The following is an 88,096-nucleotide window of genomic DNA, read 5'->3' as shown; positions in this document are numbered from 1 at the left end:
GCGGAGCACTGCCGGACAGAGCACTGCCCGACGGCGGGCTGCCGGGCAGAGCACTGCCCGACGGAGCACTGCCGGGCGGCGAGCTCGCGTAATCCGATGCCTTCGGCCTCTCCGGCGCCCGTCTCCGGCGTCTCCGGTGATTCCACCGGCTCGGTCAACTCCGGTGTACCCGGCGGCTCTTGGGCACGACTGACGGCCGCGACCACCCACCTCATCAAAAAAACATACCTTTGCAAAGGTTTTTTCTACCGCACCACCCAGGAAAGGCCCACCGTGAGCACCGCCGACACCCGCTCCACCGCCCTCGCCACGTCCACCTCCGCACCGGCGGGCATCGCGGCCGGGCGGCACGCCGCCCTCGTCCTGGACGGGCCCGCCCTGTCCCGCACCCGGTTCATGATCTCCCCGCTGCACGAAACCCTCGCCGCCGCCTCCCGGTACGCGGGCTCCGCCGCCACGCACCCCGGACGCCCCTACCGGCCCCGGGGCGTGCGCAGCGCGCAGGCCGATGCCGTCCTCCAGAAGCTGTCGGCGGCGCTGCGCGCGACCCGGCGCCCCCAGGCCGCGCTCCTCTCGCCCGGTCCGCTCGCCGGTATCGCCTGCCCCGACCTGGACCAGGAACTACAGACGCTGCGCGGCAGAATGCTCGGGGAGGGCGCGGACGACGACGACATCGCCGTCTTGTTCGACGCCCTGCGCGCGGCGTACGCGTTGTGGCTCGCCGACGACTGGGCGGGGACACTCAGATCGCTGGAGGACGATCTGGCCTACCGCGCCCATCTGCTGATCCGATACGGCGTCGAGCGGGTCGTCGACTCCCTCCACGAACAGGTCAGCTACACCGACCAGTTGCTGCGCCTGACCCCTCCCCCGGCCACGGCGACCGACACGCTCCGGGGAGTGCCCGAGCAGCCCCGGCCGCCGCAGCGCGCGGCACAAGGACTCCTGATCGTGCCCAGCGTGGCGGCCGAGCATCCCGCGGTGCTGTGCGGCGGCGAGCTGCCGGTGCTGCGCTATCCGGCCCGCAACGGTTTCGGCCTGCGTACCGAGAGCGAGCGCTCCACGCCCCGGCCCCAGGGGATCAGCGCGCTGATCGGCCGCGCCCGCTCCCACGCACTGGCCTCCATCGGCACCGGCTGCAGCACCACGGAGCTGGCCGACCGGCTCGGCGTGGGAGCGGCCACGGCGTCGAGCCATGCGACGGCGCTGCGCCGCGCGGGGCTGATCGTCACGGTGCGGCGCGGCAAGCGGGTGGAGCATCTGCTCACGGAGCTGGGCTCGCGCCTGCTCGGCGCGGGCAGTTAGGGGGTCAGGGAGTCAGGGCCTGTCCGGCCCGCGTTCCTCCGGGACGCAAGTGACCGCCGGGCACCGGAGGGGTGAGCCCGGCGGTCACGTTCGGGGCCCGGGGCGGCGAGGCCCCGGGGCGGGGGGCGGTCTAGGACAACTGTGACTGGACCTGTGACGAGATCAGCTCCAAGTGGTCGAGGTCGGCCAGGTCCAGGCACTGGAGGTAGATGCGGCTCGCGCCGATCGCCGCGTACCTGCCGATCTTGTCGACGACCTCGGCGGGGGAACCCGCGAGGCCGTTCGCCTTCAGTTCGTCCACCTCACGTCCGATGGCGGCCGCCCGCCGGGCGACCTCCGCGTCGTCCTTGCCGACGCAGGCCACCAGCGCGCTGGAGTACACCAGGTCGTCGCCCTTGCGCCCGGCCTGCTCGGCGGCCGCGCGGACCCGGCCGAACTGCCGCTCGCTGTCCTCGATCGAGGCGAACGGGATGTTGAACTCGTCGGCGAACTGCGCGGCGAGCCGCGGGGTGCGCGTCGCGCCGTGACCGCCGATGAGCACCGGCACCTTGGTCTGTGCGGGCTTGGGCAGGGCCGGGGAATCGGTGAGCTGGTAATGCTTGCCGTCGTACGAGAAGGTCTTGCCGGTCTCCGTCGCCCACAGGCCGGTGACGATCTCCAGCTGCTCCTCGAGGCGGCCGAACTTCTCCTTGGGGAAGGGGATGCCGTACGCCTTGTGCTCCTCCTCGAACCAGCCCGCGCCCAGGCCCAGTTCGACCCGTCCGCCCGACATCTGGTCGACCTGCGCCACCTGGATGGCGAGGACACCGGGCAGCCGGAAGGTGCCCGCCGTCATGAGCGTGCCCAACCGGATCCGCTTGGTCTCACGGGCGAGCCCCGCAAGGGTGATCCATGCGTCCGTGGGTCCGGGCAGACCGTCGGCGGAGCCCATGCGCAGATAGTGGTCCGAGCGGAAGAAGGCGTCGAACCCGAGGTCCTCGGTGGCCTTGGCGACGGTGAGCAGGGTGTCGTAGGTGGCCCCTTGCTGGGGCTCCGTGAAGATTCGAAGATCCATGGCTCCATCCTGCACGGTCGAACGCCCGTCAACCCTGCCGGTCCCGCCGATCCCCCGCCGCCCCGGTCGGGTGAAAATGCGTCAACACGGCGGTCGGCGTGGGTCCGCCCCAGTGACCCCGCCCGTCCGGAGATCGTTGGCTCGGGCGGAGCCGGACCGCCCGGCACCCGCGTCGGCGGCCGCTGCCGGGGCGTCGCTTGCGTCAACTGCCCTTCCAACGTGGGAGGGCGAGGGCCGAGGAGGCCGTCATGTCCCAGGAAGCCGTGCCCGAGCAGGAGGCCGCGCACGATCCGTCCGTGCCTGCCCAGCAGGGCGCACCCAAGGGCCTGCTGCAGCAGATGGAGGAGTTGATGGCAGCGCTCAACGCGGATCTGACCCAGCTCGACGCCGATCTGCAGCAGTCCGCGCCGCCGGATGCCGCGTCTTTGGAGTCTCCGGACGCCACGTCCGGCGGCACCGCGCCCTCGGACGCCCGTCCGCGGATCGGCGACAGCTCCGACCGCTACTGACGGCAGCCGCGCTCCCGCGGCGCCCTGGCGACCCTGCCCGTCGGCGGGGTCGGCACGGAGCCGCCTCATGACGGCCCCGCCGCCGAGTCGGGCTCGGGCAGGCCCTGTTCGCGCACCGCGAGCCTGCGCAGCATTTCGAGGACCCGGTCCCTCGACTCGTCGGCGGCGTCGATCGCCTCCATGCACTGCCAGTACACCCCCTCCTCGGCCGCGCCCATGGCGACCGCGACGAGGGCGATCCCGACCTCGCCGAGGAGCCTGCCGAGTGCGAGCAGGACCTCTTGGGCGTCGCCGGTCTCCGTCAGCCGCGCGGCCCGTATCTCCTCCGCGCCGAGGTGCGCGTCGAGCACTCCGCAGCCTCTGCCGCCGACTTCGCTGAGGCCCAGCGCCTCGCCCCGTAACTCCGGAGGACCCGCGACCGCGAGTCTGCTGCCGATCGCCTGCGCGAGCGCCTGCGACTGCCACACCTCCACGACGATGTCCGCCGGGTCCTGACTCTGCGCCAGCGCATGCCTGTTCGCCTCGATGAGCCGCATCGCGTTCATGCGCAGCCCCCCATCCCTCCCGCACGCGTCCGCCGCACGTCGCCCGAACTCCACCGTCCACTACCCACAGTGATACTCATCCGGGCGAAAAGCCAGGGGAAGCCGGAAATCTGTGGACAAGCAGTCGAGTTTGGACAACCTGTCCACTCCGGAGAGTGACGAAGGTGTGGATCCTACGAGTCTTCGGGCGCCGGGAAGCGCCGCTCGTTCCGGTCGATCTTGGCCGCGAGGGCGGCCAGCGCGTCGATGCCGAGGACCTCGCAGAACTGCAGCAGATAGGCGAGGACGTCGGCGACCTCGTCCGTCACACGGTGCGCGGAATCCGGGTCCGCCATCACCCGCGCCGACTCCTCGGGGGTCAACCACTGGAAGATCTCGACCAGTTCGGACGCCTCCACGCTGAGCGCGGCGGCCAGGTTCTTCGGGGTGTGGTACTGCCCCCAGTCGCGGGCGGCCGCGAACTCGGCCAGCCTGCGCTGCAGTCCTGCCACGTCAAGTTCTGTCACGGCCCAAGGTCTACCACCACCGCCGCACCCGCGGCTGCGGCCGCCCACGCGGGGTCCCGCACCGCCCCCACCAGGCGGATGTGCCCGCGCGCACAGCTGTCGGCCGCCAGGTCGGCGAGGGCGCGGCACTGCCCCGGATCCAGGCGGCGGTCCAGGCCGTCGGCGAGGAGCGTCAGGGTCTGGTACGCCTCCGGGACCTCGGCCACCGGGTCGCCCGCGAGGACACCGGGCCCGGTCAGCAGCACGAGCGCCAGGGCGAGATATCTCAACTCGCCGTCCCCGAGCCGTCCGAGCGGGGTGCGCAGCCCGTCGCCCCGGTCGATGAAGGCGTGCAGCGCGCCGTCCTCCGCCTCCTCGGCGAGCACGTCGACGACGGGACCCGCGCAGCCGGTGCGCACCGCGGAGACGAACAGCGCATGGCGCGCCGCGCACTCCGCCCGCGTACGCCACAGGACTTCGGCGAGGTTCTCGCAGTCGCCGAGGAGCCGTCCCGTGCCGATCAGTCCCGCGGGGACGGGGGCGCGCATGCGGCAGGGCCGGGGGTCGCAGGCGAACGCCGACCGCAGTGCGACCACCACCTGTTCCGCGGCGGCGAGCACCATGCGCTGTCCCGCGGTCTTGCCCGCGACGCGCAGCGGGACGAGCGCGGTGCCGAGCCGGTCGTCGGGCATCGGGGCGCGGGTCACGGGTGCCGGGCCCGCGGTGTGCCAGGCCGCCTGCACCATGCGCCGGCCGGGATCGCGCAGGGCGGTCTCCAGGAGGGTCAGGCCGCCGATGCTCAGCCGCTCGCCCACGACGCGCAGTTCGGGCTCCGCCTGCACGGCGAGTTCGAGGCGGACCGGGCCCACCGGTCCTTCGACCGTGCAGCCGATGCGGAACCCGCGGCGCTGCTGGTCGTCGGCGCGGGCCCGTTCGGGCACGCACGCCACCGGGTCCGCGAAGACGTCGACCAGTTCCTCCCCCGCGCAGAGCCGCGCCAGCGCCTCGTACGCACGCAGTGCACTGGTCTTTCCGCTGCCGCTCGGCCCCTTGACGAAGGTCAGCGGGCCGAACGGGAGCACGGCGCTCCGGTGCCCGGCGAAGGCGGACAGTCGCAGTTCGGTGACCTGCGGCCGCCCGTCGCCCGCCAGTGACTCCGCGACCGACACCGGGGAATGGACCGTCATGTCCGGAAGCTAAGCGGCGCCGGATCCGGTGAACCGTTCCGCCCAACCGACCTTCCTACGATCGAGCGATTCCCCTCGAAGAGGCCTCGGTCGGGCGGGTGAAGGGCTAGCGACCGCGCGGCAAGCCCGTCCCGGACCGGTCCAGCGGAGCGGGCTCAGGGCTGGGCGACCGCTTCCACCAGGCCCTGGACCTCCGTGCCGGGCGGTGCGAGGAGGAAGACGTTCTTGTCGACCCGGTGCATGCCGCAGTTGAGGCCGAGGACCACACCGCTGCTGAAGTCCAGGACGCGCTTGGCGACTTCGGTCTCGGCGCCCGTCAGGTCGAGCAGGACCGGGATCTGTGCCATGACGGTCTCCGCGACCTCGCGGGCGTCCGCGAAGACGTTGACCCGCATCACCACGAAACGTCTGCGCGTCTCGGTCTCCGCGTCGGGCAGCGCGCGGTGCCCGGGCCACGAGGGCCATTCGTTGCGGCTGCGCAGCGGTACGACCTGGGCGAGCCCTTCCCACTGTTCATCGGTGACGTCGTGGCGCTGACTGCTACTCACTGACCCACCCCGTCCTGGCTCGCACTCGTTGTCTGCACCGGGCAATTCTTACGCCAAGTCACCCGTTCAGCCCAACAGCGACACGGACGGCACCCTCGTCACAGGTGGTTCACAGGGCGGATCCGGTCACTTCGCGAGCGCTCCGGTCACGTCGTCGAGGACCGTGCGCGCCGCGATGGGCCCGCCCGAACTGTTCCATGCCGAGCCTTCGATGACGACCACATGGCCCGCCTTCTCGGCCTTCAGCTTCGTGAAGTTCGCCACCTTCTTCGCTTCCCCGTACGCCTTCTCGCCGGCCGCCCGGTCGCCGAGCGCGCCGAAGAAGAGCCAGTCGCCGTCGATGGTGGACAGCTTCTCCAGGCTGACGGGTTCGCTGTGTCCCGCGCTCTCGCCCCGCTGGTCCGCGGGGCGCCGCAGGCCGAGGGCGGCGAGCGTCGAGCCGACGTGGCCCCTGCCCTTGCCGACGACCGACGGCGCGCCGTTCTGCCAGCGGACGACGCTGGTCACGGCGTCCTTCTCGGTGCCGAGGCGCTTCTTGGCGGCTGCCACGTCGCCGTCGAAGCCGGTCAGCCAACTCCGCGCCGCGCTCTTCTTGTTGAGCGCGTCGGCGGTGGCGGTGAACGCCTTCTTCCAGTCCTCGTTGAGCTTGGCCGTGAGCACCGTCGGGGCGATGGACTCCAGCTTGTCGACGACCCGCTTCGCGCCGACCGTCTCGTCGAGCAGGATCAGGTCCGGCTTCAGGGCCGCCAGCTTCTCCAGGTCGGGCTCGGCGACGCTCGCGACGGTCTCCGCCGAGCCCGCCTTGTCCGCGAGATAGGTCGACACGCCCTGCTGGCCGCGGCCCGCCGTGGCGCCGATCGGATGCACGCCGAGCGCGAGGGCGGCATCGAGGGTGGGTTCACTGAGCGTGACGACCTTCCGGGGGTTTCTCGGTACGTGGACGGACCTGCCGTCGGCGTCGGTGACGGTGCGGGTATCCGTCAACTTGGCCTTGTCCGAGGTGCCGTCCTTGTCGCTGCCGCAGCCCGTGAGGGCGAGGGCGCCGGTGAGGGCGGCTGCGGTCAGGGCGGTGCTACGGCGGGTGGCGCGGGGCATGGCGGTGCGGCTCCTCATGAGGAAGGGGGATGCGGAAGGGCGGTCACAGGAGGGCGGTCAGTCCGTCGGCGAGGCAGCCGCGCCAACAGGCGTAGTCGTGACCGCCGTTGTAGGTGGCGAACGTCACCGGGTGGCCGCGCAGGGAGAGTTCCTCGTGCAGGACACGGCTGTAGTCGACCATCGCGCCTTCGTGGAGGCCCGCGTCGAGATGGATCCTGAGGGGCGGCCGGGGCTCTTCGGTGAAGCGTGCGACGAGCCAGGGGACGTCGTCGGCGGGCGCCTGCTTCGGTACGCCCGGCGGCAGTCCGGGGCGCCACCACAGCGAGGCGGACTGGGCGAGGACGGCGCCGAACCGCTCGGGCCGCAGCAGCGCGGCGTACAGCGCGGTGAGTCCGCCGAGGCTCTGGCCCGCGACGACGGTGTGCGCCGGATCGGTGGTGAGCGGCCAGCGTCCCGCCGCCCAGGGCAGGAGTTCGTCGGCGAGGAAGTGGACGTAGGTGTCGCGTGCGGCGAGGTCGCGCCAGCGGGTGCGGATGTCGACGGCGTCCGGGGCGAGGACCGCGAGGGGCGGCACGGCGCCGTCGGCGATCAGGGCGTCCAGCGTGTCCTGGAAGGCGAGTTGGCCGAACCACATGTCGCCGTCGCACAGGACCACGGTGGGCGTGCCGGGCCCCGGTCCGCCCGGTGGCAGGTATGCCCATACGTCCCGTTCGGCGCCGAGCGCGCCCGCGGGCAGGCGGTGCCGTTCGAGGCGGCCGCGCGGGATCGCGGCGCGGCGCTCCGCCCAGGGCTGCGCGGGCGCGTCCGGCAGGGCGAGCACCGAGCCGTCGGACCGGCCCCAACGACTGGGCAGGCGCGCGGGGTTGAGGGGGTCGTGGGCGGCGTACGCGCAGAGGGAGCGGAGCCGTCGCTGCAGGAGTGCGGGGCCGGCAGGGAGGTCGCCGGGGGAGATGTCGGCGGCCATGCGGTACGAGGCCCGGTGGTCGGCGCGCAGCCGGTAGGTGAGGTGCCAGACGTCCGTGCCGGGCAGGGGGTGCAGCAGGGCGTCGGCGAGCCGGTCGCGGTCCACGACGCGGTTGACGAGCAGCAGCACTTGGCGGGTGGCGCGGTGTCCGCGCCACAGGAAGGTGACGGCGCGGTGCCCCGGTGCGCCGTCGATGTGCTCGACGAGTGGCGTGCCGCGCCGCTCGGTCTCCGCCCAGAACTCCTGGACGAGGGCGCTCCGTTCGCGCTCGGTGGCGCGGGCGAGGTCCTGGGCGAGGCGTTCGACGCGGGGGCTTGTGACGCGGGTGGCCTCGACGACGCCCTGGCCCGCGGACGGCGCCGCGGCGGCGCTCACCACCCCCGTGATCTCCGGTCCGGCGTGCATGACCACCGCCTTCTCCGATCCGAGAGGTAACAACATCAACTTAGCTTAGCCTAAGCTAACCTACATGCTCGTCGACCGTCCCCCGCCCCGCCGCGGCCTCGCCCCAGGACTGCTCATCGGCCTCGCCCTGCTGATCGCCGCCGCGGCCGCGAGCCTCGCCGTCGGCACCCAGCGGATCCCGCTCGACCAGGTGTGGGACGCCCTGTTCCACCCGACGGGCACCGAGAACGACGGAATCGTGCGCCAACTGCGGCTCCCCCGCACCCTCATCGGCATCGCCGCGGGCGCCGCGCTCGGCCTCGCCGGTGCGGTGATGCAGACCCTGACCCGCAATCCGCTCGCCGACCCCGGACTGCTCGGCGTGAACGCGGGCGCGTCCGCCGCCGTCGTCACCGCGATCGGCGTCTTCGGCATCGGCTCCTTCACCGGCTATCTGTGGTGCGCGCTCGGCGGCGCCGCCCTCGCCGCCGTCCTGGTCAACGCGCTCGGCGGCAGCCGCTCCGCCACACCCGTGCGCCTCGCGCTCGCCGGGACCGCCGTCAACGCCGCCCTGTTCGGCTACGTCAACGGACTCCAACTCGTCGACCTGGACTCCCTCGACACCATGCGGCACTGGTCGGTCGGCACCCTCGCGGGCCGCGACCCCGCACTGCTCGGCACGGTCCTTCCGCTGCTCGCCGCGGGCACCCTGCTCGCCCTCGCGCTCGCGCGGCCGCTCGGCGCGCTGGCCATCGGCGACGACTCCGCGCGGGCGCTCGGCGCGCACATCGGCCGCACCCGCGTCCTGTCCATCGTGGCGATCACGCTGCTGTGCGGGGGCGCGACGGCGCTGTGCGGTCCGATCGGCTTCGTCGGCCTGATGGTCCCGCACGCCGTACGCGCCGTCAGCGGGTCGGAGCCGCGCCGGCTCTTCCCGCTCTGCGCGCTGTACGCCCCGGTCCTGATGCTCGCCTCCGACATCGTCGGACGGGTGCTCGTGCCCCCGTCGGAGATCGAGGTCGGCGTCGTCACCACGTTCGTGGGCGGTCTCCTCCTCATCCAGCTGGTCCGGCGCAGGAAGGCGGTCCAGCTGTGAGCCGACGCCATGTCAGGGCCGGTGGCCTGTCCCTGCGTTACACGCCCCGCGCCCTGCTCACCGGCCTGGTCCTGCTGCTCGTCGCCGCCGCCCTGACCGTCTTCGCGATCGGCACCGGACGGTACGAGCTCGGCCCCGGCGATGTACTGCGCACCCTCGTCGGCGACGGGCCGCCCGGCGCGGACTTCATCGTCGTCGACCTGCGCCTGCCGCGCGCCGTGGACGGTCTGCTCGTGGGCTGCGCGATGGGCATGGCGGGCGCGGTGTTCCAGTCCCTTTCGCGCAATCCGCTGGGCAGCCCGGACATCATCGGCTTCGGGAACGGCGCGTCGGCGGGCGCGCTCGTCGCGATCATCCTGCTCGACGCGGGCGCGCCGCAGACGGCGTTCGGCGCGGTCTGCGGCGGCTTCGCGACCGCCACGGCCGTCTATCTGCTCGCGTGGAAGCGGGGCGTGCACGGCCATCGGCTCGTCCTCGTGGGCATCGGGGCGTCGGCCGTGCTCGGCTCCCTGACGAGCTACCTCTACGTACGCGCGGAGATCGGCAAGGCGGCGCAGGCCGCGACGTGGATGATGGGCTCGCTCAACGGCCGCGGCTGGAGCGACGTGTGGATCGCGGCGGCGGGGCTCGCCGCCCTCGCACCGGTCGTCGTCGGCCACGCGCGCAGGCTCACGCTCCTGGAGATGGGCGACGACACGGCGGCCGCGCTCGGCGTACGCCCCGAACGCACCCGGCTCGTCCTGCTCGCCGCGGGCACGGGCCTGACCGCGATGGCGGTCGCCGCCGCGGGCCCGATCCCGTTCGTCGCGCTCGCCGCCCCGCAGCTGGCCCGCCGCGTCACCCGCTCCCCAGGACCGAACGTGCTGCCCGCCGCGCTGATGGGCGCGGCCCTGGTGACCGGCGCCGACTGGGCGACGCAGCGGATCTCGGGGTCGGCGATCCTGCCGGTGGGCGTGGTGACCGGGGTCGCGGGCGGGCTCTATCTGGCCTGGCTGCTGTTGCGGGAGCGGCGGTCGGGGCGGCTCTGATCTGCCGCGTCCCGGCGCGCGGGGTGGCCGGGGCCGGGGAAGACCACCACGCCGCCGCCGTCCGGGGTCGGGTCGGTGATCCGGTGCCAGCCCGCCCTGCCCTAAGCGGCCTTGTGGAAGTCCGGTGCGGTTCGGGTGCGCCCCGAAGGGGCGCGGGGAACTGCGCGACCAGCCACGACGCACCCGCAGATGTGGACCGTACTTCCCGCGGAGCGCTCAGAACCGCACCGCGTCGTCCGCGAGACGTGCCGGGCAGCGGTCCGCCGCGGCCGGGTCCTCGTGCCGGGGCGGCCGCGCGAACGCCTCGGCGCAGACGGCGGGCGCCGTCACGCGGCGGCCCGCCCGTACGCGCCGACCGGGTGGAGCGCGGCGAACTCCAGCGGCGCCGACGGGTCGATGGACACGTTCAGGGGTGCGGGCTCGGCGCCCGCGCGCACCAGCAGGTCGCCGACCGCGGCGATCATCGCGCCGTTGTCGGTGCACAGGCGCAGCGGCGGGACGCGCAGCGTGATGCCCGCGGCGCGGCAGCGCTCCTCGGCCAGGGAGCGCACGCGCGAGTTGGCGGCGACGCCGCCGACCACGACGAGCGTGCCGACGCCGTGCGCCCGGCAGGCCGCGACCGCCTTGCGGGTGAGCACGTCGGCGACGGCCTCCTGGAGCGCCGCCGCCCCGTCGGCGACCGGGAGTTCACGCCCCGCGTGGCCCTCGGCCCAGCGTGCGGCGGCCGTCTTCAGGCCGGAGAAGGAGAAGGCGTACGGGGCGTCGCGCGGGCCGGTGAGCGGGCGCGGGAAGGCGACGGCCGCGGGGTCCCCGGTGCGCGCCGCCCGGTCGATGGCGGGTCCTCCGGGGTAGGGCAGGCCGAAGACCCGGGCGACCTTGTCGAAGCACTCCCCCGCCGCGTCGTCGAGGGTGTCGCCGAGGTGCACGATCGGGTCGCGCGCGAGGTCGCGTACGAGGAGGAGGGAGGTGTGGCCGCCCGACACGATCAGGACCATGCAGGGGTTCGGCAGCGGGCCGTGCTCCAGGGTGTCGGCGGCGACGTGGCCCGCGAGGTGGTGCACGCCGTGCAGCGGCACGTCCAGGGCGTACGCGAGGCTCTTCGCGCCCGCGAGGCCGACCTGGAGGGCGCCGGAGAGGCCGGGTCCCGTGGTCACCGCGACCGCGCCGATGTCGGACATGCGCAGGCCCGCGTCGTCCAGGGCGCGGCGGACGACCGGGGTGAGCGCGTGGACGTGGGCGCGGGCGGCGATCTCGGGGACGACGCCGCCGTAGCGCGCGTGTTCGTCCATGCTCGACGCGACGGCGTGGCCGAGGAGGCGTCCTTCGCGGACGAGTCCCGCGCCCGTCTCGTCGCAGGACGACTCGATGCCGAGCACCACCGGAGAGCCCATCGGGGGTTGGCCTTTCTGCGCAGGGGGCCGGGCGGGCCACCCCGCACGGCTTATTGCAAGTAATGCGCAATAAGGGTACGCCGCCTGGTCACCAGTAGAGTGCGGCTGCGCAGTCCCCCTCCCGAACCCCGAGGTACCCGCAGTGAGCCCCGCACCCCCGGCCTCCCCTTCAGGCATACCCGCCGTCACCGTCGTCGGGATCGGGGCCGACGGCTGGGACGGACTGCCCGCCGCGTCCCGCGCGGCCCTCGCCGCCGCCGACGTCCTGATCGGCGGCCCCCGCCAGCTGGACCTGCTGCCCGCACCGGACTGCCCCGGCGAACGCGTCGCCTGGCCCTCGCCGCTGCGGCCCGCCGTGCCCGGCCTGCTCGCCGCCCACGCGGGGCGCCGCGTCGCGGTCCTCGCGAGCGGCGACCCCATGTTCTACGGCATCGGGCGCGCCCTGACCGAGGAACTCGGCCCGCGGGCGCTGCACGTCCTGCCGCACCCCTCCGCCGCCTCCCTCGCCTGCGCGCGCCTCGGCTGGCCCGTCGAGGACACCGAGGTCGTCACGCTCGTCGGCCGCCCCACCGCCCGCCTCGCCGCCGCGCTGCACGACGGGCGACGGCTCCTCGTGCTGAGCGCCGGCGCCGGAACGCCCGGCGAGATCGCCGCCCTGCTGCGCGAGCGCGGCTTCGGGCCGAGCACACTGCGCGTCCTCGAACAGCTGGGCTCCGAGCGCGAGTTGTCGTACGAAGGAGTCGCCGACACCTGGTCGCACGCGCCCGGCGATCCGCTGAACGTCGTCGCCGTCGAGTGCCGCCGCTCCCCCGACGCGCTGCGCCTCGGCACCGTGCCGGGCCTGCCCGACGCGGCGTACGAGTCCGACGGCCAGCTCACCAAGCGGTACGTCCGCGCCGCCACCCTCGCCGCGCTCGCGCCCGAACCCGGCGAGCTGCTGTGGGACGTGGGCGGCGGGTCCGGTTCGATCGCCGTGGAGTGGCTGCGGGCGCACCCCGCGTGCCGCGCCGTCACCGTCGAGAAGAACCCCGTACGGGCCGAGCGGATCACCCGCAACGCCGAACGGCTCGGCGTCCCCTCCCTGCGCGTCGTCACCGGCGCGGCGCCCGCCGCACTGGCCGAACTCCCCACGCCCGACGCCGTGTTCATCGGCGGCGGCCTCACCGCGCCCGGCCTGCTCGACGCCTGTTGGGCCGCGCTCCCGGTGGGCGGGCGGCTCGTCGCCAACACCGTCACCCTCGAGTCCGAGGCGCTGCTCGCCGACCGGTACCGGCGGCACGGCGGCGAGCTGGTGCGGCTCGCGGTCGCCCAGGCCGTCCCCGTCGGCGGCTTCACCGGGTGGCGGCAGGCCATGCCGGTCACCCAGTGGTCCGTCACCAAGTCTGGAGATCAACAACGATGACCGTGTACTTCATCGGCGCGGGGCCCGGCGCGGCCGACCTGATCACGGTGCGCGGCGCGCGCACGCTCGCCGCCTGCCAGGTCTGCCTCTACGCGGGCAGCCTGGTGCCCCGCGAACTGCTCGCCGAATGCCCGGACGGGGCACGGCTCGTGGACACCGCACAGCTCAACCTCGATGAGATCACCGGGGAGTTGGTGCGCGCGCACGAGCAGGGGCTCGACGTGGCGCGGCTGCACTCCGGCGACCCGTCCGTGTTCAGCGCGGTCGCCGAGCAGATGCGGCGCCTCGACGCGGCGGGCGTGCCGTACGAAGTGGTGCCGGGGGTTCCCGCGTTCGCCGCGGCTGCGGCGGCGCTCAAGCGGGAGCTCACCGTTCCGACGGTCGGGCAGACGGTGATTCTCACGCGGATCGCGCAGCGGGCCACGGCGATGCCGCCCGGCGAGGATCTTGCCACGCTGGGGCGCAGCGGGGCGCTGCTCGTACTGCACCTTGCCGCGGGGTATGCCGACCGCGTGGTCGAGGAGTTGCTGCCTCATTACGGCGCGGATTGCCCTGCCGCTGTTGTCGCGCTCGCCAGCCGGCCCGATGAGGTCATCCTTCGGGGGACCTTGGCGGACATCGCGGGGCAGGTGAAGGCGGCGGGGATCGTGCGGACCGCTGTGATCATGGTGGGGCGGACGCTGGGGGCCTCGCAGTTCCGGGACAGTCATCTGTACTCGGCGGAACGTGACCGGCACGTCTGCTGATTCTTCGACTGCGGGCGCGCTGTGGCTGGGCACGCCCACGCGGCGGAGCCGCACAGGTCACAGCCCCGCGCCCCTCACGGGGCGCTTCTGCCCACCACCGCCCCTGCCCGGTCGATGCAGATGACGTCCACCGCCACCGGCGCGCCCCGCAGCACCGCCAACGCCTCGTCCCGCGCCGTGACCGCCACCAGGTCGCCCAGCGGGACGCCCGCCGCCTCGCACAGGCGCAGGGCCTCCAGGCCCGTGTTGGCGGCGGCGACCTGAGCGGCGAGGTCCTCGTCCGCGCCGCCCGTGCGGGCCAGGTCCGCGAGGAAGGTCTTGTCGACCTGGGAGCGGGCCGAGTGGAGGTCGAGGTGGCCTGCGGCGAGTTTCGAGAGTTTGGCGAAGCCGCCGCAGATGGTGAGGCGGTCGACGGGGTGGCGGCGTACGTACTTGAGGACCGCGCCCGCGAAGTCGCCCATGTCCAGGAGGGCTTGCTCGGGCAGTCCGTACTCGGCGATCACCGTCTTCTCCGACGTCGAGCCTGTGCACCCGGCGACGTGCGTGTGCCCGGCCGCCCGTGCCACGTCGACGCCGCGCCGGATGGAGTCGATCCACGCCGAGCAGGAGTAGGGCACGACGATGCCGGTGGTGCCGAGGATCGACAGGCCGCCGAGGATGCCAAGGCGCGGGTTCCAGGTGGAGCGGGCGATCTCCTCGCCGTGGTCGACGGAGACGGTGATCTCCACGTCCGGCGCGACGCCCGCGCGCTCGGCGACCAGCGTCACGTGGTCCCGCATCATCTGCCGCGGCACGGGGTTGATCGCGGGCTCGCCGACGTCGAGGGGCAGACCGGGGCGCGTGACCGTGCCCACGCCGGGGCCCGCCTTGAAGACGATGCCCGAGCCCGGCGGCAGCCGTCGCACCGTGGACCGGACCAGGGCGCCGTGCGTGACGTCCGGGTCGTCGCCCGCGTCCTTGACGACGGCCGCCATCGCGTGACCGGAGCCGAGTTCCTCGGCCGCCAGTGCGAAGGCGGGCGTCTGGCCCTTGGGCAGCGTGATGGTCACCGGGTCGGGGAACTCGCCGGTCAGGAGCGCCGTGTACGCGGCGGTGGTGGCGGCGGTCGCGCACGCGCCGGTCGTCCAGCCGGGACGCAGGCCGGTGTGCTTGAGTTGGGCGCTGCGCCCGCCCTTTGCCTCACTCATGAAGGAAACCGAACTCCGTGCACGTACTGATTCTCGGGGGAACGACCGAAGCCCGCCGCCTGGCGGAACTCCTCGCGGGCGAGGCGGGAACGCGTGTGACCAGTTCCCTCGCGGGCCGGGTCGCCGCGCCGCGGCTGCCGCCCGGCGAGGTCCGCGTCGGCGGCTTCGGCGGGGCCGAAGGGCTCGCGGAGTGGCTGCGCGAGCACCACGTGGACGCGCTCATCGACGCCACCCATCCTTTCGCAGGGACGATCTCGTTCAACGCGGCGGCGGCCGCCGCCGCGACCCATGTTCCCCTGCTCGCGCTGCGCAGGCCCGGGTGGGTCGCGGGCGAGGGCGACGACTGGCACCCGGTCGGCTCCCTCGCCGCCGCCGCGCGGCTGCTGCCCGCGCTCGGGCGGCGGGTGTTCCTGACCACCGGGCGGATGGGGCTCGCCGCCTTCGCGGGCCCCGATCCGGCCGCTCCCTGGTTCCTCGTACGCTCCGTCGACGCGCCCGAGCCGCCCTTCCCCGCCCGAATGGAGGTGCTCCTCGACCGGGGCCCCTTCACCCTCGACGGTGAAAGAGAACTGCTGCGCCGCCACCGCATCGACGTCGTGGTGACGAAGGACAGCGGGGGCGTGGCGACCGCGCCGAAGCTGGCCGCCGCGCGCGAGGCGGGCGTGCCCGTCGTGGTCGTACAGCGGCCTGCCGAGCCCGAGGGGATCACCTGCGTCGCCACACCACAGGCGGCCGCGGGCTGGGTCCGCCTGCTGCGCGACTAGGCCCCGTAAGGCGGATCGTGCCGCGGGACGCGGGCCCTGGCACGCCCTCCTCCGCCTTGCAGCTGCACGCACCAGACCCCGCTCACCGGCACCGCAAGGTGAGCGCCACCCGTACGCGGCCTGATCCGCCGGGCAGGCCCTGGGCCCCGTAAGGGGCGCGGGGAACTGCGCGACCAGCCGCGACGTGCCCGCAGGGGCCCACCGCCCCCGCGGAGCGGCCCCTACTCCGGGTAGCGCCGGGGCGTCCAGACGACCCGTTCCCCGCCCCCGCGCCGCCGCGACACCCGCGTCTGCGAGGAGCCGACGATGAGGAGTGTCCGCATGTCGACGTCGGCGGGGTCGAGATCACCGAGGCGTACGACGCGCACGCTCTCCTCGGGGCCGCCGACGTCGCGGCCGAGGACGACCGGGGTGTCGGGCGCCCGGTGTTCGAGGAGCAGCTCGCGTGCCTTGCCCACCTGCCAAGTGCGGCTGCGGGAGCCGGGGTTGTAGAGGGCGAGCACCAGGTCCGCGGCGGCCGCGGCGGCGAGCCGTTCCGCGATGACCTCCCACGGCTTGAGCCGGTCGGAGAGGGAGATCGTGGCGTAGTCGTGGCCGAGGGGTGCGCCCGCGCGGGCCGCCGCGGCGTTGGCGGCGGTCACTCCGGGGAGCACCCGCACCGGTACGTCGGCGTACTCGTCCTGCGAGGCGACCTCAAGGACGGCCGTGGCCATCGCGAAGACGCCGGGGTCGCCGCCCGACACGACGGCGACGCGCCGCCCGCGCCGCGCCAACTGCAGGGCGAACTCGGCGCGTTCGGACTCGACGCGGTTGTCGGAGCCGTGCCGCAGCTGTCCGGGGCGGCGCGGCACACGGTCCACGTACGTGGTGTAGCCGACCAGGTCGTCGGCGGCGGCGAGCGCGCCGCGCGTCTCGGGGGTCAGCCACAGCGGCCCGGCGGGACCCGTGCCGACCACGACGACCTCGCCGCGCTCCGGGTCCGCCGCGGGCTCGGGCGCGGGGCCGCCGGTCAGCGGCGCGACCCGGCTCGGCAGGACCGCCACGGAGAAGTACGGCACCGACTCCGGGTCCACGTCGGCCAGTCGGCCGGTGCGCTCGCCCTCCATGGTGGCGCGCTCGACGTACCGGGCCTCGTCGATGCGGCCCGCGCGCTCCAGGGCGCCGCGCACCTTGCCGAAGGTGCGGCCGAGCTTCATGACGACCGCCGAGTCGGTGGCGGCGAGGCGCGCGGCCAGCTCCTCCTCGGGGAGCGTGCCCGGCAGGATCGTGAGGACCTCCTCGGCCTCCACGAGGGGCTCGCCGAGCCGGGCCGCCGCCGCGCTGACCGAGGTCACGCCGGGGATCACCTCGGTCGGGTAGCGGTGCGCGAGGCGCTTGTGCATGTGCTGGTAGGAGCCGTAGAAGAGCGGGTCGCCCTCGGCGAGCACGGCGACGGTGCGGCCCGCGTCGAGGTGGACGGCGAGCCGGGCCGCGGCCTCCTCGTAGAAGTCGTCGAGTGCGCCGCGGTAGCCGCCGGGGTGGTCGGTGCCCTCCGTGGTGACGGGGTAGACCAGCGGCTCCTCGATGTGGTCGGCGCGGATGTGCGCGGCCGCGATCGAGCGGGCGATGGAGCGGCCGTGCCGTGCCGAGTGGTACGCGACCACGTCGGCGGCGGCGATGACCTCCACGGCGCGCACGGTCATCAGCGACGGGTCGCCGGGCCCGAGCCCGACCCCGTACAGCCGTCCCTGCGGGCTCTGTCCGGTGTTCACGGCGTTCACTCCGCCTCGCTCGCGATGGCGTTGATCGCGGCCGCGGCCATCGCGCTGCCGCCGCGACGTCCCCGTACGACCAGGTACTCCAGGCCCGAGGTGTGCGCGGCGAGCGCGTCCTTGGACTCGGCGGCGCCGACGAAGCCGACGGGGATGCCGAGCACGGCGGCCGGGCGGGGGGCGCCCTCCTCGATCATCTCCAGGAGGCGGAAGAGCGCGGTGGGCGCGTTGCCGATGGCGACGACGGAGCCTTCGAGGCGGTCGCGCCACAGTTCGAGGGCGGCGGCGCTGCGCGTGGTGCCCATGCGCCGGGCGAGGTCCGGCACGGACGGGTCCGCGAGGGTGCAGATCACGTCGTTGTCCGCGGGCAGCCGCTTGCGCGTGACGCCGCTCGCGACCATGTTCGCGTCGCAGAGGACCGGCGCCCCGTCGCGCAGCGCCTTGCGGGCGTCGGCCACCACCTGAGGGCTGAAGGCGAGGTCGCGCACGAGGTCGACCATCCCGCAGGCGTGGATCATCCGCACCGCGACCTGGCTGACGTCGGCGGGCAGGCCCGCGAGGTCCGCCTCCGCGCGGATGGTGGCAAAGGACTCGCGGTAGATCGCCGCGCCGTCCTTCTCGTAGTCGAACACTGTGCTCTCGCTCATCTCGTGGCCGTTGGTTTCGTGGTGGTACGTGCCGTGGTGACCGTCTCGGTCAGGGTGCCGCCCGTCACGGGCACCCACTCCTCGCCGACGATGCGCACATTCACCTCGTACTGCCCGTCGCCGGTGGCGAGGACGTCGACCCAGTCGCCGTGCGGGTGCCCGCAGCGCCGTTCGCAGCCGGACCAGTGGACGGGGAGGCCGCCGAGGCCGGGCACGGCGTCGGCGCGTACGTCGGAGAGGGACTTGGCGCAGCCGGGGCGGCCGGTGCAGGCGCCGACGCCCAGCCAGGGCGAGTCGGGGGATGTGAGGTATCCGGCGCCGGTCAGCGCGGCGAGGCGCTCGCGGGCCGCCGTCTCGTCGGCGAAGCCGGGCAGGACGAAGCCGCGCCAGGGGGTGACGCGCAGTTCGTCGGCGGGCAGCGGGAGGAGGGAGCGCCACTGGGCGGCGGTGACGCGGCCGAGCGGGGCGTTGACGGCGAGGGCGCGGCCGATGACTCCGGGGGCCGGCGGGGCGCTGCGGGAGACGGCCCACGGCTCGGCGCGGACGGCCTCGATGCCTGCCTTCTCCAGCGCTCCTGCGAGGTCCACGGGCTGTTCGCGGGGCAGTTCCCACACCCGCCAGGCGCCGTTGCCCGCGGCGGTCGCGGCGGCGAGGAAGGCGCCCGCGGCGGTGAGTGCGGCGCGCGGCGCGTCCGCGGCGGGCACCCGGAAGGCGCGGCCCCCGAGGCGAACGACCGCGGTGCCGCCCGATTCTGCGATCAAGGTCACATCGCCGCCGAGCCCGACGACGTCTCCGCGCCCGTCGTCGACGGCGAACAGGAAGCGGCCCGAGAGGTCCGGCGTCCACTCCTCGGCGCACAGGAGTCCGTCCAGCTCACGGGCCCACAACTGCACGTCGGCGTGGCCGAGTCGGTCGGTTCCCGCCGCCGGTGACGCCACCACGTTCCGTACGCGTTCGTGCCGTTCGGAGGGGAGCAGACCGGCGTCCGCGAGCAGGGCGGAGAGTTCGCCTCCGCAGGTGTCGCCGAGGCCGCGCAGCTCGATGTTGCCGCGCGAGGTGATGCTGAGGTTCCCGTCCGCGAGACGCTCCGCCGCGGTGGCCAGGGCGTCGGCCTGACGGGACGTCAGGAGGCCGCCGGGCAGGCGGAGTCGGGCGAGGAGGCCGTCGTCGGCGCGGTGCAGGCGGAGGGCTCCGGGGCAGGCGTCGCCCCGGTCACGTATGGGAGATTCGCCCTGGTTTGGGGATGTTGCTCGGGTGGGCGGCATGGCGGCGAGCATACCCACGCGGATCCGGCCGGTCGCCTCCCGATACGGCCGTCCTGGCAGGTGGCCGCCCCGCCGACCGCGGGCAGGACTTACTATGCAGGCGGCGGACCGCCAGGTCCGTCGACGCCAGCGACGGCGTGGGTCCACCAGGACCCGAGGGAGGAAGCCCGGTGTGAATCCGGCGCGGTCCCGCCACTGTGAGCCCCACCCGTGTGGGGCGAGTCAGGAACTCCCGCCGTCCATACGACCACCCGGGGCGCGGACACCCCGAGGAAGGCCTGCGCCCGCATGCTTCTGCTGCTGTCGACCTCCGACACCGACCTGCTCAGCGCCCGTGCTGCCGGGGGTCCCGTCGACTTCCGGTTCGCCAACCCCTCCCGCCTCGACCTGGCCGAACTCCCCGCGCTGCTCGACGGCGCCGAGCTCGTCGTCGTACGCCTCCTCGGCGGCGTCCGCGCCTGGCAGGACGGCCTCGACCAGCTCACCGCGAGCGGCCTGCCCGTCGTGGTGCTCACCGGTGAACAGGCCCCCGACGCCCAGCTGATGGCCTCCTCCACCGTGCCGGTCGGCATCGCCGCCGAGGCGCACGCCTACCTCGCGCACGGCGGCCCCGCCAACCTGGAGCAGCTGGCCCGCTTCCTCTCCGACACCGTGCTGCTCACCGGCCACGGCTTCGAGCCGCCCGCTGCCGCCCCGTCCTGGGGCCCCCTCGAACGCGCCGCCCGCGCCGACGGCGCCGACGGCACTGACAGCCCGACCGTGGCGGTGCTCTACTACCGCGCCCACCACATGAGCGGCAACACCGCGTTCGTGGACGCCCTGTGCGGCGCGATCGAGGACGCGGGCGGGCGCCCGCTGCCGCTGTACGTGGCCTCGCTGCGCGCCCCCGAGCCCGAGCTGATCGACGAACTGCGGGCCGCCGACGCCATCGTGACCACGGTCCTCGCCGCCGGTGGCACCAAGCCCGCCGAGGCGTCGGCGGGCGGTGACGACGAGTCCTGGGACGCGGGCGCGCTGACCGCGCTCGACGTGCCGATCCTGCAGGCCCTGTGCCTGACCGGGTCGCGCACCGCCTGGGAGGAGAACGACGAGGGCGTCTCGCCGCTCGACGCCGCGAGCCAGATCGCCGTGCCGGAGTTCGACGGCCGCCTCATCACGGTCCCCTTCTCCTTCAAGGAGATCGACGAGGACGGGCTTCCCGCGTACGTCGCCGACGCCGAGCGCGCGGCGCGGGTCGCCGGAATCGCCGTACGCCACGCGCGCCTCAAGCACATCCCGGCCGCCGACAAGCGCCTCGCGCTCGTGCTCTCCGCCTACCCGACCAAGCACTCCCGCATCGGCAACGCGGTGGGCCTCGACACCCCCGCGTCCGCGGTGGCGCTCCTTCGCAGGCTCATCGGCGAGGGCTACGACTTCGGTCCTTCGGAGGAGATCCCCGGCCTGGTCTCCGGCGACGGCGACGAGCTGATCCGCGCTCTGATCGACGCGGGCGGCCACGACCAGGAGTGGCTCACCGAGGAGCAGCTCGCCGCCAACCCGGTGCGCATCCCGGCCGCCGACTACAAGCGCTGGTACGCGACGCTCCCCGAGGAGCTGCGCTCGGGCGTGGAGGAGCACTGGGGCCCGCCGCCCGGCGAGATGTTCCTGGACCGCTCCCGGGTCGGCCAGGGCGGCGACCCCGAGGGCGACATCGTGCTCGCCGCGCTGCGCCGCGGGAACCTGCTGATCCTCATCCAGCCGCCGCGCGGCTTCGGCGAGAACCCGATCGCGATCTACCACGACCCCGATCTGCCGCCCTCGCACCACTACTTGGCCGCCTACCGCTGGATCGCGGCCTCCGCGGCGGACGGCGGCTTCGGCGCCGACGCGATGATCCACCTCGGCAAGCACGGCAACCTGGAGTGGCTGCCGGGCAAGAACGCGGGCCTCTCCGCGGCCTGCGGCCCCGACGCCGCACTCGGTGACCTTCCCCTCATCTACCCCTTCCTGGTCAACGACCCGGGCGAGGGCACGCAGGCCAAGCGCCGCGTGCACGCCACGCTCATCGACCACCTGGTGCCGCCGATGGCGCGCGCCGACTCCTACGGCGACATCGCGCGCCTGGAGCAACTCCTCGACGAGTACGCCCAGATCAGCTCCATGGACCCGGCGAAGCTGCCCGCGATCCGCGCACAGATCTGGACGCTCATCCAGGCCGCCAAGCTCGACCACGACCTGGGTCTTGAGGACCGTCCCGACGACGACGGCTTCGACGACTTCCTGCTGCACGTCGACGGCTGGCTCTGCGAGATCAAGGACATGCAGATCCGCGACGGCCTGCACGTCCTCGGCACCGCCCCGGCCGGCGCCGACCGCGTGAACCTCGTCCTCGCGATCCTGCGCGCCCGCCAGATCTGGGGCGGCACGTCCGCCCTGCCCGGCCTGCGCGAGGCCCTCGGCCTCGACGAGTCGGCGGCGACGCGCGTCAGCGCGGACGAGGCCGAGGAGAAGGCCCGCGCCCTGGTCCAGGCGATGGACGACGCGGACTGGGATCCGACCGCCGCAGTCCAGGTCGCCGCTGCTGTGGGCAATCGTCCCGCAGGGCGGGACGGGTGGGCACAGCCCACGGTGCAGGGTGCCCCTGACCAGGGCGCCGACCCCGTCGCAGCGATCCTCCACTTCGCGGCGACCGAGGTGGTGCCCCGCCTCAACGCCACCACCGCCGAACTGGACAACGCCGTACGTGCGTTGGACGGCCGCTTCGTCCCCGCCGGGCCCAGCGGCTCCCCCCTGCGCGGCCTCGTCAACGTCCTGCCGACCGGCCGCAACTTCTACTCGGTCGACCCCAAGGCCGTCCCCTCGCGCCTCGCGTGGGAGACCGGCGAGGCCCTCGCCGACTCGCTCGTCGAGCGGTACAGGAGCGACAACGGCGAGTACCCCACCTCCGTGGGCCTGTCCCTGTGGGGCACGAGCGCCATGCGCACCGCGGGCGACGACGTCGCGGAGGCCATGGCCCTGCTCGGCGTCCGCCCCGTCTGGGACGACGCGTCGCGCCGCGTGACCGGCCTGGAGGCCATCCCGTACGAGGAGTTGGGCCGCCCCCGCATCGATGTGACGCTGCGCATCTCGGGCTTCTTCCGCGACGCGTTCCCGCACACGATCGGGCTGCTCGACGACGCGGTGCGGCTCGCCGCCTCGCTGGAGGAGCCCGCCGAGCAGAACTACGTGCGCGCCCACACCCAGGCCGACCTGGCCGAGCACGGGGACGAGCGCCGCGCCACCACCCGTATCTTCGGCTCGCGCCCGGGCACGTACGGCGCGGGGCTCCTCCAGCTCATCGACTCCCGCGACTGGCGCACGGACGCGGACCTCGCCGAGGTGTACACGGTGTGGGGCGGTTACGCGTACGGCCGCGGTCTGGAGGGCCGCCCGGCGCGCGCCGAGATGGAGACGGCCTACAAGCGCATCGAGGTCGCCGCGAAGAACACGGACACCCGTGAGCACGACATCGCGGACTCCGACGACTACTTCCAGTACCACGGCGGCATGGTCGCCACGGTCCGCGCGCTCAAGGGCACCGCGCCCGAGGCGTACATCGGCGACTCGACGCGGCCGGAGACGGTCCGCACCCGCACGCTGGTCGAGGAGACGTCCCGCGTTTTCCGCGCCCGCGTCGTCAACCCCAAGTGGATCGAGGCGATGCGCCGCCACGGCTACAAGGGCGCCTTCGAACTCGCCGCCACCGTGGACTACTTGTTCGGGTACGACGCGACGACCGGTGTCGTCGCCGACTGGATGTACGACAAGCTCACCGAGACGTACGTCCTGGACCCGACCAACCGCCAGTTCCTCCAGGAGGCCAACCCCTGGGCCCTGCACGGCATCGCGGAGCGCCTCCTTGAGGCGGAGTCGCGCGGCATGTGGGCCAAGCCCGACCCCGCCGTGCTCGAAGCGCTGCGCCAGGCCTACCTGGAGACCGAGGGCGACCTGGAGGACGAGGGCTGAGCCCCCGTCCGCCCCGGGCGGCCCGCCGTCACCGCGACGGCGGGCCGCCGAGCCAGGCGAGCGCGGCCGTGGTCAGCGCCGTGACCCCGGTGTCCAGGGTCGGCCCGACGAGCGGCGCGAAGAACGGCGAGTGGTTGGACGGGATGTCCCGCTCGAAGGTGCCCGCCTTCTGCGCGGCCGCCACCTCAGCCGGGTCGACGCCGCCGAACAGCCAGTAGCAGAGCGGAATCCGACGCTCCGCCGAGGTCGCGAAGTATCCGACGTCCTCGCTGCCGGTGACCGGGCCCGGGTCGATGATCCGGTCCGCGCCGATGACGGCGCCGAGCGCGGCCACCGTCCGCTCGACGGCGGCCGCGTCGTTGTCGAGGACGGGGAAGGCGTCGATCTCCGTGATCTCCGGTTCCCGCTCCGCGCCCGCCGTGATCGCCTCGCCCTTGACGATCCGCTCGACGGCGGCGAGCACCCTGGTCCGCACCTCGGGGGTGTAGGTGCGGATGTTGATCTGCAGTTCGGCCTCGTCCGGGATGATGTTGTCCTTCGTGCCCGCCCGCAGCGAACCGACGGTCACCACGGCCGTCTCGCCGCCCGCGATCTCCCGGGACACGATCGTCTGCAGCCGCATCACGGTCGACGCGGCCATCACCACCGGGTCGATCGACGCCTCCGGGCGCGAGCCGTGCGCGCCCTTGCCGAACATCCGCACCCGCAGCGCGTCGGTCGCCGCGAACGCCGGGCCCGGGTGCGCGCCGATCATCCCGGCGGGCAGCGGCGCGACATGCTGGCCGAGCACCACGTCGGGGGTGCCGAACCGCTCGTAGAAGCCGTCGTCGACCATCGCCCGCGCGCCCTGCGCGGTCTCCTCCGCGGGCTGGAAGACACCGAGGATCCGCCCCGACCAGTCGGCGCGGGCGTCGGCGAGCAGCTTCAACGCGCCGAGCAGACACGTGACATGCATGTCGTGGCCGCAGGCGTGCATCACGCCCTCGGTGCGGGACGCGTACGGCAGTCCGGTGCGTTCGGTCACGGGCAGCGCGTCGAAGTCGGCGCGCAGCAGGACGGTCGGGCCTTCGCCGTTGTCCAGGACGGCCACCACTCCGGTGCGGCCGACGCCGGGCGTCACCTCGTATCCGTACGACGTGGCGCGGCGGGCGATCTCGGCGGCGGTCCTGTGCTCCTCGAAGGACAGCTCGGGGTGCGCGTGCAGATCGCGGTAGAGGGCGGCGAGGTCGTCCTTGACGGCGTCGAGGCCACGGAGTGCGGAGGTCGGTTCGGTGGTGGTCATGTCACGCTCCTCGTCTCGGGCTGCCCCGCCACCTTACGTACGGGTACCGGGAACGGGAGGCGGTCCTTCCGGAGCGGCGGACGGAACCGGCGGGAAACGTGCGGCGTCGTCCCCACCATGACCACAGCCGCCACGCGCCACCTCTACCTCGTCCGGCACGGCGAGGCCACGCCGGACGAGAGCGGCCTGTCGGAGAACGGCCGCCGCCAGGCCGCACTCCTCGGCGAACGCCTCCGCGGCGTCCCCCTCTCGGTGATCCACCACGGCCCGCTCCCCCGCGCCGAACAGACCGCTCGCCTGATCGGCGAGCGGCTCGACGGCGTCCCGTGCCACCGGAGCGAACCGGCCGGTGACTACCTCCCGTATCTGCCCGCGCGCCAGGAGCTGCCGCCGGAGACGGCCGACGAGACGCTGGACAGGCTGGCCGGATTTCCCGCCCGGGAGCGCGAGTGCGGACCCGCCCTCGCCCGCGAGGCGCTCGCCCTGTTCACCGGGCCCGTGCCCGGCGACGAGCCCCGCCACGAACTGGTCGTCACCCACAACTTCCTGATCGCCTGGCTCGTCAGGGCCGCCCTCGACGCCCCGCCGTGGCGCTGGCTCGGCCTCAACCACGGCAACGCGTCACTGACCGCGATCCGCTACGCCCCGGGCCGCCCCGCCGCGCTGCTCTTCCAGAACGACATGCGCCACCTGCCCGCGGAGCTGCGCTGGACCGGCTTCCCCGCCGAGCTGCGCCCGCACGACTCCGGGGACTGATCAGGGACGGCCCCGCAGCGCGTGCTCGCGCACATCGCGCAGCAGCCGCGCCTGCTCGGCGATCGCGGGGTCCGGCGCCGCCCCCGACCGGACCGCGGCGGCGAACGCCCTTACCGTGGCGGCCACTTGGTCGTCGGCGGGCAGGACGATGTCGCCGCCGCCCGTGCGCCGCTCGACGCGGACGCTCGGCAGCTGGTCGGCGGGCGGCGTGAAGGCGCGGTCGACGGTGATCCGGCCGAGGCTGCCCCAGATCTCGTACGCGGAGCGGTAGCCGTGGTCGAGGCCGAAGGTGAGCTGCGCGGTGACCCCCGCCGGAGAGCGCAGCAGGGCCGCGCCCGCGGTGTCCACGGCCCGGCCCGGTCCTTCGGTGAGCGTGGCGCCGAGCACGTCGAGGCCGTCGCCCAGGAAGTGCAGGGCGGCCCGCAGCGGATAGACGCCGACGTCCCACAGGGCGCCGCCGCCCAGCTCGGGGCGGTGCCGGATGTCGTCGTCCGGCAGCCGGGGAATGGCGAACGCGGCGTGGAAGGCGCGCGGTTCGCCGATGGCCCCCTCCGCGATCAGCTTCGCCACGGCGGCGTGCTGGGAGTGATGGACGAACATCACGTTCTCCATCAGGGCTAGGCCCGACTCCTCGGCCAGGGCGAGGAGTTGCCGGGTCTCCTCCCACGACGTGGTGAGCGGCTTCTCGGCGAGCACGTGCTTGCCCGCGCGCAGCGCCGCCCGCGTCCACCGTGCGTGCAGGGCCGCGGGCAGCGGGACGTACACCGCGTCGATGTCGTCCCGCTCCAGGAGTTCCGCGTAGCCGGTCACCGGCCGGGCGTCGTACCGCCCGGCAAGCTCCCGTGCCCGCTCCGTGTCACGGCTGGCCACCGCGGCGACGGCCAGGCCGTCCTGCGCCGCCATCGCGGGGAGCACGCGGCGCCGCGCGATGTCGGCGCAGCCGAGGACCCCGACGCGGATCGTCTTCATCAGATGCGTACCCCTTGCCCGGACGGAACGGAACGGCCCTTCACCTACTGATCATCCCTGGGCGCGGCCGCGCCGGTGCCCCCTCACCGTGAGGCCGGACGCGAACCGGATCTCGTCCACCACCCGGTCCGCGCGCGTGCGCCGTCCCAGCCAGCGCGCGTAGTTCGGCTTCTCCACGGCACGGCCGCGCACGACCCTGCCGTCGTGTGCCGTGATCGTCAGCCCGCTGTATCCGGCCTCGACGGATGCGATGTCCGACAGCGGAATCCAGTCGACGAGGCCCAGATTGCGGACGGTCACTCTGTCGTCGGTTATCGCCACCGATGTCGCGAAGCAATACAGGAAACCGGCGATCGCGCCGCCGAGGAAAAGCACGGCGAAAAGCACCATGTCGGCCTCGGGGGGACCTGTGAACCATTGCCAGACGGTGATTCCGCCGAGGACGGCGAACCCCGATGCGACGCAGAATGCGGCGACCCTGATGGGCATGGCCACGCGCCATACCCTGCGGGTTCCGTCCTTGACGGACATGGTCAACACCATCCCGGTGCGTTGATGGTCGTTCCGCATCCTGCTTGTCCGAGGCCGGTGTTCACACCGTAGGTGGCCCCCTGATACCAGCGGTCCACACGCAGCGCGTGCTGGGGGATGCCGGCGGCATGTCGCCCTGCGGGAAGGTGGCGACCGACTCCGTTCATTTTACCGAAGTGCGTGAACGCCTTGCCGCCCGCGGCGCCGAGCCCCATGCCGATCGCATATCCGCGCAAGTTCCCCTTGCCCTTCTCGCGGGCGTAGGCGAAGTCGTGCGTATAGGCGTCGGCCGCGAATTTCCCGACGACGACGACACCGCCCGCCACCGCGCAGGCTCCGAGGGAACCCACCACGCACACCACGAATCCGGTGCCCTCCGCGTAGCCCCGCCAATGGTCCTTGACGTGGGTGACGGCCTTGCCGCCCGTCTTGTTCCAGGCCTCGCCGATCTCGCCCCGCTTGATGTTGCTCCAGAGGCTGTCCTTGCGGCGCCGTTCGGCGTCCTGGCGTTTCTGCGCCTCGCGTGCGGCGGCGTCCGCCTTTTCCTTGGCCCTGGCCTTCTCGATTCCGTCGTAGAACCTGTTGCTGATGCCGCGCGACGCGTTGGCGATGCGCACCTGCTGCTTCTGGTACGGCTTGAGGCGGCCGTACCACCGCGTGTAGCGCTTGACCGCCTTGACCACCTGCTTGACGACCCTGTTGATCGCCTTCGTGATCCTCTTGACGAAGCTGCCGAAGAACTTGCCGTCGGGGTCGGCGTAGATGAGCGGGTTGTTGTTGGAGTACGTGAATCCGTGCATCTGCTGCGGGTCGCTCGTGTCGATGATCGGGTCGACGGAGATGAAGCGGCCCAGTGCGGGGTCGTACTCGCGGGCACCGAGGTGGGTGAGGCCCGTGGTGTCGGTGGTGCCGCCCACGAAGCCCCTGTTTCCCGGCCAGTTGACGGACTGGGCGGTGCGCTGTCCGCCGAAGATGTGCATCTTCCTGCGGGTGACGGCCTGGCCCGCGCCGAGGACGACCGCGGTGGTCGCCGTGCCCAGGTGGTCCGAGAGCAGGACGCTGACCTGGCCGCCGGTCCTCACCGCGACCGTCTCGTCGCCCGCGGTGTAGTAGCGGGCGCTGGTCTTGGTGCCGTCCTTGTTCAGGGTGACCTCGTTGCCGCCGGGCAGGTGCAGGGTGGTGGCGGCGGGGGTCTTGGCGAGGAGGCGGTCGCCGTCCGCGCCGTAGACGTACTCGGTGCGCCGGTCGCCCTCGGTGAGCGTGGCCAGGTGGCCCTCCGCGTCCCACGTCAGGTTCTGCTTGCGCCCGTCGGCCGCCCGGGTCGTGGTGTTGCCCGTCTTGTCGTAGGCGTAGCTGTCGGTGGAGGTCCTGCCCGCCGACTCGTTGGTGACGGAGGTCAGTGCGCGCGCTCCCGCGCCCTTCTCCCCGTAGGAGTAGGTGCGCTTGACGTCCTGGGCGGCGAGCGGGTCACCGGCGATCTTGTGCTGGGTCTCCGTCGTGCGGTTGCCGATGGCGTCGTAGGTGAAGCTGTGCCAGTACGCGTCGGGCCCGCCGACCTTGGGGGCCTTGCCGCCCTCGCCGCCGTCGGCGGCGGGCTTGGCGGCGCAACTGTCCGTCGCCGTCCAGGCGTTGGTGACCCGGCGCAGGGCGTCGGTCGTGAAGCACTGGGTGTCCACGGAGCGCTGCTCGTCCTGGCCGGACGCGGTGACGAGCCGGTTGATGTTGCCCGCCACGTCGAAGCCGTACCGGACGTCGTCGATGCGGGCGGGCCCGGTCTCGCGGTCCGTGGTGGTGCGGATCAGGTTGCCCGTGTGCTCGTCGTACTCCTTGGTGTCCCAGACATGGCGTCCCTTGGTGCCGTACTCGGTGCGCAGCGGGCGGCCGAAGGGGTCGTACGTGATGTTGTTGACCAGGATCGGGGCCGTGGGTCCCGTCATGACGAGCTGGTCGTAGGGGAGGCTGCTGCCGTAGCGGTTGGTGACGCGTTCGGCGGCCTGTCCGGGCAGCGCGGGCTGGCGGGTCCAGTCGAGGAGTCCGGTGCGCGCGTTGTAGCCGTACGTCCACTGGTAGGCGGCCGCGAGGGCGCCTTCCCGCGCGGGGATGGTGACCTTGGTGGCGGTGGGCTGGTAGCGGTCGTCGAGGGCGGTGGTCTCGGTCGTGTACTCCTGACCGCCGGTGTGCCGGGTGGACTTGGCGAGCTGCCCCTTGGCGACCGTGTCCCACGTCCAGGAGGAGAGGACCGTCTTGCCGTCCTTCACCGCGGTCTTGCGGCCGAGCGCGTCGTAGCTGGTGGACAGCGTGGTGCCGCGGGCGTCGGTCGCGGTGAGCGGGCGGTCCGCGTCGTCGTAGGTCGCGCCGGTGATCCCCTTGTCGGGGTCGTCGGTCCTGGTGACCCGGTCACGGTGGTCGTAGGTGTACGTCCACTTCGCGCCGGTCGGGTCGGTGACCGTCTTCTGCTTGCCCGCCGGCGTGTACGTGTACGTCGTGGACTGGGACGCGGTGCGGTCCGCGTCGGTGTACTGGATCAGTTCGGTCGTGCGGCCCTGGACGTCGGTGACCGTGGTGGTCGCCGTGTCGCCCTTGGGCGGGACGACGGTGGTGCGGTCGCCGCCGTACCGGGTGGTGATGCGGGTGACCTCGTCGCCGTACTTCTCGCTGATCTGCGCGGTCGGGCGCCCGGCGCCGTCGTGGACGGTGCGGGTGGCGTCAGGGGCCTTGGTGTCGTCGCCGGTCACCAGCTGTCCCGAGGCGTCGCCGGTCGCGTAGTAGGCGTCGTACGTCTTCCACTCCAGGCCGCGGGAGTCGTACCTCTTCTCGCCGATGACCCGGCCGACCCCGTTGGCGGAGGGCGCCTGGGTCTCGCGCTCGCGCAGCAGGCCGTCGTAGAAGGAGTACTCGGTGCGGTAGTCGCCGTTGTGGCGCAGGGTTTTGGTGGTGACGGTCGTCGGCTTCGTCTTCGAGACCGTGTACGTGAACTGCTTGCTGGGCGCGTCGGCGTGGGCGGCCTTCGGCCAGCCCGGCTCCCACGCCTTCGTGACCCGGCCCATGCCGTCGTACGTGGAGTCGGCGCGCTTGCCGTTGGCGTCCACCGTCGCGGTGGGCAGGCCGCGGCCCGGGTCGGACTCGGTGGTCTTGGTGTGGCCGAGGGCGTTGGTGACGACCGTCCTGGTCGGCGCGTAGGAGGTCGCGGGCGTGTACGCGGTGGTGGTCGTCGCGCCGGTCGCGTCGGTGGACTCCGTGGCGCGGCCGTGCCGGTCGGTCTTGTTCCGCTCCACGGTGAGGAAGCCGGTGCCCGCCGCGTCCTGCTCGTCGGCGCGCGTCACGTCGCCCTTGGTGGGGGCGGCGCCGAGGGTGGTGGAGTTGTCGAAGTAGGTGCGCTTCTCGGAAACGAGGTCCTTCGGCAGGTTCGGCGCGGTGCCGCAGGCCTTGGCGACGGTCTTCACCGAGGCCGCGAACTGGACCATGTTCTTGTCGGTGTTGCGGGCGTACGTCGTGGTGGTGCAGGTCTCGTCGCCGGACTTGGCGGTGTCGCCGAGGTCGGACTCGGTGGCGAGCTGGCCGTGGCCGTCGAAGGTGCGCTCGGTCCTGGAACGGCGCCAGCCGTCCCCGACGGCCGTGCGGCCGGTCTCCGTCGCACTGTCATCGGCCATGAAGGACTGGAGCGCGGGAAGTCCCGGGCGCTTGCGGGTCGCGGTGGCCGCCGACTTCCAGGGGACCGAGGCGGACGCCTCGATGATCTTTCCGCCGTCGAAGGTGGCCTCGTCGCGGGTCATTCCCGCGAACACGGGATGGTCGGCGGCCTCCACGCCTTCGGAGTCCTTGACCTTGGCGCCGGGGATGCCCCGGAAGTAGCGGGTCTCGGTGCGCAGCTTCGCGCCGTCGGTGCCCGTGCCGACCTCGGTCCTGACCTGGCCGTAGCCGCGGAAGTCGGAGTGGGTGCGGTACTTGGCCTCGGTGAACTCGTCCTCCGACTTCGCCCAGGCGGCGCCGCCGAGGTAGGTGTAGTCGGTCTGCTTGGCGGGGGCACCGCCGACGTTGTCCTCCTCGCGGACCTGGGTGACCACATAGGTGTGGAACCAGTCCTTGAGCGGCTTGAAGTCGGCGCCCGGCGCGTCGGGCGAGGTCCAGAAGACGGGGTAGCAGCGCTTGGTGTTGCTCTCCTCGGCGGGCAGGCTCTTGGCCGAGCACTCGGGCGCCGAGTAGCTGACGCCGACGGTGCCGCCGGACTCGGTGTCGATGGCGTGGACGCGGTAGCGGATCAGCGGTGCGATGCCGTCGCCGGTCCTGTCGACGCGGTTGGCCAGCTGGGTGCCGCGGAAGGTGACGGCGGGCAGCGTCTCGGGGGTGCCGCCGGTGTGGCCGGTGCGCTGGACGCTCTTGAGCCACAGGGCGGGTGACGAGCCGTCACCGGTGGAGGGGAAGGAGTGCTCCAGCTTCCAGGAGTCGACCTTCTGGTAGCCGGAACCGGAGCGGACCTCGGTCGCGATGCCGGTGATGCGCTTGCGGGACCAGAAGGACGGGCTGTGCCGGTTCTTGCACGCGTCCTTGGCCTTGCAGTACTGGTCGAAGGGCACGTCGGGCCAGTGCTTGGCGTTGGCCGCGGTGAACTTGTCGGCCGCGCAGTCGAAGGAGCCGGTGGCCAGGCAGCGCTCGGCGGAGGTGAAGGTGACCCGGGCCGCGGGCGTGCCGGTGTACAGGTCGCCGCTGCGCAGCCCGTACTCGATCTTCTTCAGGTGGCCGCCGCGGGTGTACGGCGTGGCCGTCGAACTGCCGCTGCTCAGGCTGACGTTGCGGCCGTAGTGGTTCTCTTCCTTGTCCCAGTAGTAGGCCATCGCGTCGCCGTGCGGGGTGACGACGTAATCGAGGTTCCAGCGCCAGCCCTGCTGGCACCAGGAGTCGGCGAAGGCGTCCTTGTGGCACGGTTCGCCCGCGTGGTTGCCGTACACCGGTACGGTCCAGGTCGAGTCCGTGGTCGCCTTGCCCGCGGTCCAGCCGGGCAGCTTGTGGAAGCCGAAGTAGTAGCGCACACCGGCGGTGTCGGTGACCTTCCAGTACTCGCCGTCGTCGTCGCCGTTGCCGCGGTTGCCGCTCTTCAGCAGCTCGATCTTGCTGCCGTCGTCGTGCCGCAGCTTCCAGGTGCCGGTCGCGTCGTCGCGGACGAGTTCGTTGGTGGTGCCGCCGAGCGAGAGGACGGCGTTCTGGCCGCCCCAGCACAGGTCGCCGTTCTTGGCCTTGTTGTTGCCGCCCGCGGTGTCCTCGCTGCAGGACTTGTAGCGGCGCTCGATGAAGCCGGGCTCCAGGCTCCAGCCGTCGCCGATGTTGTTCGCCTGGTTGTTGGTGGCCGCGGTACGGCCGTCGACCGAGGAGGACGAGTAGGCCAGGGACAGGTCGGGGCCCAGGTCACCCGGTACCTCCGGGGTCTGCAGGTCGTACGACCAGGAGAAACCGCCGGAGGAATCCCCGGCCTCCCACGACCCGGACGGCGACAGCGGGGTCGCCCGGAAGTCTCCGCCACCGCCGCCGGACGGAGCGGCAGCCTGCACGGCAAACAACGAACGGGCCTTGCGGACGGGGGTCTTGGCGGGGGCGTCCTCGGCGGGCGCGTCCTTGGCGGGCGCGCTCTTCGCGGGCGCGTCCTTCGCAGGCACGTCCTTGGCGGGCGCGTCCTTGGCAGGCGCGTCCTTGGCAGGCGCGTCCTTGGCAGGCGCGTCCTTCGCGGGCGCGTCCTTCGCAGGCGTGTCCTTCGCAGGCGTGTACTCAGCGGGCTCGCTCTTCGCGGGCGCGTCCTCAGCGGGCGCGCCCTTCGCAGGCGCGCCCTCCCCGAGGTCGACCCGCGCCGTGAGGGTCTGCTTGTCCGCGTCATTGTGGGCCGACTCGACCGGAACGGCCGTGCAGTCGCCCTTTCCGGAACCGGTGAGGGCGCACTCCGGAACCTGCGTCAGCGTGAGCCGCGACGCCCAGTCGGCCCCGAGGGCATTGCGGAACGACGAGTAGTCGACGCCGAGTTCGGCGTCGCCGCCGCTCTCGGATACGACGGACAGAAGGACTCCGGAGATCCCGGCCCGCTCGGTGGTCTTGCGGTCGAGCACCTCGACGGCGACTTCACCGGAGACGGAATCGCCGGAACGGCCCTTCTTCCCGGATTCCCCGGCCGAAGAAATGCCGACGGGCAGAGAACCGGCCGTCAATTCCTTCTTGCCGCCCGAAGCGGGCAGGTCGACCGAGGCCGAGCCGGGCTCGGGCCACGCGGCGTCGGGCACGCTCCGCCACGCCTTCTTGCCCGCCTCGTCGGCCGACGAGGCCGCTTCGGCCCCAACGGGCTTGACCGGCACGGGCCTTGTGGTCTGCAGCTCCCGCAGGGACAGCTTCGTCATCGCCAGGGTCTCGGCGGTCAGCAGTCCGCTCAGGAGGGCCGTCGCCGTCAGCGTCGTGACCACGCGTCGAGTGCGGCGCCTTCTCCGGTCCGAACGCCCGGGCCTGGGCCCGGAGTTTATTCGAGAAGACACACGCATTCTTCAAAAGCTCCCGCGTCAAGGGCCGATGGACGCCGGAGAACCTAGCACGCTCTTTACTCATTCATGACATGGACATAGATGATCACAATGGCCATGACCTTCGCCGCCGGAGTTACCGACAGAAGCCCCTTGACTAGCCGGAACACCTCACGTACTCGACCCCGAAAATGGCCGTGACCGATACCGGATCCACAGCTTGTCTTGACGCGTGCTTTACTGTCCCGGATTTCCGAGGATTGAATGAAGAGGAAGACGCATGCCTTGTCGTCCGCATTCCAGATGGCGAATAGGGCTTGCGGCCCTGGTGGTTGGCGCCCTGTCGGTGGGGGCCGGGGTGACCGCCGCCCCCGCGGCCGTCGCCGAGCCCCGGCCCGCGGGCAGCGAGGGAGCCTCGGGACCGGACGAGGAGACCACCGCGTCCCGGCAGGCCGCCCGCAGCGGGGACCGGGTCGAGGTCGTCTCCGGGCGCACCGAGTACGCCACGGTGTACGCGAACCCGGACGGCACCTTCACCCAGGACACCGCGACCGTTCCCGTCCGAACACGGCAGGACGGCAGGCTCGTTGACGTCGACGAGACCCTGGAGAAGCGGCCCGACGGCACGCTCGCTCCCCGCGCGGCCTCGGTGGGCGTGCGGTTCTCCGGCGGCGGCAGGAAGACCCCGCTGGCCACCGTCACGCGCGACGGACGCTCCATGAGCGTGGGCTGGCCCGGCGAGCTGCCCACGCCGAAGGTCGACGGGGACACCGCCACGTACCCCGACGTACTGCCCGGCGTGGACGTGAAGCTGCGGGCCTCGGTGACCGGGTTCCAGCAGGTGCTCGTCGTCAAGAACGCCGACGCGGCACGCGATCCCGCGCTCAAGAAGCTGCGCTTCGCCCTGGACAGCGACGGCGTCGACGTACGGACCGACGCCGCGGGCAACCTCACCGCCCGCAACCCCGCGGGGAAGCTCGTGTTCACGGCCCCGACCCCGACCATGTGGGACTCCTCGGGGACCCCCACGGCCGACGGCGCCGACGCGCCCGCGGCCGCCCGTGGCGCGAAGGCCCTCGCCGGGCCGGGCCGCGCCGCGGCACCGCGCGCCGGCGAGAACGTCTTCGAACCGCGGGCGGGCGCCGACGAGTCGCGCATGCCGATCCGCGTCGACGACGGCGCGATGGTCCTCACCCCCGACCGGGATCTGCTGACGCGTCCGGAGACGGTCTACCCCGTCTACATCGACCCCTCGGTCTCCAGCCCGCGGCTCGGCTGGACGTCGGTCTCCAAGAAGTACCCGACCACCTCGTACTGGAACCACAGCTCCCATGTGGCCAGGGTCGGCCACGAGTCGGACACCGGCGGCACCTGGCGGTCCTTCGTCCAGTTCAACCCGCGCTCGCTGCACGGCAAGCAGATCACCTCCTCCACGATGCGGATCAAGAACACGCACTCGTGGTCGTGCACGAAGAAGCCGGTCCAGCTGTGGCTGACCGCGGCGATCTCGTCGGCGACGACGTGGAACAAGCAGCCCGCCTGGCACGAGCAGTACGCGACCGTCAAGGACGCCAAGGGCTGGGCGGGCAAGTGCCCGGCAGGCAACCTGGAGTTCGACACCACGAAGGTCACCGCGAAGGCGGTCGCCGGGAAGTGGAACAAGCTCGCGCTCGGCCTGCGCGCCGACGAGTCGAGCAGCGAGTCGTGGAAGAAGTTCGACGCGCGGACCGCGGTGCTCTCCACCACCTACAACAGCACCCCGAACCTGCCGACCGCCATGGACACCGTGCCCTCGACCGTCGTCGGCGGCCGCTGCGGCGACGTCGGCAGCTACGTCACGCTCGGCAACACCGACGTCCAGCTGACCGCGCGGGTCTCCGACCCGGACGGCGGCACGGTCACCGCCCGGTTCCACCTGTGGCCCACCGGCAAGCGCGACGGGGACCCCGGCCTCATCGTCAACCGCGACATCAAGGTCGCCAACAACGGCGTCGCGCGCACCACCGTCTCCAAGAGCCTGCTGGCGAAGCACATCGGCGCGGCCAAGGGCCGCTTCTCCTGGAAGGTGCAGGCCCGCGACGGCAAGGCGGCCTCCGACTGGCGGCCCGCCCTCGGCGCCCCCGCCTGCCGTTTCGGCTTCGACCCCGACCGGCCGTCGCATCCGCCGACGGCGGCCTCCCAGCAGTTCCCCGACGGCGAGGCGGGCAAGCCCGCGAAGACCGGCACGGCCCGTACGCCGGGCTCGTTCACGCTCTCCTCGGGCGGCGTCGCCGACGTGGTGAAGTACGAGTACTGGAGCGACTGGGACCCCACCGTCCGCACCGCGACGCCCACCAAGGCGGGCGGCAGCGCGACCGTGCAGCTCACTCCCCCGTCGGCGGGCCCGCACCGGCTGCGCATGCGCTCCCTGGACAAGGCGAACAACCGCTCCGACACGGGCGTCTACTCCTTCTACGCCGACTCCCCCGGAAAGCCGGACGAGCCCGGCGACCTCAACGGCGACGGCAATCCTGACCTCCTGGCGCTGCGCCCGAACGGCGGGCTCGCCCTGCACCCGGGCATCGGCAACGGACGCCTCGCCACGTCCGCGTCCGCGAGCAAGCACTCCTTCGACGGCTCCCTGATCACCCACCGCGGCGACTGGAGCGGCGACGGCTACGAGGACGTCGTCGCCACCACCGGCGCCAAGGGCGCACGACAGCTGCACATGTATCCCAACAACGGCCTCGGCTACGCGTGCACCAGCGCCGGCGAGGCCGCGGACGGCGCCGCCTGCGAGGACCAGCGCCTGGAGCTCACCGTCGGCGACGAGGCCGACGACCACTTCAAGAACGCCGACCAGATCCTCGCCGTCGGCGACGTCGACGGGCCCACCGACCTCGACGGCGACGGCGAGATCGGCGACGTGGACCTGCCGTCCTTCCCCGATCTGCTGGTCAAGGAGGGCAAGCACCTCTGGCTCTACTACGGCCACCGGTACGGCAACCTCGACGAGTACGCCGGGCCCGTCCTCATCGGCGACGGCAACTGGCAGGACTACGACCTCGCCGCCCCCGGCGACGTCACGGACAACGGCCACGTCGACCTGCTGGCCCGCAAGCGGTCGAGCGGTGAACTCTTCCTGTACCAGGGCACGGGCCCGGGCGGCGAGGGGCTGGGCGACGGCCCGGCACGCACCCGCGTGGCCACCGGCTTCAGCCCCGCGGCCGCACCGCTGCTCGCCTCCGGGGGCGACGCCGACAACGACGGCAGGCCCGATCTGTGGGCCACCGCCCCCGGCACGACCGCGGGCCTGCGGTTCCACCCCCGCCTCACCGCGACGGGCCTGGGCGGCGCGGTCACGGTCGGCACCGACGGCTGGCACGACCTGCGGTCGCTGAGCTGACCCACGGCACCGCCGAAGGCGCCGGTCCCCACGCAGGATGACTCCGCGTGACAGGGGACCGGCGCCTTCGTTGGGCACGCCATGACTACTCTTCGCAAGATCGTCGCCGGTATCGGCGCGACCGCCGCCGCCATCGGTCTCGTCTGCGCCGCGGGTCAGCCCGCCGCGGCCGACGGCAAGTGGTGCAACAACTCCGTCTGCATCGAGACGTACGACTCGGGGACCTATCTCGGCCGGGTCGAGGTGTCCGTCGTCAACACCAACCAGCCCCACCGGATCTCGGCGCGCGTGTGGACCACCAACGGGTGGAGCGCCAACACCAAGACCGAGGACGTCGCGGCGTTCCGGACCTATCGCGACCAGGCGTACCCCCAGCGGCACTTCCCCGCGGGCACCAGGCTCTGCGCGGAGGGCTTCCGCGGCGGTGACAGCGTCGGGCTCCCCTGTGTGACGATCACCGACTGAGCCCGTCGGCGGTCTCCGAAGCGATCGCGTCAGTCGCCGGTGCCGCAGGCACCGGCGCCCAGGTCGGGCCGCGCGCCGTCCAGGGCCTCGGTCAGGGCGACGAGCCGGGCGCGCAGCTCGCGGACCTCGTCGAGGTCGAGGCCGGTGGCCCCGGCGATCGCGCGGGGCACGGCCAGGGCGCGCTCGCGGAGCGCGGTGCCCTCCGCGGTCGGCCGGACCGTGACGGAGCGCTCGTCGTCGGCGCTGCGCCTGCGCTCCACGTACCCCACCGCTTCGAGGCGCTTGAGCAGCGGCGACAGGGTGCCCGAGTCGAGCCTGAGGCGCTCGCCGATCCGCTTGACCGGCAGTTCGCCGTCCTCCCAGAGGACGAGCATCACCAGGTACTGCGGGTAGGTCAGGCCGAGATCCTTCAGCGCCGTCCGGTAGACGCCGTTGAAGGCACGCGTCGCGGCGTGCAGGGAGAAGCAGATCTGGTGGTCGAGCCGGAGGAAGTCCTCGTCCCGTACATCGCCGTGTGCCATGCGACCAGACTACCGCGCACCATTCAGTTGTGCACAACTGAATTGCGTGCTCTACTTCTCGGCAGGACGGTGCGCGGCGAGACGGCCCGCACGACCGGACGAGACGAAGAGAAAAGGTGGACACCATGGACGCGCTCTACACCGCAGTCGCGACCGCCAACGGCCGCGAGGGCCGCGCGGTCAGCTCCGACGGCCAGCTCGACCTGCCCCTCGGCTTCCCCGCCGCGATGGGCGGCAACGGCAAGGGCACCAACCCCGAGCAGCTCTTCGCCGCCGGGTACGCCGCCTGCTTCGCCAGCGCGATGGGAGCCATCGCGCGCCAGGAGAAGATCGACGTCAGCGACGTCTCGGTGACCGCGGAGGTCAGCATCGGCAAGGACACCGACGGCGGCTTCGGCCTCGCCGTCGTGATGCGGGCCGAGCTCCCCGAGCACCTGGAGGGCGCGGCGGGCCGCGACCTCCTGGAGAAGACCCACGCGTACTGCCCCTACTCCAAGGCCACCCGCGGCAACATCCCGGTCGAGCTCGTCATCGAGTAGCGGGGCGCCGGGGGTGGTCGACGGCGTGAGCCTGGCCGCCTTCGCCAAGGAGCGGGCCGAGGCGCCGCACCCCGTGCCCGGCGAGGTGCGGACCTCCGTGCGGAACGCGCTCGCCGGGATCGTCACCGCGGTCACCGTCGACGGCGTCCTCGCGCGGGTGGAGGTGCAGTCGGGACCTCACCGGGTGCGAGCCACGGGCTGAACGCTTGACCTCAAGCGCAGTTGACGTACGAAAGTCGACGCCCATGACACGATTTCGCGACCTCGTCCACCCCGCCGCGGGAACCGCCCTCATCAGCGAGTGGCTCACGGGCACCCCCGAGCGTTCCGCCGCGGCCGCGGACGCGGTGATCGGCGAGTGGGCGGCCGCCGCGACCCCCGAAGGACGCCTGGCCCAGCACGTCTTCCTCGCCACGGACGGCACGGGCCTGCTCTTCTACGCCCAGTGGACCAGCGACGAGGACCATCTGGCCTGGGCCCGCGCCCACCGCGCCAGCACCGTCAGCCGTGTGGACACCCTCGTCCCCGGCATCGAACGCCCCGGTCTCGCCCGGACCCGCCTCATCCGCAGCGTGCTCCACGACACGGAACACCCGCAACCGGCAGGCGTCTTCGTGGTGAGCACGATGGCGGCCTCCGACGCCGAGGGCGCGGTCGGTCCCGCTCCTGGTCTCCTCGCCGCGCATGTTCACCGCACGGCGAGCGGTGATCGGGCGATCGTGGTCACGGAGTGGGTGGATGCGGCGGCACATGAGGCGGTGGTCGTGGGGGGTGCGGGGGACGCGCGGAGCACGGGTGACGCAGGAAGCGCGGGGAGCTCGGCCTTCAAGCGGTACACGCTCCACCGCTCCTTCGGCTCGTCCAGCTCCTCCGGCTCCTCCGGTTTCCCCAGCGAGTGAGGCGCCCCCGGCATGACAACCGCCCCTGCTCCCCGACAACTCGGGGAACAGGGGCGGCCGTCATGCCGTCCGACGGTGGTTCACTCGCTCGCGAGGGCCTCCTCCGCCTTGGCCTTCGGCGGGTTCGCGCGGGACCAACTGCGTTCGATGAGGGCGCAGATGAAGCCCGCCACGGTGACGATCAGGGCGAGCACGATCCAGCCGGGCTTGCCCCAGTTGATGCACATCGCGATGACGACGATCGGCGCCACCGCCTCGGAGAGGCCGTGGCCGAGACCCATCACGCCCTGGTACTGGCCCTGGGCCTCGGGCTTGGCCAGCGCGAACGACAGCTCGAAGTTGCCCGCGGCCTGCCACACCTCGGCCAGTGAGTGCACGACGATGCCGATGAGCAGCAGGACGACCGCGATCCACGCCGCGGGTCCCGCCGACACCGCCACCAGGATCCACGCCACCAGGAACAGCGGTCCGGACAGCGCGAGCAGCCGGGCCGCCGAACGCGGGTCGGTGATGGACCGCGTCGCGGGGACCTGGGTGGCGGCGACGATGATCGCGCCGAGGAACAGCACGATCGCCGCCATCCACCGCGGCGCGTTCGTGCGCAGCACGATCCACACCGGGACGGCCTGGACCAGCACGAAGTACTGCAGGCTCGCGACCGAGGAGGCGGCGGTCAGGCTCAGATAGGTCCGGTCGCGCAGCGCCAGCCAGCGGGGCTGCTTCTCCGCGCCGGGCTCCTCCTTGTCGTCGGCGACCCGGGTCGGGGCGAAGTCCGGCAGCCGCGTCAGGATCGCGGCGGCCAGCAGGAACGTGCCGGTGTCGATGAGGATCATCGTCACGTACGCCGCACGCGTGTCGATGGCCAGGACCGCCGCGGCCCCGAGCGTGCCCACCGCGATCCCGACGTTGGTCACGGCCCGCAGATAGGTGCGCAGTTGCGCGCCCTTGCCCTCCTCCGCGAGCACACCGATCATCGCGCCGCGCGCGCTGACCGTTCCCGCCCGGCCGACGGCGGCCGCGGCGGCCACCACGAGCAGCGGCCACAGGCTGTGCACCAGGAGCAGGCTGACGCTCGCCGCCGCCTCGAACAGCATGGAGGCGATGAGGACCTTCTTCGACCCCTTGCGGTCGGCCAGGTCGCCTATCAGCACTCCGGCGCCGAAGCCGGCCAGCGACCCGACGGTCAGGCCGACGCCCGCGGAGGTCGGGCTCAGCCCCGCGGACCTGATGAGGAAGATCGTGCCCGCGGACAGGAACATCCCCATGCCGATGGTGTTCACGATGGTCGACATCGCCAACAACCGCTGGTGGGGGTCCTCAGGACCGCTCACCGCGGCCCGGAGCTTGGCCATCGAGGTGCTCACTCTGTCTCCTCCTCAACCTGCGGTGTGCGCAGGGGTGATGTGCAGGCGTCGCTGTGCCGGTACTGCGACGGTGATCAGGGGGCGGACAGGAAGGTGTCCTCGAGCCGGACGATGTGCGACTGGGTCCAGCGGGCGACGCGCAGGGCGCAGTCGGCGTCGGACTCGCCGGGGCGCAGTCCGTCGAGGACCATGTGCCGGTATTCGTCCACACCAATTCCGCACTGCGGGGTGCTTTCCAGGCGGCGGAGCACCCACTTCTTGCGTCGGCAGAGCTCTCCGTTGAGCGTGAGGGCGGCGTCCGTGAGGAATCCGGCGGCAAGTCCCGCGGATACCCGGGCCGTCTTGTAGTCACCGGAGTCGAGCTGCCCCATGACATCGGTGAGGCAGTTCTCGGCGTCGGCCTTCAGGTATCGGGCGAGCGACCTGCCGTACGACGAGCTCTGGAGCAGTTCGCGCATTTCCTTGAAGAAGTCGGGGTTCTTCAGCGGAACTCCGATGGAAAGCCGGTAGATGAAGTCCTGGAGGGCGTCGCTGCTGTTGCAGAACTCGACCTCCTTTTCGAGATAGGGGGCGAGCACGGTGGCGAGCGTGTTGGTCGGCCACACCCGCAGGTCGACGCGCTGGTCGCCGTACGCGCCCATCCAGATGGTCACGCGCACGCCGGTGCTCGGGTCGGAGCTCTGCCAGGTCTCCATCGTCGGGTCGACGGGGAGGTCGAGCTTCTCGTCGGCGAACGCGTACAGGTCGATGTCGCTGAACGTATTGCCCCACCCGGCGGCCGTGGAGCCCGTCATACAGACGGCTTTGGCTTCGGCCAGTCCGGGAAAGCGCTTGAGAACGGCCTCGAAGGAAAGGTCGGGCTGCGCAAGAACCGACGGCTGCTCGACGATTACCTCGACACTCGGATTAAACATCAGAATCCTCTCGGATGGCAGGGATTGGCATGCTGGAAGTGACTTCCCGGGGCGGCAGCTGAGATTAATCTGGGTTGCCTTAATCACGCTGCGGATTAGCTGCACAGCATGCTAAGATCCGCGCCCATGGACATATCGAATTACGCGGGTATATCGAAGCAATCGTCGAAGCTCGTTCCGTGGAGCACGGGAACGGCGACGACTGGGGGGAATAGCACCGCACTCGCGTGTATTCCGTGGGCCGGCGCAGGAGCGACTCCGTTCCGCCCCTGGGGTCCGGTGATCGGCGACGCGGCCGATGTGTACGGCGTGCGTCTGGCCGGTCGCGAGAGCCGGCAGACGGAACCGCTGCCCGCCTCCCTCGACGAGGTCGTCGACGAACTGGTCGCGGAGCTGGTCGCGTTGGACGTCCCGCGCGTCGCACTGTTCGGCCAGTGCTCCGGCGCCCTGCTCGCCTACCGGACGGCGCAGCGGCTGCGGCGCTCCGGCGAAGGACCCGAGGTCGCCCATCTGCTCGTCGCCTCGCAGCGCCCGCCGCGCGTCCTCGCGGACGACGGCGACGAGTCGGGTGAGGACCTGACGCGCTACGTGCCCGAGCACCTGCGCGAGGAGCCCGAACTCCTTGAGGTGCTGCTGCCGATCCTCGCCGCGGACATGCGCCTTGTCGCCGACTACGTCTACACGCAGGACACGCCTCTCGACGTGCCGCTCACCGTGCTCTACGGCGGGCGCGACGACCTGCTCAGCCGGGCCGACGTGGACGGCTGGCGGCACGAGACCACCGGGCCGAGCGCCTTCCGCGAGGTCGCCGGTGCCGATCATCTCTTCGGCGGCGCCGCGTGGTCGGAGCTCGCGGAGGCGATCCGTGCCGCGCTGACGTAGGCGTCCGGATCTCGCGACCGGCCTACCCATCGCCGAGGAAGGCCGCGAGCTGTGCGATGGTCGGGCGGGCGAAGACATCGACGATCTTGATGCCCGGCCAGCGCCGACGCAGCACCCGGACCACGTCGACGACATGGGCCGACGTCGCGCCCAGGTCGAAGAAGCCCGCCTCCGGGTCGACGGTGTCCAGGCCGAGTGCCTCGGCCCAGACCGCGGCGACGACCTCGGTGGGGTCGCCGGACAGGCCGGCCTCGGTCACGGAAGAGCTTGGCTCAGTCATCCATGGCCTCCCGCAACGTCGTGCCGACCAGCCGCAGATGGTCCAGGTCGCCCGGGTCGAGGACGGTGACGATCAGGCCGTCGGCCCCGGCCTCGCGGTACTCCGCGATCTGGCGCCGCACTTCGTCGCGGGTGCCGCACAGGGCGAACCCCCGTACGGCGCTCGGCGCGCGGCCCAGCAGCGACCCGAGCCGTTCGAGGCCTTCCTGGAGCTCGGTCTCGGACTCGGTGACGATCGCGTGCCCCAGCCACGTCTTGGTGATCTCCCCGGAGTCGCGGCCCACGGCGGCGCACGCCTTCTCCAGTACGTCGATCTTGTGACGCACGGTGGCCGGCGCACCGAAGAAGTTGCAGGCGTCGCCGTACCGGGCGACCGTCGGGATCAGCACCCGCTCGCCGCCACCGCCGATGAGGATCGGCGGACCGTCGGCGTTGACCGGTCCCGGCACATTGATCGGCTCGTCGATCCGGTGGTACGTGCCGGAGAACCGCGGCGCCTGCTCGGTGAACATCGCCCGGCAGATCTGCACCGCCTCGGCAAGACCCTTGAGGCGCTCGCCGGTGGTCTGGAACTCCATGCCGTAGGCGCGGCACTCGTCCTCGTGCCAGCCCGCGCCGATGCCGAGCATCGCGCGGCCCTTGCTGATGACGTCGATGGTCGTCACCATCTTCGCGAGGAGTGCGGGGTTGCGGAATCCGTTGCACGAGACGAGCACGCCGAGGCGTGCGGTCGACGTGACGGCGGCGAGCGCCGCGAGCGTCGTGTACGCCTCCAGGATCGGCTCGTCCGGCTCGCCGACCGAGGCGATCTGGTGCACGTGATCCATGGTCCACAGGCTGTCGAAGCCGGCGGCCTCGGCGATCTGCGCCATCTCCACGACACGGTCGAAGAGTTGGTTGTCCATGGTCCCGGGGAAGGAGTAGCCGGGTATCTGCAGGCCGACCCGGGTGATGACGTCCCGACTCATCCGGCGACTGCCAGCTGTGCGAGCAGGGCGGTGTCGGCGAGGGTGGTGAGCTGGAGGATGCCGAGGTCGACGAGGCGGTTGCAGAGGGTGAGCACGGGCTGCTCGAGCTCGGCGGCCGGGAGGCCCGTCGACGCGGCGAGTTCCTCGACGATCACCGCGACGCTGCGGCGTCCGTCGATGAGCCGCCAGACCTTGCGCGCGTCGGCGTCGATCACATAGCGGCCGATCAGCCGCTCGATCAGGAGGCCGCCCTCGTGGCCCTCGGTGAGTTCCACCACCTGGTCGGGCACGCGGGCGGTCACGTCGAGCCGGCGGATCAGGACGTCGTTGATGTTCACGGTGCTCATGAGGTTTTCTCCGTAGCCAGGGCCTGTTCGATGTAGGTCGAAGTGGCCTCGATAGTGGGCGCGATGAAAGGCAGGTCGATCGGCAGCTCGAGCCCGAGCTCCTCGTTCAGCCGGGCGCCGATCTCCACTGCGTGCAGCGAGTCGCCGCCGAGGCCGTCCAGGAAGTGCGCGTCGTGCTCGATGCGCTCGACACCGAGGACCTCGAGCCAGACCCTCTCGACGAACGCGGTGATGTCCACCGTGTCGGCGCGGGTCGGCGCCTGCGGGGCGCTCGGGGTCAAGTCCTGTGCCGCCGCGGGGCGTTCGAGCCAGAACCGGCGGCGGGTGAAGGGGTAGGTCGGCAGCGGGACCCGGCCGCGCGACTCGTCGCCGTAGTAGGCGGCCCAGTCGACCGCGACCCCCGCCCGCCAGGCCGCGGCCGCCACGTCGGCCAGGTCGAAGGACGGGCCGACGACGATCCGGCCCGCGCCCTCGCGGACGGTCCCGGCGTCGGCGTCGGCGGTGCAGGCGTCCAGAGCCGCCTCCAGCGACTGGGGGTCGGCGCCCGTGGTCAGCCACTGCGCGGCGGGACGCGCCCACTTGGGCGCGTCCACCCTGGCGAAGGTCAGGCCGAGGCGGAGCAGGGCCTTGGCGACGCCGAGCGCGGCGAGCGCACCGGCGCGTTCCGGGGCGAGGCCGCGCAGCTCGGCGTGGCCGGTGAGGTCGGTGAGCGCGGAGCGCAGCAACGGCTCGGTGGCGAGCAGCCGTTCACCCGTCGCGGCCAGCTCCTCGGGGGTCCCGTGGATCGCGAGCGACCATCGCGCGGTGGGCCGCTCGGCCTCGACGGGGGCGCGCAACCGCGCGACGGCGTCGGCCGGTTCGGCGACCACGGCCGCCCAGCGGCGGGCGAACCGGGCGCGTCCCACGCCGAGCGTGTACGCGATGTCGGCCAGCGCTGCCCCGTCGACGGGGGCCTGCGCCGCGAGCCGGTCGGCGAGCCGCTCCCGCATCCGGTCCAGCTCGTCGTCGCTGCGCGCGGAGAGCGCGATGACGTGACGCGGGCGCGGGGCGGACGCGGCGGGCGCCGCGGGCGCGGACTCCACCACGACGTGCGCGTTGGACCCGCCGAGGCCGAACGAGCTGACACCCGCGACGCGCGGGCCCTCGGTGTCCCAGGGCCGGGTCTTCGAAGTGAGCGCGAACGGGGTCGCGTCGAGGTCCATCTCGGGGTTCGGCTCCGTGAAGTGGAGCGTCCCCGGGATGGTGGCCCGCTCGACGGCGAGTGCCGCCTTGATCAGCCCCGCGACGCCGGCCGCCGCGTCGGTGTGCCCGATGTTGGGCTTGACCGCGCCGAGCGTGAGGGGTGCGTCGGCGGGCCGTCCCGTGGTCGCGAAGACGCGTCGCAGCGCCTCGAATTCGACGGGGTCGCCGATGGCGGTGCCGGTGCCGTGGGCCTCCACGTAGCCCACCTGGTCGGGCTTGATGTCCGCCCGCGCGAGCGCGGCACGGATGACCGATTCCTGGCCGTCGATGTTCGGGACGGTGAATCCCCCGCGTGACCCACCGTCGTTGTTGACCGCCCAGCCGCGGATGACCGCCCTGCGGTGGTCGCGGTCGGCGCGCGCGTCGGACTCCCGCCGCAGGACGACGACTCCGGCGCCGGAGCCGGGGATCGTGCCGGAGGCCTCGGCGTCGAAGGCCCGGCACCGTCCGTCGGCCGACAGGATCCCGCCGTCGGTGTACGTATAGCCGTCGACGTCGGGCATCAGCAGGCTCACGCCGCCCGCGAGGGCGATGTCGCAGTCGCCCGCGGCCAGCGCCGAGCAGGCGAGCGCCACCGCGGTGAGCGCCGTGGCGCAGCCGGTCTGCACGGTGATGGCGGGACCGTTGAAGCCGAGTTTGAATGCGAGCCGCGGTGCGAGGAAGTCCTTCTCGTTCGCGAGCGTGACGCGTACGTCGCCGGAGCGTCCCGCGCGGGCCTCCGCCGGGGCCACGTATTCACGGAAGTAATGATTCTCGCCGGAACCGACGAACACCCCGACAACGGCATCGCGTTCCCCCGCGTAGCCCGCGTCCTCCAACGCCTCGGCCGCCACTTCGAGGAGCACGCGCTGCTGCGGATCCATGACGACGGCTTCGGTCGGCTGTATGCGGAAGTGGTCGGCGTCGAACGACTCGATGCCGTCAACCCGCGCGACCGCCCGCACGAACTCGCCGTTGCGGACGCCCTCTTCGAGGCCGGCGTCGGCACCGGTCGGCCGGTTCGACGACTCGATGCCTTCGACGAGGTTCGTCCAGTACTGCTCGACATTTTCCGCGCCTGCGAAACGGGCCGCCATACCGATCACCGCAATTGGAGGTGCGTAAGGTGGCTTTTGCTGCATCTGTACGGCTCCTGGGATCAGCGTGGCCTCGCGGCGACTCATTCGGCGGTGGCGTGCAGTACGGCACGCGAGAAGACATCGGCGCGTGAAACTATCAGAGAGTTGACGCCTTCATCAATCATTTTGATCACTTCGCATTCCGGCAACTAGTGCGGAACCAAAGGTTCCTGAGCAGCACTGTGCATACGGCAATCCGCTTTAGCGGCCGGGCCGAATCGGGCGGGCCCTACGGATATGCCGGATAAAACAGTCAGTCGAGGCGTCGGGCCGACGCAATGACGGCGTTCCCCGGACAGTTCGGACCACTTCTCATGTCCGTTCCAGTTCGTGTCGGAGATCGTCGAGCTCACTGCCGCCCGCCATCTGACGGGTGAGTTCGTCCAGGGTGATGTCCCGGCGGGTGTGACTGCCCGACATCGCGCCCCGTTTGAGGAGGACGAAGCGGTCGCCCACCAGGTAGGCGTGGTGCGGGTTGTGGGTGATCAGGACGACCCCCAGGCCCGCGTCCCGCGCCGCCGCCACGTACTTCAGGACGACGCCGGACTGCTTGACGCCGAGCGCGGCGGTGGGCTCGTCCAGGACGAGGACCTTCGCGCCGAAGTAGACGGCGCGGGCGATCGCCACGCACTGGCGCTCGCCGCCGGAGAGCGTGCCGATGGGCTGGTCGACGTCGCGCAGGTCGATGCCCATGCGCAGCAGCTCCGTACGAGTCGTCTCGCGCATGAAGTCGACGTCCATGCGCTTGAAGGGGCCGACGCCCTTCGTCGGCTCGGAGCCGAGGAAGAAGTTCCGCCAGACCGGCATCAGGGGGACGACCGCGAGGTCCTGGTAGACCGTGGCGATGCCCAGGTCGAGGGCCTCGCGCGGGGAGCCGAGCCGGGTGTCGTCGCCCTCGATCGTGAAGGTCCCCGCGTCGTGCTGGTGCAGCCCCGCGATGATCTTGATGAGGGTGGACTTGCCCGCGCCGTTGTCGCCGAGCACGCAGGAGATCTCGCCCGCGTGGACTTCGAGGGAGACGCCTTCGAGGGCCCGGATGTTGCCGTAGTACTTGCTGACACCGGCCAGTTCGACGAGCGGCGTGCGCTCCCGCACTCCGTCCTGACCTGCCGCGTCCTTGGTCTCGGTCGTCATGCCGTCGCCTCCGCGCGCCTGCGGACCCAGTGGTTGAGCAGGGTGGCCAGGAGCAGCATCGCCCCGAGGAAGAACTTGAACCAGTCCGGGTTCCACTCGGCGAACACGATGCCCTTGCTGACCATGCCGAAGATCAGCGCGCCGACGGCAGCGCCGACCGCGGAGCCGTAGCCGCCGGTGATCAGACAGCCGCCGATGACCGCCGCGATGATGTAGATCAGTTCGTTGCCGACGCCCTCGCCGGACTGGACCACGTCGTACGAGAACAGCAGGTGCTGGCCCGAGACCCAGGCGCCGAACGAGACTCCGAGATAGAGGCCGATCCTGGTCGCGGCGACCGGGACGCCGACCGCGCGGGCCGCGTCCTTGTTGCCGCCCACCGCGAAGATCCAGTTGCCGGCGCGGGTGCGGAGCAGGATCCAGGTGGCGACCGCGACCAGGCCGAGCCACCACAGGACGGTCACCTTGTAGTCGACGCCGCCGACGGTGAACGACGAGGCGAAGACGTCCTTGGCGGAGCCGAAGCCGTCCATGTCGGCGATCGACTTCGTCGACACGGTGCCGCCGATCAGCTTGGTCAGGCCGAGGTTCAGTCCGGTCAGCATCAGGAAGGTGCCGAGCGTGATGATGAAGCTCGGCAGCTTCGTGCGGGTCAGCAGGACGCCGTTGAAGCATCCGACGGCGAGCGTCACCAGGAGCGATACGCCGACGCCGACCCAGACGTTGGCGGACATCTGGTAGCTGAACATCGAGGAGCACAGCGCCGAACTCGTCACCAGGACGCCCGCCGACAGGTCGAACTCGCCGCCGATCATCAGGAGCGCCACCGGCACCGCCATGATGCCCATCGTCGATGCCGCGTACAGGACCGTGGCGAGGCTGCTGGCCTGCAGGAAGCTGTCCGCGACGAGCGAGAAGAAGACGAAGACGGCGACGGCGCCGACGACCGAGCCCAGTTCGGGACGGCCGAGCGTCCTGCGCGCCGCCGAGCGCTTCAGGAGGCGTTCGTCGGGGTGCGCGGATACGGCGGGCGGTGCGGCCGCGCCGGGCTCGGGGCCCTGGGCGACCTTCTCGTCCAGGCCGTTCATCGGGTGCCGCGGGCGGTGTACTTCTCCAGCTTCGGCACGTCCTTCTCAGTGACGATCGCAGGCCCCGTCAGGACCGGCTTGCCCCCACCCAGGACATTCGCATTCGTCTTGTACAACCACAGCTCATCGATGGAGAGGTACCCCTGGAGGTAAGGCTGCTGATCCACCGCGAAACCGACCTCCTTGGCCTTCAGCCGCTTCACCACCTCGGCATTCAGGTCGAACGTGTCCACCTCCGCCCCGCTCCCCGCATCCTCCTTCGCCTTCACCGACACCGCCGCGATCGGCGCACCCAGCGTCACCACCGCATCGATACCCCTGGACGCCTGCAGCTTGGCACTGACCGAGGACTGCGCACCCGGCGCGTTCGTCCCCTCCACATTCAAGTTCTCCACCGACCCGTCGAAGGTCTTCTTCACCCCCGCACACCGCTGCTCCAGCGACACATTGCCCTGCTCATGGATCACACACAGGACCTTCTTCCTGCCCCGCGCGTTCAACTCCTCCCCCACCGCCTCACCGGCCACCGACTCGTCCTGACCGATATGACCCAACGCCCCGAACTTCGCCGAGAACTCCGCCCCGGAATTGATCGTCACCACCGGAATCCCGGCCGCCGCCGCCTTCCCCAGGACCGCCTTCATCGCCTCCGGCTTGGCCAGCGTCACCACGATCCCGTCGACCTTCTTGTCCACGAACGACTGGACCAACTCCGCCTGCCCCTTGGCCTCCTTGTCATTCGCGTACAAGAACTCCACGTTGTCCTTGCGCGCCGCCTGCTTCGCCCCGCTCTGCACGATGTCCCAGAACGTGTCACCCTCACCCGAGTGCGTCACCATCGCGATCTTCAGACGCGGGGTGTTCACACCCTTGCCGCTCCCGCCACCATCCCCCGACGACTCCTCGTCGTCCTTGCCGCCCGAGCTGCTGCACCCGGCCACGAGCGCGATCGCCGCTATGCAGGCCGTGATCCCCGCCGTCCGGCGGCTGTTGCGAATGCGTACTGTACGCACGGTGGTTCCACCCGTTTCCTCAGGCCGCCCGTGGCGGCTGGAGCTGTTCGTGTCCGGCGATTGATGACCGGTGGTTCAGCGGTCGGCGGCCGCGCTGACCGGGGTCGCGGCCTGGGCGCGCACGCGCTCGACGAAGTCGGCGAGCCGCGGTGCCTGGAACAGGGCGCGGGCGCCGACCTGGGCGCCGATCTCCTTGCGCGTACGGCGGATGACGTTCGCGACCAGCAGTGAATGTCCGCCGAGGTCGAAGAAGTCGTCCCCGAGGCCGACTTCGGGGACCCCGAGTTCATCGGCCCAGATGCCCGCGACCGCCGCCTCCAGGGAGTCGCCGAGGGGGGCGTCCTGCGGGGCGGGCGCGGTACGGGAGGCCGTGCGGGCCTGGGCGAGCAGGGCCTTGCGGTCGACCTTGCCGTTGGGCGTCAGGGGCATGGAGTCCACGGTCCGCAGCTCGTTGGGCACCATGTGACCGGGCAGCCGGTCGGCCAGGAACGCCCGCAGCCCTTCGGTGCCCGGGCCACCGGGCCGGACGGTCGCCCAGGCGAGCAGGCGGGAGCCGACCGAGTCGCCGGTGTCGGTCGCGACGCAGGCGTCGATGACGTCCGGGTGCGACTTGAGCGCCGCGCCGACCTCGCCCAGTTCGACGCGGTAGCCGCGGACCTTCACCTGCTCGTCGCGCCGCCCCGCGTAGTAGAGCCGTCCCTCGGCGTCCGCCCGCGCGAGATCGCCGCTGAGGTAGGTCCGCCGGTGGTCGTCGGGGCCCCAGGCCGCCGTGCGGAAGGCGCGTGCGGTGGCGTCGTCGTCGCCGAAGTATCCGCGGGCGAGCCCGGGTCCCGAGACCCAGATCTCGCCGACCTCGCCCACCGGGGTCGGTGCGCCGTTCTCGTCCCGCAGCGATACGTCCAGGTCGGGCAGCGGCACACCGATGGGGCTTCCGGCGTCGGCCGCGGCGTCGTGCGCCGTGATGGGGCAGTACGTGACGTGGACCGTGGTCTCGGTGATCCCGTACATGTTCACCACGCGCGGCCGCGCGTCGCCCCTGCGGGCGAACCAGCCGCTCAGCGTGGCCGGGTCGAGGCGTTCGCCGCCGAGGACGATCAGCCGCAGGTGGTCGAGGGCGGCCGGACGCAGCTCGTCGGAGCCCGCGAGGGCCGCGAGCGCCGAGGGCGTCTGGCTCAGCACCGTGACGGCCTCGCGGTCGATCAGGTCGAGCAGCTCGTCGGGGGCGCGGGCCGTCTCGTCCTCGACGACGACGAGACGGCCGCCGAACAGCAGGGCTCCCCACATCTCCCACACGGAGAAGTCGAAGGCGTAGGAGTGCAGCATCGTCCAGACGTCGTCGGGGCCGATGCCGTAGATCTCCGACGTCCCTGCCATCAGCCGCGTGACGTTGCGGTGCGTGATCTTCACGCCCTTGGGGGTGCCGGTGGAGCCCGACGTGAACATCACGTAGGCGAGGTCGTCGGGGGCGACCTCGACGCTCGGCGCCGGGCAGTCCGGGTCCGCGGCGTCGCCGACCAGCACGAAGGATCCGGCGTTCCACGCCTTGGCGCGTACGACCAGTTCGTCGTCGGTCACGATCACGCCGGCGCCGACCCGTTCGACCAGGCTCGCGAGGCGGGTGTCGGGGTAGCGGGGGTCGAGCGGCACATAGGCGGCGCCCGCCATCAGCACGCCGAGGATCGCGGGTATGACCTGGCTGCGCGGGACGAGCACCGGGACGAGGTCGCCGGGGCGTACGCCCGCCGCGGCGAGCCGCGCGGCGATGTGTCCGGCCGATTCATGGAGTTCCGCGTAGGACAGGGAGGTTCCGCCGGCGGTGAGCGCGGTGGCCCGGGGGCTCCTGGCGGCCTGCCGGGCAAACCAGGTGTGCAGCGTGTCGGCCGCTGCCGCGGGCTTCGTCGTTGGGCACGCTCTGTCGTTTACTTCCGGCACAATTCCCCCCATAGGTTGAACCTGACCTCACGTCGGATTGCAGAGGATAGTAGTCGACCGCCCTCTCGCCACGGCGAGTAATTCCGCCTGGCCCAGGATGGTTTCGCCCTATTCCGTCCGCGCCTGTCACTGACTTCTGCTTGCGGGAGCATTCGGCGCAATTCAGCCTCCGTTGCACCGGAATTCCACCCTCCGAATCCGCTTGTCACCGCGGCGGCGGACAGCGGGACGCGCCTTTTCGTGCCATCCGCCAATTCCGCCCATTCCTTCGCCTTCGATCTCGTGCGGCAGGCCGCCGGGATTTACCATCAATTGCATTCGGCTACCCCCGAGTTGACTGTCCCAACGGGTGCGGAACACCCGAGAAGTGGCGTTCGACCGCCTCGACGTAGCGCGGCCCGTTGATGTCGTCGAAGAGGGCGAAGTGACCGCCGGGCACGAGGTGCACCTCGCATCCCGCGGTCGAGTACGCGCCCCAACCCGCGAGCGCCGCCGCATCGATCAGGAGGTCTTCGCGCCCGCACAGCACGGTGATGGGCACATCGAGACGCACGCCCCTGCTCCGCTCGGCGCTCTCCGATCCGAGCCTCAGGTCCGCGCGCAGGGTGTCCAGGAGGGCCGTACGCCACTCCGTGTCCGCCAGGAACATCGACGGCATGTCACCGCCGAGTTCGAGCAGCCGCAGCACGTCCTCGTCGCTGGAGTGCTCGGAGAGCCGGCCCGCGGCGCCGTCGCGCGGCTCCTGCCCCGACGCGATCAGACCGACGCAGTGCTCGCCGACGGCTTGGGCGAGATGGAGACCGACCGTCGCGCCCAGGCTGTGGCCGAGGATCAGCGTGGGCACCTCGGGCCGGGGGATCGTGTCGAGGCTGGCGAGCACCTCGTCCAGGGTGGCGCCGGGCGGCTCCGTCCTGCGCCGCTCCCTGCCGGGGAGCGTGAGTCCCCAGATCTCCACGTCGTCCGCGAGACCGCCGAAGAGGCGCAGATAGCGGTTGGGCCCGCCGCCGGAGTGCGGCACGACGAGGAGCCGGGCGCGGGGTGCGGAGCCGGACTCCGCACGCGGTCGCAGCGGCGACCACCACGGTGGTCCGGCAGTCGGTCGAACACGCACGATGGGGGGCCTTTCTCGATCAGATGTGGTGACGCCGGACGGCGACCGCCGCGGCCATGTCGGGCTCGCCGACGGGCACGTCGGCGAGCAGCCAGCCGGGCGGGGCGGCGGGCTCCGGTGCGGCGCTGACGTAGTCCTGGGACAGCGGACGCGACAGACCCGTTCCGATGCCCTTCAGATACGCCTCCTTCCGGCACCAGGTGCGGGTGAAGGCTCCCGGCCTCTCCGGCTCGGGGAGCCGGTCGAGTTCGGCGCGCTCCGCCGGGTGCAGGCGCGGGACCAGCGGGGCCGCCGTCTCGGCGCTCGCGGTCCGCTCCACGTCCACGCCCACGGGCGTACCGGCGACGGCGACGACTCCCAGGCGGCCGCTGTGGCTCAGGGAGAAGTGCACGGGATCGCCCGCCACGCCCGGCCGCCCGTGCGGTCCGCCGCAGCCCGGGCAGGCGTGGCGGGTGAACGGCACGGCGGCCGGGTCGACTTCGAGGATCCTGCCGAGCACGAGCCGCAGCGCGAGGTGGGTGACCGCATAGGTGTCCCGGTCCGCTGCGCGGTGGAACCGGGCGGCCCTGGCCCGCTCCTCCTCGCCGAGCACCGCCGCGAGGGAACGTTCCCACTCCCCCGCCAGGTCCTCGGCGTGCACCAGGAACAGGGCCGGGGAAGGCTCCGGTCCCGTTACCGGGACAAAGCCCTCCGGAGGCAGCGTCTTGGCGTCTCCCGGCGAGAGCCGCACGACGGACGGGATCACGCGAGCCAGGAGTCGGGGGCCGGGTTGCCGATCACCTTGATGGTGCCGGGCTCGTCCTCCAGGATGTGGCTGGCTCCCACCATGGCGAGATCCCAGACGTCCAGCTTGAGTTCGAGCGAGTCGAGGACACCGGCGAACTCCCGCCACGGCAGCACCTCCCCGCGCTCCGTGCTCTCCAGCCACGCCAGGATCCGCCCCGCGGGCTCCGCGAGGTCGGGCCGCTCGGCGGCGCGCTCCGTGACCAGCTGCCCGATGCGCCGCGCGGCGGCGTCGCGGTCGAGGGTGACCCCGCCGAACTCGCCGGAGTGCAGCACCCGGTCGAGAAGCTCCTCGTCCGCGGGCGAGGGAACGCCTTCCGCCAGCCGGGCGAGCAGCCTGCGCCGCGGCGCGGGGTCCATCAGCAGGTTCAACTCGCGGACCAGGTCGGCCGGTTCGTCGGCGCAGTGGATCATGCTGCACATCCGGTTGGGCCGCTTCAGGAGGCTGCGCAGGCTGTCCGCGGCCTGCTGCGAGATGTCGGCCTTGCCCTTGAGCGAGCTGAGGTGCACGGTCGCGGGGACGGCGTGGCTGCCGTGGCTGCGCAGGAGCAGCAGCAGGGTGGGGCCCGCCTGCAGCACGACGTCGTTGACGGCGAGGCGGTCCAGCGTGGCCAGCGTGTGCTGGTGGCGCCAGAGTTCACGGCCCGTGTGGCGGTTGAAGTGGAACATCTCGGCGCCGACGACGGTGAACTCGTGGTCGTTCAGGAAGTCCAGGATGACCTTGAGCTTTCCGGTGGCCATGCCGTCGGGCTTGACCAGCATCAGCGCGGAGCGGTGCAGGACCTCCTCCGGGCGGCCGCCGAAGGCCTCCTGGCACTCGTCGAGACCTTCACGGAAACAGGTGTCGAGCTCGTAGTGGTACGCCTTGACCGGCATACGCGTGAGGGTGCTCCAGTTCGTGGGGCCCATGTCGCCTATCACTCTCTCGTTCATGGTGGTGCGGGTTCCGGTGTCAGTGGTGCAGCACTGCTGCCAGGCGTACGAAGTTGGCGTCCAGGTCGGTGGAGAGGCCGAACTCGACGAGGGCCATGTCCGAGAGCAGCGCGCGCAGATCGCTCTCCACCCGCTGCAGTACGGCCGGGTCCTCCTTGCCCGCGGCGAAGTCGCTGCGGCACAGGTCGAGCACCGCGTCGACCGGCAGCGGCCGGACGGTCTCGTGGTCGCGGGTCAGGACGAGCAGGGCGCCGGGGCGTACGGCGGGCCGCAGCCTGCTCGCGTAGAGCGCGGGCCATTCGATGCGGCTCTTGTCGCGCGCGGGCACGGGCGCGGCCTGCGCGTCGGCGAGCTCCGGCCTGCTCTTGATCAGCGCCGGGTCGAGGTAGGCGCAGCGGGGATGGCCCCAGAACCGGCCCTCGGTGTCGTCGATGTGCCGCATCATCGCGTCCTCGCCCGCGAAGTCGGCGCCCTGGAACAGGCCCCAGGCCGTGAAGGTCGACTTGCCGACACCGCTGTCCGCGGTGACCAGGGCCGCGCGGCCGTCCACGGACAGCGCGCCCGCGTGCAGGCCGTAGTGCCGGTCGGAGCGCAGCGTGAGGACGAGGAAGGCCTTCTCGACGAGCCAACGGCCCCACACGATGGGGTTGTCGAGGTCGGTGCGGGCCAGCGTCACCCGTACCGTCCGCCGCGCGGGGCTGACCACCGCACGGGAGCTGACGGTGTCCAGGACGACCTCGTCCGAGGTGTCCCAGTCCTGCGGGAAGTAGGGCGGCGGCACGGGTGCGCGGTCCGTGTCGGTCAGCTCGACCGACAGGTGCACGGTGTCCGGCGTCCAGGACGACGGGGCCCCTGCACCGGACGGCAGCGGGGTGCCGAAGAGCCTGCCGACGACCGCTTCGGCCTCCGGGGGCACCGTGCAGGCGACCCGGAATCCGTAGAACTCGTAATGGTCCTGACGCATGGACTATCCCCTCCGGGCCCGGTCGGTGGCCTGTGCGCGCAGGGCGCGCCGGGCGTCGTCGTACTGCTCGAGGATCAGGCGGCGCAGCGCGGGCGGGGCCTCGGGGTGGCGCTCCAGCCAGGCCTCGGCCGCGTCGAGCGCGGTGCGGCCGTCCGCCGCCGCCGGGTAGAGGCCGAGCACGATCTGCTTGGCCATCTCGTGGCTCCTGGTCTCCCACACGTCGAGGACCGCCGCGAAGTACCGGTCGGTGTACGGCGCGAGCAGGGCCGGGTCGAGGGTCTCGGCGAAGCCCGCGATGACCGCGCGCTGGAGCTGATTGGGCAGGTCGCCGCGGTCCACCACGGCCGCCCAGGCCGCCGCCTTGGCGGCCGCGTCGGGCAGGCAGGACCGGGCCGTCGCCGCGTGGCCCTCGCCCGCGGGGGTGGGGTCGCGGCGCTGCTCGGCCGCGATGCCGTCCTCGTCGAGGCGTCCGGCGGCGGCCAGGCGCACCACGATCGCCCAGCGCACCTCGGCATCCACCGCGAGGCCGGGCACCGCGAGGCCGGGCACCGGGGCCGCCCCGTCGAGGAGCCCGGTGAGCAGGTCGAGGTGCGTGTCGGTGCGGGCGGCCGCCACGAAGGCCCGCAGCCAGGCGAGTTGATGGTCGCTGCCGGGCTCGGCCGCGTGCAGCCGGGCGAGGGCGGCGTCGGCCCAGTCGGCCGTGAGGCGCACGCGTTCGGCGGGGTCGGTGTAGTGCTTCAGGGCCCCCAGGACCTGGCGGTGCAGCGACTCCACGACGCCGATGTCGCTCTCCGAGCCGATCGCGGAGAGCACCAGGCCGAGGTAGTCGCGGGCGGCCAGCTCGCCGTCGCGCGTCATGTCCCAGGCCGCGGCCCAGCACAGGGCGCGGGGCAGCGGCTCTGCGAAGGAGCCGAGGTGCCGCGTCAGGGCGCGCAGGGACGCGTCGTCGAAGCGGACCTTGGCGTAGCTGAGGTCGTCGTCGTTCAGGAGCACCAGGTCGGGGCGGCGGCGGCCCACCATGTCGGGTACGTAGGTGTACTCGGCGGCGGCGACGTCCAGTTCGGTGCGGTGGGTGCGCCGCAGCCGCCCGTCCGTGCCGTCCGGCGTGTAGCAGCCGACCGCGATGCGGTGCGGGCGCAGCGTCGCCCCGCCGGGGACGCCGGGCGGCAGCGCCGGTGCCTCCTGGCGGATGCGGAAGGCGGTGATGACGCCGTCCGCGTCCGTCTCGATCTCGGGCCGCAGCACATTGATCCCCGCGGTCTCCAGCCACTGCTCGGACCAGGTGCCCAGGTCGCGCCCGGAGGCCTTCTCCAGTGCGCCGAGGAGGTCCTTGAGCCGTGTGTTGCCGTAGGCGTGGGCGGCGAAGTAGGCGCGTACGCCCTCGAAGAAGGCGTCCATGCCGACGTACGCGACCAGTTGCTTCAGGACGGACGCGCCCTTGGCGTAGGTGATGCCGTCGAAGTTGACGAGGACGTCGTCGAGGTCCCTGATCTCCGCCACGACGGGGTGGGTGGAGGGCAGTTGGTCCTGGCGGTACGCCTTGGCCTTCTGGTGGTTGGCGAACGTCGTCCACGCGTCGGCCCAGCGCGGGTCGGGCCCGAGCGCCTGGCAGGCGAACGAACTGTAGGTGGCGAAGGACTCGTTGAGCCACAGGTCGCTCCACCACGCCATGGTGACCAGGTCGCCGAACCACATGTGGCTGAGCTCGTGGAGGATCGTCGCGGCCCGCTTGCGGTGGGCGGCCTCGGTGGCCCGCGAGCGGAAGACGTACTTCTCGTGGAAGGTGACGGCGGCCGCGTTCTCCATGGCCCCCGCGTTGAAGCCGGGGACGAAGATCTGGTCGTACTTCTCGAAGGGGTAGGGGTGGCCGAACCGCTCCTCGAACCAGTCGAAGCCCTGCCGTGTCACGGCGAGGATCTCGTCGGGGTCGAGGTGTTCGGCCAGGCTCTTCCTGCAGTACAGGCCGAGCGGGATGGTGCGCTCGCCGCGCCGGTGCTCCGCGCGCACGGCGTGGTAGGGCCCGGCCACCAGGGAGACGACGTAGGTGGAGAGCCTGGGGGTCTGCCCGAACGACCAGACGGCGCCGCCCTGTTGGCCCTCATCCGCGCCGGTGTCCTTGTCGACCGTGGCGGCGGCCGAGTTGGAGATCACCGTCCAGTCGGCGGGCGCGCTCACGGTGAACCGGAACTGTGCCTTCAGGTCGGGCTGGTCGAAGCACGCGAAGACCCGCCGGGCGTCCGCGACCTCGAACTGCGAGTAGAGGTAGGTGGCGCCGTCGACCGGGTCGGTGAAGCGGTGCAGCCCTTCGCCGGTGTTCGTGTACGCGCAGTCCGCCACCACCCGCACCTCGTTGCGGCCCGCCACGAGGTGCGCGAGCTCGATGCGGGAGTCGCGGAAGACCTGGTCCGCGGCCAGGGAGCGGCCGTTGACCACGACGTCGTGCACCGCGGGCGCCCGCAGGTCGAGGAAGACCGGGGCGGCCGGGTCCGCGCAGTCGAAGCGGATCTCCGTCACCGAGCGGAAGGTGGCCGATGCGGCGGCGGCGCGCAGGTCGAGCGCGATGTCGTAGGTGTCCACGGTGACCGCGCGAGAGCGGTGTCCGGCCTCCTGGGCCGTCAGGTTCGTCCCGGGCATGCGTCAGGCGTCCTCGCCGGTCAGGAGCCGGGCCCGCAGCCGGTCGACCGTGTCGTCGCCGAGCTTGACCCGGTCCTTGAGGTAACCCTGCACGGACCCGTAGCGGGCTTCGAGGTCGGCGATGACCAGCTCCATGATCTTCGCGGGGGCGCGGCCGTAGCCGGGCCACTTCATGACCCGGTCGGGGTTGGCGGTGTGCCAGTCCGCGAGCAGCCGCTCCGTGGCCAGCTCGGTCAGCGCGAAGTCCGCGAGGACGTCCGCACGGTCCACGCCGAGCAGGGTCAGGACGAACACCCCGATGAGGCCGGTGCGGTCCTTGCCCGACGTGCAGTGGAAGACGACGGGGCCCGGCGCGTCCGCGATCTGCTCGATGACCTGCCGGATCTCCTCGGCCCCGTCCTCGGTGACCTCGGCGAACCGGTCGGCGAGGTAGCGCCACGGGTCGACGTCGGGGGAGATCTCCGCCTGGTCGTACGGCCGGTGCTCGATGCTCAGGTTGACGTAGTGGAACCGCTCGGCCTCGGGCACCCGGCCCTTGGCCTCGATCTCCCAGGGGTAGCGCAGGTCGATGACGGTCCGCACGCCGAGCGCGAGGAAGCGGTCCCAGTCGGCGCCCCGCAGCTTGCCGAGCGAGTCGGCCCGGTACAGCGTCTCCCGGGCGACGGTCCTGCCGTCGGCCGAGCGATAGCCGCCCAGGTCACGGAAGTTGTGCAGTCGCTCGAACGCAATGTGCCGGTTCATCGGGTCTCTCCTTGTTCTTCGGGCACCACTCGTGCCGCTTCCCCGGGCACCGCGCGTGCCGATGCCGCGAGTTCGCGGTTGCTCCAGGCCGGGCTACCGGTCACTTCCTCGCCGAACCAGTCGGGCGGCTCGAAGCTCCTGGCCTCCTCGACGCTGTCGAACTCGACCTCGACCACGCGCAGCCCGGCCAGGGACCCGTCGTACTCGTCGACGGTCGCCACATGGTGCTCCAGCGGAACGTTCCAGCGGTACTTGCTCAGGCAGTCGCCGCCGGCCAGCTCCCAGAGCTGCGCGAAGACCGCGTCGTCGATCTCGAACTCGACCTCCTGGCGCACCATGGCACCCGAAGCGGCGTCGAAGGTCTTCACCGTCATGACGCGGGCGTCCCGCTTGGCCCTGACCCGGAACTCCACGGCGGCGCCCTTGGGCGACAGATAGGCCTGGCGCAGCTGCTCCCCCGTACTGCCCGGGGGCACCTGCCAGCCGTCCGCCACCGTGAACTTGCGCTCGATCTCCAGGCTCATCGCACCGTCACCCGCAGTCCGCTGTCGGTGGAGAGCCGCGCCCGGTCGAGCTTCCCCGACGGGGCGAGCGGCATCTCCGAGACCACCACGATCCGGTTGGGCAGCATGTGCGCGGGCAGTCGCGTGCGGCACGCCTCGCGCAGCTGCGCCGTGAGTTCCTGCGTCGCCGTCCGGTCCTCGGCGAGGGCCACATAGGCGACGAGGAGCGACTCGCCGCCCGCGGTCTCCTCGGTCAGGGCGACCGCGTCGAGGACGGCGGGCTCGGCGCGCAGGGCCGCCTCGACCTCGCCGAGTTCGACGCGGAACCCGCGCAGGCTGATCTGCCGGTCGTTGCGGCCGAGATACTCGTACGTGCCGTCGGGCAGCCGCCGCGCGACGTCGCCCGTGCGGTACCAGGTGCGCGTCTCGTCGTCACCGGCCAGCCTGAGCCGGGGGAACCGCTCCGCCGTCAGGTCGGGCCGCCCGAAGTAGCCGTCGGCGAGCCCCAGGCCCGCGATGTACACCTCGCCGGGCTCGCCGTCGGGCACCGCCCTGCCCGCCGGGTCGAGGACGGCCATCCGGTGGTGCGCGAGCGGCTCCCCGATCCAGGTGCCCGACCCGTCGGACGCCACCCGCTCCTCGGTGAGCGCGCCGAACGTGGTGTGCACGGTCGTCTCGGTGATGCCGTACATGTTGACCAACGTCTCGGCGCCCGGCCGCAGTTGCATCCACCGGCGCACCGAGAGGGGGTCGAGCTGCTCGCCGCCGAAGACCACGTAGCGCAGCGCGAGGGCGGCGGGAGACCTCTCGTACGCCTTCGGCATGTACTTGAAGAAGCTCGGCACCGCGTTGAGCACCGTGACCCGTTCCTCGGCGAGGAGTTCGAGGAAGGCGGCGGGACGGCGGGCGGTCTCGGGCGGCACGATCACCAGCCGTCCGCCGAAGAGCAGGCTGCCCCAGATCTCCCAGACCGAGAAGTCGAAGCTGTAGCTGAAGTACTGCGTCCAGGTGTCGTCGGGACCGAACTCGAACGGCCCGTCCGAGCAGGACCTGAACAGTTCGAGGACCGCGCTCTCGGGGACGGCCACGCCCTTGGGCAGCCCGGTCGACCCCGAGGTGTAGATCACGTAGACCGGGGTGCCCGCCGGTCTCGGCAGCGGCCCCGCGGGCACGTCGTCGGCGCCGCCCGAGCGGGTCACCCGCACGAAGCCCGCGGGCAGCGCGGCGTTGTCCGCCGCCGAGACCGCCACGCGCACCCCGCTGTCCCGCGCCATGAACGCGAGCCGGTCCGCCGGGTACGAGGGGTCGAGCGGGACGTAGCCGCAGCCGTGGCCGAGGACGGCGAGGATCGCCGCGACGACCTCCCAGCCCCGTTCGAGGCTGATGCCCACCAGGTCCCCGGGCCGTACGCCGTGCCGCGCGAGACCGGCGCGGTACTCCCGCGCCGCGCCGTCGAGTTCGCGGTACGTGATGTCGAGCGGGCCTTCCGTGATCGCCACGGCGTCCGGGCGCTCGGCGGCCTGCCCGGCGAACACCTCGTACAACGACGTGGCCTGCTTCAGCTCGTGCATGGCTCTCCTGGTCACTTGGCGGACCCCGTCGGCAGGGCGGCGAGGGCCGCGTGGAGCCGGTCGTAGCTCTCGTCCAGGTCGTCGGAGACCTCGAACTCCCAGAGCGGCAGGCCCGCGAGGAGCGCCCGCAGGTCCTCCTCCACCTCGGCGACCCCGGCCTCGCTCTTCGCGGTGGCGTAGTCCTCGCGGCAGCGGTCGAGGGCCTCGGCGATGTCCAGCTCGCGCGGTGCGCCGCCCTCGCCCCTGACCAGGAAGACCAGGCAGGAGGGGCGGGCCCGGGACAGCAGCCGGTCCTCCAGCGTCCCGGGGACGGTGACCCGGCACTTGGCGCCGTTCTCGATCGGCACCGCCGTCGCGCCCTTCAGCGCCTCGCTGCGGGCGATCATCCCGGGCGTCAGGTACAGGGCGCGCGGGTAGCCCCACAGCACGCCGCCGGGCTCGTCCATGTTCCTGGCCAGGATGTCCTCGCCGACCAGGCGCGCGCCGCGGTGCAGCGCCCAGTACGTGAACGTCGACTTGCCCACGCCCGCCGCCGCCGTCAGGACGGCGACCCGCCCCGCGGCCTCGACGGCGCCCGCGTGCAGCGGATAGCTGCGCGGGGAGCGGCAGATGAGGTACAGGAAGAGCCGCTCCAGGATCCACCTGCCCCAGACGGCGGAGCTGTCCAGGTCGGCCCGGGCCAGGGTGAGTTCGCCCGAGCCCGCCGACGGGTCGAACACGCAGCGGGAGCTGGCCGTGTCGATCACGATGGGGTCGCCCGTCATCACGTCCAGGTTGTGCGGCGGGTTCACGGGTTCGGTGACCGCGCCGTCCTGCACCGAGAAGCCCAGCCGCACGGTGCGGGTGTGGGCCCCGGCCAGGGCGTCGTCGGCGATCGCCGGTCCGAAGAAGTCCCGCACCACGCCGCGCGCGGCGACGTCGTACGAGCACTCCACGCGGTAGCCGTAGCACTCGTGCACGGAGTGCAGCCGGTCGGCGCCGAGCGTCGGCGCGGTGACCCGCATGCTGGTCGAGACGGACTGGGCGGTGGGCACGAGATGGAGCCGCTGGACGTCGGATCCGGCGCCGTCGGCCGCGTCGGATGCATCGGATGCATCGGGGTGGCCGCAGTCCGCGCACGGCTGCTGGCCGAACCCGGCGAACCGGTAGGCCACTTCCATGATCCGGTTGCGTTCGGTGGCACGGAAGTCGGCCGTCAGGTGCACCCCGGCGCGGTGGGCCTCGGCGATCAGCCAGCGCAGGATCGTGGCGCCGGTGCCGAAGGAGACCACGCGGCAGGACGTGGCGAGGAGCTTGAGGCGCCAGCTCCGGCTGCCGCGTTCGAGAAGCAGCACGCCGACGGCGCCGTGGCTGCCGAAGCGGTCGGTCAGGCTCATGACGAGGACGTCGTGGTCCGGGTCGGCGAGCAGGGCCCGCAGGTCGGCGTCCGAGTAGTGCACGCCGGTCGCGTTCATCTGGCTGGTGCGCAGGGTCAGTTCCTCGACCCGGGCGAGGTGCTCGGCCCCCGCGTGCTCGATGACCAGGCGCAGATCGAGGGACTTGAGGAACTCCTCGCTGGAGCCGACGTGTTCCTGCTCGGCCTGTTCGCGCCGGAAGCCCGCCTGGTACATCGCGCGGCGGTTCGCCGCGTCCTCGGTGACGTGGGCGGGGCTGAACTCGGGAAGGTCCGTCAGCTCCGTGGCGCGCTCGGCCTCGTAGGTCCGCACGGCGGGCAGCTCGTGGGTCACCTCGGCGCGTTCGGCGGGCTGGTCGTCGATGAAGGCGATGACGGACTCGGCGAACTGCAGCTGGCTCGCGATGGCGCGGACGGAGTCCGACTTGCGGCCCCAGCCGATCTGGGGCAGGACGAAGTACTCCGCGATGCCGAGCTTCTCCAGGCGTTCCCAGGCGAGGTCGTGGTCGTTGCGGCTGGCGACGGACTGCAGGATGCCCCGCGCGTCCAGCTCCCGCACGGTGCGCCGGATCTCCTCGGTCAGCTCGACCTCGTCGTCCTCCAGGATCGTGCCCCGCCACAGGGTGTTGTCCAGATCCCAGACCAGGCACTTGACCAGCGGTGCGTCGGCTGCGGTCGGAGTCGGCTCGGCTGCGGTGTGCGACATGGTCAGATCTCCCAGAGTGTGGCAGCCCAGGCAGCGACCGGGCTGTTGTTCAGGACGAGCACGTGGTCGCCGCGCCGCAATCCGCCCTCGGCGAGCAGCAGTTGGAGGTTCAGGACGACGTCCATCGCCCCCAGGTGGCCGAACTCCGCGAGATGGCGTCTGCAGACCGCGTGGATGGGCAGGCCGAGCAGGGACTCGTAGAAGTCGAACGCCCCGGCGGTGACGTTCTGCATCAGGGTCGCGGCGACGTCCTGCTTGCCGATCCCGGCGTCGGCGAGCACCTCGTCGACGAGCCGGCCGAGGCGCTCCCTGCTGTGCAGGGCCAGTTCGAACCGGTAGCGGTCCGCCGACTGGCACTCCTCGCGCCACTCGTACCAGGGCGCGGACTTGTAGTCGACGCGGAAGAGGTCGTGGAAGGAGCCGTCGCTCTCCATCCGGTGGGCGCGCAGCACCGGGCGGCCGCCGCGCACCATCGTCATGGCGTACGCGCCGTCGCCGATCACCGTGACCGGGAAGCGCACCCGGTCGGCCCCGGTGGGGCGGCTCGCGTGGGCGATCACGGCGCTGTTCCGGTTCGGATCCGCGACGATCAGGTCGCGGGCCAGGGCCCAGGCCGCGCTGGAGCCGGTGCAGCCCAGTCCGTCCACGGTGAACGAGAACGCCCCGGAAAGCCCGGACTCGGCCTGCACCTGGCCGACGTCGGAACCGAGCAGCACGTCCGGCGAGCGGGGGCTGACCAGGAGCAGCAGCTCCGGCCGCGCCTCGGCGGACAGGCCGAGCCCGCGCACGGCCTCGGCCGCGAGGCCCGCGGTGGCGCGCCCCTCGAACACGCCGACCGTCTCCACCCCCGAGCCGCGGGCGAACTCGGCCTCCTCGTGGCCGAGCAGCTCCAGCTCGGGCAGCTCCGCCACCTTCGTTCGTTCGTCCGGCACCAGGCAGTGGATGGCACCCAGGCCGATCTCGTCGTGCTTCGTCATGCCCACACCGTCATTGCCTCGTCGGCGAGGATCAGCTGGCTGATCTCGTTGCTTCCCTCGATGATTTCCATCAACTTGGCGTCCCGGTACGCGCGGGAGACCACGTGCGAGTTCGCGGCCCCCGCCGACGCGAGGACCTGCACGGCGCTCGCCGCGCCGCGCGCCGCGTGCCCCGCGGCCACGTGCTTGGCCAGCACGGCGGCCGCCGTGTGCTGCGGCCGCTTGGCGTCCCAGTCCTCGCTCGCCCGCTCGCAGACGAGGGCCGAGGCGCGCTCGGCCGCGTACAGCTCGGCGATATGACGCCGGATCAGCTGGTGGTCGGCGAGCGGGCTGCCGAAGGTCTCCCGCCGGGCACTGTGCCGTACGACCGCGCGCAGACAGGCCCGCAGCATGCCCACGCAGCCCCAGGCCACGGAGATCCGGCCGTGCGTGAGCGGCGACGTCGCCAGCATGGTCACCGGCATCCCCGCGCCGCCGAGCAGATGCTCGGCGGACAGCCGCACGTTCCGCAGGCGCACCGTGGAGTGCCCCGCCGCGCGGCAGCCGAGCGGGTCGGGGACGCGCTCGACGCTCACTCCGGGGGCGTCGGTGGGCACCACGGCCATGGCGGCGCCACCGCCGTACCTGCCGAAGACCACGAGCAGGGACGCGTAGTGGGCGCCCGTCACCCAGACCTTCTCCCCCTCGATGACGATCGAGTCGCCGTCCCGGGTGATCTCGGTGTCCATCGCGGACAGATCGCTGCCCGCCCCGGTCTCGCTGAACGCCACGCCCGCGCTCTCGCCGGAGGTGAGCCGCGGCAGGAAGTCCGCACGCTGCTCGGCCGAACCGAACCGGGACACGGTCCAGGCGGCGATGCCCTGCGACGTCATGATGCTGCGCAGGGAACTGCACGCCTCGCCGGTCGCGGCGATCAGCCGCCCGTGGTCGAGACTGCTCAGGCCGAGGCCGCCGAAGTGCTCGGGCACATCGGCGCACAGGACGCCCTTGGCGCCGAGTTCGCGGATCACCTCGCGCGGCATCTCGGCGCGGCGGTCCCACTCCTCGGCCTGCCCCTCGGTGAGGCCCGTGGCGAGGGCCGCCGCCTGCTCCACGGCCTCGTTCATGAGCGGGCACCGTCCGCTGGCTCGGCCCGCAGCCGCTCGATGAGCCCCACCATGGCCTGCACGCTGCGGAAGTTGTCCATGCGCAGCTCGTCCCCCTGGACGGCGACGCCGTACGTCGTCTCCACATGGACGACGAGTTCGAGGGAGAACAGCGAGGTGACCGCGCCCGAGGCGAACAGGTCGGTGTCGGCGGTCACCGGCACCTTCACGCGGTCCGCCAGGAAGGAGAGCAGCGCGGACTCGATCTCGGTGGCGGTCGGTTGGGCGGAAGAGGTGGTGGACACGGTGATCAGTGGCCTCTCGGTGATGGGTCCCGAAGGAACGGCGTGGGTCGGGTCGGGGTGCGCGCGGGTCGGGTCAGGATGCGTACGAATAGAAGCCACGTCCCGTCTTGCGTCCGAAGTCACCCGCGTCGACCTTGCCGAGCAGCAGGTCGCACGGCGCGTACCCGGCGTCGCCGGTGCGCTCGTGCAGGACCCGGAGACTGTCGACGACGTTGTCCAGGCCGATCAGGTCGGCGGTGGCGAGCGGCCCCGTCGCATGGCCGAGGCAGCCCCGAAACAGGGCGTCGACGTCCTCGGGCGAGGAGATGCCCTCCTGGACGATCCGGGCGGATTCGTTGATCATCCGCTGCAGGATCCGGTTGATCACGAACCCGGGGCCGTCCCCGACCACGACCGACTCCCGGTCGAGGGCCGTGAGCAGCTCCAGGGCGCGGCCGAGCGCGGCCTCGGAGGTGCGCGGTCCCCTGATCACCTCGACGGTGCGGATCAGGTAGGGCGGGTTCATGAAGTGCGCCCCGAGGACGTCGGCAGGGCGTGCGGTGTGCCCGGCCAGCTCGTCGACCGGGATGCCGGAGGTGTTCGTCACCACCGGCGTGCCGGGGGCGATCAGTTCGGACACCTCGCCGAGGACCTTGGCCTTCACCGCGGGCAGTTCCACCACGGCCTCCACGACGAGCGTGGCCCCGCGCACCTCGTCGAGCGAGGTGGTGGTCACCAGCGGCGGGACCGCCGTGTCGCGCGGCAGCTTGCCGAGCAGCTGGCCCTGGCGGATGCGCAGCGGCACGGCCTCCGCGGCCCGCTCGAGCGCGGCGGCGTCCACGTCGACGAGGACCACGGGAATGCCGTGGCCGAGCGCGAGCGCGGAGATGCCCACGCCCATGACGCCCGCGCCCAGCACCGCGAGCAGATCGGTCTGCTGTCGTTCCGTCACGTCTTCCTCACTCATCTCGATCGGGTCCGGGCGCGCCACGGCTCCCGAGTAGTTCCAGATAGACCGGGTCCTTGGCCGCGAGGTGGCGCAGCGCGGCGCGCAGCAACTCCCCGGTGGGCTCGGGACGGTGTCCGCCCTCGGCGAGCCAGGACCGCCATGCCGCGGCTTCCACCGCGCTGTCGCCGCCCTCGTGTCCCGCGAGGTCGTAGAGCGCCATGCTGCTCAGGACCTCGTTGTCCGCGGCGCGGGCCCGCTCGACGACGGCGGACAGCCAGTCGGCGCGGCTCAGCGGCTTCGTGGGCAGCCCGCTCTCGCCGAGCAGCGCGAACAGCCGCTGCGCGCTGACCCCTTCGGGCGCCACGAGGTGGAAGGCCCGCCCGGCCGCGCCGGGCGTGAAGGCGAGGTCGACGACGGCCCGTGACACCAGGTCGACGGGTGCCATCGGCATCGGCCGGTCGTCCAGCGGATGGACGCCGGTGGCGAGTCCGGCCGCCAGCATGCGCCAGAGCATGTCCTTGGGGTTGCAGGCGCCGGTGGCGGTGGAGCCGAGGATGAGTCCGGGCCGGAACACGCGCACGCGCATGCCGTCCGTCTCGGCGCGTTCGAGGAGCCGTTCGCAGACCCACTTGCCGACGCCGTAGCCGCCCTGGGCCGGGTCGAGCGGCTGCTCCCTGCTCTCCAGGGTCCGCCCTTCGGCGCCGAGCGCGGGTCCCGTCGCCGCGAGCGAGGAGACGAAGCTGAACTCCCGTACGCCGTGCTGCCGCGCCCAGCGCAGCAGTCCGAGGGTGGGCAGGACGTTGTCCTCGCGCAGTTCGCTGTACGGCTCGGTGAACACGACGCGGGCGGCGCAGTGCAGGACGTGGCCGACGCGGCGGATCAGTTCGCCGTCCCGGTAGTCGTCGCAGACCTTGCCGACCTCGCGCAGATCGCCGGTCACCACCCGCACCCGCGCGGGGTCGGGTGCGGGCAGCCCGTACGAGGCCGCGGCCGCCCGCAGCCGCTCCGCGCCCTCGGCCTCGTTGTCGCCCCTGACCAGGCAGTACACGCGGTGCGTCGTCGTGGCCACCAACTGGTGCAGGAGGAAGGCGCCGAGGAATCCGGTGGCGCCGGTCAGGAAGACGTCGGTGCCCGGTGCGGTCGCCGACGACGCCTGGCCGAGGGGCAGTGCGAGGTCGGCGTCGACGAGGCCGCCCTCGCCGTCGGCGATCTCCTCGTCGGCGGGCGTCGCGTCCTTGGCGTGCTGTCCGGCCCGTACGGTGGCCGCGAGCTTGCGCACGGTGGCGCGGCTGCCGCCGACGCGGTGCAGATTGACCAGGACGCCGAGCCGCGCATGGACCTCCAGGCCCATCCTGACCGAGAGCAGGGAGGTGCCGCCGAGCGCGCCGAACTCGTCGTCGAGGCCGATCGCCGGGGTGCCGAACAGCTCGGCCCAGATGTCGAGGAGCGCGTCCTCCGTCCGGTCGGAGCCCGCCGGACGCTTCTCGGGCGCGGGCACCCCTGCGTCCGCCGGGGTGCCGGGGGCCGCGAACGACCGTACGTCGACGCGGTCGAGCGCCCAGTGGCGGCGCCGCTCGTAGGGGTAGGTGGGCAGGGCGAGCCGCCGTCCGCGGGCGCCCCGGGCGAGGTACGCCCAGTCGACCTCGGCGCCGTGCAGCCACGCCGTGGTGACGGCCTCGTCCAGGGCGTCCGGGTCGGGCACGCCCTGCGGGCCGAGCGCGAGCAGATGGGCGCCCGCCGGGGCGGCGTCGGCCGTGAGCCACAGGACGTGGGTGTCCTTGCCCGGCCCCGCGGGTGCCTCGGTGACCACGTCGGCCCGGCCGTTGAACGCCTTCACCACGTGGTCGATGAGCTTGTCCTGTACGGCGTTTCCCCGCTCGGGCGCGACCAGGACGACCCTGCCGGTCCTGGCCCGCACGGTCCGCGCGTGCGGCGGGCGCGGCAGCCGCAGGGCGGCGGCGAGCCGGTCGGGCGCCGCCGTCACGACGCGGCGCTCGGCGAAGGTCCTGCGGCCGACCCGCAGCGTGTGGGCCACGTCCCCCGCGGGGGCCCCGGCGTCCAGGCGGTCGGCCAGCAGGCGCGACAGCGCGTCCAGTTCGGTACGGGTGCGCGCCGAGACGACGAGCCGCACACGGTCGGTGGGCGCGGCCTCGGGGCGGGTCGGGGCGGGCGGCGGGGCGAGCACCACGGTGGCGTTGGTGCCGCCGAGGCCCATCGAGTTGACCAGGACGTGCCAGCCGTCGCCGGTGGGGTCGACGGGGGTCGGTTCCGTCGGGACCCGGAACGGGCTGTCGGCGAGGACGCCCGGGTCACGGGGGTGTTCGAAGGACGGGTGCGGCGGTACGACGCCGGTGTGCGCGATCCGCACGGCCTTGATGAATCCGGCGATGCCCGCGGCCCATCCGGCGTGCCCGATGTTGGCCTTCACCGAGCCGAGGGCACAGCCCCCGGGGCTCGGCTGCGGGGTGCCCGCGCTGTCGGCGGCGGCCCTGAACCCCTCGGTGAGACCGCGGAGTTCGAGGCTGTCGCCCAGCTGGGTGCCGGAGCCGTGCGCCTCGACGTACCGCACGGTGTGCGGCGCGGTGTCCGCGACGGCGAGCGCGCCGGAGACGACCCCCGCGAGCCCCGTGGAGCTGGGCGCGGTGAAGCCGGAGCGCTGGGACCCGTCGTTGCCGACGGCGCTGCCGCGCACCACGGCGAGCACGGGGTCGCCGTCGGCGAGCGCGTCACCGAGGCGGCGGAGCACCACGGCGCCCGCGCCCGCGCCCGCCGCGGTGCCGGTGGAGCGGGCGTCGAACGGGCGGCACTGGCCGTCCTCGGACATCACGCCGCCGGGCTGGTAGGCGTAGCCGACGAGCGGGTCGCTGACGGCCGCGCCGCCGACGACGGCCAGGTCGCATTCGCCGGACAGCAGGCTCAGGACGGCGTAGTGCACTCCGGTGAGGGAGGAGGAACACGCGGTCTGGACGCCCACCGAGGGGCCGCGCAGGCCCAGTTTGTACGCGACGCGCGAGGCCAGGAAGTCGGGTGCGCCGCCCAGGGTGAGGTCCAGGTCGTCGACCGCGGCGGCGAGGCCGCCCTCGCGCAGCCTGGCCGCCTGCAGCGCCACGGTGTAGGGGCTCGGGCCGCCGCTGGCGAAGACGCCGACCACCGGTCCCGTGCCGTCGCCCGCGGGCGCGTGGCCCGCGGACTCCAGTGCCTCCCAGCAGACTTCGAGGAAGAGCCGCTGGCCGGGGTCGATGTTCTCGGCCTCGGCCGGGGAGTATCCGAAGAACTCCGCGGCGAACAGCTCCACGTCCGGCACGGTGGCCGCGACCGGCACGAAGTTCGGGTCCTTCAGCTCCGCGTCGGACAGTCCGGTGGCCCGCAGGCGCTCCTCGGACTGCGCGCGCGTGGAGACGACGCCGGACACCAGGTTGCCCCAGAAGGAGTCGGTGTCGGGCCCGTCGGGGAAGCGGCAGCCGATGCCGACCACCGCGATGTCCGTCGCGCGGCTCATGTCCGGTCCTCCGCCGTCTCGGAGCGGTTGCGGCCGAGCAGCTGGGACCTGGCGCGCGCGCCGAGGCCCGCGTCGGCCGCGGCACCGGCGGGCCCGGCGGCGAGCAGGCCGGCCTGTGCGCGGATGGTGGGGTGCTCGAAGAGGTCTTCAAGGGCGATCTCGCGCGCCGCGAGTTCCTCCAAGTGCTCCTGGAGCACCATGACGAGCAGCGAATGGCCGCCCGCGTCGAAGAAGTTGACGTCGGTGTCGTGGACCTCGGTGCCGAGCACCGTGCTCCAGATCCGGCGTATGTCCTCCGTCGGGTCCGTCATGGCTGTCTTTCTCCAGTCTCCGGGCCCTGTCCGGGCCGGTCGGCGTGCGCGCCCTGGGGCGCCGGGGGCGAATCGTCAAGGACCCGGGAGTCCGGACGGCTGGCCAGCAGATCGGCGGCCCGCGCGATGCCGCTCAGCAGAGCGTCCGCGGTCGGGCGGTCGAACAGGGCTGTCGCATGGGCCAGTTCGAGTTCGATGTGGTCGTCGGTGTCCCGCAGCATCAGCTCTAGCTCGTACTTGATGCGCAGTCCGGGCGGCGGCGCCTGCCGGGCCCGTGTCCCCGGCCCCAGGTCGGGCACGGCGGGCGGATCCGACGCGGCGGTCACCAGGACCGGGGTGACGGGCGGGCGGCCGAGACCGCGGCCGGGGTCGAGGGCGGCGACGAGTTCCTCGAAGGGGACGTCCGCGTACCGGTAGCTCGTCAGGCTCTCCTCCCGTACGGCGGCGAGGAGTTGGCGCCAGGTCGGGTCGTCGCGCAGATCGACCCGCAGCACCAGCGTCCTGATCAGTACGGCCACGGCCTCGGTCCCCGCGGCGCTCTCCCGTCCGGCCCAGGGGAAGGCGAAGAGGAAGTCGCGCTGGTCGCAGGGCCCGGCGAGCGCCGCGGCCAGCAGGGCGGGCGCCGCCATCGAGGTGGTGACACCGGCACCGGCGAGCACCGCGCGCAGCCGGGCACTGGTGGCCCCGGAGAGCCGGACGGTGCGGCTGTCCGCCGCGGTGTCCTGCACGGCGGGACGTTCGCGGTCGCGCGGCAGCGCGATGTCGGTGGGCGCTCCCCGCAGCCGCGCCAGCAACGCCTCGGTGCGTACGGCGCGTTGGGCCTCGTCGAGCGCGGCCCAGGCGTCGGGCAGCGCGCCGGGGTGGACGGCGGCGGGCAGGCCGGGCTCGGCGCCTGCCACGACCGCGCGGTAGGCGTCGCCCAGCTGGCGCAGCAGGAGCTGCTGGGCCCAGCCGTCGGTGACGATGTGGTGGCACACCAGGATCAGTACAGTCCGGTCGCCGAGCGCGGCGATCTCCGCCCGGGCCGGAGCCTCGTCGGCGAGGTCGAACGGAGTCCAGCACGCCTCCCTCAGGTGCTCCGCGAACCGCTCGTCGCCCGACCCGGTCCAGTCGCTCACGCGGACCTCGGGGGCGGTGCCGTCGGTCGTGTAGAAGACCTGCCTGCTCTCGCGGTCGAGGACGAACCGGGACCGCAGCGCCGGGTGGTGTCCGAGCACATGCCCGAGGGCCTGCGCGAGGGCCCGGCGGTCGACAGGGCCGGTGAACTCCACGACGGTGGGCGCCAGATAGGCGGTGCGCTGGCTCGCGATCCGGTCCAGGAACAGCATGCGCTGCTGGATCGGGGTCGCCGGGTGGCGGCCGTCCCGCGGCGCCGGCGCCACGTCGTGCCGCGGCCCGCCGGGGGTCGCGTCGCGCAGCCGGGCGAGGCCGTCCACGGTCGGCCGGGCGAGGAAGGTGCCGAGGGCGGGCGCGGCGCCGTCCTCGCGCTCGATGGCGGCGAGCATGCGCACCGCGAGGAGCGAGTGCCCGCCCAGGGCGAAGAAGTCGTCGTCGGGGGCGAGCGCGCCCGCACGGAGCGCCGCCGCGTCGGGACCGAGCCGCCCGTCGGAGTCGAGCGCGGACAGGAACTGTTCGCTCGCCCACCGCTGTGCCGGGTCGAGGTCGGCGGGACGGCGCTCGGCCCGGGGCAGCGGGACGTCCCGGAGCGCGCGCAGCGCCCGGAAGTCGATCTTGTCGTTCGGCGTCATGGGCAGGGCGTCCACCACATGGACCGCGCCGGGCAGGACCGCGGCGGGCAGCCAGCGCAGCAGCGGCCCGACCAGCTCGTCATGGGTCGGCGCCGCGCCGGGGTCGGCGAGCACCACATACGCGACGAGCCGCTCGGCGCTGTCCTCGTCGAGGGTGACGGCGGCGGAGAGGACCGCGTCGTGCTGCTCCTCAAGGAGCGCCGCGACCTCGGCGGGCTCGATCCGGTTGCCGAGGATCTTGACCTGCTCGTCGGCCCGGCCGAGGTACTCGATGAGCCCGTCGGCGCGGACCACGACGCGGTCCCCGGTCCGGTACATCCGGGCGTCCGGCTCGTCGTCCGGGGCGAACGGGTCCGCGCGGAAGACCTCGGCGGTCAGGTCGGGGCGGCCGAGATAGCCCCGGGACACACCGGCCCCCGCGAGATGGAGCTCGCCGGGCACGCCGGGCGGCAGTTCCTCCCCCGCGGGCCCGAGCACGTAGGCCCGGGTGTTCCACACGGGCGAGCCGATCGGCGGGGCCTGCGGGTCGTCGGGGTCGACGTGCGCGGACAGGCTGGTGCACGAGACCTCGGTGGGCCCGTAGACGTTGCGCAGGGACACCTGCCAGCGCGCCGCGCACTCCGCGGCGAGCGCGCGGGTGAGCTTCTCGCCGCCGAGGTGGATGAGCCGCAGGGAGGATCCGGCGGGGCCGGTGTCCGCCGTGTCCGCCGTGTCCGCCGTATCCGTCGTGGCTGCGGCGTCCGCTGTGTACGACACGTCCTCGGCGTACGACACGTCCTCGGCGTCCAGCGCCGCGCGCAGCAGCCCCGGCGTCATGGACACCACCGTGCTGGTGCGCAGCAGCCGCAGCAGCGCCCGGCCGTCCTTGCGCTCCGCGTCGTCGGCGTAGACCAGTTCCGCGCCCGTGGCCAGCGCGCGGAAGGTCTCGAAGGTCGCCGGGTCGAACGAGGTGCCCACCACGCACAGCAGCCGGTCGTCCGGTCCGAGACCGGCGTCGTCGGCCCACCACAGCACGGTGTTGGCGAGTCCGCGGTGCGGCACGGGGACGCTCTTGGGGCGGCCCGTGGTGCCCGAGGTGTAGATGACCACGGCGGTGTCGTCCCCGGCGGGCTCGGGCGACCGGCGGTCGCCCTGGGGGGCGTCCCGCAGCGCCGCCAGGTCGAGCACGCGGACGTCGGTGTTCACCCGCCGGAGCGCCGCGGCCCCGGCCTCGTCGGCGAGGACGACGCGGGCGTCCAGGTCGCCGAGCACGTGCTCCAGGCGCTCCACGGGGGTGTCCAGGTTCAGCGGGACGTAGGCGCCGCCCGCGCGCAGGGTGCCGAGCCAGCCCGCCACCAGGGCGGGGCCGCGCGCGGCGATCACGGGAACGACACTGCCGACACTGCCGACGCCTTCCGCGCCCAGGCTCGCGGCCACCGACCAGGACCAGTCGTCGAGTTCACCCCTGCTGAGCCGCGTGTCGCCCACGCGGACCGCGGTGGCCCGCGGTTCTTCGGCGAGCCGGGCGGCGATCACGTCGAGCAGCGTCCGGTCGGCGGGCGGTTCGTTCGCGCCCAGGTCCCTGCGGGGTCCCGCGAGGATCCCGGGGACGGCGGCGCCCGGCGCCCTGCTGGACAGCGGGAGCGCCGCGAGCGCGGTGTCCGGGGCGCGCACGGCGGCGGCGAGCAGCGCGAGATAGGCGTCGCGGAAGTGCCCGGCCGTCTCTTCGGAGCAGAGCGCGAGGTCGTACTCGATGGTGCCGACGACGCCGTCGGCCCGGTCCTCGACCAGGAACAGCAGGTCGTACCGGGCGGTGCCGGTGGGCAGGACCTCCGGCTGCTGCCAGCGCCGGTGGCCCGAGCCGCCGGGGGCGGGCATGTTCTGCAGGCCGAAGGCGACCTCCACCAGCGGGCCGCGGCCCGAGCCCCGCTTGGCGGCGGTCAGGGCCGTGAGCCGGTCGAAGGGGATGTCCTGGTGGGCCAGGGACCGGAAGGCTTCCGTGCGGGACCGCATGCACAGCTCTTCGAACGTGAGGTCGGGCGCGGGGCCGCAGCGCAGCGGGACCGTGTTGACGAAGCAGCCGACCACGCCTTCCAGGACGGGCTTCGGACGGTTCGCCATGACGGTGCCGACGACGAAGTCCGTCGCCCCCGACCAGCGCCGCAGCACTTCTTGGAAGGCGGCGAAGAGCACGACGAAGGGCGTGGCGCGCAGCCGGGTGGCGAGGAGCCCGGTCTCCTCCCACAGCTCCGCGGGCACGGGGAACGCCAGATGCCCGCCGGTGCGGACGTCGTCGGTGCGCGGGCCGCGGCCGGGGAACAGCGGCGAGTCGGCGGCGTCGGCCAGCTCGTCGGCACGTCGCGCGGCGCGGCCCTCCACGTCGCGCTGCTGCCAGGACTCGCGCTCCCAGGCGGCGAAGTCGGCGTACTGGACCGCCGGTTCGCCGGAGTCGGCACGGTCCTGGGTGAGGGCCGCGTCGTACGCCTCGCGCAGATCGTCGAAGAGCGTCGCCAGGGACCAGCCGTCGAAGGCGATGTGATGCACCGTGAGCAGCAGCGTGTCGCCCTCGGGCGCCCCCTGCCACAGGTGGCACCGGAGCAGGGGTCCGTTCTCCAGGTCGAAGGGCACCCGGGCGACGGCGGCCAGCTCGTCCGGGCCGGGCCGGGCGTCGAGTCCGCTCACCGTGACGTCGACGGGGTGCGGCGGGCCCACGCGCTGCACGGGCCGCCCTTCGCGCGCCGAGTAGGTGGTGCGCAACGCCTCATGACGGGTTGTCAGGTGTGCCAGCGCCTGGCGCAGGGCGGGCAGGTCCACCGTCTCGTTCCAGCGCAGCAGCAGCGGCACGTGGTAGGCGGCGGTGCCGGGATGGGCCTGCTCGATGAACCACAGGCTCTGCTGCGCCGCCGACAGGGGCGCCTCGGTCATGCCGCGCCGGCCGAGGACCGGGTTGCTCTGATCACTCATCTTCACCCTCCCCCGTCAGCCGCGGCAGGAGATCGAACGCCGTACCGCGTCGATCAGTTCGGTCAGATCGGCCGCCAACAGGACGTCCGCGGGACCGAGTTCGGCCGACGTGGCCTCGCTGATGCGGGACGACAGCTGGATCGCCAGGATGGAATTGCCGCCGGACGCGATGAAGTTGTCGTCGACGCGGGCGTCGGGCACGTCGAGGACCTCGCACCACAGGCGCAGTACGTCGCCGGGCACGGGATCCGCGTCGGGCAGCGCACCGTCGGCGGGGGCGTCGGCCGACGGACGCGGGGTCCCCGCCCCCGCGTCGTCCGCGAGCAGTGCGGCGCGGTCCACCTTGCCGGTGGGGCCGAGCGGCAGCCGGTCGAGGACGCTCCACCGGGCCGGGAGCATGTAGTCGGGCAGCACCGCGGCGAGGGCGGCCTGCAACTTCCCCGTGCGCTCGGCGGGTTCGAGGCTGTCGCCCGTCGCGGGCAGCACGAAGCCGACGAGCGAGGCGGCGGCGCCCTCGGCGGTCTTCTCGACCACCGCGGCCTCGACGAGCCCGGTGGCGACGGCCGCCCGCTCGATCTCCTCCAGCTCGACGCGGAAGCCCCGCACCTTCACCTGCCGGTCGAGCCGCCCGAAGATCTCGATGCGGCCTCCCTCGCCCCTGCTCACCACGTCACCGGTGCGGTACAGCGTGCCCGGGTCCGTGCGGCCGGGGACGGTGACGAACCGTTCGGCGGTGAGGTCGGGGCGGCCCTGGTAGCCGAGCGCGACACCGGGACCGCCGATGCACAGCTCGCCGCGCTCCCCGTCCGGGACGGGACGCAGATCGGGTCCGAGCACATGGAGCGTGGTGTGCTGGATGGCGTGGCCGATCGGCACCCGGTCGAGCCGTTCGAGGCGCTCGGGCGTGAGGTCGTAGTACGTGGCGAAGGTGGTGGCCTCCGTCGGCCCGTACACATTGACCAGGCGCTGCGGCGGCCCGGCCGCGAGCACGCGGCGCGCGGCGTCGGGCAGCAGCGCCTCGCCGCCCACCAGCAGGGTCTCCAGGACCCCCAGGGCGGCCGGGCGCTCGTGCGCGATCATGTGGAACAGCGCCGTGGTCAGGAACAGCGCGTCGACCCGCTCGGCGCGCAGCAGTTCGAGCCAGCCGTCGAGGCCGACGGCGGCGACGGGCGGCAGGACCACGACGGTGCCGCGGGCGGACAGGGTCGCCCAGATCTCGAACGTGGTGGCGTCGAAGGCCGGGTTGGCGGCGTTGCCCACGCGGGTGCCGGGACCGACGGCGCAGTACGTCGGGGCGTCGACGAGGCGGCGTACGGCACGGTGGGGCACGACGACCGCCTTGGGCAGACCGCTGGTGCCGGAGGTGAAGTTCACGTACAGCGCGTCGTCGGGACCGCTCGCGTGGCTCGTGCCCAGGGGGTCAGGACCGCACTCGCGGACCACCTCGACGACGGGCAGTTCCGGCGCCAGCTCGCGCACCCGGGCGGTGTCGCCCGGTGCGCCGATGACGGCGCGCGCCGACGCGCCGGTCAGCTGTGCGGCGGAGCGCCCCGCCGGTGCGCCGTTGTCCAGCGGCACGTAGTGGGCTCCCGTGCGGGCCACGGCGAGCATGGCCACCACGAGGTCCGCGCCGCGGTCCAGGGCGATGCCGCACGCGTCGCCGGGGCGTACGCCCGCGGCGGTCAGCCGCACGGCGACGGCACCGGCCAGGTGCCACAGGTCGCGGTAGGTGAGCCGGCGTCCGGTGGTCGTCTCGTGCACGGCGGGCGCGTCGGGGTGCCGCTGCGCGTGCTGTCCGATGGGGTGCTGCACTCCGGCCACGTGGTCGGCCCGGGAGTGCACGTTCGTTTGGGTGTCCATGACGAATGACGTCTCTTGAGAGGTCGGATACGGGCGAAAGTCCGGCGCGTGGGCCGCGTCAACCTCCCGTGTCGGCCTGCTTCCAGAAGTGGCGGAGCCAGCAGAGGACGTTCCGCATGGCGTGGTGGTTGGCGTCCGGCTTGAGCGCGCCGCCCTGGAAGAACCGCTGTCCCTCGATGGCAGGGCCGAGCACGGAGATCCGGTCGTCGACGGAGCCGTCGGGGCGGACCACCCGGAAGTCCTCGGTGAGGTCGAGGCCGCCCGGTGCGAAGCCCTCGCCGCCGCCGGTGTGCGGGTTGTGCCAGATCCGCACGATGCCGCGGCGCAGCAGGTTCGGGTAGAGCGGCGCGATGTCGGCCGCCGCGTCGAAGGAGGGGACCCGGGCGTCGACCAGGACGTCGACCGGGCGGCGCGCGCCGGTGCGCGGCCCGGTGACGACGAGGGTGTCGCCGTCCGTGTCCACCCGGGCCCGCGGCCCCGGCGACACGTCGAGGATCCCGTGCTCGATGAGCGCCTTGATGCGGTCCATGACCTCCGGCACCGGGCCGTACGCGAGGCGGTTGTGCTGGCGCAGCCAGCTGCCGAGGAAGGTGCGGTGCGCGTCGGCGTGCAGGCCGCCGTGGTTGACGGCGTGCACCACGGCGGGGCGCAGGCCGCGCCAGACGCCGTCGGCCGCGGTCTTGGCGGGGTTGCCGAACGTCCCCTGGCGCGCCCAGAGATGATCGGTCGTCATGAACTCGACCATCGCCTTGCGGTACTGCTCGGGCGAGGTCTGGTCGCTCGGCGCGATCGGGTCGAGGGTGCGTTCCCAGGAGAACAGGTTGCCCGAGGGGAGGACGGCGTGCCGGGTCGGCGACTCCAGGCCCGCGACGATCGAGGCGACCTCGGCCGGGTCGTCGAGCGCGGCTGCCAGGCGCTGCCGCGCGCTCTCGCCGAGGACCACGTCCGTGTACCGCCACAGCAGGGCGTCGAAGGACCAGGTGCGCGGCTCGGCGCGGAGCGCGGCGTAGGGGGAGCGGCCGAGCAGGAGTGACTCCAGGGCCTCGACGGCCTCCGTGACGGCGCGCTCGATGGGTGCCGTCAGCGTGCGGACCGACTCCTCGGTCGAGGCGGTGCCCGCGGTCCGGTCGAGGAAGTCCTGCCGGGCGGCGGCCGACGCCCGGGCGAGGTGCCCGCCGAAGTCGGCGCCGAACAGGGTCTCGTAGTACAGGACCCACATTTCGGCGACGATGAGCGGGAACAGGTGGCGTTCGTAGTCGATTTGCCGCGACAGTGATCGGCCCACCGGGACCGGGTCGCTCCCGAAGTTTTCGCGGATCCTGTCAATGGCCTCGATGTTGAGGAATATCCCTTTCCGCTTTTGCTTCTTCGCACCGGACGAACCGGACTCAAGAGGACGGGCAAAGGCGAACAGACCGGATTCGCTGAAGGCGACGATGGAACGCGGCTCCTGCCCGGAAGGCACGTAGCGCAGTTCTCCGTCCGCGGTGCGCCGGAAGCGTCCGCCGCGGCCTTCGGTGAGGTGCAGGATGACGTCGATCCCGGTCAGCATCGTTCCGGCGCAGCCGACCACCTGGCCCGGGCCCGCAATATCCGGAGTGAGCCGTTCCCGTAGTGGATAGGCGCTGGGGACGAACACGGAACCCGGCACACGATCGGCACACTCGACCCAGTGGCGGGTGCGTTCCGAACGCAACGGATCGTTGTAGGAGTGACCGGTCAGGAGAAGCACTTGGTCGACGGGTGTCCGCGTCCCGGCATCGCCCTGTCCATCAACGGCAGGTACCGACGTGACAAGCAAAGGACCTTTATCCCCCGGCCTTTCGGCGAGGTCCTCGATGTCGGTGACCTCGGCATGGTGCAGGGTCACAGTGACCGAGGGACGGGAGCGCAGGATTTCCACGTATTCGGAAAAGTGCGCACGCAGCGCGAGGCCGTGCAGATAGCGCTTGGGCCAGCCGTCGGGATCGATGTCGAAGCGGGGGTCCGCGGTCTCGTCGAACTGCCGCCTGCACCATTCGTACAGGTTGGGGCGGAGCTCCGCGGGAAGCAGCGGACCTGCGTCTTCGACACTCTCGTCGGCGCCGAAGGACACATGCTTGGCGATGCGGTTGAGGAAGCTGGTGGGAGCCTGCGCGTCACTGTGCACCGCGCCCGCACCGAAATGACCGGTGCGGTCGAAGACATGAATGTCGAGCTCGACGGGGCCTTCATGAGCGGCCACGGAAGCGGCAAGGCGCTCCATTGCGTATGTGCAGTACGGGCCGCCGCCGACAATTGCTAGGCGCATCGGACCACATCCCCCTCTCTCCCCGTAAGTCCCCCAAGTTCCCCATGAAGACCGGATCCGGACATAATCATCGGTTTGGCCAGATTTACCGCAGGTTGCACTGATCCCCTAACCCCCCGTCGCATCAGGACAGTTATCGGCTGCGAGCGCCGATCAATCCCGTGTCGCGGTAATCCTTGATGTCACGTTCGACATGACACTCGGCTGTATGAATAGCCCGACAGAACGGCGACTGCGCAAACTTACACTCCCCCCAAGTGCGAGACACCCCTCCAGTCATTCAGAAATGACCAGGGGAGGTCCGAGATCGGTCGAGTGTATCCCTTCGAATTATCTCTGACTACCCTAATTTTCAGGTCCTATGGAGTCGAAACGGAAGGAAACCACCTACTCCCAGGCTTCCGTGACGGATCGTCGCTTTGCCATGAGCGACGCGATGGGCACCGTCGGGTCGGATGCCGCCAGTGACAGGATCTGGGCAAAGTCGGACACCCAAGCCTCGATAGTCGCGGGGGCAAACAGATCCGTCGAGTATTCGAAGGTGAGCGTCGTCTTCTCCGGGACCGGATTCACGACGACATACAGCTCGTTGCGGGCCGCGGCGCGCACGGCGACACCTTCGACGGCGGCGGACAGACGGTGCAGCTCCAGGGCGGGCGGCGGCGCGGTCACCACCGTGAACAGCACCGTGGGGAAGAGCGCGGAGCCGAGGCGCTCCTCAAGGAGTCCGGCCACCTCGCTCAACGGCAGGTCCTGATGGTCGATGGCCCTGAACAGCGCCCCGCCCAGCTGGTCCACCAGATCCGCGAAGACCCCGGCCCCACCCACCCGGGCCCGCAGGAGCACGGCGTCACCGAGGAACCCGACCACCCCCTCGCGGCCCGGTCTTGCGCGGTTGGCGCTGGACGCGGCGAGGACGACGTCGTCGGGGCCGCCGCACACGGCCGCGGACCAGACGGCGAAGGCGGCCGCCCAGATCACGTACGGAGTGGTGCCGAGCCCCGCCGCGGCCCCGGCGACCAGCGCGGCCGTGCCGTCGTCGAGGGTGCGGGTGTGCAGAGCGCCGCGCCCCGACAGCGCGGGCGGGCGCGGATGGTCGCACGGAAGGTCCAACGTCAGTGCGGCGCCGTCGAGTTCACCGCGCCAGTACTCCTCCAGCTGTCGGCGCCGGTCCGGAGCGAGGGCGTGCTCGGCGCGCGCCACGTCCGTGAACTGTGCGGAGGGCGGCGGGAGTTCGGCCGCGACGCCGCGGCAGGCGGCGTTGTACAGCTCCTCCAGCTCCTGCCACAGCACGCCCATCGACCAGCCGTCGCAGATCGCGTGGTTCAGCACGGCCAGCAGGACCCAGCGGTCCGCGGCGACCCGGGCCACGCGGAAGCGGAAGAGCGGCGCCCGGTGCAGCGCGAAGGGCCGCGACGCCTCGTCCCTGCACCAGCGCGCGACCTCTTCGGCGTCACCGCCCCGCACGGTCAGATCCGTGACCGGCACCTCCACCGGCACCGCCGCGAGCACCTCGAAGAGAAGCTCCCCGTCGCGCTCGACGCACCGGCTGCGCAGCGCGTCGTGCCGGGCGACGAGGGCGGCGAGCGCCCGCTCCAGATGGCGCGGGTCCAACTCCCCGTGCAGATCGACGCGGTGGGTGACGTTGTAGACGGCCGGGTCGGCGCGCTCGTGGTGCCGCCGCCACAGCCGGCGCAGGCTGGAGGTCTGCGGGACGGTGGCGACGACGTCATCCGGGTCCGCGGCGACGGCTCCGCCCGGATCCCCCTCCCCGCCGTCGGCCCGTGCCGCAAGGCCTCTGATCGTCGGCGTACGGAAGAAGTCCGCCATCGAAAGCCGCAGGTCCAGCTCGTCGGCCAGGCGGTGCAGCAGGCGGATCGCGCTGAGCGAGTGGCCGCCCAGCTGGAAGAAGGAGCGGTCGACGGGCAGGGACCGGGCGCCCAGCTCGGCGCACCACAGCTCGTGCAGGGACTTCTCCAGGGCCGTGGCGGGCTCGGCGCCGGGGCCCTGCGCGACGTCGGCCGCCGCCGGCTCGGGCAGGCGGTGCCGGTCGAGCTTGCCGGACGTGTTGACGGGCAGCCGCTCCAGCGCCACCCAGCGGCCCGGGACCAGCTGCTCGGGCAGCTCGGCGGCGAGCGCGGACCGCAGCCGGGTCAGCTCGGTCCCCGCGCTCCTGGGGACGACGTACGCGACGAGTTCCATGTCGCCGTGCGCGTCGCGGCGCGGCACCACGGCCGCGTCCTTGACCTGGGGCAGCGCGCTCAACACGGCGTGCGCCTCGGCGGGTTCGACGCGATGCCCGCGGATCTTGACCTGGTCGTCGGCCCGGCCCCGGTACTCCAGGGTGCCGTCCGGGCGCCAGCGCGCCAGGTCGCCGGTGCGGTAGTGCACAGCGCCGGTGCCGTCGTCGACGAAGCGGGCCGCGGTCTCCTCGGGACGGTCGTGGTAGCCGTGCGCGACCTGCGCACCGCCCACGTGGATCTCACCGACGGCGCCCACCGGCACCTCGTGCCCGTCCGGGGCGAGCAGCCTGATCCGGACGCCGGGCACCGGGGTCCCGATGGGCGGCCACTGTTCCCCGTCGGGCGCGACGCGGTGCGAGGTGATGACGATCGAGGTCTCGGTGGGGCCGTACTGGTTGTGGAGGACGCACCGCGGATGTCCGGCAAGGAAGCGCCGCAGCGCCGCGGTGAGCTGCAGGGGCTCCCCGCACTGCAACACCTCGCGCAGAGCGGGGAGTTCGGGCCCCGTCTCCATGAGATAGCGCAGCGGGGTGCTCGGCATGTGGAGGCGCCGCACCTCGTGACGGCGCAGCGTCCGGGTGAGCGCCGCGGGGTCGTGCCGCACCGCGTCGTCGATCAGGACGAGGGCGGCCCCGGAGGCGAGCGTCGTGAAGATCTCCTGGACGCTGATGTCGAAGGCGGGCGAGGTCCACTGCAGGGTGCGCAGCGGCTCGTGCCGCGCCAGCTGCCCGCGCACCAGGGCGGCAGGACCGCGGTGCGGGACGACGACACCCTTGGGGCGTCCGGTGGATCCCGAGGTGTAGATGCAGTACGCCGGGTCATCGGGCCGCACCTCGACGTCCGGCGGCGTGTCCGGGAGCGCCGTGTCGACGTCCTCGGCAAGGAGCACCCCGGGAGCGGCAAGCTCCGGGTGCCGTGCGAGCGCCTCGGCGCGGGTGAGCAGCAGGACGGGACGCCCGTCGTCGAGGAGCCCGCGCAGCCGGGGTGTCGGCGCGGACGGATCGAGCGGCAGATAGGCGGCGCCGCTCTTGAGCACGGCGAGCAGCGCGGCGATCAGCTCGGGTCCGCGCGGCAGCAGGACCGCCACGCGCTCACCGCGGCCCGCGCCGCACTGCCGGAGCCGGTGGGCGACGCGGTTGGCGCGCGCCTCCAACTCGCCGTACGTCCAGGTCAGTTCGTCACCGATGAGGGCGGGCGCGGCCGGATCGGCCCCGGCCCGCTCCTCGAACAGGCCGTGCAGGCTGTCCGGTCCCGCGGGTGCCCGCACGTCGGCGCCGCCCCACCGTGCGAGGGTGCCGCGGTCGGCGGGCGAGGGCGCGGTCAGTTCGGTGACCGGGACGTCCGGCGCGTCGACGGCCCTGCGCAGCAGCAGCTCCACGTACTCCACGAAGCGGCGCACCGTGGCCGCGTCGAAGAGCGCCGTGTCGTACTCGACCATGAACCGCAGGCCCGCGCGGTGGTGCGTCAGATAGATGCTGAGGTCGAAGGGGGCACGCTCGCTCGGCGCGTCCAGGAGCGTCGCGGCGAGACGCGGCGGGTCGAAGTCGACCTCGGCCTCCTGTTCGTACTCCACCATGACCTGGAACAGCGGATTGCGGCCCGGGTCGCGGCGCGGGGCCAGCGCGCCGACCAGCTCGTCGAACGGCAGGGCCCGGTGCTCGTACGCCGCGGTGCTGGTGTCCCTGACGCGGCGCAGCAGCGTCGCGAAGTCCGGATCGCCGCTCAGGTCCATGTGCAGCGGAACGGTGTCGAGGAACAGCCCGATCGCGTCCTCGGCGCCCTCGGGCCTGGCCGCCACCGCCGTGCCGAGCGCGAAGCGGGACTGCCCGGCGAACCGGCCGAGCACGGCACCGATGGCGCCGGTCAGCGCCATGAAGACGGTGGCCCGCTGCGACGCGGCGAACGCCCTGATGCGCGCGGCAAGGTCGGCGTCCCACGCATACGTCAGGCTCGCGCCCTCCCCCGTCCGCACTGGCGGCCGCGGCCGGTCGGTGGGCAGATCCAGGTCCGGTACGTCCGTCAGCTCGCGCCGCCAGAAGTCCAGGCTCCGCCCGGCCGCCGCCGCGTCGGGGACGTCCTCCGCGACGTCGTCGTCGAGCACCGGGAGCCGGGGCTCGCCGTCGGGCCACGAGCGGTAGTACGCGGCCAGGTCGCGGACGAGCACCTCGGTGGAGGACGAGTCGAAGGCGATGTGGTGGGCCAGCAGGAACAGCAGATGCCGCTCCGGGCCGAGCCGCAGCAGCCGCACCGCGACGGTCGGCCCCTCGCGCAGATCGAGGACGCGCCGACCCTCCGTGGCGAGCGCGGCCCGCAGCGCCTCCTCCTCACCGGCCCCGGTGTGATCCTCCACGGGACAGTCGAGCGTCACCCGCTCAAGCACCTGCCGGTAAGGCACGCCGTCGACATCCCGGAAGACCGTCCGCAGCGCCGCGTGCCGGTCGGCCACCTTCTGCAGGGCCCGGCACAGCGCCTCCGTGTTCAGCGTCCCGTCGAGACGGATCGCCTTGGGCTCGTGGTACATGCTGGTGCCGGGGTGCAGCTGCTCCAGGAACCAGATGCGGCGCTGGGCGGGGGTGAGCGGCCTGCGCCCAACAGGGCGTATTTTCCTGGGCACTTCGGCAGGCACATCCGCACGCACATCCGCACGCGCTTCTTCGGCACGCACGTCGGCCCGGCGCGGCTGGCGGGAGCGGAGGTCGTCGAGGAGGGGCAGGGCGGCGAGCACCTTGTCCGCCGGTACGCCGAAGTCGACGAAGCACGCGATCTCGTCCGCACCCGCCGCCCTGAGACGGCCCACCGTCTCGGCGGCCGTCGACGCGTCGCCGATCAGCGCGCGTGTGTCGCAGTAGCGCTCGTAGGCGCGGCCGAGCAGGAACTCCACGTCGTCGTCGGGGGTGTTCGCCAGGTCCACGTCGAAGCCGAGGCTGTTGGTGACCTGATCGAACAGGGACAGCGAGGACCGCAGATACGCCACGAAGGGCCGGTACGCCTCGGCGCGCGCCCGCGCCGCGTCCCGCTCCAGATAAGTGTGTACGAGAACGACGACACGCCCCGCGGCCGGGTCGAGGCCGTGCTCGGCGCGGGTGCGGCGGTACAGGGCGATGTTCTCCGCCAGCTGCTCCACCGTCTGCGCCATCAGGTTCGTGACGACCCCCAGGTCGTTCGCGGCGGCCCGCCGATAGCTCTCGGGGTTGCCCACCACGGCGACGTACAAAGGTGGTTGGGCCTGGAGGGGTCTGGGGTGCAGCCGGACGTCGACGGGCGCGCCGTCCCCGCCGGTCAGGGTCAGCGCCTCCCCCGCCCAGAGCCGACGCACCGACTCCACCTGCTCGTACATGGCCTCGCGATGCCGCCCGAAGGCGTCCGGGGCGAGCGCGAAGTCGGTCGAGTGCCAGCCACTGGCGAAGCACAGGCCCGCCCTGCCGCCGGAGATGTTGTCCACCACCGACCACTCCTCGGCCACCCGGACCGGATGGTGCAGCGGCAGCACCACGGAACCGGCGTGCAGCCGGACGCGGCGGGTACGGGCCGCCAGGGCGGCGGCGAGCACGGAGGGATTCGGGAAGAGCGCGCCGAACGAGTTGAAGTGCCGCTCGGGAAACCACAGCGCGTGAAAACCACGCCGGTCGGCGAACTCGGCCGCCTCCATGATCAGGGCGTACTTGTCGTGGGCCGCGTCGTCCGGGTAGTCGCCGAAGAAGTAGAGGCTGAAGTCCGGGGTGGTGGCGACGTGTTCTGCCTCCGCGGGCGCGGAGGGGGCAGCGACCGGCACCGCCCCGGCGGAGGCGAGGGCCTCCGTCTGCCGGTTGATGACGCCGGTCACCTGGTCGACCAAGTGCCGGGTGAGTTCCAGCTGTTGGGAGAAGAGGTCGTGCAGGGCGGGTGGGGCGGCGTCGGCCGGGGTGGGCTGCGGGGGTGCGGGCGGGGCCGTCACGGGCTCCGGTGCGGGCTCGGGGATCGGCCCCAGAGCCCGCCGCTCCGGTTCGGCTGCCGACGAAGCGGCGTCCGTCGGCAGCCCGGCCGCCTCGACGCTCCTCCGCGCGACGCGATCCGCCAGCTTGCGCGGTGTGTCCGCCGCGTCGAAGAACTCCCGCACGGGAACGCGCACGCCGTACCGGCGGTCCAGCTCCTTGGCCATCCCCATCAGGGACAGCGAGTCCGCCCCCAGCTCGAAGAACGAGCGGTCCGGCGCGATGTCCGCGAGTTCCGCACCCAGCTGGCGCGCGGTCATCTCCCTTATGCCGAGCAGTGGTTCGGCGCCCGGCGACAGCGGTTCGGCGCCGGGCGGTACGGGCCCGGGACCGCCGCCCGGAGTCACCGTGTGCGCGGGCAGCGCGGTGGGGTTCCTGGGCGCGGCGACCCCCTGGAAGGGACTCACCCTGCGCCGCCGCAGCGGATGCCCCGGCAGCGGGATCCGCCCTCCGCCGCGCGCGAGCGCCGACCAGTCCAGGTCCGCCCCGGCGCGGTACAGCTCGCCGAGCGAGTGCAGCAGCCCGCGCTGCTGCGCGGCCGCCTCACTGCCCTCGCCCTGGCCTCGCAGCCAGCGGCTCTCCGGCAGGCAGTGCCGTCCCAGGCCCCTGAGCGTCTCCCCGGCGCCGAGTTCGACGAAGTCGCCCCGGCCCAGGTGCGCCGCCGTGGCCACGGTCAGGTCGAAGCGGACCGGCTGCCGCGCCTGTGCGCACAGATAGGAGGGGTCGGGGATCCAGCCCACGGGGCGCATCTCGCCGTCGAGGCCGCTGACGAACGGCAGCCGCAGCGGTGCGTACGTCACCTCGTCGGCCGCCGAGCGGAACGCGGCCAACGCGGTGTCGAGCGCCGCCGAGTGGAAGGCCCGGTCCACGGGGAGCGCGCGCCACCGGATGCCGTCGCGGTCGAGCAGGCGTGCCGCCTCGTCCAGCGCTTCGGGCGCCCCGGAAAGGACCTGTGAGCGGGGCCCGTTGACCGCGGCGACCGCGACGCCGGAAGCGGCGGCGACGCGTTCGGCGGTCGCCGGGTCGGTGCGGACCGCGAGCATCCCGCCGGGCGGGCTGTCCCGCTGCATGAGAAGACCGCGCCGGGCGGTGAGCCGCAGCCCGTCGTCGAGGCCGATCGCTCCGGCCGCGTACAGCGCCGCGTACTCGCCGACGCTGTGCCCGCACAGCACGTCGGGCCGCACCCCGCAGGCCCGCCACACCGCCACGAGTGCCGCCTGGTGGGCGAAGAGCGCGGCCTGTGCCACCTCCGTGGGCCACACCACGGGGCCCGCGTCATCGTTCCCGCCGCGCACACCCCCGTACTCCCCGAGCAGCAGCGGCAGCAGCGTCCCGCCGAACTCCTCGGCGTAGCGCCGCTCGCAGCGGTCGATCACCGAGCGGGCCCCGGGGAACCCGGCGTGGATCCCACGGGCCATGCCGCCCCGCGCGCTGCCCTGGCCGGGGAAGGCGAACGTCAGCGGGCCGAACGGGGCGACGGCGGCGGGTGGTTGGGACAAGGCGTGCGCGAGTTCACCGGCGTCGGCGCCCACCACGGCCGTGCGGGCGGCCCGGTGCGGACGGCCGAGTCCCAGCGTGGCCGCCACATCGGCGGGGTCCGTGTCCGGCGCCTCCCTCAGCCGGGCGGCCAGCTCGCCGGTCAACTCCCCCAGCGCCTGGGCGTCGCGCGCCGACACGGGGACGAGCGCGGGCCTGCCGGGCGTGGCCCGGGGACGCCGGGCCGGGGCTTCTTCGAGGATGACGTGGGCGTTGGTGCCGCCCACGCCGAGCGCGCTGACCCCGGCCCTGCGGGGCGTCCCGTCGGGCACGGTCCACGGCCGCAGTTCGGTGGCCAGCCGCAACGGCCCGCCCTCCAGGCGGAGTTGGGGATTGGGCCGCGTCAGATGCAGGGTCGGCACCAGGGTGCGGTGCCGCAGCATGAGGACCGTCTTGATCAGGCCCGCCATGCCCGCGCAGCTGTCGAGGTGCCCGATGGCGGGCTTCACCGAGCCGACCGCGCAGAACGCGGTGCGCCGCGTGCCGTCACCGAGCGCCCGCCCCAGCGCCTCGAACTCCACCGGATCCCCCAGCGGCGTCCCCGTGCCGTGCGCCTCCACATAGGTGAGGCTGTCGGCCGGGACCGCGGCCCTGCGCAGCGCGTCGCGGACGACCGCCACCTGCCCGGCCATGCCGGGGGCGCTGTAACCGGCCTTCTCCGCGCCGTCGTTGTTGACCGCGGAGCCCAGGATCACCGCGTGCACCGTGTCCCCGTCGGCCACCGCCCTGTCAAGGCGCTTGAGCAGCACGGCCGCCACTCCGTTGCCGCCCACGGTGCCGTCGGCGTCCGCACCGAAGGCGCGACATCGGCCGGTGGGGGACAGGATGGAGCCGGGCCGGCTGCGGTAGCCGGTCTCCTGCGGCAGATGCACGGCCGCGGCGCCGGCGAGCGCGACGTCCGCGTCCCCGGTCAGCAGGGCCTGCGCCGCCAGGTGCACGGCGACCAGCGACGTCGAACAGGCCGTCTGTACGCCGATGGCGGGCCCGGTGAGGCCGAGCCGGTAGGCGACCCGGGTCGCGACGAAGTCCGGCTGCTGCCCGATCGTGCCCTGCATCCCGGTGACCGGGTCCTCGTCGGCGTCGCCGTCGGTGTCGACATCGACGTACGAAGGGGATCTCGTCTGCTGGTGGTCGTAGAGGTGCATGCCCGTACCGGCGAACACGCCGACCCTGGTGCCCTGTTGGGGGAGCGCGTGGCCGCCGTCCTCCAGCGCCCGGTGGCAGCACTCCAGGAAGAGGCGGTGTGCCGGGTGGGTGAGCCGGGCCTCCTTCGGGTTGAGCCCGAAGAAGTCGGCGTCGAAGTCCAGCGCGCCGTCGAGGACCCCGCCGACCGGGACCCGGTCGGCGGCCGCCGCCTGCCCGGCCGTGAGGCCCGCGGCCCGCAGCTGGTCCCCGTCGAAGACGGTGAGGCAGTCGACGCCGTCCCGCAGATTCCGCCAGTACGCCTCCGGCGAATCGGCCCCGGGAAAGCGCAGCGCCATCCCGATGACCGCGATCCGCCGGTCGTCACCCACCTCGGCCTGCGGCGCGGCTTCCGCCACAGGGACCTCACCCGCCTCGGACTGCGGCACGGGCTCCGCCGCAGACACCTCACCCGCCTGGGGC

Annotated in this window: 61 protein-coding genes, 1 pseudogene and 1 riboswitch; of the genes and pseudogenes, 16 read left to right on the top strand and 46 right to left on the bottom strand. The window is 72.7% G+C overall.

The window, feature by feature from the left end; translation table 11 throughout:
* Nucleotides 1–273: 273 nt before the first annotated feature.
* A complete protein-coding gene (locus ACFWZ2_RS17395; protein WP_384546435.1) occupies nt 274–1,305 on the top strand; it encodes a hypothetical protein in 1,032 nt (343 codons plus the stop codon).
* A 130-nt stretch (nt 1,306–1,435) separates the two neighbouring features.
* Here ACFWZ2_RS17395 and ACFWZ2_RS17390 read toward each other — a convergent pair whose 3' ends face one another.
* Nucleotides 1,436–2,359, bottom strand: a complete 924-nt coding sequence (locus ACFWZ2_RS17390; protein WP_384546433.1) for an LLM class F420-dependent oxidoreductase — start codon at nt 2,357–2,359, stop codon at nt 1,436–1,438.
* 248 nt (nt 2,360–2,607) lie between these two features.
* On the opposite strand from ACFWZ2_RS17390, the gene ACFWZ2_RS17385 reads away from it, so the two are divergent.
* Nucleotides 2,608–2,868 (top strand): hypothetical protein, encoded by a 261-nt coding sequence (locus ACFWZ2_RS17385; protein WP_384546431.1) that lies wholly within the window; start codon nt 2,608–2,610, stop codon nt 2,866–2,868.
* Between the two features lie 65 nt (nt 2,869–2,933).
* Here the strand turns inward: ACFWZ2_RS17385 and ACFWZ2_RS17380 are convergent, their stop codons facing one another.
* The 6 genes from ACFWZ2_RS17380 to fes all read right to left on the bottom strand — a co-directional run bounded on the left by ACFWZ2_RS17380 (nt 2,934) and on the right by fes (nt 8,133).
* On the bottom strand, nt 2,934–3,413 hold the full coding sequence (locus tag ACFWZ2_RS17380; RefSeq protein WP_384546429.1) for a DUF6099 family protein: 480 nt from the start codon (nt 3,411–3,413) through the stop codon (nt 2,934–2,936).
* Between the two features lie 173 nt (nt 3,414–3,586).
* Nucleotides 3,587–3,919, bottom strand: a complete 333-nt coding sequence (locus ACFWZ2_RS17375; RefSeq protein ID WP_384546427.1) for a nucleotide pyrophosphohydrolase — start codon at nt 3,917–3,919, stop codon at nt 3,587–3,589.
* Nucleotides 3,916–5,085, bottom strand: coding sequence for an AAA family ATPase (locus ACFWZ2_RS17370; RefSeq protein WP_384546425.1), 1,170 nt, complete (start codon nt 5,083–5,085; stop codon nt 3,916–3,918). The genes ACFWZ2_RS17375 and ACFWZ2_RS17370 overlap by 4 nt, the downstream gene beginning before the upstream one ends.
* 155 nt (nt 5,086–5,240) lie before the next feature.
* Nucleotides 5,241–5,633, bottom strand: a complete 393-nt coding sequence (locus ACFWZ2_RS17365; RefSeq protein ID WP_362341968.1) for a cell division protein SepF — start codon at nt 5,631–5,633, stop codon at nt 5,241–5,243.
* 126 nt (nt 5,634–5,759) lie between these two features.
* Entirely contained in the window at nt 5,760–6,728 is a 969-nt protein-coding gene (locus ACFWZ2_RS17360) for an ABC transporter substrate-binding protein (protein WP_384546424.1), read from the bottom strand.
* Nucleotides 6,729–6,771: 43 nt separating this feature from the next.
* Nucleotides 6,772–8,133, bottom strand: a complete 1,362-nt coding sequence (fes, locus tag ACFWZ2_RS17355) for an enterochelin esterase (protein WP_384546422.1) — start codon at nt 8,131–8,133, stop codon at nt 6,772–6,774.
* Nucleotides 8,134–8,161: 28 nt separating this feature from the next.
* Here fes and ACFWZ2_RS17350 point away from each other — a divergent pair, with 28 nt between their 5' ends.
* Both ACFWZ2_RS17350 and ACFWZ2_RS17345 read left to right on the top strand, forming a co-directional pair.
* Entirely contained in the window at nt 8,162–9,172 is a 1,011-nt protein-coding gene (locus tag ACFWZ2_RS17350; protein WP_384546421.1) for a FecCD family ABC transporter permease, read from the top strand.
* A complete protein-coding gene (locus ACFWZ2_RS17345; protein WP_384546419.1) occupies nt 9,169–10,200 on the top strand; it encodes a FecCD family ABC transporter permease in 1,032 nt (343 codons plus the stop codon). Before ACFWZ2_RS17350 ends, ACFWZ2_RS17345 begins: the two co-directional genes overlap by 4 nt.
* Before the next feature lie 326 nt (nt 10,201–10,526).
* Here ACFWZ2_RS17345 and tsaD read toward each other — a convergent pair whose 3' ends face one another.
* The gene (gene tsaD / locus ACFWZ2_RS17340; RefSeq protein WP_384546417.1) at nt 10,527–11,591 is read right to left on the bottom strand and encodes a tRNA (adenosine(37)-N6)-threonylcarbamoyltransferase complex transferase subunit TsaD; all 1,065 of its coding nucleotides are present in this window, start codon (nt 11,589–11,591) and stop codon (nt 10,527–10,529) included.
* Between the two features lie 142 nt (nt 11,592–11,733).
* On the opposite strand from tsaD, the gene cbiE reads away from it, so the two are divergent.
* Nucleotides 11,734–12,993, top strand: coding sequence for a precorrin-6y C5,15-methyltransferase (decarboxylating) subunit CbiE (gene cbiE / locus ACFWZ2_RS17335; protein ID WP_384546415.1), 1,260 nt, complete (start codon nt 11,734–11,736; stop codon nt 12,991–12,993).
* Complete coding sequence (cobM, locus tag ACFWZ2_RS17330) at nt 12,990–13,739, top strand: precorrin-4 C(11)-methyltransferase (RefSeq protein ID WP_384546413.1); 750 nt, start codon at nt 12,990–12,992, stop codon at nt 13,737–13,739. The genes cbiE and cobM overlap by 4 nt, the downstream gene beginning before the upstream one ends.
* Before the next feature lie 74 nt (nt 13,740–13,813).
* On the opposite strand, the gene ACFWZ2_RS17325 is transcribed toward cobM, so the two are convergent.
* Nucleotides 13,814–14,926 carry a cobalt-precorrin-5B (C(1))-methyltransferase gene (locus ACFWZ2_RS17325; protein ID WP_384546411.1) on the bottom strand — a complete coding sequence of 371 codons (1,113 nt, stop codon included), beginning with the start codon at nt 14,924–14,926 and terminating at the stop codon, nt 13,814–13,816.
* 17 nt (nt 14,927–14,943) lie between these two features.
* On the opposite strand from ACFWZ2_RS17325, the gene ACFWZ2_RS17320 reads away from it, so the two are divergent.
* Nucleotides 14,944–15,690: a cobalt-precorrin-6A reductase gene (locus ACFWZ2_RS17320; RefSeq protein ID WP_384546409.1), complete on the top strand. Its 747-nt coding sequence runs from the start codon at nt 14,944–14,946 to the stop codon at nt 15,688–15,690.
* A gap of 221 nt (nt 15,691–15,911) precedes the next feature.
* On the opposite strand, the gene ACFWZ2_RS17315 is transcribed toward ACFWZ2_RS17320, so the two are convergent.
* Genes ACFWZ2_RS17315 through ACFWZ2_RS17305 form a run of 3 tightly spaced genes read right to left on the bottom strand, consistent with a single transcriptional unit; the run spans nt 15,912 to nt 19,365 of the window.
* Nucleotides 15,912–17,441, bottom strand: a complete 1,530-nt coding sequence (locus tag ACFWZ2_RS17315; protein ID WP_384546407.1) for a precorrin-2 C(20)-methyltransferase — start codon at nt 17,439–17,441, stop codon at nt 15,912–15,914.
* 5 nt (nt 17,442–17,446) lie between these two features.
* Nucleotides 17,447–18,088 (bottom strand): precorrin-8X methylmutase, encoded by a 642-nt coding sequence (locus tag ACFWZ2_RS17310; protein WP_384546405.1) that lies wholly within the window; start codon nt 18,086–18,088, stop codon nt 17,447–17,449.
* Nucleotides 18,085–19,365 (bottom strand): cobalamin biosynthesis protein CobG, encoded by a 1,281-nt coding sequence (locus ACFWZ2_RS17305; protein ID WP_384546491.1) that lies wholly within the window; start codon nt 19,363–19,365, stop codon nt 18,085–18,087. The genes ACFWZ2_RS17310 and ACFWZ2_RS17305 overlap by 4 nt, the downstream gene beginning before the upstream one ends.
* A 106-nt stretch (nt 19,366–19,471) precedes the next feature.
* Nucleotides 19,472–19,606, top strand: a riboswitch (cobalamin riboswitch).
* Between the two features lie 35 nt (nt 19,607–19,641).
* On the opposite strand from ACFWZ2_RS17305, the gene cobN reads away from it, so the two are divergent.
* On the top strand, nt 19,642–23,337 hold the full coding sequence (gene cobN, locus ACFWZ2_RS17300; RefSeq protein ID WP_384546403.1) for a cobaltochelatase subunit CobN: 3,696 nt from the start codon (nt 19,642–19,644) through the stop codon (nt 23,335–23,337).
* 28 nt (nt 23,338–23,365) lie between these two features.
* On the opposite strand, the gene ACFWZ2_RS17295 is transcribed toward cobN, so the two are convergent.
* Nucleotides 23,366–24,619, bottom strand: coding sequence for an amidohydrolase (locus ACFWZ2_RS17295; protein ID WP_384546401.1), 1,254 nt, complete (start codon nt 24,617–24,619; stop codon nt 23,366–23,368).
* 117 nt (nt 24,620–24,736) lie between these two features.
* Between ACFWZ2_RS17295 and ACFWZ2_RS17290 the strand changes: the two genes are divergently transcribed.
* Complete coding sequence (locus tag ACFWZ2_RS17290) at nt 24,737–25,375, top strand: histidine phosphatase family protein (protein WP_384546399.1); 639 nt, start codon at nt 24,737–24,739, stop codon at nt 25,373–25,375.
* Here ACFWZ2_RS17290 and ACFWZ2_RS17285 read toward each other — a convergent pair whose 3' ends face one another.
* Genes ACFWZ2_RS17285 through ACFWZ2_RS17275 form a run of 3 tightly spaced genes read right to left on the bottom strand, consistent with a single transcriptional unit; the run spans nt 25,376 to nt 29,922 of the window.
* Nucleotides 25,376–26,344: a Gfo/Idh/MocA family protein gene (locus ACFWZ2_RS17285; protein WP_384546397.1), complete on the bottom strand. Its 969-nt coding sequence runs from the start codon at nt 26,342–26,344 to the stop codon at nt 25,376–25,378.
* Between the two features lie 51 nt (nt 26,345–26,395).
* Complete coding sequence (locus tag ACFWZ2_RS17280; RefSeq protein ID WP_384546396.1) at nt 26,396–26,875, bottom strand: hypothetical protein; 480 nt, start codon at nt 26,873–26,875, stop codon at nt 26,396–26,398.
* A gap of 2 nt (nt 26,876–26,877) precedes the next feature.
* Entirely contained in the window at nt 26,878–29,922 is a 3,045-nt protein-coding gene (locus tag ACFWZ2_RS17275; RefSeq protein WP_384546489.1) for an RHS repeat domain-containing protein, read from the bottom strand.
* Nucleotides 29,923–32,437: 2,515 nt separating this feature from the next.
* Between ACFWZ2_RS17275 and ACFWZ2_RS17270 the strand changes: the two genes are divergently transcribed.
* The 3 genes from ACFWZ2_RS17270 (at nt 32,438) to ACFWZ2_RS17260 (ending at nt 37,216) form a co-directional block, all read left to right on the top strand.
* Nucleotides 32,438–32,869, top strand: a complete 432-nt coding sequence (locus ACFWZ2_RS17270) for a pentapeptide repeat-containing protein (RefSeq protein ID WP_384546487.1) — start codon at nt 32,438–32,440, stop codon at nt 32,867–32,869.
* A gap of 855 nt (nt 32,870–33,724) precedes the next feature.
* Nucleotides 33,725–36,751 (top strand): FG-GAP-like repeat-containing protein, encoded by a 3,027-nt coding sequence (locus tag ACFWZ2_RS17265; RefSeq protein ID WP_384546394.1) that lies wholly within the window; start codon nt 33,725–33,727, stop codon nt 36,749–36,751.
* An 81-nt stretch (nt 36,752–36,832) separates the two neighbouring features.
* On the top strand, nt 36,833–37,216 hold the full coding sequence (locus ACFWZ2_RS17260) for a hypothetical protein (protein ID WP_384546392.1): 384 nt from the start codon (nt 36,833–36,835) through the stop codon (nt 37,214–37,216).
* 29 nt (nt 37,217–37,245) lie between these two features.
* On the opposite strand, the gene ACFWZ2_RS17255 is transcribed toward ACFWZ2_RS17260, so the two are convergent.
* Complete coding sequence (locus ACFWZ2_RS17255; RefSeq protein WP_384546390.1) at nt 37,246–37,737, bottom strand: MarR family winged helix-turn-helix transcriptional regulator; 492 nt, start codon at nt 37,735–37,737, stop codon at nt 37,246–37,248.
* Between the two features lie 125 nt (nt 37,738–37,862).
* Between ACFWZ2_RS17255 and ACFWZ2_RS17250 the strand changes: the two genes are divergently transcribed.
* From ACFWZ2_RS17250 to ACFWZ2_RS17240, 3 genes and pseudogenes are all read left to right on the top strand, one after another.
* The gene (locus ACFWZ2_RS17250; RefSeq protein ID WP_384546388.1) at nt 37,863–38,276 is read left to right on the top strand and encodes an organic hydroperoxide resistance protein; all 414 of its coding nucleotides are present in this window, start codon (nt 37,863–37,865) and stop codon (nt 38,274–38,276) included.
* Between the two features lie 13 nt (nt 38,277–38,289).
* A pseudogene (locus ACFWZ2_RS17245) lies at nt 38,290–38,463 on the top strand (TOBE domain-containing protein); the annotation flags it as partial.
* Between the two features lie 58 nt (nt 38,464–38,521).
* Nucleotides 38,522–39,175 (top strand): antibiotic biosynthesis monooxygenase, encoded by a 654-nt coding sequence (locus ACFWZ2_RS17240; RefSeq protein ID WP_384546386.1) that lies wholly within the window; start codon nt 38,522–38,524, stop codon nt 39,173–39,175.
* Nucleotides 39,176–39,255: 80 nt separating this feature from the next.
* Here the strand turns inward: ACFWZ2_RS17240 and ACFWZ2_RS17235 are convergent, their stop codons facing one another.
* Nucleotides 39,256–40,539, bottom strand: a complete 1,284-nt coding sequence (locus ACFWZ2_RS17235) for an MFS transporter (RefSeq protein WP_384546384.1) — start codon at nt 40,537–40,539, stop codon at nt 39,256–39,258.
* Between the two features lie 74 nt (nt 40,540–40,613).
* Complete coding sequence (locus tag ACFWZ2_RS17230) at nt 40,614–41,333, bottom strand: hypothetical protein (protein ID WP_384546383.1); 720 nt, start codon at nt 41,331–41,333, stop codon at nt 40,614–40,616.
* 228 nt (nt 41,334–41,561) lie between these two features.
* Here ACFWZ2_RS17230 and ACFWZ2_RS17225 point away from each other — a divergent pair, with 228 nt between their 5' ends.
* Entirely contained in the window at nt 41,562–42,335 is a 774-nt protein-coding gene (locus tag ACFWZ2_RS17225) for a thioesterase II family protein (protein ID WP_384546381.1), read from the top strand.
* A 22-nt stretch (nt 42,336–42,357) separates the two neighbouring features.
* Here ACFWZ2_RS17225 and ACFWZ2_RS17220 read toward each other — a convergent pair whose 3' ends face one another.
* The 27 genes from ACFWZ2_RS17220 to ACFWZ2_RS17090 all read right to left on the bottom strand — a co-directional run bounded on the left by ACFWZ2_RS17220 (nt 42,358) and on the right by ACFWZ2_RS17090 (nt 88,080).
* A complete protein-coding gene (locus ACFWZ2_RS17220; RefSeq protein ID WP_384546379.1) occupies nt 42,358–42,615 on the bottom strand; it encodes a phosphopantetheine-binding protein in 258 nt (85 codons plus the stop codon).
* Nucleotides 42,608–43,582 carry a TIGR03560 family F420-dependent LLM class oxidoreductase gene (locus ACFWZ2_RS17215; RefSeq protein WP_384546378.1) on the bottom strand — a complete coding sequence of 325 codons (975 nt, stop codon included), beginning with the start codon at nt 43,580–43,582 and terminating at the stop codon, nt 42,608–42,610. The genes ACFWZ2_RS17220 and ACFWZ2_RS17215 overlap by 8 nt, the downstream gene beginning before the upstream one ends.
* Nucleotides 43,579–43,929 carry a PqqD family protein gene (locus ACFWZ2_RS17210; RefSeq protein ID WP_384546376.1) on the bottom strand — a complete coding sequence of 117 codons (351 nt, stop codon included), beginning with the start codon at nt 43,927–43,929 and terminating at the stop codon, nt 43,579–43,581. Before ACFWZ2_RS17210 ends, ACFWZ2_RS17215 begins: the two co-directional genes overlap by 4 nt.
* A complete protein-coding gene (locus ACFWZ2_RS17205; protein WP_384546374.1) occupies nt 43,926–46,292 on the bottom strand; it encodes a beta-ketoacyl synthase N-terminal-like domain-containing protein in 2,367 nt (788 codons plus the stop codon). Before ACFWZ2_RS17205 ends, ACFWZ2_RS17210 begins: the two co-directional genes overlap by 4 nt.
* Nucleotides 46,293–46,601: 309 nt before the next feature.
* Nucleotides 46,602–47,423, bottom strand: a complete 822-nt coding sequence (locus tag ACFWZ2_RS17200; RefSeq protein ID WP_384546372.1) for an ATP-binding cassette domain-containing protein — start codon at nt 47,421–47,423, stop codon at nt 46,602–46,604.
* The gene (locus tag ACFWZ2_RS17195; protein WP_384546370.1) at nt 47,420–48,511 is read right to left on the bottom strand and encodes an ABC transporter permease; all 1,092 of its coding nucleotides are present in this window, start codon (nt 48,509–48,511) and stop codon (nt 47,420–47,422) included. Before ACFWZ2_RS17195 ends, ACFWZ2_RS17200 begins: the two co-directional genes overlap by 4 nt.
* The gene (locus ACFWZ2_RS17190; RefSeq protein ID WP_384546368.1) at nt 48,508–49,350 is read right to left on the bottom strand and encodes a sugar ABC transporter substrate-binding protein; all 843 of its coding nucleotides are present in this window, start codon (nt 49,348–49,350) and stop codon (nt 48,508–48,510) included. The genes ACFWZ2_RS17195 and ACFWZ2_RS17190 overlap by 4 nt, the downstream gene beginning before the upstream one ends.
* A gap of 249 nt (nt 49,351–49,599) precedes the next feature.
* On the bottom strand, nt 49,600–51,456 hold the full coding sequence (locus ACFWZ2_RS17185) for an amino acid adenylation domain-containing protein (protein ID WP_384546366.1): 1,857 nt from the start codon (nt 51,454–51,456) through the stop codon (nt 49,600–49,602).
* Nucleotides 51,457–51,778: 322 nt separating this feature from the next.
* Nucleotides 51,779–52,567 carry a thioesterase II family protein gene (locus ACFWZ2_RS17180; protein ID WP_384546364.1) on the bottom strand — a complete coding sequence of 263 codons (789 nt, stop codon included), beginning with the start codon at nt 52,565–52,567 and terminating at the stop codon, nt 51,779–51,781.
* A gap of 19 nt (nt 52,568–52,586) precedes the next feature.
* Nucleotides 52,587–53,312 carry a 4'-phosphopantetheinyl transferase family protein gene (locus ACFWZ2_RS17175; RefSeq protein ID WP_384546362.1) on the bottom strand — a complete coding sequence of 242 codons (726 nt, stop codon included), beginning with the start codon at nt 53,310–53,312 and terminating at the stop codon, nt 52,587–52,589.
* Nucleotides 53,309–54,283, bottom strand: coding sequence for a nucleoside-diphosphate kinase (locus ACFWZ2_RS17170; RefSeq protein ID WP_384546360.1), 975 nt, complete (start codon nt 54,281–54,283; stop codon nt 53,309–53,311). Before ACFWZ2_RS17170 ends, ACFWZ2_RS17175 begins: the two co-directional genes overlap by 4 nt.
* A gap of 19 nt (nt 54,284–54,302) precedes the next feature.
* Entirely contained in the window at nt 54,303–55,247 is a 945-nt protein-coding gene (locus ACFWZ2_RS17165; RefSeq protein ID WP_384546358.1) for a hypothetical protein, read from the bottom strand.
* A gap of 3 nt (nt 55,248–55,250) precedes the next feature.
* Entirely contained in the window at nt 55,251–57,881 is a 2,631-nt protein-coding gene (gene pepN / locus ACFWZ2_RS17160; protein WP_384546356.1) for an aminopeptidase N, read from the bottom strand.
* Nucleotides 57,882–57,884: 3 nt separating this feature from the next.
* Nucleotides 57,885–58,622, bottom strand: a complete 738-nt coding sequence (locus ACFWZ2_RS17155) for a tyrosine-protein phosphatase (RefSeq protein WP_384546354.1) — start codon at nt 58,620–58,622, stop codon at nt 57,885–57,887.
* On the bottom strand, nt 58,619–59,146 hold the full coding sequence (locus ACFWZ2_RS17150) for a hypothetical protein (RefSeq protein WP_384546352.1): 528 nt from the start codon (nt 59,144–59,146) through the stop codon (nt 58,619–58,621). The genes ACFWZ2_RS17155 and ACFWZ2_RS17150 overlap by 4 nt, the downstream gene beginning before the upstream one ends.
* Nucleotides 59,143–60,696, bottom strand: a complete 1,554-nt coding sequence (locus tag ACFWZ2_RS17145) for an amino acid adenylation domain-containing protein (protein WP_384546350.1) — start codon at nt 60,694–60,696, stop codon at nt 59,143–59,145. Before ACFWZ2_RS17145 ends, ACFWZ2_RS17150 begins: the two co-directional genes overlap by 4 nt.
* An 11-nt stretch (nt 60,697–60,707) precedes the next feature.
* Nucleotides 60,708–62,795, bottom strand: coding sequence for an HAD-IIIC family phosphatase (locus ACFWZ2_RS17140; RefSeq protein WP_384546348.1), 2,088 nt, complete (start codon nt 62,793–62,795; stop codon nt 60,708–60,710).
* Nucleotides 62,796–62,797: 2 nt separating this feature from the next.
* Nucleotides 62,798–63,772 (bottom strand): 3-oxoacyl-[acyl-carrier-protein] synthase III C-terminal domain-containing protein, encoded by a 975-nt coding sequence (locus ACFWZ2_RS17135; protein WP_384546347.1) that lies wholly within the window; start codon nt 63,770–63,772, stop codon nt 62,798–62,800.
* Complete coding sequence (locus tag ACFWZ2_RS17130) at nt 63,769–64,878, bottom strand: acyl-CoA dehydrogenase family protein (protein WP_384546345.1); 1,110 nt, start codon at nt 64,876–64,878, stop codon at nt 63,769–63,771. Before ACFWZ2_RS17130 ends, ACFWZ2_RS17135 begins: the two co-directional genes overlap by 4 nt.
* On the bottom strand, nt 64,875–65,162 hold the full coding sequence (locus ACFWZ2_RS17125; RefSeq protein ID WP_384546343.1) for an acyl carrier protein: 288 nt from the start codon (nt 65,160–65,162) through the stop codon (nt 64,875–64,877). Before ACFWZ2_RS17125 ends, ACFWZ2_RS17130 begins: the two co-directional genes overlap by 4 nt.
* Before the next feature lie 73 nt (nt 65,163–65,235).
* Entirely contained in the window at nt 65,236–66,108 is an 873-nt protein-coding gene (locus ACFWZ2_RS17120) for a 3-hydroxyacyl-CoA dehydrogenase family protein (protein ID WP_384546341.1), read from the bottom strand.
* Nucleotides 66,101–69,589 (bottom strand): thioester reductase domain-containing protein, encoded by a 3,489-nt coding sequence (locus ACFWZ2_RS17115; protein WP_384546339.1) that lies wholly within the window; start codon nt 69,587–69,589, stop codon nt 66,101–66,103. The genes ACFWZ2_RS17120 and ACFWZ2_RS17115 overlap by 8 nt, the downstream gene beginning before the upstream one ends.
* Nucleotides 69,586–69,900 carry an acyl carrier protein gene (locus ACFWZ2_RS17110; RefSeq protein ID WP_384546337.1) on the bottom strand — a complete coding sequence of 105 codons (315 nt, stop codon included), beginning with the start codon at nt 69,898–69,900 and terminating at the stop codon, nt 69,586–69,588. Before ACFWZ2_RS17110 ends, ACFWZ2_RS17115 begins: the two co-directional genes overlap by 4 nt.
* Nucleotides 69,897–74,591 carry an amino acid adenylation domain-containing protein gene (locus tag ACFWZ2_RS17105; RefSeq protein ID WP_384546336.1) on the bottom strand — a complete coding sequence of 1,565 codons (4,695 nt, stop codon included), beginning with the start codon at nt 74,589–74,591 and terminating at the stop codon, nt 69,897–69,899. Before ACFWZ2_RS17105 ends, ACFWZ2_RS17110 begins: the two co-directional genes overlap by 4 nt.
* A 15-nt stretch (nt 74,592–74,606) precedes the next feature.
* Nucleotides 74,607–76,451, bottom strand: coding sequence for a non-ribosomal peptide synthetase (locus ACFWZ2_RS17100; protein WP_384546334.1), 1,845 nt, complete (start codon nt 76,449–76,451; stop codon nt 74,607–74,609).
* 58 nt (nt 76,452–76,509) lie between these two features.
* Entirely contained in the window at nt 76,510–78,741 is a 2,232-nt protein-coding gene (locus tag ACFWZ2_RS17095) for an FAD/NAD(P)-binding protein (RefSeq protein ID WP_384546332.1), read from the bottom strand.
* 387 nt (nt 78,742–79,128) lie between these two features.
* A complete protein-coding gene (locus ACFWZ2_RS17090) occupies nt 79,129–88,080 on the bottom strand; it encodes a MupA/Atu3671 family FMN-dependent luciferase-like monooxygenase (protein ID WP_384546330.1) in 8,952 nt (2,983 codons plus the stop codon).
* Between the last annotated feature and the right edge of the window lie 16 nt (nt 88,081–88,096).

The sequence above is a fragment of the Streptomyces sp. NPDC059002 genome, assembly GCF_042740435.1.
Taxonomy (GTDB): Bacteria; Actinomycetota; Actinomycetes; order Streptomycetales; family Streptomycetaceae; genus Streptomyces.
The sequence above is the reverse complement of the archived record's forward strand: the minus strand, read 5'-3'. Positions and strand labels throughout refer to the sequence as shown.

Excerpts from the sequence above, each read along its gene's own strand:
- ACFWZ2_RS17385 (WP_384546431.1), top strand. The coding sequence starts at position 2,608 with ATGTCCCAGGAAGCCGTGCCCGAGCAGGAGGCCGCGCACGATCCGTCC.
- ACFWZ2_RS17310 (WP_384546405.1), bottom strand. The coding sequence starts at position 18,088 with ATGAGCGAGAGCACAGTGTTCGACTACGAGAAGGACGGCGCGGCGATC.
- ACFWZ2_RS17325 (WP_384546411.1), bottom strand. The coding sequence starts at position 14,926 with ATGAGTGAGGCAAAGGGCGGGCGCAGCGCCCAACTCAAGCACACCGGC.
- ACFWZ2_RS17195 (WP_384546370.1), bottom strand. The coding sequence starts at position 48,511 with ATGAACGGCCTGGACGAGAAGGTCGCCCAGGGCCCCGAGCCCGGCGCG.
- ACFWZ2_RS17295 (WP_384546401.1), bottom strand. The coding sequence starts at position 24,619 with ATGACCACCACCGAACCGACCTCCGCACTCCGTGGCCTCGACGCCGTC.
- ACFWZ2_RS17285 (WP_384546397.1), bottom strand. The coding sequence starts at position 26,344 with ATGAAGACGATCCGCGTCGGGGTCCTCGGCTGCGCCGACATCGCGCGG.
- ACFWZ2_RS17170 (WP_384546360.1), bottom strand. The coding sequence starts at position 54,283 with ATGAACGAGAGAGTGATAGGCGACATGGGCCCCACGAACTGGAGCACC.
- ACFWZ2_RS17305 (WP_384546491.1), bottom strand. The coding sequence starts at position 19,365 with ATGCTCGCCGCCATGCCGCCCACCCGAGCAACATCCCCAAACCAGGGC.
- ACFWZ2_RS17220 (WP_384546379.1), bottom strand. The coding sequence starts at position 42,615 with ATGACTGAGCCAAGCTCTTCCGTGACCGAGGCCGGCCTGTCCGGCGAC.
- tsaD (WP_384546417.1), bottom strand. The coding sequence starts at position 11,591 with ATGGGCTCTCCGGTGGTGCTCGGCATCGAGTCGTCCTGCGACGAGACG.
- ACFWZ2_RS17390 (WP_384546433.1), bottom strand. The coding sequence starts at position 2,359 with ATGGATCTTCGAATCTTCACGGAGCCCCAGCAAGGGGCCACCTACGAC.
- ACFWZ2_RS17210 (WP_384546376.1), bottom strand. The coding sequence starts at position 43,929 with ATGAGCACCGTGAACATCAACGACGTCCTGATCCGCCGGCTCGACGTG.
- ACFWZ2_RS17165 (WP_384546358.1), bottom strand. The coding sequence starts at position 55,247 with ATGCGTCAGGACCATTACGAGTTCTACGGATTCCGGGTCGCCTGCACG.
- ACFWZ2_RS17105 (WP_384546336.1), bottom strand. The coding sequence starts at position 74,591 with ATGAGTGATCAGAGCAACCCGGTCCTCGGCCGGCGCGGCATGACCGAG.
- ACFWZ2_RS17200 (WP_384546372.1), bottom strand. The coding sequence starts at position 47,423 with ATGACGACCGAGACCAAGGACGCGGCAGGTCAGGACGGAGTGCGGGAG.
- ACFWZ2_RS17275 (WP_384546489.1), bottom strand. The coding sequence starts at position 29,922 with ATGGGCCGGGTCACGAAGGCGTGGGAGCCGGGCTGGCCGAAGGCCGCC.
- ACFWZ2_RS17215 (WP_384546378.1), bottom strand. The coding sequence starts at position 43,582 with ATGAGTCGGGACGTCATCACCCGGGTCGGCCTGCAGATACCCGGCTAC.
- ACFWZ2_RS17135 (WP_384546347.1), bottom strand. The coding sequence starts at position 63,772 with ATGACGAAGCACGACGAGATCGGCCTGGGTGCCATCCACTGCCTGGTG.
- ACFWZ2_RS17115 (WP_384546339.1), bottom strand. The coding sequence starts at position 69,589 with ATGAGCCGCGCGACGGACATCGCGGTGGTCGGCATCGGCTGCCGCTTC.
- ACFWZ2_RS17155 (WP_384546354.1), bottom strand. The coding sequence starts at position 58,622 with ATGAACCGGCACATTGCGTTCGAGCGACTGCACAACTTCCGTGACCTG.
- ACFWZ2_RS17255 (WP_384546390.1), bottom strand. The coding sequence starts at position 37,737 with ATGGCACACGGCGATGTACGGGACGAGGACTTCCTCCGGCTCGACCAC.
- ACFWZ2_RS17290 (WP_384546399.1), top strand. The coding sequence starts at position 24,737 with ATGACCACAGCCGCCACGCGCCACCTCTACCTCGTCCGGCACGGCGAG.
- cobM (WP_384546413.1), top strand. The coding sequence starts at position 12,990 with ATGACCGTGTACTTCATCGGCGCGGGGCCCGGCGCGGCCGACCTGATC.
- ACFWZ2_RS17260 (WP_384546392.1), top strand. The coding sequence starts at position 36,833 with ATGACTACTCTTCGCAAGATCGTCGCCGGTATCGGCGCGACCGCCGCC.
- pepN (WP_384546356.1), bottom strand. The coding sequence starts at position 57,881 with ATGCCCGGGACGAACCTGACGGCCCAGGAGGCCGGACACCGCTCTCGC.
- ACFWZ2_RS17350 (WP_384546421.1), top strand. The coding sequence starts at position 8,162 with ATGCTCGTCGACCGTCCCCCGCCCCGCCGCGGCCTCGCCCCAGGACTG.
- ACFWZ2_RS17240 (WP_384546386.1), top strand. The coding sequence starts at position 38,522 with ATGACACGATTTCGCGACCTCGTCCACCCCGCCGCGGGAACCGCCCTC.
- ACFWZ2_RS17130 (WP_384546345.1), bottom strand. The coding sequence starts at position 64,878 with ATGAACGAGGCCGTGGAGCAGGCGGCGGCCCTCGCCACGGGCCTCACC.
- ACFWZ2_RS17230 (WP_384546383.1), bottom strand. The coding sequence starts at position 41,333 with ATGACGGGCTCCACGGCCGCCGGGTGGGGCAATACGTTCAGCGACATC.
- ACFWZ2_RS17250 (WP_384546388.1), top strand. The coding sequence starts at position 37,863 with ATGGACGCGCTCTACACCGCAGTCGCGACCGCCAACGGCCGCGAGGGC.
- cobN (WP_384546403.1), top strand. The coding sequence starts at position 19,642 with ATGCTTCTGCTGCTGTCGACCTCCGACACCGACCTGCTCAGCGCCCGT.
- ACFWZ2_RS17140 (WP_384546348.1), bottom strand. The coding sequence starts at position 62,795 with ATGTCGCACACCGCAGCCGAGCCGACTCCGACCGCAGCCGACGCACCG.
- ACFWZ2_RS17370 (WP_384546425.1), bottom strand. The coding sequence starts at position 5,085 with ATGACGGTCCATTCCCCGGTGTCGGTCGCGGAGTCACTGGCGGGCGAC.
- ACFWZ2_RS17145 (WP_384546350.1), bottom strand. The coding sequence starts at position 60,696 with ATGCACGAGCTGAAGCAGGCCACGTCGTTGTACGAGGTGTTCGCCGGG.
- ACFWZ2_RS17150 (WP_384546352.1), bottom strand. The coding sequence starts at position 59,146 with ATGAGCCTGGAGATCGAGCGCAAGTTCACGGTGGCGGACGGCTGGCAG.
- ACFWZ2_RS17360 (WP_384546424.1), bottom strand. The coding sequence starts at position 6,728 with ATGCCCCGCGCCACCCGCCGTAGCACCGCCCTGACCGCAGCCGCCCTC.
- ACFWZ2_RS17120 (WP_384546341.1), bottom strand. The coding sequence starts at position 66,108 with ATGAGTGAGGAAGACGTGACGGAACGACAGCAGACCGATCTGCTCGCG.
- fes (WP_384546422.1), bottom strand. The coding sequence starts at position 8,133 with ATGTTGTTACCTCTCGGATCGGAGAAGGCGGTGGTCATGCACGCCGGA.
- ACFWZ2_RS17280 (WP_384546396.1), bottom strand. The coding sequence starts at position 26,875 with ATGTCCGTCAAGGACGGAACCCGCAGGGTATGGCGCGTGGCCATGCCC.
- ACFWZ2_RS17110 (WP_384546337.1), bottom strand. The coding sequence starts at position 69,900 with ATGACGGACCCGACGGAGGACATACGCCGGATCTGGAGCACGGTGCTC.
- ACFWZ2_RS17225 (WP_384546381.1), top strand. The coding sequence starts at position 41,562 with ATGCTAAGATCCGCGCCCATGGACATATCGAATTACGCGGGTATATCG.
- ACFWZ2_RS17380 (WP_384546429.1), bottom strand. The coding sequence starts at position 3,413 with ATGAACGCGATGCGGCTCATCGAGGCGAACAGGCATGCGCTGGCGCAG.
- ACFWZ2_RS17100 (WP_384546334.1), bottom strand. The coding sequence starts at position 76,451 with ATGGACACCCAAACGAACGTGCACTCCCGGGCCGACCACGTGGCCGGA.
- ACFWZ2_RS17205 (WP_384546374.1), bottom strand. The coding sequence starts at position 46,292 with ATGCAGCAAAAGCCACCTTACGCACCTCCAATTGCGGTGATCGGTATG.
- ACFWZ2_RS17190 (WP_384546368.1), bottom strand. The coding sequence starts at position 49,350 with ATGGTGACGCACTCGGGTGAGGGTGACACGTTCTGGGACATCGTGCAG.
- ACFWZ2_RS17095 (WP_384546332.1), bottom strand. The coding sequence starts at position 78,741 with ATGCGCCTAGCAATTGTCGGCGGCGGCCCGTACTGCACATACGCAATG.